This is a genomic window from Streptosporangium sp. NPDC003464 (genome assembly GCF_053588315.1).
The window spans coordinates 1-86,314 of sequence record NZ_JBSFPS010000005.1 but is presented as its reverse complement, the minus strand read 5'-3'; the positions used below and the strand labels follow the sequence as shown (position 1 = coordinate 86,314).

95 protein-coding genes, 2 tRNA genes and 4 pseudogenes are annotated in these 86,314 nt (G+C 68.2%); 53 read left to right on the top strand and 48 right to left on the bottom strand.

The features are described from left to right. Positions 1 to 210 (top strand): putative quinol monooxygenase (locus ACWDS7_RS02415; protein ID WP_451927758.1); only part of this gene is annotated, 210 nt, incomplete at its 5' end. A gap of 102 nt (positions 211 to 312) precedes the next feature. Here the strand turns inward: ACWDS7_RS02415 and ACWDS7_RS02410 are convergent. Beyond that, on the bottom strand, positions 313 to 1,269 hold the full coding sequence (locus ACWDS7_RS02410) for a transglycosylase SLT domain-containing protein (RefSeq protein ID WP_451927757.1): 957 nt from the start codon (positions 1,267 to 1,269) through the stop codon (positions 313 to 315). 400 nt (positions 1,270 to 1,669) lie between these two features. On the opposite strand from ACWDS7_RS02410, the gene ACWDS7_RS02405 reads away from it, so the two are divergent. After that, positions 1,670 to 2,017 (top strand): VOC family protein, encoded by a 348-nt coding sequence (locus ACWDS7_RS02405; RefSeq protein ID WP_451927756.1) that lies wholly within the window; start codon positions 1,670 to 1,672, stop codon positions 2,015 to 2,017. Next, positions 2,014 to 2,139, top strand: coding sequence for a hypothetical protein (locus ACWDS7_RS02400; RefSeq protein ID WP_451927755.1), 126 nt, complete (start codon positions 2,014 to 2,016; stop codon positions 2,137 to 2,139). The genes ACWDS7_RS02405 and ACWDS7_RS02400 overlap by 4 nt, the downstream gene beginning before the upstream one ends. Here the strand turns inward: ACWDS7_RS02400 and ACWDS7_RS02395 are convergent. Then, positions 2,136 to 2,870, bottom strand: a complete 735-nt coding sequence (locus ACWDS7_RS02395) for a TioE family transcriptional regulator (RefSeq protein ID WP_451927754.1) — start codon at positions 2,868 to 2,870, stop codon at positions 2,136 to 2,138. The two genes, ACWDS7_RS02400 and ACWDS7_RS02395, sit on opposite strands and share 4 nt — an antisense overlap. A 294-nt stretch (positions 2,871 to 3,164) precedes the next feature. On the opposite strand from ACWDS7_RS02395, the gene ACWDS7_RS02390 reads away from it, so the two are divergent. From ACWDS7_RS02390 to ACWDS7_RS02365, 6 genes are all read left to right on the top strand, one after another. Further along, a complete protein-coding gene (locus ACWDS7_RS02390) occupies positions 3,165 to 3,722 on the top strand; it encodes a YceI family protein (protein WP_451927753.1) in 558 nt (185 codons plus the stop codon). A 652-nt stretch (positions 3,723 to 4,374) separates the two neighbouring features. Beyond that, positions 4,375 to 5,616: an MFS transporter gene (locus ACWDS7_RS02385; RefSeq protein WP_451927752.1), complete on the top strand. Its 1,242-nt coding sequence runs from the start codon at positions 4,375 to 4,377 to the stop codon at positions 5,614 to 5,616. A gap of 288 nt (positions 5,617 to 5,904) precedes the next feature. Next, the gene (locus ACWDS7_RS02380) at positions 5,905 to 7,833 is read left to right on the top strand and encodes a fumarylacetoacetate hydrolase family protein (protein WP_451927751.1); all 1,929 of its coding nucleotides are present in this window, start codon (positions 5,905 to 5,907) and stop codon (positions 7,831 to 7,833) included. Between the two features lie 142 nt (positions 7,834 to 7,975). After that, positions 7,976 to 8,566, top strand: coding sequence for a DUF2867 domain-containing protein (locus tag ACWDS7_RS02375; RefSeq protein WP_451927750.1), 591 nt, complete (start codon positions 7,976 to 7,978; stop codon positions 8,564 to 8,566). Positions 8,567 to 8,754: 188 nt separating this feature from the next. Next, positions 8,755 to 9,033: an antibiotic biosynthesis monooxygenase gene (locus tag ACWDS7_RS02370; protein WP_451927749.1), complete on the top strand. Its 279-nt coding sequence runs from the start codon at positions 8,755 to 8,757 to the stop codon at positions 9,031 to 9,033. A 237-nt stretch (positions 9,034 to 9,270) separates the two neighbouring features. Then, the gene (locus ACWDS7_RS02365; protein ID WP_451927748.1) at positions 9,271 to 9,990 is read left to right on the top strand and encodes an HIT family protein; all 720 of its coding nucleotides are present in this window, start codon (positions 9,271 to 9,273) and stop codon (positions 9,988 to 9,990) included. Here ACWDS7_RS02365 and ACWDS7_RS02360 read toward each other — a convergent pair. The 3 genes from ACWDS7_RS02360 to ACWDS7_RS02350 all read right to left on the bottom strand — a co-directional run bounded on the left by ACWDS7_RS02360 (position 9,987) and on the right by ACWDS7_RS02350 (position 12,208). After that, positions 9,987 to 10,487, bottom strand: coding sequence for a hypothetical protein (locus ACWDS7_RS02360; protein WP_451927747.1), 501 nt, complete (start codon positions 10,485 to 10,487; stop codon positions 9,987 to 9,989). The two genes, ACWDS7_RS02365 and ACWDS7_RS02360, sit on opposite strands and share 4 nt — an antisense overlap. Before the next feature lie 126 nt (positions 10,488 to 10,613). Beyond that, a complete protein-coding gene (locus ACWDS7_RS02355) occupies positions 10,614 to 11,096 on the bottom strand; it encodes a hypothetical protein (RefSeq protein WP_451927746.1) in 483 nt (160 codons plus the stop codon). Positions 11,097 to 11,296: 200 nt separating this feature from the next. After that, positions 11,297 to 12,208: a S1 family peptidase gene (locus ACWDS7_RS02350; RefSeq protein ID WP_451927745.1), complete on the bottom strand. Its 912-nt coding sequence runs from the start codon at positions 12,206 to 12,208 to the stop codon at positions 11,297 to 11,299. Between the two features lie 819 nt (positions 12,209 to 13,027). Between ACWDS7_RS02350 and ACWDS7_RS02345 the strand changes: the two genes are divergently transcribed. After that, a complete protein-coding gene (locus ACWDS7_RS02345) occupies positions 13,028 to 14,125 on the top strand; it encodes an FUSC family protein (RefSeq protein ID WP_451927744.1) in 1,098 nt (365 codons plus the stop codon). Positions 14,126 to 14,172: 47 nt separating this feature from the next. On the opposite strand, the gene ACWDS7_RS02340 is transcribed toward ACWDS7_RS02345, so the two are convergent. Both ACWDS7_RS02340 and ACWDS7_RS02335 read right to left on the bottom strand, forming a co-directional pair. Then, positions 14,173 to 14,367, bottom strand: a complete 195-nt coding sequence (locus ACWDS7_RS02340) for a YciI family protein (RefSeq protein ID WP_451927743.1) — start codon at positions 14,365 to 14,367, stop codon at positions 14,173 to 14,175. Beyond that, positions 14,361 to 14,549: a hypothetical protein gene (locus ACWDS7_RS02335; RefSeq protein ID WP_451927742.1), complete on the bottom strand. Its 189-nt coding sequence runs from the start codon at positions 14,547 to 14,549 to the stop codon at positions 14,361 to 14,363. Before ACWDS7_RS02335 ends, ACWDS7_RS02340 begins: the two co-directional genes overlap by 7 nt. A 100-nt stretch (positions 14,550 to 14,649) precedes the next feature. On the opposite strand from ACWDS7_RS02335, the gene ACWDS7_RS02330 reads away from it, so the two are divergent. The 4 genes from ACWDS7_RS02330 to ACWDS7_RS02315 all read left to right on the top strand — a co-directional run bounded on the left by ACWDS7_RS02330 (position 14,650) and on the right by ACWDS7_RS02315 (position 17,181). After that, the gene (locus ACWDS7_RS02330) at positions 14,650 to 15,297 is read left to right on the top strand and encodes a DUF998 domain-containing protein (RefSeq protein WP_451927741.1); all 648 of its coding nucleotides are present in this window, start codon (positions 14,650 to 14,652) and stop codon (positions 15,295 to 15,297) included. 56 nt (positions 15,298 to 15,353) lie between these two features. Continuing rightward, entirely contained in the window at positions 15,354 to 15,890 is a 537-nt protein-coding gene (locus ACWDS7_RS02325; protein ID WP_451927740.1) for a dihydrofolate reductase family protein, read from the top strand. A gap of 382 nt (positions 15,891 to 16,272) precedes the next feature. Further along, positions 16,273 to 16,434, top strand: coding sequence for a hypothetical protein (locus ACWDS7_RS02320; protein ID WP_451927739.1), 162 nt, complete (start codon positions 16,273 to 16,275; stop codon positions 16,432 to 16,434). Positions 16,435 to 16,638: 204 nt separating this feature from the next. Next, positions 16,639 to 17,181: a hypothetical protein gene (locus ACWDS7_RS02315; protein WP_451927738.1), complete on the top strand. Its 543-nt coding sequence runs from the start codon at positions 16,639 to 16,641 to the stop codon at positions 17,179 to 17,181. Positions 17,182 to 17,637: 456 nt separating this feature from the next. On the opposite strand, the gene ACWDS7_RS02310 is transcribed toward ACWDS7_RS02315, so the two are convergent. The 3 genes and pseudogenes from ACWDS7_RS02310 to ACWDS7_RS02300 form a co-directional block, all read right to left on the bottom strand. Beyond that, positions 17,638 to 18,024 (bottom strand): nuclear transport factor 2 family protein, encoded by a 387-nt coding sequence (locus ACWDS7_RS02310; protein WP_451927737.1) that lies wholly within the window; start codon positions 18,022 to 18,024, stop codon positions 17,638 to 17,640. Positions 18,025 to 18,115: 91 nt separating this feature from the next. Beyond that, positions 18,116 to 18,589 (bottom strand): annotated as a pseudogene (locus ACWDS7_RS02305) (NUDIX hydrolase); the annotation flags it as partial. A gap of 2 nt (positions 18,590 to 18,591) precedes the next feature. Then, entirely contained in the window at positions 18,592 to 19,332 is a 741-nt protein-coding gene (locus ACWDS7_RS02300) for a helix-turn-helix domain-containing protein (protein ID WP_451927736.1), read from the bottom strand. A gap of 151 nt (positions 19,333 to 19,483) precedes the next feature. On the opposite strand from ACWDS7_RS02300, the gene ACWDS7_RS02295 reads away from it, so the two are divergent. From ACWDS7_RS02295 to ACWDS7_RS02270, 6 genes are all read left to right on the top strand, one after another. Continuing rightward, positions 19,484 to 19,699, top strand: a complete 216-nt coding sequence (locus tag ACWDS7_RS02295; RefSeq protein ID WP_451927735.1) for a hypothetical protein — start codon at positions 19,484 to 19,486, stop codon at positions 19,697 to 19,699. After that, complete coding sequence (locus ACWDS7_RS02290) at positions 19,696 to 19,902, top strand: hypothetical protein (protein ID WP_451927734.1); 207 nt, start codon at positions 19,696 to 19,698, stop codon at positions 19,900 to 19,902. The genes ACWDS7_RS02295 and ACWDS7_RS02290 overlap by 4 nt, the downstream gene beginning before the upstream one ends. 271 nt (positions 19,903 to 20,173) lie before the next feature. After that, on the top strand, positions 20,174 to 20,365 hold the full coding sequence (locus ACWDS7_RS02285) for a hypothetical protein (protein ID WP_451927733.1): 192 nt from the start codon (positions 20,174 to 20,176) through the stop codon (positions 20,363 to 20,365). A gap of 169 nt (positions 20,366 to 20,534) precedes the next feature. Continuing rightward, positions 20,535 to 21,035: a hypothetical protein gene (locus tag ACWDS7_RS02280; RefSeq protein ID WP_451927732.1), complete on the top strand. Its 501-nt coding sequence runs from the start codon at positions 20,535 to 20,537 to the stop codon at positions 21,033 to 21,035. 1,115 nt (positions 21,036 to 22,150) lie between these two features. Continuing rightward, positions 22,151 to 24,085: an N-6 DNA methylase gene (locus tag ACWDS7_RS02275; RefSeq protein WP_451927731.1), complete on the top strand. Its 1,935-nt coding sequence runs from the start codon at positions 22,151 to 22,153 to the stop codon at positions 24,083 to 24,085. Positions 24,086 to 24,111: 26 nt separating this feature from the next. Further along, positions 24,112 to 24,327 carry a hypothetical protein gene (locus ACWDS7_RS02270; RefSeq protein ID WP_451927730.1) on the top strand — a complete coding sequence of 72 codons (216 nt, stop codon included), beginning with the start codon at positions 24,112 to 24,114 and terminating at the stop codon, positions 24,325 to 24,327. Positions 24,328 to 24,670: 343 nt separating this feature from the next. Here the strand turns inward: ACWDS7_RS02270 and ACWDS7_RS02265 are convergent, their stop codons facing one another. Genes ACWDS7_RS02265 through ACWDS7_RS02250 form a run of 4 tightly spaced genes read right to left on the bottom strand, consistent with a single transcriptional unit; the run spans position 24,671 to position 26,462 of the window. Continuing rightward, the gene (locus ACWDS7_RS02265; protein WP_451927729.1) at positions 24,671 to 25,078 is read right to left on the bottom strand and encodes a hypothetical protein; all 408 of its coding nucleotides are present in this window, start codon (positions 25,076 to 25,078) and stop codon (positions 24,671 to 24,673) included. Positions 25,079 to 25,080: 2 nt separating this feature from the next. Beyond that, on the bottom strand, positions 25,081 to 25,392 hold the full coding sequence (locus ACWDS7_RS02260; RefSeq protein ID WP_451927728.1) for a hypothetical protein: 312 nt from the start codon (positions 25,390 to 25,392) through the stop codon (positions 25,081 to 25,083). Beyond that, positions 25,389 to 26,219, bottom strand: a complete 831-nt coding sequence (locus ACWDS7_RS02255) for a hypothetical protein (RefSeq protein ID WP_451927727.1) — start codon at positions 26,217 to 26,219, stop codon at positions 25,389 to 25,391. The genes ACWDS7_RS02260 and ACWDS7_RS02255 overlap by 4 nt, the downstream gene beginning before the upstream one ends. Positions 26,220 to 26,222: 3 nt before the next feature. After that, entirely contained in the window at positions 26,223 to 26,462 is a 240-nt protein-coding gene (locus tag ACWDS7_RS02250) for a hypothetical protein (RefSeq protein ID WP_451927726.1), read from the bottom strand. Positions 26,463 to 26,880: 418 nt separating this feature from the next. On the opposite strand from ACWDS7_RS02250, the gene ACWDS7_RS02245 reads away from it, so the two are divergent. Beyond that, the gene (locus ACWDS7_RS02245; protein ID WP_451927725.1) at positions 26,881 to 27,825 is read left to right on the top strand and encodes an ADP-ribosylglycohydrolase family protein; all 945 of its coding nucleotides are present in this window, start codon (positions 26,881 to 26,883) and stop codon (positions 27,823 to 27,825) included. Positions 27,826 to 28,535: 710 nt separating this feature from the next. Beyond that, on the top strand, positions 28,536 to 29,243 hold the full coding sequence (locus ACWDS7_RS02240; protein ID WP_451927724.1) for a hypothetical protein: 708 nt from the start codon (positions 28,536 to 28,538) through the stop codon (positions 29,241 to 29,243). A gap of 19 nt (positions 29,244 to 29,262) precedes the next feature. Here ACWDS7_RS02240 and ACWDS7_RS02235 read toward each other — a convergent pair whose 3' ends face one another. Further along, the gene (locus tag ACWDS7_RS02235; protein WP_451927723.1) at positions 29,263 to 31,458 is read right to left on the bottom strand and encodes a DNA methyltransferase; all 2,196 of its coding nucleotides are present in this window, start codon (positions 31,456 to 31,458) and stop codon (positions 29,263 to 29,265) included. Positions 31,459 to 31,572: 114 nt separating this feature from the next. Here ACWDS7_RS02235 and ACWDS7_RS02230 point away from each other — a divergent pair, with 114 nt between their 5' ends. Continuing rightward, the gene (locus tag ACWDS7_RS02230) at positions 31,573 to 32,145 is read left to right on the top strand and encodes a DUF1643 domain-containing protein (protein WP_451927722.1); all 573 of its coding nucleotides are present in this window, start codon (positions 31,573 to 31,575) and stop codon (positions 32,143 to 32,145) included. 52 nt (positions 32,146 to 32,197) lie between these two features. Here the strand turns inward: ACWDS7_RS02230 and ACWDS7_RS02225 are convergent, their stop codons facing one another. From ACWDS7_RS02225 to ACWDS7_RS02215, 3 genes are all read right to left on the bottom strand, one after another. Beyond that, entirely contained in the window at positions 32,198 to 33,229 is a 1,032-nt protein-coding gene (locus ACWDS7_RS02225) for an MAE_28990/MAE_18760 family HEPN-like nuclease (protein WP_451927721.1), read from the bottom strand. A 3-nt stretch (positions 33,230 to 33,232) separates the two neighbouring features. After that, positions 33,233 to 34,441: a DUF262 domain-containing protein gene (locus ACWDS7_RS02220; RefSeq protein ID WP_451927720.1), complete on the bottom strand. Its 1,209-nt coding sequence runs from the start codon at positions 34,439 to 34,441 to the stop codon at positions 33,233 to 33,235. Positions 34,442 to 34,817: 376 nt separating this feature from the next. Further along, positions 34,818 to 35,552 carry an XRE family transcriptional regulator gene (locus ACWDS7_RS02215; protein WP_451927719.1) on the bottom strand — a complete coding sequence of 245 codons (735 nt, stop codon included), beginning with the start codon at positions 35,550 to 35,552 and terminating at the stop codon, positions 34,818 to 34,820. Positions 35,553 to 35,713: 161 nt separating this feature from the next. Between ACWDS7_RS02215 and ACWDS7_RS02210 the strand changes: the two genes are divergently transcribed. The 4 genes from ACWDS7_RS02210 (at position 35,714) to ACWDS7_RS02195 (ending at position 37,655) form a co-directional block, all read left to right on the top strand. Next, on the top strand, positions 35,714 to 36,058 hold the full coding sequence (locus ACWDS7_RS02210) for a hypothetical protein (RefSeq protein WP_031167875.1): 345 nt from the start codon (positions 35,714 to 35,716) through the stop codon (positions 36,056 to 36,058). Positions 36,059 to 36,062: 4 nt separating this feature from the next. Further along, positions 36,063 to 36,536, top strand: a complete 474-nt coding sequence (locus ACWDS7_RS02205) for a GntR family transcriptional regulator (RefSeq protein ID WP_451927718.1) — start codon at positions 36,063 to 36,065, stop codon at positions 36,534 to 36,536. 67 nt (positions 36,537 to 36,603) lie between these two features. Then, positions 36,604 to 37,179: an HD domain-containing protein gene (locus ACWDS7_RS02200; protein ID WP_451927717.1), complete on the top strand. Its 576-nt coding sequence runs from the start codon at positions 36,604 to 36,606 to the stop codon at positions 37,177 to 37,179. Between the two features lie 152 nt (positions 37,180 to 37,331). Further along, positions 37,332 to 37,655, top strand: coding sequence for a putative quinol monooxygenase (locus ACWDS7_RS02195; RefSeq protein ID WP_451927716.1), 324 nt, complete (start codon positions 37,332 to 37,334; stop codon positions 37,653 to 37,655). Here the strand turns inward: ACWDS7_RS02195 and ACWDS7_RS02190 are convergent, their stop codons facing one another. Next, positions 37,656 to 38,132, bottom strand: coding sequence for an NUDIX hydrolase (locus ACWDS7_RS02190; protein ID WP_451927715.1), 477 nt, complete (start codon positions 38,130 to 38,132; stop codon positions 37,656 to 37,658). 3 nt (positions 38,133 to 38,135) lie between these two features. Further along, positions 38,136 to 38,876 (bottom strand): XRE family transcriptional regulator, encoded by a 741-nt coding sequence (locus tag ACWDS7_RS02185; protein WP_399516426.1) that lies wholly within the window; start codon positions 38,874 to 38,876, stop codon positions 38,136 to 38,138. A gap of 153 nt (positions 38,877 to 39,029) precedes the next feature. Between ACWDS7_RS02185 and ACWDS7_RS02180 the strand changes: the two genes are divergently transcribed. Beyond that, entirely contained in the window at positions 39,030 to 39,248 is a 219-nt protein-coding gene (locus ACWDS7_RS02180; protein WP_451927714.1) for a hypothetical protein, read from the top strand. Beyond that, positions 39,245 to 39,421, top strand: a complete 177-nt coding sequence (locus ACWDS7_RS02175; RefSeq protein ID WP_451927713.1) for a hypothetical protein — start codon at positions 39,245 to 39,247, stop codon at positions 39,419 to 39,421. Before ACWDS7_RS02180 ends, ACWDS7_RS02175 begins: the two co-directional genes overlap by 4 nt. A gap of 5 nt (positions 39,422 to 39,426) precedes the next feature. Here ACWDS7_RS02175 and ACWDS7_RS02170 read toward each other — a convergent pair whose 3' ends face one another. Next, positions 39,427 to 39,762: a GntR family transcriptional regulator gene (locus tag ACWDS7_RS02170; protein WP_451927712.1), complete on the bottom strand. Its 336-nt coding sequence runs from the start codon at positions 39,760 to 39,762 to the stop codon at positions 39,427 to 39,429. Positions 39,763 to 39,891: 129 nt separating this feature from the next. On the opposite strand from ACWDS7_RS02170, the gene ACWDS7_RS02165 reads away from it, so the two are divergent. The 7 genes from ACWDS7_RS02165 to ACWDS7_RS02135 all read left to right on the top strand — a co-directional run bounded on the left by ACWDS7_RS02165 (position 39,892) and on the right by ACWDS7_RS02135 (position 45,755). Further along, positions 39,892 to 40,245, top strand: coding sequence for an SCO3933 family regulatory protein (locus ACWDS7_RS02165; protein ID WP_451927711.1), 354 nt, complete (start codon positions 39,892 to 39,894; stop codon positions 40,243 to 40,245). Next, positions 40,238 to 41,590, top strand: coding sequence for an FtsK/SpoIIIE domain-containing protein (locus ACWDS7_RS02160; RefSeq protein WP_451927710.1), 1,353 nt, complete (start codon positions 40,238 to 40,240; stop codon positions 41,588 to 41,590). The genes ACWDS7_RS02165 and ACWDS7_RS02160 overlap by 8 nt, the downstream gene beginning before the upstream one ends. 20 nt (positions 41,591 to 41,610) lie before the next feature. Then, on the top strand, positions 41,611 to 42,246 hold the full coding sequence (locus ACWDS7_RS02155) for a DUF2637 domain-containing protein (RefSeq protein ID WP_451927709.1): 636 nt from the start codon (positions 41,611 to 41,613) through the stop codon (positions 42,244 to 42,246). Between the two features lie 14 nt (positions 42,247 to 42,260). Then, entirely contained in the window at positions 42,261 to 42,581 is a 321-nt protein-coding gene (locus ACWDS7_RS02150) for a hypothetical protein (protein WP_451927708.1), read from the top strand. A 227-nt stretch (positions 42,582 to 42,808) separates the two neighbouring features. Beyond that, on the top strand, positions 42,809 to 44,197 hold the full coding sequence (locus tag ACWDS7_RS02145; protein ID WP_451927707.1) for a replication initiator: 1,389 nt from the start codon (positions 42,809 to 42,811) through the stop codon (positions 44,195 to 44,197). Next, the gene (locus ACWDS7_RS02140) at positions 44,197 to 44,391 is read left to right on the top strand and encodes a helix-turn-helix transcriptional regulator (RefSeq protein ID WP_355575959.1); all 195 of its coding nucleotides are present in this window, start codon (positions 44,197 to 44,199) and stop codon (positions 44,389 to 44,391) included. Before ACWDS7_RS02145 ends, ACWDS7_RS02140 begins: the two co-directional genes overlap by 1 nt. After that, positions 44,388 to 45,755 (top strand): tyrosine-type recombinase/integrase, encoded by a 1,368-nt coding sequence (locus tag ACWDS7_RS02135; protein WP_451927706.1) that lies wholly within the window; start codon positions 44,388 to 44,390, stop codon positions 45,753 to 45,755. The genes ACWDS7_RS02140 and ACWDS7_RS02135 overlap by 4 nt, the downstream gene beginning before the upstream one ends. A gap of 129 nt (positions 45,756 to 45,884) precedes the next feature. On the opposite strand, the gene ACWDS7_RS02130 is transcribed toward ACWDS7_RS02135, so the two are convergent. Together ACWDS7_RS02130 and ACWDS7_RS02125 are read right to left on the bottom strand one after the other, a co-directional pair. Further along, positions 45,885 to 46,517 (bottom strand): hypothetical protein, encoded by a 633-nt coding sequence (locus ACWDS7_RS02130; RefSeq protein ID WP_451927705.1) that lies wholly within the window; start codon positions 46,515 to 46,517, stop codon positions 45,885 to 45,887. After that, positions 46,514 to 47,122: an RNA polymerase sigma factor gene (locus ACWDS7_RS02125; RefSeq protein WP_451927704.1), complete on the bottom strand. Its 609-nt coding sequence runs from the start codon at positions 47,120 to 47,122 to the stop codon at positions 46,514 to 46,516. The genes ACWDS7_RS02130 and ACWDS7_RS02125 overlap by 4 nt, the downstream gene beginning before the upstream one ends. An 81-nt stretch (positions 47,123 to 47,203) precedes the next feature. On the opposite strand from ACWDS7_RS02125, the pseudogene ACWDS7_RS02120 reads away from it, so the two are divergent. Continuing rightward, positions 47,204 to 47,290: pseudogene (locus ACWDS7_RS02120) on the top strand (VOC family protein); the annotation flags it as partial. 22 nt (positions 47,291 to 47,312) lie between these two features. Here the strand turns inward: ACWDS7_RS02120 and ACWDS7_RS02115 are convergent. Next, positions 47,313 to 47,788, bottom strand: a pseudogene (locus ACWDS7_RS02115) (NUDIX hydrolase). A 135-nt stretch (positions 47,789 to 47,923) separates the two neighbouring features. Here ACWDS7_RS02115 and ACWDS7_RS02110 point away from each other — a divergent pair. Then, entirely contained in the window at positions 47,924 to 48,847 is a 924-nt protein-coding gene (locus ACWDS7_RS02110) for a permease-like cell division protein FtsX (RefSeq protein ID WP_451927703.1), read from the top strand. Positions 48,848 to 49,061: 214 nt separating this feature from the next. Here the strand turns inward: ACWDS7_RS02110 and ACWDS7_RS02105 are convergent, their stop codons facing one another. The 3 genes from ACWDS7_RS02105 to ACWDS7_RS02095 all read right to left on the bottom strand — a co-directional run bounded on the left by ACWDS7_RS02105 (position 49,062) and on the right by ACWDS7_RS02095 (position 50,433). Next, on the bottom strand, positions 49,062 to 49,406 hold the full coding sequence (locus ACWDS7_RS02105; protein ID WP_451927702.1) for a hypothetical protein: 345 nt from the start codon (positions 49,404 to 49,406) through the stop codon (positions 49,062 to 49,064). A 53-nt stretch (positions 49,407 to 49,459) separates the two neighbouring features. After that, complete coding sequence (locus ACWDS7_RS02100; protein ID WP_451927701.1) at positions 49,460 to 50,110, bottom strand: HAD family hydrolase; 651 nt, start codon at positions 50,108 to 50,110, stop codon at positions 49,460 to 49,462. 250 nt (positions 50,111 to 50,360) lie between these two features. Next, positions 50,361 to 50,433 (bottom strand) — tRNA-Arg (locus ACWDS7_RS02095). Positions 50,434 to 51,549: 1,116 nt separating this feature from the next. On the opposite strand from ACWDS7_RS02095, the gene ACWDS7_RS02090 reads away from it, so the two are divergent. Then, positions 51,550 to 52,509 carry a D-alanyl-D-alanine carboxypeptidase family protein gene (locus ACWDS7_RS02090; protein ID WP_451927700.1) on the top strand — a complete coding sequence of 320 codons (960 nt, stop codon included), beginning with the start codon at positions 51,550 to 51,552 and terminating at the stop codon, positions 52,507 to 52,509. A gap of 158 nt (positions 52,510 to 52,667) precedes the next feature. Here the strand turns inward: ACWDS7_RS02090 and ACWDS7_RS02085 are convergent, their stop codons facing one another. The 5 genes from ACWDS7_RS02085 to ACWDS7_RS02065 all read right to left on the bottom strand — a co-directional run bounded on the left by ACWDS7_RS02085 (position 52,668) and on the right by ACWDS7_RS02065 (position 58,605). Then, on the bottom strand, positions 52,668 to 53,273 hold the full coding sequence (locus ACWDS7_RS02085; RefSeq protein WP_451927699.1) for an RcpC/CpaB family pilus assembly protein: 606 nt from the start codon (positions 53,271 to 53,273) through the stop codon (positions 52,668 to 52,670). Between the two features lie 333 nt (positions 53,274 to 53,606). Continuing rightward, positions 53,607 to 54,416 (bottom strand): S-methyl-5'-thioadenosine phosphorylase, encoded by an 810-nt coding sequence (locus tag ACWDS7_RS02080; RefSeq protein ID WP_451927698.1) that lies wholly within the window; start codon positions 54,414 to 54,416, stop codon positions 53,607 to 53,609. Positions 54,417 to 55,843: 1,427 nt separating this feature from the next. Then, positions 55,844 to 56,170, bottom strand: coding sequence for an FmdB family zinc ribbon protein (locus ACWDS7_RS02075; RefSeq protein WP_451927697.1), 327 nt, complete (start codon positions 56,168 to 56,170; stop codon positions 55,844 to 55,846). Between the two features lie 297 nt (positions 56,171 to 56,467). Beyond that, positions 56,468 to 57,973, bottom strand: a complete 1,506-nt coding sequence (locus ACWDS7_RS02070) for a potassium/proton antiporter (protein WP_451927696.1) — start codon at positions 57,971 to 57,973, stop codon at positions 56,468 to 56,470. Positions 57,974 to 58,017: 44 nt separating this feature from the next. Further along, positions 58,018 to 58,605 (bottom strand): 5-formyltetrahydrofolate cyclo-ligase, encoded by a 588-nt coding sequence (locus ACWDS7_RS02065; RefSeq protein WP_451927695.1) that lies wholly within the window; start codon positions 58,603 to 58,605, stop codon positions 58,018 to 58,020. A gap of 25 nt (positions 58,606 to 58,630) precedes the next feature. Here ACWDS7_RS02065 and galU point away from each other — a divergent pair, with 25 nt between their 5' ends. From galU to ACWDS7_RS02030, 7 genes are all read left to right on the top strand, one after another. Beyond that, entirely contained in the window at positions 58,631 to 59,530 is a 900-nt protein-coding gene (galU, locus tag ACWDS7_RS02060; RefSeq protein ID WP_306863544.1) for a UTP--glucose-1-phosphate uridylyltransferase GalU, read from the top strand. Positions 59,531 to 59,535: 5 nt separating this feature from the next. Next, on the top strand, positions 59,536 to 60,723 hold the full coding sequence (gene glp / locus ACWDS7_RS02055) for a molybdotransferase-like divisome protein Glp (protein WP_451927694.1): 1,188 nt from the start codon (positions 59,536 to 59,538) through the stop codon (positions 60,721 to 60,723). A 91-nt stretch (positions 60,724 to 60,814) separates the two neighbouring features. After that, on the top strand, positions 60,815 to 61,288 hold the full coding sequence (moaC, locus tag ACWDS7_RS02050) for a cyclic pyranopterin monophosphate synthase MoaC (protein WP_306863548.1): 474 nt from the start codon (positions 60,815 to 60,817) through the stop codon (positions 61,286 to 61,288). A gap of 86 nt (positions 61,289 to 61,374) precedes the next feature. Continuing rightward, positions 61,375 to 61,848 carry a MogA/MoaB family molybdenum cofactor biosynthesis protein gene (locus tag ACWDS7_RS02045; RefSeq protein WP_306863551.1) on the top strand — a complete coding sequence of 158 codons (474 nt, stop codon included), beginning with the start codon at positions 61,375 to 61,377 and terminating at the stop codon, positions 61,846 to 61,848. Between the two features lie 46 nt (positions 61,849 to 61,894). Next, entirely contained in the window at positions 61,895 to 62,548 is a 654-nt protein-coding gene (locus tag ACWDS7_RS02040) for a GNAT family N-acetyltransferase (RefSeq protein WP_306875504.1), read from the top strand. Positions 62,549 to 62,666: 118 nt separating this feature from the next. Then, on the top strand, positions 62,667 to 63,284 hold the full coding sequence (gene sepX / locus ACWDS7_RS02035; protein ID WP_451927693.1) for a divisome protein SepX/GlpR: 618 nt from the start codon (positions 62,667 to 62,669) through the stop codon (positions 63,282 to 63,284). Between the two features lie 58 nt (positions 63,285 to 63,342). After that, positions 63,343 to 63,416: transfer RNA gene (locus ACWDS7_RS02030), tRNA-Ala, on the top strand. A gap of 206 nt (positions 63,417 to 63,622) precedes the next feature. Here the strand turns inward: ACWDS7_RS02030 and ACWDS7_RS02025 are convergent. The 3 genes from ACWDS7_RS02025 to ACWDS7_RS02015 form a co-directional block, all read right to left on the bottom strand. Next, positions 63,623 to 64,846, bottom strand: coding sequence for an esterase-like activity of phytase family protein (locus ACWDS7_RS02025; RefSeq protein ID WP_451927692.1), 1,224 nt, complete (start codon positions 64,844 to 64,846; stop codon positions 63,623 to 63,625). Between the two features lie 361 nt (positions 64,847 to 65,207). After that, a complete protein-coding gene (locus ACWDS7_RS02020) occupies positions 65,208 to 65,462 on the bottom strand; it encodes a hypothetical protein (RefSeq protein WP_451927691.1) in 255 nt (84 codons plus the stop codon). A 68-nt stretch (positions 65,463 to 65,530) separates the two neighbouring features. Then, on the bottom strand, positions 65,531 to 66,703 hold the full coding sequence (locus tag ACWDS7_RS02015) for a DUF418 domain-containing protein (protein ID WP_451927690.1): 1,173 nt from the start codon (positions 66,701 to 66,703) through the stop codon (positions 65,531 to 65,533). A gap of 82 nt (positions 66,704 to 66,785) precedes the next feature. On the opposite strand from ACWDS7_RS02015, the gene ACWDS7_RS02010 reads away from it, so the two are divergent. Beyond that, positions 66,786 to 67,394: a TetR/AcrR family transcriptional regulator gene (locus ACWDS7_RS02010; RefSeq protein WP_306863560.1), complete on the top strand. Its 609-nt coding sequence runs from the start codon at positions 66,786 to 66,788 to the stop codon at positions 67,392 to 67,394. 218 nt (positions 67,395 to 67,612) lie between these two features. Here ACWDS7_RS02010 and ACWDS7_RS02005 read toward each other — a convergent pair whose 3' ends face one another. After that, a complete protein-coding gene (locus tag ACWDS7_RS02005; RefSeq protein ID WP_451927689.1) occupies positions 67,613 to 68,206 on the bottom strand; it encodes a hypothetical protein in 594 nt (197 codons plus the stop codon). A gap of 269 nt (positions 68,207 to 68,475) precedes the next feature. On the opposite strand from ACWDS7_RS02005, the gene ACWDS7_RS02000 reads away from it, so the two are divergent. Further along, positions 68,476 to 68,868, top strand: coding sequence for a hypothetical protein (locus ACWDS7_RS02000; RefSeq protein ID WP_451927688.1), 393 nt, complete (start codon positions 68,476 to 68,478; stop codon positions 68,866 to 68,868). On the opposite strand, the gene ACWDS7_RS01995 is transcribed toward ACWDS7_RS02000, so the two are convergent. Then, positions 68,834 to 69,643 (bottom strand): pentapeptide repeat-containing protein, encoded by an 810-nt coding sequence (locus ACWDS7_RS01995; RefSeq protein ID WP_451927687.1) that lies wholly within the window; start codon positions 69,641 to 69,643, stop codon positions 68,834 to 68,836. The two genes, ACWDS7_RS02000 and ACWDS7_RS01995, sit on opposite strands and share 35 nt — an antisense overlap. A 303-nt stretch (positions 69,644 to 69,946) precedes the next feature. Next, positions 69,947 to 70,216, bottom strand: a complete 270-nt coding sequence (locus ACWDS7_RS01990) for a hypothetical protein (RefSeq protein WP_451927686.1) — start codon at positions 70,214 to 70,216, stop codon at positions 69,947 to 69,949. Positions 70,217 to 70,885: 669 nt separating this feature from the next. Between ACWDS7_RS01990 and ACWDS7_RS01985 the strand changes: the two genes are divergently transcribed. Together ACWDS7_RS01985 and ACWDS7_RS01980 are read left to right on the top strand one after the other, a co-directional pair. Beyond that, the gene (locus tag ACWDS7_RS01985; RefSeq protein ID WP_451927685.1) at positions 70,886 to 72,121 is read left to right on the top strand and encodes a hypothetical protein; all 1,236 of its coding nucleotides are present in this window, start codon (positions 70,886 to 70,888) and stop codon (positions 72,119 to 72,121) included. 290 nt (positions 72,122 to 72,411) lie between these two features. Then, the gene (locus ACWDS7_RS01980) at positions 72,412 to 72,561 is read left to right on the top strand and encodes a hypothetical protein (protein ID WP_451927684.1); all 150 of its coding nucleotides are present in this window, start codon (positions 72,412 to 72,414) and stop codon (positions 72,559 to 72,561) included. On the opposite strand, the gene menC is transcribed toward ACWDS7_RS01980, so the two are convergent. The 8 genes from menC to ACWDS7_RS01940 all read right to left on the bottom strand — a co-directional run bounded on the left by menC (position 72,554) and on the right by ACWDS7_RS01940 (position 81,219). Beyond that, the gene (gene menC, locus ACWDS7_RS01975) at positions 72,554 to 73,663 is read right to left on the bottom strand and encodes an o-succinylbenzoate synthase (RefSeq protein ID WP_451927683.1); all 1,110 of its coding nucleotides are present in this window, start codon (positions 73,661 to 73,663) and stop codon (positions 72,554 to 72,556) included. The genes ACWDS7_RS01980 and menC overlap by 8 nt on opposite strands. Beyond that, positions 73,660 to 74,412, bottom strand: a complete 753-nt coding sequence (locus tag ACWDS7_RS01970) for a GNAT family N-acetyltransferase (RefSeq protein WP_451927682.1) — start codon at positions 74,410 to 74,412, stop codon at positions 73,660 to 73,662. Before ACWDS7_RS01970 ends, menC begins: the two co-directional genes overlap by 4 nt. A gap of 54 nt (positions 74,413 to 74,466) precedes the next feature. Next, positions 74,467 to 76,056 carry a PucR family transcriptional regulator gene (locus ACWDS7_RS01965; protein ID WP_451927681.1) on the bottom strand — a complete coding sequence of 530 codons (1,590 nt, stop codon included), beginning with the start codon at positions 76,054 to 76,056 and terminating at the stop codon, positions 74,467 to 74,469. Then, positions 76,053 to 76,313, bottom strand: coding sequence for a hypothetical protein (locus ACWDS7_RS01960; RefSeq protein ID WP_451927680.1), 261 nt, complete (start codon positions 76,311 to 76,313; stop codon positions 76,053 to 76,055). Before ACWDS7_RS01960 ends, ACWDS7_RS01965 begins: the two co-directional genes overlap by 4 nt. Positions 76,314 to 76,556: 243 nt before the next feature. Next, complete coding sequence (locus ACWDS7_RS01955) at positions 76,557 to 78,107, bottom strand: serine hydrolase domain-containing protein (protein ID WP_451927679.1); 1,551 nt, start codon at positions 78,105 to 78,107, stop codon at positions 76,557 to 76,559. 91 nt (positions 78,108 to 78,198) lie between these two features. Next, positions 78,199 to 79,044: a M55 family metallopeptidase gene (locus ACWDS7_RS01950; RefSeq protein WP_451927678.1), complete on the bottom strand. Its 846-nt coding sequence runs from the start codon at positions 79,042 to 79,044 to the stop codon at positions 78,199 to 78,201. Positions 79,045 to 79,110: 66 nt separating this feature from the next. Continuing rightward, the gene (locus ACWDS7_RS01945) at positions 79,111 to 80,544 is read right to left on the bottom strand and encodes an MFS transporter (protein ID WP_451927677.1); all 1,434 of its coding nucleotides are present in this window, start codon (positions 80,542 to 80,544) and stop codon (positions 79,111 to 79,113) included. A 63-nt stretch (positions 80,545 to 80,607) separates the two neighbouring features. After that, entirely contained in the window at positions 80,608 to 81,219 is a 612-nt protein-coding gene (locus ACWDS7_RS01940) for a TetR/AcrR family transcriptional regulator (protein WP_306863595.1), read from the bottom strand. A gap of 69 nt (positions 81,220 to 81,288) precedes the next feature. Between ACWDS7_RS01940 and ACWDS7_RS01935 the strand changes: the two genes are divergently transcribed. From ACWDS7_RS01935 to ACWDS7_RS01925, 3 genes are all read left to right on the top strand, one after another. After that, positions 81,289 to 82,608 (top strand): M14 family zinc carboxypeptidase, encoded by a 1,320-nt coding sequence (locus ACWDS7_RS01935; RefSeq protein WP_451927676.1) that lies wholly within the window; start codon positions 81,289 to 81,291, stop codon positions 82,606 to 82,608. Between the two features lie 485 nt (positions 82,609 to 83,093). Next, positions 83,094 to 83,996, top strand: a complete 903-nt coding sequence (locus ACWDS7_RS01930) for a VOC family protein (RefSeq protein WP_451927675.1) — start codon at positions 83,094 to 83,096, stop codon at positions 83,994 to 83,996. A gap of 248 nt (positions 83,997 to 84,244) precedes the next feature. Beyond that, entirely contained in the window at positions 84,245 to 85,054 is an 810-nt protein-coding gene (locus ACWDS7_RS01925) for a neutral zinc metallopeptidase (RefSeq protein WP_451927674.1), read from the top strand. A 295-nt stretch (positions 85,055 to 85,349) separates the two neighbouring features. Here ACWDS7_RS01925 and ACWDS7_RS01920 read toward each other — a convergent pair whose 3' ends face one another. Together ACWDS7_RS01920 and ACWDS7_RS01915 are read right to left on the bottom strand one after the other, a co-directional pair. Then, positions 85,350 to 85,751, bottom strand: coding sequence for a hypothetical protein (locus tag ACWDS7_RS01920; protein ID WP_451927673.1), 402 nt, complete (start codon positions 85,749 to 85,751; stop codon positions 85,350 to 85,352). A gap of 65 nt (positions 85,752 to 85,816) precedes the next feature. After that, a pseudogene (locus ACWDS7_RS01915) lies at positions 85,817 to 86,314 on the bottom strand (RNA polymerase subunit sigma-24); the annotation flags it as partial.

The window sequence follows — 86,314 nt, the reverse complement described above, 5'->3', positions numbered from 1 at the left end:
GAATGGTCCAGGAGCGTCGAGACGCCCAACCAGTTCGTCCTGCTTGAGGCGTTCGCCTCATCCGCGGCGGGCGAGGCCCACGTGGGCTCCGAACACTTCAAGACCGCCATGGCGTGGATGCCCGAAGTGATCGCGGAGACACCGGAGATCATCAACGTCGAGGTGCCCGGCGAGGGCTGGTCGCGGATGGCGGAGCTGTCGCCGGCCTGACCTGCCGCTGTACGGCCCGGCGGCGCCGGCCGGGGAGCGCCCGGTCCGCCGGCGGGCGTCCCGTTCCCCTGGCCGCCGGAGGAGCGGTGCCGGGTCGCGAGGTCAGGGGCCGGTGAGGCGGCGGTCGCCGCGGGTGGTGACCACGAAGACCTGCCAGTTGTAGTAGGCGTAGTAGTTCCTGATGTCCCGCTTGATCTGGCGGGCGTGCAGCAGCACCGCGTCGACGTACGCCTGGGAGTGGTTGTAGGCGTACAGCGCGCGCCGGTAGTCGCGCGGCGCCCCCGAGGCGTGCAGGTAGTTGGCCGCGGCCAGCAGGGCGTCGCGGGTGTCCTGGATGTCACCGCCCATCCCGTAGGCGTCCCACGTTCCCGGCATGAACTGCATGGGGCCCTTGGCGCCCGTGTGGCTCGGCGACCGTACCCGGCCGAACTTGGTCTCGACGAACATCACCGCCGCCAGCACCTCCCACTCGACGCCGAAGCGGCGCGCGGCGTGCCGGAAGTGGCCGAGCAGGACATCGGCGGGCTCGGGCGGCTGGACGCGGAATTGCGCCGGCTTGCTGATGGGCCGGACGAGGGAGAGCAGGTTCCGGGCGGCCGTCACGTTGTCCTTCGCCTGCCCGGCCAGGGCCTTCGGCAGCCTGGCGTAGGTGCGGGAGGCGACCTGTGGGTTGCGGGCCAGGTAGCGGTAGATGCGCTGCTGGTGCAGGGCCAGCAGCACCACCGGCTCAGGGGGGTCTCCCTTGACGGGGTCGCCGTCGCGGATCCAGCCGTCGACGGCACGTCGCAGCTCCGCGACGGTGCCGGTCAGGGAACGGGCCAGCCGTGACGGGTCGGTGGGGATGGCCACGTCCGGAGCGGGCAGGGCGGGCGCCTGACCCGCGGGCGTCTGGGGTGCGGGCGTTCGGGGTGCGGACTCCTTCGCCTTCGCCGGTGGCGTCGCCGGACGCTCCGCGGCGGGCCGGGCCGCCGTCTGGCCGGGAGCGGCCGGTGAGGCGGCGCCCTGCGCGCCGGCGCAGCCGGAGACCGCGAGGGCCAGGGCGACGAGCGAGGCGGCCATCGGCCTCCCGCGCGACCGGCCCGCGCGCATGTCCGGTGGCCCGCCACCCGAGGTGTCCGGCCGCGCGGGCACCGCCCGCCCACCCGGCCGACGGCCATGCTCCTGCCCTGCGACTCCCGCGCGCTGATCGTTCATCGGCCCCAACGTACCCGAGCGACGACCTCCCAGGCCGTTTTCCCGGGTGACACGGCTTTCCTGGGCGACATGTTTCCCGGGTGGCATGGCTTTCCCGAGTGGGACGTTTCCCGGGTGGCACGGCTTTCCCGGGTGGGACGTTTCCCGGGTGACGCGGCGGTGAGGGACGGCCCGCCGTACCGGCGCCGGAACCCGGTCCGGGAACACATGCGCCATCCTGGACGGAAGGATCAGACCCACACCCCCTCTGCCGCAGGAGTCGCCGATGTCAGCCCGTCGGATCGTCCCCAACATCCAGTCGGAAGCCCTGGAGGAGAGCTCGGAGTTCTACGGCCTGCTCGGCCTGGAGGAGGTCATGAACCACGGCTGGATCATGACCCTCGCCTCTCCGTCCACGCCTGCGGCCCAGGTCAGCTTCATGATCAGCGACAGGACCGCATCCGTCATCCCGGACGTGAGCATCGAGGTGGACGATGTGGACGCGGCTTACGCGGCCATGCGCGAGCGTGGCGCCGAGATCGTGCACCCGCTGCGGGACGAGGAGTGGGGAGTCCGCCGGTTCTTCGTCCGCGACCCGAACGGCCGTGTGGTCAACGTTCTGGAGCATCGATGACCGCGGGGATCAGGCAGCGGTGTCGGCCGATGCGGGGCCCGGCCCTGCCGGCCGGGCAGGCACCGGTCGCCGCGCGACGCCCGATCCTCGACGCGCTCAGCCGGCACGGTGGCGACACCTAGTCCAGGGCGTCCCCTGCATGAAGGGTGCCGCGCTGACGCAGGTAGGCGGCGAGTTCGGCCGCGCCGGTCAGCATTGAGAGGCCGCGCGCGGACAGCCGGCGGCGCCAGTCGCCCAGGACGGACTCCAGGGGTGCCAGGCCTCCGGCTGTCCGCACCTGTGCGAGCAGCGGGGAGATCTGCTCCAGCAGATACCCTCCGCGTCTGAGCTGGTGGGCCAGCCGGGCGTCCCGTACGTCGGCAGGGGTGTAGACGCGGTAACCGGTCTGCGGGTCCCGCTGCGGACGGATCAATCCGGCCTGCTCCCATTTGCGGAGGGTCGCCGGCCGGATCCCCAGTTTCCGAGCCAGCGGCCCGATGAACGTGACGCCGGGCGGGGGAGGGTCGGGCGTTCCTGACTGCGCCAGGTCCCGGAGCGCCTTTTCCACGGCCGAGAGCGTCCGGCGGTCCTCGAGGAGCTGGAGATGGCTTCCATCGATCAGCTCCAGGGCGTCCTCGACCGCGCCCTGGTTCACCGCCCGCATGATCGACGTTGCCGTCTGGTGTCCGTGGGCCGGCACCAGGGCGGTGAACGCGCGAAGGGCCTGCGCGTGGAGGGGGGTGTAGGTCCGGTAGCCGTGGGGTGTGCGGTCCGCCGGCGGGAGGATGCCGGCTTCTTCGTAGTTCCGTACCGCCTGCGTCGACAGGCCGTGCTCACGTGCCAGGTCGACCGGCCGGAGTCGCTCACCGGACATGGGACCGCCTCATGACGTTGAAGGTTATTGCTCATTAGCCCAATAAAAACGGATAAAAGTTTACACTTGTGGTTCAACGATGTGGTCGAAGATGCTGCCAGTTTCATTGAAGCGGACAGGACTGCCATGGCTGCCGACTCATCGATCCAGGACACCGCTTTGGGCCTTCCCCGGCGGAAGCGCCGCCGGTACGCCTGAGGGCGGCCGACGACGCGCCGGAGCGCCGGAGCCTCCGGGGCCGCCACGCCGGCGGTAGGCGCCGCTACGGGTCCTTCGGGCGCGGGATAACCTGGCATGGTGGGCGTCACCACCGGTAGCTACACGTTGGGGCCTGAGTCCGGCAGGCTCCTCGTCAACACGGCCCGCAGCGGGCTGGGCGCGAAGGCCGGCCATGATCTCACCATCGAGGTCACCCGCTGGCATGGCGAGGCCACAGTCGACACCGCTGACCCGGCCGGCTCCTCGGTGGCCGTCGAGATCGACGCCGGGTCGTTCGAAGTCCGGGAAGGGACCGGTGGCGTCAAGCCCCTCACGGGCTCCGACCGCCAGGAGATCGAGAAAATCCTCCGAGAGAAGATCCTTCACACCGGGCGTAACCCAATGATCACGTTCCGGTCGACCCGGGTCGAGGGGACTGCGGAGTCGTTCCGCGTCGAGGGCGACCTCACCATCGTCGGCGTCACACAGCCCGTCGAGATACAGGGCTCGCTGGCCGGGAGCCGCGCACAGGGCTCGGCGACCATCGTGCAGACCCGATGGGGGATCCGGCCCTACTCGGCGCTGTTCGGCGCGCTCAAGGTCGGTGACGGAGTCGAGATACGGTTCGACGCCGACCTCACCCCGAAGCGGTGACCCCGGCCACGCGGGGTCCGGTCCGTGGGTGCTCCCGAGAAGGCGCGGACCGCGGCAATCCGAGGGCGGCCGTCCCTCGCCTTCCGTCGCTCGCCGCAACACCCGGATCGGCACGGATCGACATTGAGGGACCGGCACGGACCATGACCCTCTGGCCTCGACCAGGTCTCACGGGCCCGTAGGAACCTCGACAGATCTCGGCTCTGCGGGAACCTCGACCAGGTCCCTCGGCTCTGCAGGAACCTCGACCAGATCTCGGCTCTGCGGGAACCTCGACCAGATCTCGGCTCCATGGGAACGAGTGATCCGGCCCGGCGGCTCTCAGCGCGGACCCCGGGCTTCACGGCGTGCGCAGACCGTGCCGGGCCGGCCGCTGAACCATGTCTGAGCAGCATGGTTATTCATTCCGGTATCGATCGCGCCCCCTTGTCGATATTAGACACGACCTGGATCGACCTGGTCTGCTCTCACCGTTCGCCGAGAGCAAGGAGTCCCCCGTGTCGCACCGCCGTACCCCCACTTGCCCGCTGCGGCTTCGGGTGGAGTCGGCCGCCGCCGTCCGGACCGTGCTCGCGTGAATTCTCCCGGGCGGTCCGTGGCGTGCCGTCGCCCAGCGGGCGGGCCGTCCGACCGGCGAGTGATCGTGGTGGTCGTGGGGGTGCAGTCCGCCATCTCGCTCGGATTCTTCGCGGTGATGGCGCATCTGGTGGCCCATCTGCGGCACGATCTCGGCATGCTCGCCGGGACCATCACCCTGGTGCTCGGTGTGCGCATCGCGGTCCAGTACGCGCTGTTCCTGCCGGTGGGTGCGGTGACCGATCTGATCGGTGCGACGAGGGCGGGAGCGCTGGCCTGCACACTACGCGCGGTGGGATTCGTGCTGCTCGGGACCGCGGACGAGCTCGCCGGGCTGCTCGGTGCGGCCGTGCTGCTGGGAGTGGGCGGTGCGCTGTTCCATCCCACCGCCCAGTCCCTGCTGGCCGGGCTGGCGCCGGCTCGCCGCTCCCGCGGGTTCGCGGCCTACACGATCGCCGGGCAGGTGGCCGCGGTGGCCGGTCCGCCTGTCGGGCTGCTCCTGCTGACCGCCGGGTTCTGGGTGCTGTCGGCCGCGGCGGCGGCCGCGTGGGCGATCGCCGCCGTGCTGTTCACCCTGCTGAGGGAGGAGCGCCGCACCGCTCCCCGCGCGGACCCGCATCTCCGCGCGGACCCGCATCTCCGTACGGACCCGCATCTCCGTGCGGACCCGCATCTCCGTCCAGAACGCTGGGCCGGTGCCCGGCACGGCACACGGACGGTCGCCGAAGGAGTGGCGGCGGTGCTCCGCGATCGGAGGTTCGTACGCTTCGCCGTGGTCGCCGCGCCCAGCACGTTGCTCGCCGACCAGATCGTGACCGTCGTCCCGCTCAAGGACGTCGGGGCGGGCGCGACGACCCTGTTCTTCTCGGTGGTGGCGATGGTCGCGGCGGCGGTTCAGCCGTGGTGCGCGACGGGCGGACGGGGGGAACGCCCGTGGGTGCTGCGGAGCGGACTGCTCTGCGCGGGGGCCGGCTATCTGGTGCTGCTCGTGACGCCGTCGGGAGGCGGCGACGGTCAGACGGCCGGGTTGCTGGCGGCCGCCGTACTCAACGGGCTGGCCAAGGGGCTCATGCAGCCGGCGCTGTTCCAGACCGTCGCGCGGTGCGCGCCGGCCGATCGGTTCGGGGCCTATCTGGGGGTGCTCAGCTTCCTGTCCGGCATGTCCGCCTTCCTGGGAGGGGTCGCCGTAGGCCGGCTCCTCGACGCCGGGGGCTGTGGACCGGCGGTGGCGCTGGCCGCCCTGGGCCTGGTCGCGGTGCTGTCCGCCGCGGCCTGCGGTCCGCTCGACTCCCGGCGCGCCGGGAGCGGAGCCGGATGACGGCGGAGCCGGACCTCCGCGCCGTGCCCACCGGCGCTCCCTTATGACGCCCAGCCTTATGACGCCCAGCCTTATGACGCCCAGCCTTATGACGCCCAGCCCTATGACGCCCAGCCCACTGGCCTTCCCCTGCGAGGAGGAGCGTTCCGAGCCGGCGGTCGGAGGCGGCACCTCGCGCACGCGGGGCCTGCTCATGCCCTGACCTGCAGCACCGCCTCGTCGGGTTGTCACGCCACCTCCTTCTGTGCTAGCAATCATATTCTATGTTGGTCAACACAGGAGGTCGTTTTGCGCCTCGTCACCTACGCCTCGGCTGACGGCGACCGGGTCGGCGTCATCGACGGTGACCTGATCCACGCGTTGCCCAGGGGCACGACCCTGATCGAACTGCTCGGCCCCTCGCTGCGGCAGGCGGGCGAGCGAGCGCTCGCCGAGCCCGACGAGATCGTCGCGCTCGCCGACGTCACGCTGAGAGCCCCCATCCCCAGGCCGCCGTCCATACGGGACTGCCTGTGCTTCCTCGACCACATGCGCGGCTGCCTCAGAGCCTCCGGCGGCACGGGAACGCTGGAGGCGACCTGGTACCAGATCCCCGCCTTCTACTTCGCCAACCCCGCCACCGTCATCGGACCCCACGACGACGTGCCCATCTCCCCCGGCAGCGCCTGGTTCGACTTCGAGCTGGAGATCGGCGCGGTGATCGGCACCGCGGGCCGCGACCTGACCCCCGAGCAGGCGGTCGAGCACATCGCCGGCTACACCCTCCTCTGCGACTGGAGCGCCCGCGACCTGCAGGGTCTCGAGAGCCAGCTCAAGATCGGCCAGGCGAAGGGCAAGGACGGCGCGACCACGCTCGGGCCGTGGCTGGTCACACCCGACGAGCTGCCCTTCGGCCCGGACGGCGGGCTCGCGCTCCAGGTGCGGGCCGAGGTCAACGGCCGGCCGGTCGGCGAGGGCCGTACCGACGCCATGGACTGGTCCTTCGGCGAGGTCGTCTCCTACGCCTCCCGCGGCGTCGAGCTCCGGCCGGGAGACGTCTTCGGCTCGGGCACCGTGCCCGGCTGCTGCCTGATCGAACACCTCGACTTCGGCGACCTCGGCGCCTTCCGCGGCTGGCTCAAAGACGGCGACGTGGTGTCGCTGCGCGCCGAGGGGCTGGGCGAGGTGCGGCAGACCGTGCGGGCGAGCGCCGCCCCCCATCCGCTCGCCGCCAGGCCCGACCCCACCGCGAAGCCCCGCCGGCCCCGGGTCAACCCGGCCAAGCCCGCCCTGCCGTACACGAAGGGGCTGCACCAGGTCGCTGACGGCGTCTGGGCGTGGCTGCTGCCCGACGGCGGGTACGGCAGGAGCAACGCCGGCCTCGTCGCGGGCGAGGGCGCCTCCCTGCTGGTCGACACGCTCTACGACCTGCCGCTCACCGCCGAGATGCTGTCCGGCATGGAGCCGATCACCGATCGGCACCCGATCGGCCACGCCGTGCTCACCCACGCCAACGGCGACCACACCCACGGCGGCCAGCTGCTCGCCGGCTCGGTGCGCGTCGTCGCCGCCGAGGGGACGGCGCACGAGATGCACACCGAGATGGCGCCGGAGCTGACCACGGCCCTGCAGATCATGGACCTCGGGCCCACGCTCACGCCGTACCTGCGCGAACGCTTCGGACCCTTCGACTTCGGCGGCATCCGCCTGCGCACGCCCGACCAGACCTTCGACCGACGGCTCACCCTCGACGTGGGCGGGCGCGAGGTGCGTCTGCTCAACCTCGGGCCCGCCCACACCGAGGCTGACACGGTGGTGCACGTACCCGACGCCGGCGTGCTCTTCGCCGGCGACCTGCTGTTCATCGGCGGCACGCCGATCGTGTGGAGCGGGCCCATCGCCAACTGGATCGCCGCCTGCGACACGATGCTCGCCCTCGACGCCCCGACCGTGGTGCCGGGCCACGGCCCGGTGACGGACCCCGACGGGATCCGCGCCGTGCGCGGGTATCTCAGCCACGTCGTCGAGCAGGCCGACGCCGCCCATGCCAAGGGCATGGACTTCCAGGAGGCCGCGTTCGGGATCGACCTGGCCGAGTACGGCGACTGGCTGGACGCCGAACGGGTCGTGGTCAACGTCTACCGGCGCTACCGCGAGATCCACCCCGACCAGCCGGCACTCGACCAGCTCGCCCTGTTCGGCCTGATGGCCGAATGGGACAGCCGGCGACAGCCGTGAGCCCCGTGGGCCGCGGGCCGTACGGGCTCCCGCGAGCGACCGGCGCCGTCGCCGGCGTGCTCGGGCTTGACCCCCGCTCCACGTACTCCTCTGAACTGAACGCGCCACGTACTCCTCTGATCTGAACTGAAGAGGTCCACTGATGAGAATCCCGAACACCGCGCACACCTCCCGGCCCTGGCGGATCCATGAGCTCGCGCCTGACTTCCGGGTTGAGGACGTGTGGGCGCTGCCGACGCCTGGCGGTCCTGACGACCTTCCGCGGCTGGTGCGGCAGATGAGCTCCGGCGAGGGGCGCTTCTCCGGGGCCACCCGTGCGCTGTTCGCGCTCCGCTGGAAGCTCGGGGCGCTGCTCGGCTGGGACGGGCCCGGCTCCGGCATCGGCGCGCGGGTGCGGACGCTGCGCGACCGGTTGCCGGCGGATCTCCGCGACGCTCCCCCCGGGCCGGACTTCCGTGCGGTCCCGTTCAGCTCGGTCTACCTGACGGACGACGAGTGGGCGGCGGAGATGGCCAACCGGACCGTGCACACGGTGATGCACATCGGCTGGGTCCCGGACGGGGCCGGTGGCCACCGCGGCCAGATGGCCGTGCTGGTGAAGCCGAACGGCCTCTTCGGGAAGGTCTACATGGCCGCGATCAGGCCGTTCCGGCACCTCATCGTGGACCCGGCGCTGGTCCGAAAGATCGGATACGGCTGGCGGATGCGGGTCGGCGAGCGGGGCGCGGGATGACCGGATCCAACGGCCACCGCGCTCAGGACGCTGACCGCTGAGCGCCGGCCCGACCACCACCGCTATCCGCGACGGCGGGCGGAAGGTGCCGTGACCGGCCACACCTGGAGCCGGTCCGGCCCGGACGCCCGCCGACGATCCGATATCCGATATCCGACACACCATCGAGAAACGCCAAGGAGCGCATCATGAAGGTAGGAATGGTAGCAAGCCACTATCCGCACGCCTCTCACCGCGAGGAGTTCATCTCACGCGTCCACCAGGTCGCCGAGGTCTTCCGGGGGACAGCGGGATGCCTTTCAGCCGACTGCTGGGTGTCGGCCGACGCGGTGATCTCCATCGTGCAATGGGAGTCCGAGGACGCGTTCGCCGCGTCGTTCGCCGCCATAACGGCGGCAGGACTGGACCTCGCCTATGACGAGCGCGAATCACGCCCTCGCGAGATTCTTCGACTCGTGGCGGCCTGACCCCGGCAGAGCTTTTGAGTTCGCCCGTACGGCCTCGGTGGGCGAGAGTACGGTGAAGCCCAGCCGCGGCGGCCGACCTGCCTTGGTCGCGGCTGAACCGGCGATCGAGACGCGCCCGGAGCTCTTGTACGGCACGGCCACGATCGAAGGTCGCCCCGCGGCGCCCCACGTACGCCCGCGCGGCGATCTCAGCCCCTGCCCGGCTGCTACGGGGTCACCGGGCGCGATCCGCTGGACGTGCTGAACGAGGAGTTCGACCAGGAGCGCCCGGAGCTGACGGCGGCGTTGACCTGCTGCGACATGACCACCAGCCTGGACGGACACCTCCTCGACGTCGACGTCCGCCTGCTGGAGATCCACTCTCGGTACGGCCCCGAACACCTGGTCAGCCGCTCGATCGCCAACGCGACCCCGTGCGTCACCTCGGCCGTGCGCGCCGACCAGGCCGCGTCGGAGCAGAGGCGCGGCCTGGTCGGACGGCATACCGACCTCATAGCATCGGACGACATGACGACCTCCTCGGGCTGTTACACCTGCGATCAGGAAGCGCAGTTCGACGCGCTGCCGCCACGGGAGAGGATCGCGTTCGACGATCACTGGCGTGTCGCCCACGCGATCGGTACGGCGCTGCCGGGGTGGCTGGTGCTGGTCCCCCGGCGTCATGTCACGACCGTCGCGCACCTGAGCGATGCCGAGGCGTCCACGCTGGGTCTGTGGCAGGTCCGCCTGTCGCGGGCGCTGCGGGAGGTGACCGGCTGCGTGAAGACCTACGTGGTGCAGTTCGCCGAATTGGAAGGCTTCAACCACGTGCACTTCCATGTCGTGCCACGCATGCGTGACCTGCCGGAGGACCTCCGCGGTCCCCGGGTGTTCGGGCTCATGGGGCGCACCGGGGCCGACGGCGTCCAGGCCGATCAGATGGACGAGATGGCCGTCACGCTCGGCCGGCTCCTCTAGTAGCCGCGGCTCTCGGCCGCCTGGCGGATCTTCGCGCTGCCGTACTCCCCACGCCGCAGGCATCCCGGACACGGGCAGGGGAACCTGCCGTGGGCGTCGGGCATGTATCGCCAGCCGGTGACCCGGTTGACCCCCCGGACTCGGTGGATCTCCTTGGCGCCGATCGCCCGGGGGACGAAGACCTCATATCCGCGGGCGTCCTCGCATCCGGCGATCAGGGCTGCGGCCTCGGCGCTGGGAAGTTCCTGATGGGCCCGTCCATAGCGGCCCACGGACACGGGCTCGTCGTCGGGCAGCCGGAAGTCGACGGCGACCATCGTGCGTCGTCCGCCGCGCCGCAGCTCCCGGCCCCACTGGTGGGTGAGCTGGTAGGAGGGCAGGATCGGCAGGCAGAACACCCCGGCCGTCCCCGTGTGGTCGCGGCTGCGGGCGCGGACGCCGGCCCGCCGTATCGAGCGGACGTCGTCGGCCGAGGTGAGGTGCGTGAACAGGGTCATCGGGCGTGTTCCCCGGATATCGTCTCCACCATGATCGGCACCTTACGGGCGCCAACAGGGCACAGCCACAGGTTTTGGCTCTGGTGCAGAGCCCGTCGGAAGCGGTGCGGTGGCCACCGCAGCGGGTCAGCTCACCCCGCCCATGATGGCCTTGCCCTCTCGTGCCGCCGCCGCGTAGAACGGTCCGAGGTCCTCGAACCCCTCATAAGCGCCGTCTGCCGCGTCCCGGCGGGCGGCGCCGAACCCCCATCCCTCGCCCATCAGGCCTTGCGCGACGGCCGCCACCTGGCCGGGATCGAGGACGAAGGCCGGACCATAGTCGAACTCATACCCCTCCACGTCGTTCTCGCCGTCCTCGCCGGTCGCCGCCGCGAGCCAGGGATAGCACTCCTTCCACTGCGCACTCTCATGCTCGGCCTTGGCTCTGCCCTCCGCGATGGCGTTGAGGGTTCGGTAGTCATCTCCGAACATGTCGGTTTCCGGCTGGAAGCCGACGGGCGCCTGCCCGTTGTCGAAGAAGATCTCTCCGATCAGATCAGGGTCCGCCTGTACGGACTCCAGCAGCTCGACATCGATCTTCGCGAGGTTCAACCACATCGACATGATCATGAATGGTAGCCGTGCCGGTCGAGGCCGAGATACGCCTGGCGGAGACCTGCTCCCGGTACGGTCCCGAGCGTCTGGTCAGCCGGTCGCCGACCGATTCTCGGACGCCAAACCCTCATACGGCTGGACAGGCCGTGACCGCCCGACGACAACGCGCAGGTTGAAGATCAAGTTAATCGGCGCCCGCGCGGTCCGACGGGTGATCAGGAGGCGCTGTGAAGCTCCGCGGACTGTTCCTTGATGGTCTCGGTGATCCAGGAGCGGTAGTGGGTCACGTCGGTCCAGATGCCGACTCCCGGCTCACCCTTGGGGTTGGTGGAGCAGCCGGCGCCGCCGTCCATGCGGTCCTCCACGTCGTCGCCATCGCGCGAGGTGGCTCCGATCAGCTCCCACCGGCCGCCCACCCTGCGGATCTGCGGACCTCCGGAGTCGCCGTTGCACGCGCTGGCCGCACGCCCGCGGCGCTCGCCGGTGCACAGCTCGCTGCCGCGGTGGAGGGAGGTGCACCGGTTGTCGGGCACGCGTACGGTGTCGAGCTCCTGCAACCGCCGGGGGCCGTTCTTGCAGGTCGGATTGTTCCTGTCCTCGCATGCCATGCCCCAGCCGATGACGCGGCTCGGCTCGCCCACCCGGCCGGGGTCGTCGGCGATGCGGATGGGATCGAGGTCTACCTGCCGGTCCAGCTGGACCAGCAGGATGTCGTTCTCGAACTTCCCGCCCCGGCCGGGTCCGTCGTGGCCGGGATAGGTGATGACACGCTTCACACCGGTGAGGGCTCCGCCCTCGTCGCGGTCGAGAGAGCCGACCCGCACCTGCGTCCTGCCGGGCTTCATGAGTCCCTTGCAGTGGGCGGCGGTGACGACCCAGTCCGGGGCGACGAGGGAACCGCCGCAGTGGTGGCCGGGCAGTCCTCGCAGCCGGAAGGAGGCCATGAACGAGTAGGGCTCCGCCGCGGCACTCCCACCGATGATGGAGGGATGGCCTGCGCCCGCTGAGCGGGCTGAGGCCGCCTCGTGGACGGTGGCCGCGGCGGCCGTTGTGGCGGTGATCAGTGCGAGCCCGGTGGCCATGAGGGCGGCGAGCACCGCTGATCGTCTGGCAGTTGCCCTGAACACAGATCTCCCATCAGTTGAGGGGTGCGGCTGGGGAGACACCTCGAACGTTCCGTGATTCGATCACGGTTCTTGGGCGGCGAGCTCAACCGGTGGCAGCCGCACTGGCCCAGCTCACCCACCGGTCCGCACCGCGGACTTCCGACAGCGGCGAGTCGGGGGATTTCCCGGTGATCGGGCCAGAAGCACCCACCGGCTCGGCACGCAGCCACCCAAGGCTACCTGCGGCCTGACGTCGATGAGCCAGGCCGATCGGGACCACGTGCACCGCGCTGACCTGGTGCATCATCGGCGAAGATGTCGCCCGCGGCCTCCCGCCGCCGAGGCCGGCCGCCGGCGGGAGGCCGCCTCGCCGATGATCACAGGGCGCTTGGAGCCGGTCTCGCCTCGGGCGACCGGTGGCGAGCAATGGTTCATGGAGCCGGCCTCAGCCGCCGGCCCGGTGTCAGTCGCGCAACCGCCGTCAGCACGTCACGTCCGAGCCGGAGCCCAGCCCATGGAGCGGAAACCCTCGCGGGATCGCGGCGCGGAGCACGGACAAGATCCCGCACAACGCCTTGACGCCTTGACGCCTTGACGCCTTACGGCCGTCGGTCCGCCTGCGCCCGGGATGGCGGTAGCGGCGTCCGACCGTCGGGAGCGACGGATCGACCCGTCGCCAGAGCCCATCGGAATCCCTGAGAGAGCACACGCCGAGCCCCAGGTCGCCGGTGCCAAAGGGCAGGTGGCGGTGGCCTCCCTGACTTTCGCCGAATGGACCGAATAAGAAGAATCCAGGGCAAATGTGATCCCAATGTCATAAAGATCCGCCATCGTGGAGGGGTGCGGACGTGGCTCAGTGATCAAGTTAGGAAACGGCTGGGCACGTTCGGCCTGATCGCGCCCTCCATCGCGCAGTGCGCCGTGGGTGCCGCGCTGGCCTGGATCGTCGCCGTTCATCTGCTCGGTCACGCCCACCCACTCTTCGCGCCCATCTCCGTGATGATCTGCGTGGGTGTGGGGCTCGGACAGCGGCTGCGCAGGGTGGCCGAGCTGGTGATCGGCGTCAGTCTGGGCGTGGGCATCGGTGACCTGCTGGTGTCCTGGATCGGCTCGGGCCCCTGGCAGATGGCGCTCGTGATCGCGCTGGCCATGACCATCGCGGGCCTGCTGAACAGCGGTGAGCTGTTCGTGTCGCAGGTCGGGTCATCCGCGGTGCTGGTCGCCATGCTGGTGCCGGGCGAGGACGTCGGCGGGCTGGACCGGATGGCCGACGCGCTCACCGGCGGCGTCATCGGCATCATCGCGGTCGCCTTGCTGCCCGCCAGCCCGCTCACCATCGTGGGCAAGCAGCTGTCCGGCGTGCTCGACGCCCTCTCCACCGTGCTGGAACAGGCGGCGGAGGCGATCGAGAAGCGCGACGTGGACCTGGCCGCCGAGGCCCTGGAATGCGGACGCAAGACCCAGACGGCGGTCGAGGAGTTCGAGGCGGCGCTGGAGAACGGCAAGGAGATCATCATGATCTCACCGCTGCGCTGGCATCACCGGGCCAGACTGACCAGGTACGAGACCGCCGCCGTACCGGTGGACCTGGCGCTGCGCAACGCGCGGGTGCTGGTCCGCCGCACGCTCGCGGCGCTGGGCGAGGCCAGCCCGCCACCGGCCGCGCTGGCCGAGTCGCTGCGCGAGGTCTCGGAGGCGGCACTGCTGCTCCAGCTCGAACTGGGGGCAGGACGCGAACCGATGCTGGCCAGACAGGCGTTGCTCGCCGTCGCCGCGCGGGAGCGGCCCAGAAACCTGGGCTTCTCCGCGAACGTCACCATCGCGCAGCTGCGCTCCATCGCCGTCGATCTGCTGGAGGCGACCGGCATGGACCACGACGCGGCCTCGGCCGCGCTGACCCCGCTGAACGAGCCGAGCGACGAGAGCACGCGCGGCTGAGGCCGAACAGCCCGAAGACTCACCGGCTCGGCGGCTCGGCGCGCTGGTCAGTAGATCTGCTGCATCCAGCCCACGGCATCGCCGGCGATCTTGAATGAGCGGCGGGACAGCTCCAACGCCTCCTCCCCGGACCCCACCTCGATCAGCGCGGACCCGCCCGCCATCCCCTCCGCCTCGGCGAAGGGGCCGTCGGTCACCGTGAGCGCGCCACCGGCGGACCTGAGCAGGCTGCCTCCTACCACCGGCGGACTTGAGCAGGCTGTCTCCCGCCACCGGCGGACTTGAGCAGGCTGTCTCCCAACTCCATCCCGCCGATGGCCGGCGGCACCCCGGCCTGTGCCGGCTCCTGGATGAACGTGCCCATCTCGATCCGGAGCGTCTCGTCCGCCTTCTGCTCGCTCACGCTCGTCACGAGAGCTCGCATGCCGTACTCCTAATCCTTTTCCGGCGGCCCTGGCCTTCCTGCATTCCCTGTCACATCGCTTGGACGACGTGTAGGCAGAGCCACGAAAGGGACCGGGAACATGACCAGCACGATGACCCGCAGCTCCGCCTCCACGCGCACGCTGCTCACCGCTGCGACGGTGGCCATGCCCGTCTGGACCGTGGTCGCTCTTGCGCAGGCGTTCACCCGTGAGGGCTTCGACCTGGTCCGCCACCCGTTCAGCCAGCTCGCCACCGGCTCGCTCGGGTGGATCCAGATCACCAACTTCCTGATCGTCGGCTCGTTGCTCATCGCCGGCTCCTTCGGGTTCCGCAGGGCCCTGTACGGCGAGCCCGGCGGCACCTGGGTGCCGCGCCTGACGCTGGCCGCCGGCATCGGAATGATCGGGGCGGGTGTCTTCGTCATGGATCCTGCCGACGGCTTCCCCGTGGGCACGCCCGCCGGGCCGCCGGCGGCGATGAGCTGGCACAGCATCATGCACATGGTGACGGGGTCGGTGACGTTCATCGCCCTCGCCGCGGCCTGCTTCGTCCTCGGCCGGTACTTCACCCGCACCGGCGTCCGCGGCATGGCCGTCGCCTCCCGCCTGGCCGGTGTGGCCCTGATCGTGGGTGACGGCTGGGCGATCACCGGCGGGCACGCCGGCTCGGTGACACTCGCCACGGGGGTCATGATCGCGATGGCCTGGGTCTCCCTGGTCGCGGCCCGCTTCCGCAAGTCCGCCTGAATCACACCACTCCATCCCTCTGAACCACACACCACTTCATTCCTGAGGAGAAACCCATGAGGAAGATCGTTTCCGGGCTGTTCGTCTCGCTGGACGGCGTCGTGGAGTCGCCCGAGACGTGGCACTTCCCCTACATGAACGAGGAGATGGGCGCAGCGGTCATGGCGATCCAGGCCGAGGCGGACACGCTCCTGCTGGGCCGGGCCACCTACGAGTCCTTCGCCGAGGTCTGGCCCCACCGGACCGGCGAGATGGCCGACCAGCTGAACAACATCCCCAAGCTGGTCGCCTCCACCACCCTGCAGAAGGCGGAGTGGAACAACTCCACCTTGATCAGCGGAGATGTGATCGACGAGCTGAGGAGGACGAAGGAACGGCCGGGCAAGAACATCAGCATCACCGGCAGCATCACGCTGACCAGGACGCTGCTGCGTGCGGGCCTCATCGACGAGCTCCACCTGATGGTCCACCCGATCGTGCTCGGCGCCGGAACCCGGCTGTTCGACGAGAGCACCGGCCGCCTGCCGCTCAAACTGGTCGATTCGACCACCTTCAAGTCCGGTGTCCTGAACCTCCACTACCAGCCCGCCTAAGAGGTCCCCGGACTTCCGTTACTAACCCGCCCAAGGGGTCCCCGGGCCTCCGTCACCAGCCCGTCTAAGAGGTCCCTGGATCCCGTTATCAGCCCGCCCAAGGAGCCCCGGACCTCGTTACCAGCCCGCCCAAGGAGCCCTTGGACCTTCGTCACCAGCCCGCCCAAGGAGCCAGAGATGACCAAGCCCGCCACCGTCACCGACTACGCCGCAGCCCTCGACCCGGTCCTGCGCGAGATCGCCGAGAAGCTGCAGACCATCGTCGACACCGTGCTTCCTCAGGCGGGCGCGGTCTGGCACGGGCACCCGGTCTGGAGTCTCGGCCCGGCCCCGGGCAAGACCCCGGTGGCCTACTTCAAGGCCTACTCCTCCTACGTGCTACGTGACGTTCGACTTGTGGCGAGGCCAGGAGATCTCCGACCCCTCCGGCCGCTTGGAGCCGGCCGCCAGGCAGATGGCCGCCGTCAGGCTCCGCACCCTGGCCGACATCGACCCCGACCTGTTCACCACGTGGTTGCGCCTGGCCCGTGACCTGGAAAACTGACCGAGGCCCCCGAGCCCCGTCCCGGAGCATCTGGGGCGGGGCTTCCCCTTGTCGGCAGCCAGAACCCGTCTCTCACCGGGGCCCTTCTGCCGACCGCGTCCTTCGGCCGTTCCCTCCTCCGTTCCCTCCTCCGCGTCCTCCTCCTTGTGTCGGCGGCCCTTGTCGCCGGGCCGGTGTCTGGCCGTTCGTGGTGAAATATGCCGGATGGAGCGCTTGAGGCAGTTGGTGGGCGAGATGCTGATCTACTGTTTTGTGGTCGTCCTGCTGACCGGCGGCTTCCTGACCTTCTTCTACGTGCCCAGCGGCCAGACGGTGGCCTACAGCGGCTCCTACGAGCCCCTCCGGGGCACTCCCATGAGCGCCGCCTACAACTCGCTCCTGAACCTCAGCTTCGACGTGCGCGGCGGCCTGCTCATCCGGCAACTGCACCACACCTCCTCGGTCCTGCTCGCTCTGGGAACGGTCCTCTGGGCCCTGCTCGGACGGTTCCGATACGCCCTCGCGGCGCTGGGCCTGGGTGTGCTGACCGGCCTCTCCGGCTACGGAGCCGCCGACGACCTGCTGTCCGGGACCATCCTCGGGAAACTGCCCATCCCCATGTGGTACGGCCTGCACCTACTGGTGGCGCTGGCCATGGGCGCCGTGTTGGTGATCTCCTCACGGAGGGAGGCCGCCAGGCAGCCCAGAACGCCGGGCTTCATAGCCCTGAGCATCGGCCTCACCCTTCTGATGATCTTCTACCTCTGATCGCCCCCCGCTGATGTGAGGACGGGCCTCCGTCCGCCCGCTCCGCAGCCTGGGCCGGCTCCTCGTGGAGGATCCAATGGTCACCAGGGTGAGTGCGGACGTCGGCCACGGTCACCGATGCCATGGGCCCGACGGAGGAAGTCCTGCGGCGGCGATCGCCCCGGCTCCATACGGCTCTTCGCCACCGCCGGCGATCGTCACAACCCAGCGATGCACCGCCGTAGAAAAGCCAGCGACCTGAGCAAACCACCTCAAGCTCAGTTCACGTACGGTTAGCGATCACTGTCCTACAACTGCGTCCAGTGGCCCTCGGCCCGCTGCCGGCGCAGCCGGGTCAGCTCTTCCCGCTCGGAGTCAGTCAGCTCACCGTTGGCGTCCTGTGCACGGGCCAGGCGGTCCAACTGCATCCAGTCGGCCGTGCGCGCCGTACAGGCCGGCCTGAGCACGGGAGTGACATCACGCCGGGCTGGCGTGGGCGGCCAGGATGCGCCAGCCGTGCTCGTCGGTGTGGACCCAGGTGCGGGTGTAGCGCAGCCGCGAGACGAACGGCGTGCCCGCGAACGTGCCCTCCAGCACGCCCAGGAAGCAGGTGACGCCGGTGGTGCCGGCGACGACCACGGTGAGGTCCTCCTGGACGAGCTTGGTCATGACCTGCCTGCGCGAGCGGTGGTTGTCGAGATCGAGCTGCTTGGCCCGCGGGTGGCACGCGCCGTCCGGCGGCCCGGTGAAGACGAGTCGCTCGTCGAGTAGCCGGTCGAGCTCCTCGACGTCTCCGGCGAGCATCGCTGCCTGCAGACGGCGTTCGGCCTCGTACAGCTCATCGGTGAGGGTGTGCTCGGCCACGGGATCGCCTTCCAGGATGAGGAACCACTTGAGGACGTGTGGGCAAAGGTGCCTCGGGTCGCCGTGCAGCCCATCGGCGTGAGCTTGTTCGCCCGATGTACGGGCTGGCGGCGTTGTCGAGGAAATGCCGCAGCCGCAGCCGCATCGACCGATCCATGGCCAGCGAGCCGACCTCGTCCCGCGGCACCCACCGCACCTCGCGGGACTCGTCGCTCGGCGTCGGCTCGCCGGCTGTCGCGCGGCCGGTCAGCACAATGAAGAACTTTTGACGGGCCTCGCCGTTGGAGGTGTAGAGGATGACGTGCCGGGGGTCGGTGTAGGTGCCGACGAGACCGGTGATCTCGCACCGGATTCCGGTCTTCTCCAGTGTCTCGCGGATGGCCGCATCCGGCAGTGGCTCGCCCAGGTCGATCGCGCCGCCCGGCACGGCCCAGTTGTCATTGTCCGACCGACGGATCATCAGGATCTCGCCCGTCTCGTTGGTGACCACGACGTTCACGGATGGCACCAGGCCGTTGGGTGCGGAGGCGTTCGGGTCGTCGTGGAAATCGATACGGCGGGCCACGATCAGGGCCCTGCGGGAGTGGCGCCGGCCCAGACGTTTTCGAAACTCTCCATATAGGTCGAGACCATGTCTCCACCCAGCACCTTACGCAGGTGCATGACCGGAGCATCGGCGGCAAACTTGCCGTAGACATGGGTGTTGACGAGAAGCTGATCGTCTCCGCGGTAGATGGAGTTGTACAGGATCGTGTGGTGCAGCCGGATCTCGATGCCGTCGATCTGCCTCAGCGGGCGGTAGAGCGTCAGAGCCATCCGGGTCTGCGCGGCCATGCCCTCACCGACGCCTCCGTCAGCCCCACGCTGGGCGGCCTCAAGCGCGTCCGGGTCACCGAGCAGGATGCGCACCCGTATACCAGCCTTGGCCTTCTCTGTGAACGTCCGCATGATGCCGGTGTCCTGAGCGATGAAGATGCCGCTGTAAACCAGCACACCGATCTCTCGTTCGGCTTGTGTGAACAGACGTCCCCAGGCGTCCCTGGGGACGGCCCAGCGATGCGGGTAGACGGTGACGATCTCGCTCTCGGACGCGGCGGCCACCTGCTGAGGCGTCAGCGCCTCGGGCCACAGGTATCTCTCGTCCATTTCCAGGAACGAAGCCACTGCGTAACGGTGCTTTCGGTACGGCGTGCGGTCCTTGGTGATCCACCGCTCCACCGTTTTCGGGTCGACCGCAATCGCCTCGGCCAGTTCGGCCACCGATGTCCCGCGTTCGAGAAGGGCCGCGCGCAGTCGCTCGTTCGCCATTCCACCCGCCCAGAGGGGACGTCCAGGGACGTGGCAATCGTAGACCGGACGTCCTGAACATGTCCCATCCTGTAGTGATCACGTCCTGACTCCTTGTCGCACTCTCGGTATCGCGAGGCACCACCGGCAGCGACCGAGAGGAGAGTCGACAGTGATCAACCACATCAAGCCGATCGACGAGACCCCCGCCTGCGAGTGCGGCGCGGCCCTGGAGCAGGGGCGGCTCCTCTGCCGCAAGTGCCGAGCCGGGGACCGCTGGGTGCGCCGTCAGGCGGCCCAGCGCAGGACAACCACGAGGAACGAGCAGTCCCGGCGTCCGGCCAACCGTCCGCGCGGCATCGCCGAGGCGGGGGTGAGCTGGACGTGACCGCGATCCCCCTGATCATCGGTCTCATGCTCGGCGCGACCGTACTCGTCGGCTATGTGCTCGTCCTGGTCGGGATGCGCCAGGAGGACCGGCGGATGCGCCTGGCCGACGTCCCTCCCAGCCGCGTGGCGGGCCTGGCCCGGCGAGTCACCGGCTGCCACATCATCGTGGAGCGTGCCCGGCCGCAGGCGACGAAGCGGTGAACCAACTCGGGGGAGACCCACGAGTCCCGCGGCCTCAAGCACCGGGCGCACAAGGAGACACGAGAGATTCCGATTCCGCCCGTTCTCGCGGCCATCTTTCGCGAGCACATTGAGACCTACGGCACGGCGAAGGACGGCAGGCTGTTCCGCACGGCCAATGACGGGTTCTACTCCAGTTCGGCACACTCCTACGTCTGGCAGGGGGGCGCGAAAGTACGTCTGGCAGGGGGCGCGAAAGCTCGCCCTGACTCCGGCTCAGGTGGAGTCGTCGTTGGCCGCTCGACCGTACGACCTGCGCCACGCGGCCGTGTCGCTCTGGCTGAACGTAGGCGTGCCGGCCACCGAGGCGGCCAAGCGTGCCGGCCACAGTGTGGACGTTCTTCTCCGGGCTTACGCCAAATGCATGGACGGCCAGCAGGACCTCATCAACGGAAAGATCGACAACGCTCTCGACGACGAATAGATCGGTTGATGACCCAAGCCGCGGCGTTGCCGGGGCTTTTGTCTTTCCGCACGAGAAAAGCAGGGTGAGCGGACTCCGTCCTTCCTCGACTGTCGCCGTCCGTCGAAAGGAAGGGCTGGCCGAGAAGTGGGTGGACCGTCGCGAGATGCGATCTTAAGATTCGGATCTTGTGACCTATGACATCTATTTCGGGCGTCCTCGCGCGGATGGAGCCGAGCTTGAATCGGTGCCGGTAGACCTTGAGGAGGCTGATGACGAGCCTCGTCCGGTCCACCTCACCGCGGAGCAGAGAGCCATATGGGACCGGATCGTCCATCGTGCCGTCGAAGAGCTCGGACATGTGGAGACCGAGGAGTACATGTCAGGTCCTGTCTTGCGGTACGAGGGGCCTCGCGGCGTTTTCCAGCTCGACTATTCCGGGGACTCCGCCTATATGGAGATCCCTTACTGGTATTTGAGGGACGAGGCTCTCGCTGTTCTGGCCGCCGCCTACCACCTCGGTCGCATCCTCGAAGAGGAGAGTGGCCTGGAGGGGGAGGACCTTCAGCTCGGCCGGCGCATCACGGCGGGAGATCCTCGCCCGGCTGCCGTCCAGATGGGGGCCATCACCCAGTGGACACGCGAGGGCTTGGGGCTGACGCCGGGGCCGGTGGCGGAAGCAGGTCCATGATCGTCCCGCACATGTCCCGCAGGTGCTGACCTACGGCTGCCTACGGCGGCACTCGGCAGCATGTGGTCGCCAAGAGAGGACGCCCTGAACCCCAGGTCAGAGGCTCAACGGCTGGTCAGAAGAGTGCCCCCGGCATGATTCGAACATGCGACACCCGCTTTAGGAGAGCGGTGGCCGTACGACTGGCTTATATGGTGTGAGCTGCGTGAACGCCTTACGCAGCTCACACTGTCAGCAAGATCATCCCGCACATGTCCCGCACTTGTCGGACGGGTCACTGCGCTGACACCGCCGAACGGTGAGTGCCACTCCGATGACCGGCGCGCCGTGATCCTTTTCCGGCCGAGGGGGCGTGGCAGCTCGCCGAGGTATGCAGCTGGCCGCACGGAGGAGAGGGGCGTGGAACCCGAATCCACGTGGAGGATCGGTTCAGAGACGGCGATTGACGTGCCGAGCATAGGGTTGCCCCCATGGTCATATACATGAACCGGGCGCGACGCATCTGATCTCATAGAGTTCTATCGCCCCGTCAATCTGTTAACCCTCTTTTGGTACTCCACTCCATCGGTGAGATCGACTGGATGTCGTCTGAAGAATTTTCCTGCAGATCAGGGGCATATCGACGATCTCGGGGACGCATGCGCAACCGCACACCAGCCGACCTTAGGTTGCGCACCTGCAGTGCTCAGAGGGCGCAGGGCTGTCGTCCCCTCTACAGTCCTGCTCATGGCACAGCAGCGAGAGATGCGAGCGGAGGCGGGTAACGCCCGCCGGCTGATCACACGGACGGAGATCGCGGAGTGGGCCAAGGTGGCGCGTCCTGCCGTCACGAACTGGGAGAGGCGGCACGCGGATTTCCCTAAGCCCGTGTCGGCGGGGGAAGCGGAATACTTCCAGCTCCAGAGCGTGCTCACCTGGCTGGACGCGCGCCGCGTCCCGGCTAACAGATTGATCGGCGATGAGCCCCCCGGCACCACCTACGGCGACCGGGTCCGCCGCAGACTGCCCGACAACGAGCGCTGCCCCCTGCGGTCGGGGATTCGCCCAGCGAAGGATACGTACGACGGCTGCACGAGCTGCTGGCGCTGGCGGACGCGGTCAGAGGCTCCGCCGCCATGGCGGACTACCTGGCTCTGCTGCTCACGCTCAATTTCCTGCGTGTGGCCGAGCGGGAGCGCTGGACGAAGCTGCACGAACTGGCCATGCGCATCGGCGGCGCGAAGCAGGCCAAAGAACTGCTCCAGTGCATCGGGCACGCAGCCGACGAGGCGCTGCGCCGACGTGGCGTGCCTCCAGGGCTGCAGAACTCCTTGGTGCGGCTGGCCCCACACGCTGTCCAGGAACTCAGGCAGGTCGTCCGCCTCTCTGCCGGCCTCGGGCGCGAGACGTACGAGCAGTTCCTCGGCAGGTACGAGGAACTGCTCGCGCTGCGCAGCGGCGAGTTCTTCACGCCTCCCGCGTTGACCAGACTCATGGCCGGCCTCGTCGTCTCCGGCGCCACCGGGATCAAGCGCATCTACGACCCGTACGTCCGCGGGGGCGAACTGCTGGTCGCGACCGCCGTCGCCGCGGGCGGGAACACGGACGTGTGTGGCGAGAGCCCGCGCCTGGAGACCCTCCGGTACGCCGCGATGAACCTGGCCCTGTGCGGCGCCAATGCGAGCCTGGAAGTCGGCACGTCCACTCCGTGGGAGGCGCGCGGGAACCGGCTGGCGGTTCGGGCGGACGTGATCGTCACGAACCCGCCGTTCAACACAGGCTCGACGGCGCAGGAGAGGGCCCAGACGACCTGGCCGTACGGCGCGCCGCCAGCGGGGAACGACAACTTCGCCTGGCTGCAGCACGTCCTGCAATCGCTGGAAGACGGCGGCAGGGCAGCCGTGATTATGCCGCAGAGCGCTGGGACGTCCGCCAACCAGGCCGAGCGGGACATCCGCCGCAACATGGTGGACGCCGGCGTGGTCGAGTGCGTGATCGCCCTGCCTGGCCGACTGTTCGCCGCCACGGACGTGCCCGTGTCCGTGTGGTTGCTGCGCCGGCCGGGCACTTCCGGCACGCCGGTGCTCTTCATCGACGCACGAGAGCGGGCAGCGAAGTTCCGCAACCACCGGACCCTGTCGCCGGACGACCTGAACGCCATCGTGACCACGTACCAGCGGTGGCGTGACGGCCAGGCGCCGGGCGGTGAGCACGAGGCGAACGACGGCCTCGGCAGAGTGGTTTCGCCCGGCGACATCCACGCCCGCGACTTCTCGCTCAACCCCGCCGACTATCTGGCGAACGAGCCGCCGGACGGTGCGGCCGGGCTGAGCGCCGTCGCCGTCGCGTTCGAGCGGCTGACGCAGGCGCAGGCGCGGGCGAACGAGGCGGGCCAGGTGGCCGGCGCGCACGCGGCGGCGCTCGCCCGAGGGGCGGGGGGCTTGTCCTCACTCCCGGACGGCTGGACCAGCACGACACTGGCAAAGGTGTGTGAGATCCAGGCGGGTCCCTCATACTCGCGGCTGCGCGACGAGCGACGCTCGCCGGACGGCGCCATCCCCATGGTGCGGCCCAGACACCTGCGGGAGGGCTGCATCACCGACTCCGGCCAGGAGGAGATCTCGGCCGAATTCGCCGCGGCGTACGAGCGCTACCTGCTCAAACCCGGCGACATCGTCTGCATCCGGTCCGGCGCGCTGGCCCCTCCTGCACTGGTGCGCGACAAGCACCGCGGCTGGCTGCCGCACCACAACCTGTTCCGCCTGCGGGCGCACCAGCCGGAGGTCTTCGATCCGCTCTATCTGCTTGGCTTCCTGTCACAGCCGTATGTACTCGACTGGGTGTACGACCGCTCGGCCTCCGCGGGAGCGCGCTCTATCAGCACCCGCTCGTTCGGGGAGCTACCGGTGGTGCTGCCTCCGATGCCCCTTCAGCGGCGTGTCGCCACCCTGCTCCACGATCTCGACCTGCAGATCTCGCTCCACCGGCGACTGGTCACGGCCGCCACGGACGCCCGCGCCCTGCTGACTAAGGGCCTCATGAGCGGGGCGCTCACTCTCAACCCGGCATGACCTATCTCTGAGGAAGGAAACTCCGCATGGACACGCAACCTCCCGCTGGCCCGAGTGCCGCCCGGGCCCTGTGGCTGGCGATCGCGGGGCTCTTCTCCCTGATGATCGCCCTGGTCGCGGGCATACTGAAGAGCCAGACCGGAGCGGGACTCGCTGAATCGGCCCTGGTGAGTGGCGGCGCGTTCGCCGCAGCGATGGCCCTGTGCGTGGCGGTCTTGACCGCGGTCCAGGGGCCGCGATGACTCTCCGGTGTTTCCCGGCCGAACGAAGCTGGATAAGAAAAGAAGAAGGCTCCTGAGCGGATAATCCCTGCTCAGGGTCCTTCTTGCTGCTGTGCGGCTGGAGGTACTCGAAACCCCAACCTTCTGATCCGTAGCCAGTTCGAGATCGTCCACGGAGATCTACCGCTGTCAGAAGTGCCTGCTCGGTGGCTTCTCCAGATTGATCATCTTCCAGGGGCGTATGCCGGTGTCCAGGGACGTTGTTAGCATCGGCGTTAGCAAGATCCGCGGCTGGTGGCTTCCTCGTGGCGGCGTGTCGGCATGACACCAACCAAGAGCCAATGCCCCTCTCCAAAGAGACTCGTCAGTCGTCGAAGCTGGCGATCCATTCATTGATGAACTTCGATGCCTCCTCGGCGGTGACGACATCACTCCTGGGTGCGGGCCCGAGGCTATCGGCGAGCAGTTCTGGCGATACGGGTTCTCCGGCGACGATCAGGTAGCACGACAGGCCCTCACTCATTTGACGTGACATCGAGGAGACGAAAGCGTCGCGGCGGTACTTGCTGCAGAGCAACAGCAGGTTCTGCTGTTCCAGCTCTGCTCTCAGCTGTCGCAAGGCGTCTTCGAAGTCGATCGAGGAGAGAACCCTGATCGGCGAAGCGCTTACGCGAGTCAGCCGGAGTTCGTACGTCTCGCCATCGGTCTGCGTTGTCACCCGGCATGGCAGGAGGGATTCGTCCGCCAAGTTGACCAATTCGAGGTCGTTCATGCTCACCTCGGCACGTAGTTGGGGTTCGGAATCCAGACGTCGTCAGCGCTCCCGTACTTGCCCGGCTTCCAGGCTCCTCTGATCTGCGATGGATCGATCCGCTTGAACACGACCTCTTGCTCGCCTTTGAGGTGTTTGAAGCCGGGGCTGTACGGTACTTCCATACCGTTTCCGCGATCATCGATCTCATAGATGTATCCCTTGTGCCCGACGGCGAACCCCCTGGCCACGTTCTTGCTCTTCGAGGCGACGATCAGGCCGTTCTCGCCGGAGAGGTGCTGTTCGATGCTCATGTCCGGGTCGCGAGCGGTCATACCGTTCTCGAAGATTCTGTCCAGTGTCCGACCGTCCCCCCGGAACAGCGGTGGCACCTCCTTCCCCTTAAGTTCGAAGCGCTCCCCGAAGCGTGAGAGCGTGGCCGTCGGCTTGGGCTTATTACGCCCTTGGCCGCCTTGCCCAGGGCTCCGATGGCCTTGGCGGTGCCTGAGGCAGCGCCACTGGAGCCGGCCGTGGTGACGGCTGCCACGATGTCCGGGAGGAGACGGCCGAATGCCGCTCGGGGTTGGAAGCCCACCAGCGCCGACTTGGCGAACTCGGTCGGGTTCTGAATGCCGTAGAGCAGGCTTTGGCCCAGGTCGTTGACGCTGCGTTGCCAGCCCATGAAGTCAACGACCGCCCGGGCAGGAGAGTAGTCAATCACCATCTTGCCCAAGCCAGTCACGCTCTCCACCGTGCCCTTGACCGTTTCCGTCAGCGGGTTGCCGGAGATCAGGTTCGGGTCGAAGGTGTCCTGGATCTGCTGGCCGACGCGGTCCCAGAAGCCGCCTGTCGTGGGCAGGACCGCTCCCGGAGCGAACATCGAGTCGTCGACCGATATTGGCGGTTTGCCAGCGCCGAACAGCTCCGGCTTGTCCAGCTCCATGCGCTCCAGGAGCACCAACCGCTTATTGATCTCCGGGCCCTGAGTTCCAGCCCACGCCGATACCTGACGGACCGTGTCGGCCGAGGCGGTCGACAGCCAGGCCCCGCGCAGTATGTTCCATAACTCCTCGCCGATGGAGTCCAGCGACGATTCAGCCTGGCGCAGTGCGTCCTTCAGGCTGCGGACTCCCTCAGGGACCATGCCCTCCAGTTGACCCATGGGTCAGCCGCGGCTGTCGGCTGGCGTGCGGGCTAATAGCGCCCGGAGTTCGTCGACCGTGCCTGCGCAGGCTCCGATGAGGGCTTGGCGCTGAGCGGTTAGTTCGTCGGCGAAGCGTTGTGCGGCCGGGCCGGTCCAGACGTTCTGCGCCATGAGCGCGATCGCCCGGTCGAGGCATGGCCTGGCTTGATCGGTGAGTTGTTCGGCTCGGCGTAAGGCCTGTTCCACTTGCTCCCGGGTCATGTGTGACTCCTTCGGGTACGACGGTCGAGCTTGAGGGCCAGGGCGTGAGGCCATTGGACTGCGCTCCATCTACGGCAGCAACCGAATCGTCGGGATTGGCCTGAAGTGTCAGATGATGCGACGTGACTCCAGCCACTATCTCTTTCGTGGCCCGCGATTGGCTGTAGGAACGCCTGTGTGATCCCCGGATCAGAGTCCTATGGCTGCATCTGGCAACCGGTACTGCAGGGTCCCCAGGCCCCAGGAACGGAAGCCCGCAGCGGTATGACCGTCCGTCCTGAGGCATGGCGATCGCTGCCCCTGAAACGCCGCGTACAAAGTACCCCGGCGTTAACCGACTGCTCCTGATCAGCTTGTGCGCGATCATCCACCGCGAAGCGCTACAGCCCGATACTGCAACGCCAACTAGCTTGGGGATGTGAATCTTGTGCAGCGTGCCATTGGCGCGGTCGTCGGTTCGGCTGTGGGCGATGCGCTAGGTGCTCCCTTCGAGTTCGGCGCGGCGGGCGCGTTCTCCTCCCGCTTTCCGGTGCCGGCTGCCGGCGGCGAGATGAGTGGAGGTGGCGGCTGGGACGCCGGGGAGGCCACCGACGATACGCAGATGGCTGTTCATGTTGCCGAGTCGCTGCTGGAGCGCGGCGGTTTGGACCTGCCGGATATCTTCGCGCGCTTCCAGCGGTGGGCGGCCGATGATCCCAAAGACATCGGACTGCAGACCGAAGACGTACTGACCCGCGGCCTGCCCTGGGATCAGGCCGCCGCCGCTCACTACCGGAGCAGCCACCGAGCCGCGGGTAACGGTGCGCTGATGCGGGTTACCCCGTCGGCGGTGTACTTCGCCCGCGACGGTCAGCAGGCCACCATGGACGCCGCTCGGAACATCGCCGCCCTCACCCACGGCGACCCGGCAGCGTGGGAAGGTAGCGCGATCTTTCACGACCTGATGCGCGTCGCCTTGGATGGTGCGGACCCCTTGGACGACGTCTCCCTGACCCTCTCCGCTGTCCATTCCGACCATCGTGAGCGCTATGCCGCCGTTCTCGTCCCCGGCTGGCATCCCGACCAGGCCACCGAGTTCAACGGCGCCGTCTGGCCCTGTCTCGGTTCAGTCGTATGCGCACTGCGCACCACCTGCAGCTATGAGGATGCAATCCGCACTGCGATCGACCTCGGCGGCGACACCGACACCGTCGCCGCGGTCACCGGTGGCTTGGCCGGAGCCGTGTACGGACCGGCAGCGATTCCTACCAACTGGACCGAGTCCTTACACGTTCCGTTACCCGGAAGCGGCGGCCGAACCCTGCGTCTACCTCACCTGCTCAACCTTGCTCGTGACCTCGTAGAGCGTCCGAGTACAGGCTGACGACCGAGCCTGGTCTGCAGAGCGCGCGCCGACCTTCCGCTTTCAGGCGGAGCAACCACCCCGATCGCTGATCGAGATCCTGGTCGGGCGTGTGTGGACGGTGGCGCACATGGGGCGGCGTATGGGGACGTTGCTGTCAGGGCAGTCACCTCAGCCGCGGTCACTCGGTGCCGGGGCCCGACGGAGGAGGACCTCGGCCTCGATCGCCCCCGCCATGGTCGGCGGGTGGCGAAGTGCGCGATCGTCACGGCCCTGACCACTTCGATGCGAACTGCCGACAGGAAGTGCTGATGTCCTCGTCGCGCCGGCCGAGCTACTTTGCTGGGCGGTGACAACAGGTGCTGTTCGGCGGTGTTGCTGTACAGCATCCAGGTTAGGAAAAGGGGGCTGCGAGAGCGCGGACTTCCCCCTGACCTGCATGAATCCTCTACCGGCATACCTGCTGGGCAAGTTCGCTTCGTGCATGGTTCGTGGGTTGCCGCAACGTCAGTCGATGGCTGGCACCCTTGGATAGTGAACGCAGGGCGACCACGGCTCCGAACGCGAACTCAATTGGGCCTCACCGAGACGCCTCCTGAGGCTATACCCTCTCTTGATCAACGGGAGTCACACGGGAGGGAAGTACTTTGAGCACAGGGAGTCACTCGACTGTGGCGGATGTCTTCGTGGCTTGCGCTGAGGCCCGCAGAGATGAAGTGTTGATCAGTCGCGTGAGCGCGACCGACAAGGAGTATCACTTCCAGAATTGGGTGGGCGCGCGACTGGACGCAATAGGCGTCCCATACAAGGAGCCTGGACGGAACACTTATCCAGATTTCTCTCTAATTGATTATCCCGAAGGGTATGAGGTCAAGGGTTTAGCATTCCCTGGCCGCGCAGCATCTTTTGACAGTAATAGCCAGCTTCCAAGTGGTGTCCACGATGGACGCACCGTATACTACGTTTTTGGGCGGTACCCAAAAAAGGCTCCCAGTTCGGAGTATCCCGTAACCGATCTGGTCGTCTGCCATGGCGATTTCTTCAATTGCACACGCGATTACGTGCACGAGAATAAGAGCTTCAAGTTCGGGAACTATGGCGACGTGTTGGTGCGGGATCGAAAGATGTACGTCATCCCAACGCCGTTCGCTCTTGCTGATGGTACGGACGGGCAAGCAACGCTCATCGCGCCTGAAGGCGTTATCGCTGATGAAAGGCTCGTCGAGGTAGGAAATCTCGTACGTACCGAAGCTGACTACCTCGTGGTCGAATACTCCTTCAACCTAAGAACAAATGAGCTGGTGACGGAGAAGGAGCCTAACCCGACGGCCGGTAGGGAACATCGCTTCTCTGCCTACCGGCTCGCAGGCGCCGCCGGTGGCCCAGTTACATCGCGAAGTCGGGCCGCCGTCCAAGCGGAGCTTCCTATGGATGAGTGACACGTCTCATTCAGGGCAGCTAATCCGCAACTCCGCGCGCACGGTTTGACTTTATACCGAGCGTGCTCGCAGCAGTGGCGACGGCTAGCTCTGCGGCCGTAGCGAGCGCATCCAAGGAATCTTCGTTCCTTGGATGCGTGTGAAGCGACAGGACTGAACCTCGCAGAACTGATTCGACATCGGCGTACCCTACTTTGATCTTGGCTTCCTGGCACTCACGCAAACCTGCAACGGCTCGTGCCACTACCTGGTCCACGGTTTCGGCGGTCGGCAAGGTGCTATTGCCGGAGCGGCATACAACAATCGAGTCCAGATTGGATGGGTCCGCTGCACTCGACTTTATTGTGCTTGTGCTCATTTCGGCCTTGACCGGCTGAATAGCCGTGACAACCAACCCTGCCGACTCAAGAGCCTTCACTAGCTCTACCCATGCGGAGATTCGGGCCTGGTGGAAGGTGAATGCGAGGAGTCCGCTGGGCTTCAGAAGGCGTGCGCACTCCTTCCACACTGATGCGATCGCCTCGCCGAACTTTGTTGGATCGGCTGATTGCACCTCTTCCGGATTTCTCGTCGTGTGGACACTCGTGGGATAGCCATTGAAGGGATGAATCTGCCGAAGCCACGCATGGAAGAAGTCTGCCAGTTCGCTGTAGTGGACATTGTCCATGAATGGCGGATCTGTGATGATCAGATCTACGGACGAGTCCGGGAGATCGAATGACGTCGAGGAGCCATTACTTACGTAAGCCTCCGACTCTCCCGCGCGAAACTTTTCAGCATCGCCGATTCCGGACTGAAGCGGAAGAGACAAGCCGAACCGTCGGTCAGAATCCCCACTCCCGGGGACTAGATCGTGTGGGCGCAGCTTGTACTCAAGTGCGCGAATGATTCGCGACTGATAGAGAGTCGAGAAAGATCCTGACGATACAGGCGTTCCCCAAGGGTGGGCCTCTAGGGGGGTACGCTCAGGCTTCAGGACGTGATTCGAAAACATGTGCCGGACGGCACCGGTTCCTTCACCCTTGAAAGAGCAGAAGAGGTTGTTAAACTCCAGGACGCCTGAGAATAGAGCCGCTAGAGCCTCACGCTCTGGTCCTCGCTCCAGATCCCGAATGGCGGCGCCTAGCAAGCCAAGGCTGTAGAGCTGCCGTGCATTGAAGAACTGATCCCACTTGCAGTAATTCCAGCGAATAGCCTGACGGGTATTGTGTCCGTCGTCGAGGTGACCCGTTGGGAGCACCAAGTTAGCGCGGTTTTCGGTAAGCTGGCGCTCCGCTTTCTCGTAGAGAGAAAGGTCGTACTCATCGATAGGCTCATATAGCCGTGAACCGTCTCCGGCTAGAACCTGCTTTGCATACATCCGATGCGCCGGCGGCTTCCCATTGAGAGCATCGATGACTTTTGTAATGTGGCCGATCGGGCAGGTCATAGAGGCTCTGTTGACAGGGCCTTCGAGGCCCGACGTGACCCCACAGCTATGGCACACAAAGCTCTTATCCTCAATAATGTTGACCACGTTGACCGCGTGGCAGTGAGGACACGTTGCCCGACTAGTCGGATATTTCTTTGGGTATGCATGCTGTGCGAAGATGTACCTGCTGAACAGCTCTACCGGCTCAGCCTCTGGCGGGCATGCTGGGCATTGAGCGAGGGCAACCCAGAAGTAGTAGAGAACGGGCCGCCCATATCTGTCTCGGTGGAGCTCATCGATCTCCCTCCTGGCCTGCGCCTCCACTTTCTTGAAGGCAGCATCGAGCAAGGACCTGTCCCAGATCGCTAGCGCCTGGCGCTGAACCAGTGTCGCCACCGGGTTAATGTCGCGACCGATCACCCTTGCGTCTAGTTTTGCGGCTTCTGCGAGAGTGGTTCCTGACCCTGCAAACGGATCACATACCACTAGCCCCGGAAGGCGAAGGGCGCCGGAGTAGCAAGCGACAGCATCTGCCTCGTCGCGGGCTACAGCGGCCGCAAGGATTCCACGGAACACTGACCCCAGTCGCTGTGCCCACCATTTGTGCGTGTGGGTAGCGGGGCGATGAACCTCCTTGCGCCAAGATTCACGCTCCGCTGCTGCCGAGATGAGCCCGGCGGGGAAGCCAGACTCAAGAGCACTCACTGATGGCACGGCGTCCCGAGTGATCTGAGCGAGGCTGCCATCGCTTGGTGTCTCGAGCATGGCGGACTGCTCGAAGAGGTCTGCTTGCTGGTTCAACACGCGCACAAGTATCCATGTTCCTCGACAGTTGCGGGCGGACTCTCGGCTTCCCTGTGGATAACATGACCTTCCAGGTAAGTGCGTCCAGGACGCTGTGATGGAGGTAAGACGCGGGTGAGCAGTCCCCAGGCCAAGGAGCCGAAGGGAGCTGATCGAGGCGAGTGGGCTCGCCGGCGGACCTTGTGCGCTGTCCTGCTGAACCCAGCGCTGAAGCCCCTGGACGATACGATCACGTACCGCAATGTCTGCTCTATTTTGCCGCTCGTCGGCTGTGATCGCATCGCTGTGGCCAACCTGATCAATGTACCGACGAAGGATGCTGCGGCGCTGAACCGGGCCACGATTAGAGACTCCGAGGTGGAGGAAGCTCAAGCGGCGCTTGCTATCACCTTGGAACGAGCCGACGAAGTGATCATCGCCTGGGGAGTGGGCGGGATGAGTGGACCCGTGCGGCTCAGCCTGCAGCGACAGGCAAGGTGGCTGTTTGACGTGCTAAATCAAGTAGGCATCGAGCGGGTCTGGACTGTGACGGCCAAGCCGAGGCATCCATCCCGATGGCGCCAGTATGTAGGTCCTGAGAAGGGGAGAGTTCCTGGAGACTGTTTTGAGGAACGACTAAGCCAGGTCCTTGTGCCGACCTTATTGGATACTCAAGAGGGGCGTATCCTGTTCGATTACGCCTTTTGAGAAGCTGTCTCAGATCTGCGTAAATCTATACTAAACAAATTGGCGTATGCCGCTAATTTGTTGCCGTTTCAAAATGACTATCAACTAGCAACTCGGCTATTTCGGCGTTCAGTGAGTGGATCTTGCTTGCAAAAACCACCCTGGGCGATAGAGTTAGTCCGATACAGCCGTCACTTGCACGTAGTGCATCTCTCACGAGGCAGTCGGCCTCTGTACCGTCATCTTGCAGGCTTATCACTGTCGCGGTTCTAAGTCGCGACGAGCCTTTTTCGATGCCGAATATCATATCACCAACGGAGATCTCGGCTGCAGTCAGTTCGACTAGATGTGCATTGGGCTGAGCGAAGTAGTTCTTAACGTATCCCACCGAATCCGGGTTGAGATGTAGAAATGTCGCCTTCCTAATCTCGTCGAAGATTACCTGAACAAGTAGCTTCAGAACTTTCACGATCGCTTCTAGAATTTCCGAGCTCAAAAGGTTTGAGTAGTCCCCATGGGCTATCTCATTTCTTCGAGTGACCAGATCGCTCAGGATGCTTTCGGTGTCCTTGTATAGCCCCATAAGAACGCTGTCGTTGGCCCCTTTAATCTCGAGGCGTCGCATTGGCCCGCTGATGGCAACATTGATTCTGGCCAGCATTTCCTCGATTACTTCGGCCTTCAAGTTGCGATCATGGAAGCTTAGGGCGATGCCGCTCAGCGAGTAACTTGCTCCTCCATCCAAACAGGAGGCGAGACACCTCAGCATTTCGTCGATGTCATCGCGGCTGAGCCTGCCGCCACTATCCCGGGTCAAGAGCTGTCTGGCCTGAGAATCGTGGGCCGCCTTCAATTTTTCAGGGAGAAGAGAGTACTCCGGAAAGAATGCGGCACACAGCGTAGCGTAGCGAGCGATGATATCATCGATGAATTGCTCTAGGCTCCCATAGATGTTAATGATCGCTCCGGAGTAGATTAAACGTCGCCACTCTGGCCTTCTTGAAGACTCGCGTGTTTCGGCTAGGGTCTGAAGCTTCTCATCAAACTTCAGCACTGAGACCACATCGTCGAAGCGTATTTGGGCAGATCTGAGAATCTCGAGCACCAGCTAGCTCCGGCCTTCGAGATAACTGTCAAGGAACGCAAGATAGAGTTTGTTCCTCTCCTCCAGATCCCGGGGATTTACCTTCCTTCCGTCGATTCTGTCCCCGTTCTCCTCGTAGAAGCCTCCGAGGCCGTCGCTGATGTCGTTGCGTCGATGTATGAGTTCTGACTTATGTGCCAATCTTTGGCTGAATGCGAGCATCATGGGTTCATAGGCCACGATTGCTGGTTCTTCAATCCATTGCCAGTTCGACCTTCTGATACGCCTCAGCCAGAACGCGCGCTCACCTAGAACCTCCTCGATCAGATCCGAGGTCTGCGTGAATAGCTCACCAAGGTCATCGAGCAAGCTCTGGCGGAATCGGTTGGCCGCCCTGAGGTAATCGTCGAGAAAGACCGTTAGATTTCGTGGACTACGACCTCCTGAGGTTAGGCGCTGCCTGTACGCGAAAAACCTCAGAACGAGCTCGACGTCGTACATAGATTTGTAGTAGGGGTGGTCCTCGACCCGTACGGCTTCTCCATCCACTGGATCTTTAGGTGAAATTCGCCAAAGACGACGGAAGCTGGGCGTCTCTGCAAGTTCTAGACACAGCCGATTCATCGCTCCCGGAAGAAGCGCATTCCTTGACTCTTGAGGAGTAAGGTCTACCCCCCCGCTGTTAATTCGTTCGAAGACGAGCTGTTTTAGTAGGTCCGCCTCACGCCCAGAAGGCCCGCCTGTCTCATGCAGTAGGATTACAGCACTCAGATATCGCCTGTCGATACCTCGTTGTGATACGTCATCCAAATCAGAATAGCGTTTACCGTTGTGTTGCGGGAAGTATTCCAAGTTGCTCAGCTGATATGTGTCCCTATAAAACTCCGAAATAGCTGTGAGTCTTTGTAGGCCGTCCATTACCTCAAATTTGCTGAGTTCGGCCTCGTAAAGAAAGATTGGAGGAATGGGCACGTTTAGCATGATAGATTCAATAAGAAGCGATTGCTTCTGTGTCGTCCATCGGTGGCGGCGTTGGAACTCGGGATTGAGGTTCCATTCGCCGCCACTGACTAGGTCGGGAATCTGTGCAACCTGATAGCGCGCCTGTTCTGTTACTATTCTGAAGTCGCTTTGATTGCGACGGATAGGCGTATCAGTGGAGCCCTCTGAGTCCTTATCGAAATCAATCTTCTCTCCAGGGAGTAGATGAATTGGCTCAGTGTCTCGGGACATGCTGGCTCCAATAAAATTCGCTGTACAGCGATTCCTGTTCCACGGTTCAAAACTTGCTCACCCTTCGTCTCCGAGGAGTGTGCAGAAGGACTGTGTTGGAGCTCAATCGTATACGCAAGGGAAGATCTTATAGCTGGCCATCCATCAAAGAGTTATATGGGAGGTGTCTCTTCTGGCTCGGGCAGGAGCCTTCGCTGGCTGTTGTGGTGGGACCAGCATCCAGGCCCTCCTGTAGTGGCGCGGAGGCGGTGCTGGCCGCGACCGGCCGGAGAGCCGCAGCGCGGCCAGCGACCGCCCCGAAGCGCGCCGCCCGCCGAAGGCGGACGGCCTTGAAGACGAACAGATAAGTTTCTTCCGATCTTGAGCAGGATGCTGATCAGACCCTCTGGACTGCGGCTTCGGCACTCATCCAGACGCGTTCGAAGCTGTCGAGGTAAGTCGTCGCCGGGCTGTCAGCCTGGCTGTGTATCACATAGATGACGGGCGCCTCAGGGGCTCGGGTGCCGTAGGCGTGGAGGTTGACCAGCAGTTCGTCGTCCGCGCGGTAGATGGAGTTGTAGAGCACCGTGCGGTGCAACCGGATCTCGACTCCGTCGACGCCTCGGAGCGGCCAGTAGAGAGTGAGGGCGTTGCGGACTCTGGCGGCCATGACGTCGCCGCCGATGCCTTCCTCGACCCCGCGGGCTGCCACATGCGGGCTGTCGGGATCGCCGAGCAGGATGCGCACCCTCACCCCGGCCTTCGCTCGCTCAGCCAAGATGCGCAGTAGTCCGGCGTCCTCGGCGAGGAACAGCCCACTGTAGACAAGGATGCCGATCTCCTTGTTCGCGGACTCGAAGAACGTGCGCCAGGCATCCGCCGGCACGGCCCAGCGGTGCGGATAGACGGCCTTGATCTCGGTGGAGAGTCCTCGCCTCTGGCGCACGCTCTCAGGCCACAGGTCGTCCTCATCGACCTGGAGAAGGTCGGCGACGGCCAGGCGATGGCGGGGGTGTGGGACCCGACCGCTCAGCCAGCGGCTCACGGTTTTGGGGTCGACGGCCAAGTGGGTGGCGACGTCGAGGGGTTGTATCCGTGCTCGGATGAGGGCGTGGCGAAGGTTCTCGTTCATGGGGGCGCCTTCCGTGACAGGGGCACTGCCTGCGACGCTAACATAAAACGTCCCTAGACGTCCCCTAGTTGTGGTGTCAGGAAACGGCCACGCGGACGAAGCTCGTCGGCACGGGGTCCAGCATCCGGACCTTGCCCTCCACGCCGACGGGAGTTCACCGCATGACGATCGCACGGGAGCGACAGCGCGCCTACCAACAAGACCTTCTCACCGCTCTGGAGATCGAACTCCGGCCGCATGAGACCACCACGGTCCTGATCGTGGACGGCGGCGGGCAGCCCTGCCTGGAGGTCGTCGACCGTCACTTCCGGACCCGGCGCGTGTACGTGCAGATGGCGTTCCACTGGTTCTACTGGGGTGATCAGCACGACGAGCGGACCTCGTCCCTGCATCTGCTGAAGGCCGCCGAGCGGATCGCCGCTGCCGCGCGCGAAGGCTGGCGCGAGGGCGAACAGGGAGTACTCAGCGTCAACGTGGGCAAGATCGCAGACGCGTACCGCGGCTGATCCGATGAGAGCCGCCACGAGTCGATGGCTGACCGGCGGGCTGGTCTACCGCCAGCTCGCCGACCGCATCCGCGCCCAGATCACCGCTGGCGAGTATCCCCGAGGAAGCACCCTGCCCTCAGAACCAGCCCTGGCCGAGTACTTCCGAGTAGCCCGCAGCACCGTCCGGCGCGGCCTGGCGCTGTTGGAGGGCGAGGGGCTGATCACCGCGCTGCCCGGCAGGGGACGCGTGGTCAACGACCCCGACCAGGAGACGGGGCCGGCCTACCGGTATCAGGTGATCGCGAACGATCTGCGGGAGCAGATCCGTACCGGGGCTCTCGTGGCCGGCGCCAGGCTGCCGAGCGAGATGGCCTTGCGCAGACACCACGGGGCCTCGCGTAACACGGTCCGCCAGGCTCTCGACGAGCTGAGAAACGAGGGGCTGATCGTGACAGCGCACGGCAAGGGCCGATTTGTTCAATTCGCGTCAGACTGAGACGTCTTGAGACGTCTCGTCCACAACTCTGGATTCACCTCGGGGACCGGCATCTATGGTGAACCGCATGGGACAAGCTGAGTGGGCGCGTGACCTGGCCCGCCACCTCCTTGCCGAGCCGCTGCCGCGCCGGTGGGCGCACACGCAAGGGGTGGCCGCACGCGCCGAGTCGCTGGCGCCGATCCTTGGGGAGGAATCCGACCTGCTGACCGCCTCGGCCTGGCTGCACGACATCGGGTACGCGCCCGAGCTGATCGACACCGGCTTCCACCCGCTCGACGGCGCCCGCTACCTGCGCGACGTTCACCAGGCCGACGACAAGCTCGTCCGGCTGGTCGCGCATCACTCGTGCGCGGTCTACGAGGCGACCGAGCGCGGCCTGCTGGAGACACTCAACGCCGAGTTCGACCAGGAACGGCCCGAACTGGTGGAGGCGCTGACCTACTGCGATATGACCACCAGCCCGGACGGGCTCCCCCTGGAAGTTGACGTACGGCTGGCGGAGATCCACTCCCGCTACGGCCCCGAACATCTGGTCAGCCGCTCGATCAGCAACGCGACCCCGTGCATCACCTCAGCTGTGCAGGCGGTGCAGGCCGCGCTGGCTAACGGCGCTCTGCCAGATGGCCGGGACGGCCGCTGACGGCAGGCCGGACCCAGGATGCCCTGGCGGCTGGCCGGCTGGGCTCTCGTTTATCGTGGTCATGGCGCTGCGTGCCTGCCCGGCGCAGCACCTGCGCTTGGCACCCGCACGTGGAGAGCACGCACCTTCAGCACAGCGAAAGAAACCAGCTCATGATCTTCATCACCGTCAAGTTCACCGTCCGTCCCGAACGCAGTGAGGAATGGCTCTCGCTCGTCGACGACTTCACCCGGGCCACCCGGCAGGAGCCGGGCAACGTCTTCTTCGAGTGGTCCAGGAGCGTCGAGACGCCCAACCAGTTCGTCCTGCTTGAGGCGTTCGCCTCATCGGCGGCGGGTGAGGCTCACGTGGGCTCCGAGCACTTCAAGACCGCCATGGCGTGGATGCCCGAAGTGATCGCGGAGACACCGGAGATCATCAACGTCGAGGTGCCCGGCGAGGGCTGGTCGCAGATGGCGGAGCTGACACCGGCCTAGCTAGCCGATGTGCGGCCCGGTGGTGTCGGTTAGGAAATGCCCGATCCGCAGTCGCATCGAGCGGTCCATCAGCAACGAGCCGACCTCATCACGGGGCACCCACCGCACCTCGCGGGACTCGTCGCTCGGCGTTGGCTCGCCGGCTACCGCGCGGCCGGTCAGCACGATGGAGAACTCCTGGCGGGCCTCGCCGTTTGAGGTGTAGAGGATCACATGACGAGGGTCGGTGTAGGTGCCGACCAGGCCCGTGATCTCACACGTGATGCCGGTCTCCTCCAGCGTCTCCCGGATGGCCGCCTGCGGCAGGGACTCACCCAGGTCGATGGCTCCACCTGGAACGGCCCAGTTGCCGTTGTCCGTGCGGCAGATCATGAGGATGTCCCCGGCGTCGTTGGTGACCACGACGTTCACCGAGGGGACGAGACTGTTGGGCGCGGGCGCCTCAGGGTCGTCGTAGAAGTCGATGCGGCGGGCCATGACTCAGGACTCTACGGGGGTGGCGCCGGCCCAGACGGCTTCGAAGCTGTCGGTGTAGGTCGAGACCATGTCCCCGCCCACTATCTTGCGCAGGTGCATGACCGGGGCGTCGGCGGCGAACTTGCCGTAGATGTGGGTGTTGACGAGAAGTTGGTCGTCCCCGCGGTAGATGGAGTTGTACAGGATGGTGTGGTGCAACCGGATCTCGATGCCCTCGACCTGCTGTAGCGGCCGGTAGAGCATCAGGGCCATCCGGGTCTGCGCGGCCATGCCGTCGCCGACGCCTTCGTCCGCGCCGCGCTGGGCGATTTCGAGTGCGTCCGGGTTGCCGAGCAGGATACGGACACGCACACCGGCCTTGGCCTTCTCAGCGAAGGTGCGCATGATGCCGGTGTCCTGGGCGATGAAGATGCCGCTGTAGACCAGTACGCCGATCTCCTCCTGGGCCGCGGAGAACAGACGTCCCCAGGTGTCCTTGGGTACGGCCCAGCGGTGCGGGTAGACAGTGACGAGTTCGCTTCCGGAGACGGCTGCGGCCTGTTTGGGGGTCAGCGCGTCCGGCCACAGGTAGGCCTCTTCCACGCCGAGGATTTTGGCGACCGCGAAACGATGCTTTCGGTACGGTATGCGACCTTGGGTGATCCACCGCTCCACGGTCTTGGCGTCGACCCGGACAGCTTCGGCCAGCGCATCGACGGTGGTGCCGTGTTCGAGAAGGGCTACCCGTAGCCGCTCGTTCGCCATCTCACCTGCCCGTAGAGGGGACGTCCGGGGACCTGGCAATCGTAGACCGGACGTCCTGAACATGTCCCATCCTGTAGTGATCACGTCCTGACTCTTTGTCGCACTCTCGGTATCGCAAGGCACCACCAGCAGCGACCGAGAGGAGAGTCGACAGTGATCAATCACATCAAGCCGATCGACGAGACCCCCGCCTGCGAGTGCGGCGCGGTCCTGGAGCAGAGGCGGTTCCGCTGCCGCAAGTGCCGGGCCCGGGACCGGTGGGTGCGGCGTCAGGCGGCCAGGCGCAGGACGGTCGGCAAGAGGAGCGGGCAGACCCGGCGTCCGGCCAACCGTCCGCGCGGCATCGTCGAGGCGGGGGTGATCTGGACGTGACTGCGATCCCCCTGATCATCGGCCTCGTGCTGAGTGCGACCGTAGCCGTCGGCTACGTGCTCGTCCTGGTCGGCATGCGCCAGGAGGACCGGCGGATGCGCCTGGGCGACATCCCGCCGAGCAGGGCGGCGGGCCTGGCCCGGCGGGTCATCGGCTGCCACGTACGGGGATGAGCGCGCTACTCGCGCTCGGCAAGCCTGGATTCCACCCGTTCCAATCGCGCGGACAGGTCCTGCAGCGTGGCGCGGATCTCGGAGAGCTCATCGGAGGCCGGCGGGGTCGGGGTGGCGTCCTCGCGGACGAAGACGCCCTTGCCCTGCTGGCCGATGACCAGCCCTTCGGCTCGTAGGACGCCGACGGCGAGCTTCACCACGCTCAGCGAGGCGTCGTAGGTGGTCGCGAGCTGGGTGGTGGAGGGTAGCGGGTCGCCGGGGGCGAGGGAACCGCGCCGGATCTGCTCGCGCAGGTCGTCGGCGATCTGGAGGTAGCCGGGTCGCCCGGTGTTCTTGACCATCCGCCCCATCTTCCGTCGCGCGTGCTCCCTAGTTCAGCACAAAGACGCGACCAAGCCAACTACGAGAACGTTGACAACCAGGCTAACTAGGTTGACTATGTTGACCGAGACGAACAAGGAGGTCTACTCATGCGCACCATCCCGATCCCCGTCGACACCCACCGGCTCCGCTTCACCTGCGTCAAAGCCGCCCGTCCCCGCGTCGTCGACCAGGACACCGGCAAGATCAAGACCGACAAGGACGGCAACAAGGTCTACGAGTCCGTCCTGCTCGCCGAGGACGAATATGGCCGGATCGAGCTGGTCAAGATCGGAACCTCCGGAGAACCGCCGATCGCTCCCGGTCAGGACGTCGTGCCGACCGGCATGGTCGGCTACGTCTGGGAGATCCCGAGCAACGGCACCTCCCGCTGGGGCATCAGCTACAAGGCCACCTCGATCGTCCCCGTCTCCGGAAAGCTAGGAGGAGGCGGCGATGCCTGAATCCCTGCGGCTGCTGCTCTTCGCCCTGGCCTGCATGCTGGTCGTGCTCTGGGCCTGGCAGCGCTTCCATCACCGGTCCTTCTGGCTGGTGGCCGGCTACCCGCTCACCGCGATCGGCGTCCGAGCCTCCTGGCGGAAGGTCGCCCTCGGCTGCGGCCTGACCAAGAAGCGGGCGCGCTGGGCCTTCACCCTCACCCCCGGCGCGCTGGTGTCCACCGGCACCGTGAAGGTACGGCGGCGCTTCCGCCGGGTCGCCGTCGACACCACGCCATGGATGTGGCTGCCCCTGCCGACCCGGCACGGCTGGCGTGTCACCGTCCACCTGCTGGAGGGGCAGATCCCGGATGACTACGCCCAGGCCGCCGAGCGGCTCGCGCACTCGTGGGGCGTGCACGCCGTCCGGGTGTCGTCCCCTTGTCCCGGACGGGTCGTCCTGGCCGCCACGATCCGAGATCCGCTCGTTCGGGTCGATCGGCTTCCGCCGTCCGACGAGCTGCTCAAGGTCACCGTGGGCCGCCTGGAGACCGGCAAACCCTGGGTGATCGACTTTCGGGCCGTCCCGCACTGGCTGAACGCCGGGGCCACCCAGTCCGGCAAGTCCAACCTCGCCAACGCCCTCATCGTCGGACTGGCTCCGCAACCGGTCGCGTTGGTCGGCTTCGACCTCAAGGGCGGCGTGGAGTTCACCCCGTACGGCTGCCGCCTGTCGGCGCTGGCCACCACCCGCGCCGAGTCGGTCGGCCTGCTCGACGACCTGGTGGCGCTCATGCTCGACCGGATGGGCCTGTGCCGTACGGCGGGCGCCCGCAACCTCTGGCAGCTCCCTCCGGCGGTGCGGCCGGTGCCGGTCGTGGTCCTGGTCGACGAGCTGGCCGAGCTCTACCTGATGGCCGACAAGAGCGAGAAGGACGAGATCGCCAAGACCTCCACGGCGCTGCTGCGGGTGGCCCAGCTTGGGCGGGCCTTCGGGATCTACCTGTTCTGCTGCGGCCAGCGGATCGGCTCCGACCTCGGACCTGGCGTCACCGCGCTGCGTGCCCAGTGCTCGGGGCGGATCTGCCACCGGGTCAACGATCCCGAGACCGCGACCATGACCCTCGGCGACCTCGATCCCGCCGCCCTGGTCTCCGCCCGCGCGATCGCCGCCGAGACACCGGGGGTGGCGATCGTGGCCTCCCAGGACGGCCAGTGGTACCGGGCGCGCTCCTTTCACGTCTCTGCGCAGGCCGCCGAGCACGCGGCCCGGATGTACGCCGATCTCGCTCCGTCCTGGGCCGAGATCACCGCAGGCGTCCACGCCTGTGAGGTCACCGAGCCTGACCTGGCCGAACTGCTCAACGCCTGACCTGCTGAAAGGGGGACACGATGCGACGCCTTGCCCGCCGGCTGCTCGATGCCGGACCGATCCTGGTCCTGGCCGCCATCGCGGGTGCCGGATCGTTCACCCACATCCGCGACACCGCCACCGAGCACGGCCAGTCCGGCTGGATGGCCTGGGCCGTCGCCGTATGCGTCGACCTCACCTGTGTCATGGCCGCCCGCGAGCGCCAGCGCGACAAGCAGACCGGACGCGTCCGGGACGGCTGGATCTCCTGGCCGACCCTCGTCCTGGTCGCCGGAATCGTCCTGTCCCTGGCCGCCAACCTCAACCAAGCCGATCCGTCCCCGTGGGGCTGGATCACCGCCGCGACCCCGGCCGGCGCGTTCCTCGTCGCGGTCTCCATGCTGGAACGCCGCGCCTCGGCTCCCCGCCCCGAACCTTCCCCGTCCTCTGTCCCGGAGGTCGTCCCCGAACCGGCTCCGGTTCCCACGCCCGTCCCCGCCGAACAGGACGGACCGTCCTCAGAGCTCCTCGACTACGCCCGACGCGTGGCTGAGGAATACCAGACCGCGCAGGGCAAGCCGATCAGCCGCGACACCCTGCGCGCTCGTCTGGGCGTGTCCCACCAACTGGCCTCCGACCTGCTGCGCCACCTGCGCACGGTGTCGGACGCCCTGTGAAAGGAGAACCATCCATGTCCACTGACGCCGAGCGCCGTACCGCCTTCATCCACGGTCTTCGGGATCTGGCCGCCTTCATGGAGACCGCTCCCGCCGTCCCCGTCCCGACCGACCCGACGATCATCACCTACTACCCCGAGCAGAGCACCGACACCGGCCTGCGCGCCGAGGTCGACCGGATCGCCGCACTGTTCGGCACGGAGGTCGACCCGCGGCTGCTGCCGCACGGGCTCTACACGGCCGCCCGGTGCTTCGGGCCGATCCACTTCGAGGTGACGGCGATCCTCGCCGCAGCCCGGGACGGCGCCGTCGGCGAACCGCCCCATGGTTTCTGACCCGCCCGATGAGCAGGTGACCTCGGTCGTGATCTCGCCCAAGCGGTGGCGGTGCTGCCACTGCGGCGGCACCGGAGTCGACAGCTACGGCGACACCTGCGAACACTGCGACGGCCTCGGCTTCTGCTGAGACGTCGGCGCCCCGGCCTGGCCGTACATCCGCCAAGACGCCTGCCAGGTCGGGGGCCATCCCCCCTCACCCGTACGAGTGAAAGGAGGAGACCATCTTGCCCACAACCCACCCCAATCCGCACGCGATCACAGGCATGATCACCCGCCTCAACGACCGTAACTACCCCCGCTGGGCCGCCCAGCTCCGCGCCACCGGCGGTTGTCGCCAGCCCATCCACATGCGCGGCCGCGTCCTGCACGTCGACCGCGCCACCGGCCGGCTCCTGCACAGCTACACCACCACCGGTGAACCCGACGGCGTGCTTCGCCTGCCGTGCAAGACCCGTCGAGCCTCCCGCTGCCCGTCCTGCGCCGAGGTCTACCGCGCCGACACCTACCAGCTCATCCGTGCCGGCCTGGTCGGTGGCAAGGGCGTCCCGGACACGGTGAACGCCCACCCGTGCCTGTTCGTCACTCTCACCGCACCGTCCTTCGGAGCCGTCCACACCCGGCGCGAGAAGAACGGCAAGGTCCTGCCCTGCCACGCCCGCCGCGACGCCGAGACCTGCCCGCACGGGCGCGTCATGTCCTGCACCGCCCGGCACGGGGACAACGAGACGTGTCTTGGGGAACCGCTCTGCCCAGACTGCTACGACTACACCGGCAGCGTGCTGTTCAACGCGCTCGCTCCCCAGCTGTGGAAGTACGTCATCGACGCCCTGCGCCGCCGCGTCGCCAAAACCGCGGGCCTGACTCTGCGAGAGCTGCGCGAGCAGGTCACCATCTCCTTCGCCAAGGTCGCCGAATACCAAAAGCGCGGCGTCGTCCACTTCCACGCCGTCATCCGCCTCGACGGCCCCGACGGGCCCACCTCGCCGCCCCCGGCCTGGGCAACGGCGGAGATGCTGACACACGCCGTCCAGCACGCCGTCAAAGCGGTGACCGCCACCGTCCCCGCCATCGGCGACGAACCCTCGCGCATCCTGCGCTGGGGACCACAGCTCGACATCCGCCGGATCACCATGGACGGCGAGCTGTCGGACCAGGCCGTGGCCGGCTACATCGCCAAGTACGCCACCAAAGCCGCCGAATGCGTCGGCACCCTCGACCGGCGCATCAACCCCCTCGACGACCTGGAAACCTTCAACCTCCGCGACCACCCCCGCCGCCTCATCGCCGAATGCAGGCGCCTGGGCGAACTCGACGAGCTCGCCGACCTCCGCCTCGCCCAGTGGGCCCACATGCTCGGCTTCCGCGGCCACTTCTCCACCCGCTCCCGGTACTACTCCACCACCATGGGCTCCATCCGCGACGAACGCCGCGATTTCGCCCGCACCGAAGAGATCACCACCGGCCGCCTGCCCCTGTTCGCCGAGGACACCGTCCTCGTGATCGCAAACTGGGAGTACGCGGGCAAGGGCTTCTCGGCCGGTGACGCCCTCCTCGCCGCCGCGCTGACCGGAAAACCTCTACCTGCGCCTCCAACGCTCGGGGGAGGCGCCTGATGCCTCGACGTGACGACAAGCTCCTCACTCTGCCCGAAGTGCTCACCGAGCTGAACGGAGTCTCTCGCCGCACCTTCTACCGGTGGCGTGAGCTCGGCAAGGCGCCGGTCTGTATCCAGTACCCCAATGACGAGCTGCGTGTCCGGCGCAGCGACCTCGAAGCGTGGCTCGATTCGCTGCGGGAGGCGTCGTGACCGTCACCTATGAAGTGCGCATCTGGGAAGTCCGCCGGAACCAGTCCAGCAAGGCGCCATCCTTCGAAGCGCGTTGGAAGGCCGGCACCAAGTCACGGTCCAAGACCTTCCGGACCAAGGCGCTGGCCGAGAACTTCCTGTCGGACCTCCGCCAGGCAGCGAGGAAGGGCGAGGCGTTCGACGTCGCCACCGGGTTGCCGGTCTCGATGCTGGTGGACTCCGAGCCTTCGGGACCGTCTTTCATGCGGTTCGCGCAGTCGTATGTGGTCGGCCGGTGGCGGAGGACAGCTCCGCGGACGCGGGAGACCGAGGCGTACGCGCTGCTGTCGTTGATCCCAGTGCTGGTTGCCGACATTCCGGATCGGCCGGAGGACGACGAGCTTCGGCAGGTGTTACGTAACCATGTGCTGCTCCCGGAGGACCGGCGGGGGACGTTGACCCGCACGCAGACCGTGGCGCTGCGCTGGCTGGAGAAGGCGTCCCTTCCGGTGGCGGATCTCCAGGAGGCACGCGTTGTCCGGATCGCATTGGACGCCATCTCGGTCACCTTCGACGGCAAGGAAGCCGCGGCCAACACGGTACGGCGGAAGCGGGCGATCCTTCATCACCTCCTGGAGCTGGCGGTGGAACAGAAGGTGTTCGCGACCAACCCATTGCACGGGATCAAGTGGAAGCCACCCAAGGCTGTCACCGTCGTTGACCCCCGTACGGTGATCAATCCGACTCAGGCGAAGCAGCTCCTGGCCGCCGTGCCCAAGGTCGGCCGTACCCGGGGCGTCCGGCTCAAGGCCCTGTTCGCCTGCATCTACTACGCGGGTCTGCGGCCGGAAGAGGCGGCAGACCTTCGCCTGAAGAACTGCACTCTGCCCGAATCGGGATGGGGTCAGATCATCCTGGAGAGGGCGCGACCGCAGGCGAACAAGCGATGGACCAACTCGGGGGAGACCCACGAGTCGCGCAGCCTCAAGCATCGGGCGAAGAAGGAAACCAGGGAGATCCCCATCCCGCCTGCCCTGGTGGCCATCCTCCGTGAGCACATCGACGCCTACGGCACAGAGGACGACGGCCGGCTTTTCCGGACGACCAAGGGAGGTTCCTACTCCAGCTCGGCGTGCTCCTACGTCTGGCAGGAGGCCCGTGCGCTTGTCTTCACTGATGAGCAGGTGAGGTCACCGCTCGCCGCCCGGCCCTACGACCTGCGACACGCCGCCCTGTCCCTCTGGCTCAACGCGGGCGTACCGGCCACCGAGGTGGCCAAGCGAGCCGGGCACGGCGTGGAGGTCCTCCACCGGGTGTACGCCAAGTGCATGGAAGGGCAGCAGGAACGGATGAACGGGAAGATCAGCAGCGCTCTCGATGGGTGATCGACACAGATGTTCGTCTCGGGCCCTGGCACAAGCCGGGGCCTTCTTCATTGAGGGCTTCGTCAAGGTTCGGCAGGCGCCCCCGTGGGGATGGCCCAGCGGCCTGCCGCACCTTGAGGAGTGGGTTGGTCAGTTGCCTTGGGGCGGGCCGAGCGGGGCCTCGGTGCTGTCGACCAGCTTGCAGTCGGCCACGGGCCCGTTGGAGACGCGCGCCCAGATGCCGGCGACCTGCAGGTCCGGCTTCTCGGAGACGCTGAACTCCAGCACCGCGGTCTGGCCGTCCTTGACGACCTTGGGGTCGATAGTGAAGCCTTCCTCCTGGCTCGGCCAGATGACGAGGGAAGCCTCCTCCTTGGACAGGAAGCTCTGGCTGCGGGGCTGCGGGCTGCACCTCTTGCCCATGGGGATGTAGTCCACGACCGCATTGAGCCCCATGCCCTGCAGGTCCGCCTGCAGCTCCTCGGGGTTCTTGGCCTCATTGATGGTGATGTGGATGGTGCCGTCGTCCTTCTTGGAGATGGCATAAGCCTCGCCACCGCCGAGGAGCAGCGGAGCGGCGATCGCCACGGCAGCGGCGGCGGCCAGCACCGGGGCCAAGACGACAGGGCGCAGCAGCCGCCACTTCGGCCTGGCGGGTCGAGCGTCCTGGTGAATCTCGGTCATCACGAACTCCTTGAGGTGTCGGTGCCGGTCCCGCGGGAGTTCGGGCTCCACCTGAAACGGCAGCAGCCGAGCCAGCTCTTCTCGCTCGCCTGCGTTCATCGGTACTCCTCCCTTGTGAACCGGACCGCGGTATCGCGGTCACCTCTTACCTGTCGTGACGGCCGAGGCGGTTCCCTTTCAGCCGCGAATTTCTCCAGTTTCCTTCGCGCCCGGGACAGCCGGGACCGGACCGTGCCCACCGAGATGCCGAGCGCCTCGGCCGCCTCGGTGTAGCCGAGGCCCGACCCGACGACCAGCGCGAACACCTCCTGCTCTTGGCGGCGCAGCCTGCCGTAGACCCGTCGGATCGCAGCCAGCCGCTCGGCGTCGTCGATGCGCCCCACCACCTCGTCGGCGAGGTCCGAGACCTCTTCGCTTCTGGGCATCCGGGTCAGGGCGTCGTCGTAGCGGCGGGCCGCCCGCCGGGTATTGCGCGCGATGTTGGTGGCGATGCCCAGCAACCACGGCCGCAGCGAGCCGCCGCCGACGTCGATGCGGTGCCGCAGCCGCCAGGCCTCCAGGAAGGTCAGGGACGTCACGTCCTCGGCGGTCGACCAGTTGCCCGTCAGCCGGAAGGCATGGCCGTACACCGATCGGGCGAACTCATCGAAGAGCTGCTCGAACGCCTCTGTATCCCCGTCACGTATCCGGGCACGTATTGACATGTCCACACACAGGGACTGTCCACAGCGCCACCTGGGTTCCCGAAAAGCACAAAGAAGAAGTCCGGCGGTAGTGACGGCTACAACTTGCAGGACGAGCAGTGGGAAGTCCGCCGGTTCTTCGTCCGCGACTCGAATGGCCGCGTGGTCAACATCCTGGGGCATCGATGACCACAAAGACCCGACAGCGGTATCAGCCGATGTGCGGCACAGCCCTGGCAGCCAGGAAGTGGCCGATCTGCAGCCGCATTGACCAGTCCACCGCCAGCGTCTCGACCTCCTTGCGTGGCACCCAACGGACTTCGCGAGATTCGTCGCCTGGTGTCGGCTCGCCCTCGACGGCGCGACCGGTGAGCACGATGGAGAACTCCTGACGAGCCTCGCCGTTGGAGGTGTAGAGGATGACGTGCCGAGGATCGGTGTAGGTGCCGATCAGACCGGTGATCTCACACCTGATTCCGGTCTCCTCCAGTGTCTCGCGGATCGCAGCCTCGGGAAGGGACTCGCCCAGGTCGATCGCGCCGCCGGGCAGGGCCAACTGCTGCCATCAGTGCGGCGAATCATCAGGATGTCCCCGGCATCGTTGGTGACCACGACATTCACCGAGGGGACAAGGCCGTTGGGTGTGGGCGCCTCGGGGGCGTCGTGGAAGTCCAGCCGGCGGGCCATGGGGCAGAACTCTACTGGTGTAGCACCGGCCTGGACGGCTCTGAAACTGTCGACGTAGGTCGCGACCATGGCCGCTGCCCATCACCTTGCGCAGGTGCATGACCGGGGCGTTGGAGGCGAGGTGATGTCGGAGGCTTGACCGGCGCACCGTTCTTCCAGGATCTTGGCCTGGTGACTCGCGGCCCTGGTGAGGGAGACGCTCCGTCAAAAGGCGTCTCTGGCTCTGACAAGGTCGTGTCGGCTGTTCCTCGGCGGCGACTCTTGATAGCGGTGATGGTTACGGTGGTTGCCGTCGTCCTGTGTGTGGTGGCGACGGGTTTCTTGCTCCAGGAACGGCCGTCCCTCACTGTCCTGCCCCCGCCCGACGGGCCTTGGCCGGAGACGCTCTTCTCCGTCTGGCTCTGTCCGGACAAGAAGGGGGAAGGCGAGGGCGCCGAGAAATGCCGGAGCGGAGTCACCGACCGGCAGCGGCGAGCGGTCGAGACGGTGATCCGCGGAGTGCCCGGTGTCGAGAAGTTCATGTTTGTGAGTGCCGAAGAGGCGGCCAGGCAGACGGCCGAGCAGTTCGGTGAGGAGGGTCTCCTCACCGAGGAGGAGGCTCCACCGTCGTTCGACGGCCACCTGCGGAACGTCGGGGATGAGGACGCGACGCGTCCCCTGATGGACGGCCTGCGAGCGGCTGTAGAGGACCTGCCTGGCGTGGTGTCCGTGAACTTCTCCACCGAGCACCTCTTCTGGGACGGAAAATCGGATCTGTCGGTCCAGCTCTGCGGGGAGGGCTTGGAACAGGAACCGCCCTGTACGGGGCGGGGACGGCCCACCGGGCAGGAGCGAGAGGCGATCGAGGCGGTGCTCGCGACGGTCGACGGGATCGACAAGGTCTATTTCCAGGAGGCCGAGCACACGCGCAAGGTCGCCGAGTACATGCTGGGCGAGCCGCCCGCCCTTCATGAGGTGGTCGAGAGCTACGAGATCAAGATTACCGACAGGCGAGCGGTGGACGCGGTCAAGTCGGTGCTCCGGAATGTTTCAGGAGTAGGCAAGGTCGTGGTGCGGTAGTCCGGCCTCCGGGGCGGCCGGGAGAATCCAGGGTGGAGAGGGTTCTGGCGCAGTAGATATTTGTTCGGCTCTAGCAGAGGCTCATCCTTGTCCGCTGCCCGATAGACCTGCTGTGATGCGTCACGCGGTCACAGCAGAGATAGGCAGAACGGATGTATGTCTCAATCCTGCCGGTCGCATGGGCATAGTCCGGGCCTTTCTTCATTGAGACTAGTCACCCCTGGAAGTGCAGCGCGAGCTCGGCAAACCTGTACCCGTTCAGTGCTGCAAAAACGAGGTAGGCGATCCAGGTCGCCCTGTGCCGCCGCAGAATCAGAAGCACCATTGTGGCGATGTACAAGCCGAACCCCGAGAAGAGGAGGGCGAAGAGCACCGAGTCCGGATCGCTGAACTCGGGCATTTCTGGATCCCAGTTGTAACTGGTCGGTATAAAGCTGAGGAGCATCGCAAACAGCGCAAGGATGGAGAGACCCGTACTCATCAGAGCCACAGCAGCCCTTCGGCACCCAGGGTCGGATGCGCCGAAGTTGTCCTGCCTCTCTGGGGCTTCGCTGCTCATGGCAGAGCCTCTCTGCGTCTTACCGGGTGTTCGGTAGCTCTCCGGAAGATCATTCATCGGCGGCGCGCAGGATGTCCATCGCGTGGATCACGTCGGTGACCACGTGGTCCGGGGGGGCGCTCATGACCGGCCCGGGTTCCGCGGTCGATCCAGACCGTTCGCAGGCCGGCCGCGTGTCCTCCGCCGATGTCCGCGACGGGGTGGTCGCCGACCATCCAGCCCCCGCCGACGAGACTCATACCGCATCGCTTGGCGGCGATCTCGAATAGGCCGACGTCGGGCTTGCGGATGCCCTCGACGCCCGAGAGCGCGTAGCCGTCGACGGCATCGGCCAGGCCCGTCCGCTGGATCTTGCCGAGCTGGTTGTCCGCTGTCCCGTTGGTGACGATCCCGACCCGCCATCCGGACGCGCGCAGCTCTGTCAGCGCGGCTATGACCTCGGGACGACACTTGACAAGGTGGGGCATCCGGTGGCGGTACGCGGCCCACAGATCCGCTGCCGAAGCGGACAGCTTGAACCGCTCGCGCACCTTGGTGAAGAACAGCTCGCGGTGGGGCAGGCCGTTGCGGTCCAGCTTGACCAGGTGGTCGACGGCCTTCCGGCTGAGTCGATGCCCTTCGGCGAACTCGTGCGCCCACAGCAGGAAGGCGGCGTCCAGATCGATGAGTGTGTTGTCGAGGTCGAAGAGCGCCAATCGCTGCACGATGCCCGATCCTAGGCGGGGTCGGCTTCGCCCCGTAGGCCCGTGCTCCGGCTGCCGGCCGGTGCTGTGGGATCGGTGACCACGGCCCACTCAGGGGCGAGACAACCTGCGGAAACGCTCCGAGATCCATCCCACGCATATCCCACAGCCACTGACATACGGCTGCCTACGCTGGCACATGACTGCACAGAGCTGGATGGCGATCGAAAAGACATGCCCAGGTCAAGGGCATGATCGCTGGTCAAGAGAGTGCCCCCGGCATGATTCGAACATGCGACACCCGCTTTAGGAGAGCGGTGCTCTATCCCCTGAGCTACGGAGGCAGGGGCTACAGGTAAGAGTAGCGAAAATGGCGAGTGCGTGTGCGGTCGGTGGGTGGGTGAGGGGTGGATGGCGGGTTATCGCTTCGCTGAGCTGCGGTAAAAGGGCGGCAAGTGGGCACAGATCCGGGGTTTGGGATGGCTAATGTCGCGCTCCGTGATCGAACGGCGACGGAAGCGTATCCGAGGGCATCGCGCGCTGCGGCCGCTGGTGCTGTGTGGGGCGATGCTGGCGCCCGCGCTTCTGGCGGGCGGTCTTCTGGTGGCCGAGCTCACCGGATATGACCGGGTCCTCCGGGGGGACGTCGCCAAGGTGGGGCCCCGGGGGGTGGTGGCTCAGGGGGGCGGACCCGCCGTGGCGTCGGTGGTGGCGCCCGGCCGGGATGTGATCCTGAAGCCGAGGTTGGTGCCTCCTCCCTCGCCCTCTCCTTCCCCGGATCCGGTCCAGGCGTACGGGGGGTGGACGTCCCCGGTTGTGGCCGACGTGCGGCGCTCGGCGGCGGACGCCGCTCCGGTGGACGTCCCCGACGTCGTGCGGAAGGTGGTGCCCCGGCGGTCCGAGCCGCCTCAGGTGAGGCGGACGCCGCCGCAGCCGGCGCAGACGGAGGGCGGGTTCGGCTGTCCGGGGGAGTGGCGGGATACCTGGCTGTGGGAGGTCTGTAAGGAGCAAGAGCGGCGAGAGGCCTGAGGGAGCGGGCTGCTAAATGGGGTGTTCAACGCATATCGGCTGTGCTGGGCCCGGCCCGGGCACTCAGCCAGCTGTAGTAACGTGCGTGCCTGACCCAGGTCACGAGTTCGCAAACGGAGGGGTCGAAAGTGCCACCTCGTCGATCAGCGGGTCTGATCGCCGTTGTCGCGACCATGACTTCCCTCTTGCCGGGGGCCGCTGCCACGCAGCGGGCGTCGGCGGAGGTCCAGCCCGTCGCCGCCCGCGGATCCACGAGCCATGCCGTGCCGAGCCGCGAGTCCGTGAGCTTGGCCGGGGCGCGTGGTGAGTCCGCCGGTCTTCGCGGTGCGCGTGGTGAGTCCGCGAGCATCAGCGAGCTGCGTGGTGAGTCGGCCGGTCTCCGTGGGGCGCGTGGTGAGTCCGCGAGCCTCGACGGGCTGCGGCGCGAGCCGGTGAACCTCACGGAGTTGCGCCGTGAGGCGGAGAAGGCGTCCAAGGATCTGGAGGGCGCGACGAAGGCCCTGGAGCAGCGGCGGGCCAAGATCCAGGCTTCGCAGAAGGAGCTCACCGCCAAGCTGCGCGAGCTGCAGGCCGCCGAGAGGGCCTTCGCCCAGGTGCGGCAGCCGCTGTCGGATATCGTTGGGCAGCTCTACCAGCACCAGACCATGGGCAGCGACGTGGCCGGTTTCCTGTCCGGCGCGTCCGACGCGTCGACCTTGCGGGCCATGGCGGCCGTCTCCCAGATCGTGGCCCAGCGCGATCAGATCCTCCAGGAGAGCAGCCGCCTGCAGGTCGAGCGCGAGCGGCTGGCAGCCGAGGCGCAGGAGCTTCGGGCGGGCACCCTGCTGTCGGAGGCACAGATGGGCGCCGAGATCGAGACGCTCAGGGTCCGTTCGAGCAAGATCGTGAAATCGCTGACCCAGGCTCTGGTGAAGCTGGGAGTGAAGGTCGACAAGGGCGGACAGCCCGCGGAGGGCTGTGCCCCGACCAAGGCGTTGTCGGCGAACGAGTTCGCCAACGGGCTGATCCCCAAGGCCTACCTGTGCCCGCTCCAGCAGCGGGGCAACGAGCTGCGCGGAGACGCGGCGCTGGCGTTCATCAGCCTCAACGAGGCGTACAAGCGGCAGTTCGGCAGGCCCATGTGCGTGACCGACAGCTACCGGAACCTGGCCGAGCAGCAGTCGGTCTACTACCGCCGCCCGGGCTTCGCGGCGGTCCCGGGCCGTAGCAACCACGGTCTGGGGCTCGCCGTCGACCTGTGCGGGGGCGTGGAGCGTTTCCGGTCACCCCAGTTCAACTGGCTGGAGGCCAACAGCAAGAAGTTCGGCTGGTTCCACCCGAAGTGGGCCTATATCAGCCCGTTCGAGCCCTGGCACTGGGAGTACGACCCGAAGCTGGGCTCCCTGCTTTAGATCTCTCCGCTGTAGACGCGCTGCTGTAGAACTCTCTGCCGTAGGGACTCGCTGTCGTGGTGACCCGCGCCGCCGGTGTGACCGGCTGGGGCGTGGGAGGCCCGTCCGGATGCGGGAGAGTCCGGGGAAAGTGGGGAAGCGGGGGAAGCGGCCGGCGGCTATCGTCCGCGATGGTTGATCGTGATCGACAGGTGCCCGCCGGCCTGGGCCGAGGCCAGTCGGACCGCCTGTTCCGAGGTGGTGGCCAGCACGATGAGCGCCCCCCGGTCAGGTTCCCCGTCCGGGGTGGTGATGACGGTGACGTCTTCGGCCACGGTCCGGGCGGGGACGGCGCCCTCCCAGGTGGAGGAGGCGGCCAGGACGTCGACGACGTCGCCGGGTGACAGCAGCCGTGCGCTCTGGGGGTCGGCGACGCGGACCGGTGTGGCGACCGTTCCGGGGCCGTGGGCGGCCAGCAGCCCGGGGCCGAGCAGGCGGAGGTCCGTCAGCGGCTCCCCGCGCCGCATGGGGCCGGCCAGGACCCTCCCGGCGACCGGGGCGCCGGGCCGTACCACGCCGTCGGGGACCGTGTCGGGCCGCAGCGCGACCGCCTTCAGGTCGGCGGCCTCCAGCGTGCCGCCGGGCAGGTCTCTGGCCGCGGCGAGGACGGTCACCGACGCGGTGTCCGGCCGCAGTCCGATGAGGGCGCACGCCATCGCCAGGGCGGCGACGACGGCGGCGATGAGGCGGTGGCGACGGCCGAGGAGACGGCGGAAGGCACGCATGACTGGCTCCATTACTCCATTACTCCGTTGTGCCCCTGTGCTCCATGCTCCGTTGCGGGGGAACAGGTAGCAGACAGCAGGCGGGGAGAACCGGGCGGCGCGGAGCCCGTGATGAGGTGCCCGCCGTACGGCGGGGCGGGGGTGGCGGCAGGGCGCCCGCCGTACGGCCGGGCGGGGCCTGCCATCGATGGGGCGAGGGACGGCGGGGTGCCACCGCCGGGCGACGGGGTGGGGGTGAGGAGCCCGACATCCGGTGGAGGGGACCCGATATCCGATGGACCCGATATCCGGTGGAGGGGAAGGCGAGGAATAGGAGGGGGCGGGAGGCGGTGGCTATTCGGGGAGGTCGAAGGGGAGTTTGAGACCGTCCAGAACGGTGCCGCAGGGGCAGGTGCGGTCTTGGGGCAGGGCGGTGACGACGTCGGTGACGAGGGTGCGCATGCGGGCGACGTTGGTGGCGAAGAAGGCGAGGACCTCCTCGTGGGTGACCCCCTCGCCGGCCTCGACCCCGGCGTCGTGGTCGGTGACCAGTGACAGCGAGGTGTAGCACAGGGCCAGCTCGCGGGCGAGGACGGCTTCGGGGAAGCCGGTCATGCCGACGACCGTCCAGCCGTTGGCGGTGAACCAGCGGGACTCGGCGCGGGTGGAGAAGCGGGGGCCCTCGATGACGACCAGGGTGCCGCTGTCGGTCAGGTCCCATTGGGAGGACCGGGCGGTCGACGCGGCCGCCGCGCGGCCGGCCGGGCAGTAGGGGTCGGCGAAGGCGACGTGGACGACGCCGCCGGTGTCGTAGTAGGTCTGCGCGCGGCTGGAGGTGCGGTCGACAAGCTGGTCGGGGATGACCAGGGTGCCGGGGCCGAGCTCGGGGCGGAGGGAGCCGACGGCGCTGGGGGCGAGAACCTGACGGACGCCGAGGGAGCGCAGCGCCCACAGGTTGGCGCGGTAGGGGATGCGGTGGGGCGGGAAGCGGTGGTCGCGGCCGTGGCGGGGCAGGAAGGCGACCGGGCGCGATCCGATCCTGCCGACGGTGACGACGTCGCTGGGCGGGCCGTAGGGGGTTGAGACCTCGACCTCCGTGGCGTCGTCGAGCAAGGAGTAGAAGCCCGAGCCGCCGATGACTCCGATGTCCGCGCGAGTGACCATGGCGCCGAGATTAGCGTTATGGACGCCTCCGGAGGAGGGCGAGTCCTTTCCTGTGGATAAAGCGCTAAGCCTGTGGATAACCAGATCGTCAAGTGTGGCGTTCTGATCGCTCTCGGTGGGAACCGCTGGTCGGCGGTAGCGTCTCCCCCACTCGTTCCGGGAATGGGCCTCGGCCCGGTGACGCAGGTGCTGGTGATCGCGGTGCGGAACACCACTGGTCTCGGTGACCTCAATGGACCTCGATGACCTTGATGGCCTCAACAAAGCACCGTCGGTCCCGACGACCTCAATGACTTCAACAAAGCACCATCGGTCCCGACGACCTCAATGACCTCAGCGAAGCACCGTCGGTCTCGGTGACCTCAATGGAACACCGTTGGTCTCGGTGACCTCGGTGACCTCGGTGACCTCGGTGGCCTCAGTAGAGCGTCGTCGGTCTTGGTGACTTCAACGGAATGCCATCGGCCTCAGCGGCCTGGGTGGCCTCGGTGACCGCCTCGGGTGCCGCCTTCCGCCTGATCGGGGGCCTGTCCGGCGCCGTGCCCGCCGAGCGATCCTCGCCCGCAGAGGCCGGGCGAGGGCTGTGGCGGCCGGCCGAGGTGGAGAGGCGCGGGGACTGCCCCCGCCGCCTGGGCGACACGGCCGGGACGGACCTGCCGCCCGGCGGGCGCCGCGCGGCTGCTCGCACGGCTGGGCGCCAGGGGCCTCAGACGGGCGTGGAGCTCGCCGAGCGGGCGGGGGTGACGGCCAGGTGGGGGCGACAGTCGCGGGGGGCGACGGTCGAAGGGGGCAGGCCGTACACGGAGCTGCTCGTCGCGCGTGGCCTGGTCCGCCGGACCGGTGACGGCGTCCTGGAGCCGGCCCCGGCCGGCGGGCAGGTGGTCGACCGGCTGGTCGCGGAGACCTGTGAAGGGTTCGGACCGCTGATTCGCGGCTGGGACCCCGACGGGCCTCCGAACCCCAGGAGCTGCTCGGCTCGGTGGCCGATCGCCCGGGGAGCGGCTGAACCGGTCCCAGGAGCGCGGTGCCGGGCTCTCCGGACGGGTTGTCCCGCCTGTCCGAGCCGTTGACCTGTCGGCAGGAGTGGCCGAACCGGCTTCAGGGGCGCGACGCCGGGTTCTCCGGATGGCTGCCTAGCCTGTTCGGGCCGTTGACCTGCCCGTAGGAGCGGCTGAACCGGCTTCAGGGGCGCGGTGTCGGGCTCTCCAGACGGCTGCCCTGCCTGTCCGAGCCGTTGACCTGTCGGCAGGAGTGGCTGAACCGGCTTCAGGGGCGCGACGCCGGGTTCTCCGGACGGCTGCCCCGCCTGTCCGGCCGCTGACCTGTCGGCAGGAGCGGCCGTCCGGCCGGCTCGGTGGCCGGCCTGTCCGGTGGAGCGCTCGGGCCGGCTCCCGGAGCGGCTGGGCCGGCCCCGGGGAGGGGTGGCCTCAGGAGGCCGCGGGCGCCGGGCTGCTGGCGGTCTTCGTCGACGACGAGGACGCGGACGCGGACTCCGTCGACGAGCCGGAGGAACCCGAGGAGCCGGACGAGCCCGACGAGGAGCTCGTGCTCGCGGAGCTCACCGTGCTGGTGGACGAGGAGCGGCTGTCGGTCCGATAGAAGCCGGAGCCCTTGAAGACGATGCCGACCGCGGAGAACACCTTCCGGAGCTCGCCCGAGCACTTCGGGCACTCGGTGAGCGCGTCGTCGGAGAACTTCTGGACGATGTCGAACTCGTTGCCGCATGCACTACAGGCGTACTGGTAGGTGGGCACGCGATCCTCCTCGTTGGTCCGCGCCGATTGGCACTCTATAGACGCGACTGCTAATGGTACGCAGCCGACAAGCTTAAACGCGAGTCGGAGCTGTCGCATTCCACTCGGATCAGGTGCCGACCAGGGGTTCGTCCCTCCAAAATCGGGTGCCCGGCCCGCCGGGTCGGGGTACCCCGACCCGTCCGATCCGGAGGCCCGGCCCGCAGGATCGGGGTACCCCGACCCGTCCGATCCGGAGGTCCGGCCCGTCCGATCCGGAGGTCCGGCCCGCCGGATCCGAGGTCCGGCCCGCCGGGCTCAGGTGCCCAGCTCGCCGAACCAGCCGGCGAGTTTGCCCCGGCGGCTGATCGCCCGGATCCGCCGCTCGACCGGGTCCCGGCAGGCGGCGGTGGTCACGACCAGGAGCTGGTCGTCGATCCTGATCCGGGTGGAGTCGGAGGGGACGAACGTCCGGCCCTCCCTGACGATCAGTGTGACCTGGGCGTCGGTGGGCAGCCGCAGCTCGAAGATCTCCACGCCGTGCAGCTTCGAGGTCGGCGGCACCTTGATCTGCAGCAGGTCGGCGTTGAGCTCCTCCAGTGGGGCCGAGTCGACCTCCAGGTCGCGGGCCTCGTCGGGGGTGGAGATCCCGAGCATCTTCGCCACGAAGGGGAGCGTCGGCCCCTGCAGCAGGGTGTAGACGACGACGATGACGAAGACCTCGTTGAACACGAACTTGGCGGTGCCCTCGGCCACCGAGTGGGCGGCCCAGGGGATGGTGGCGAGCACGATGGGCACCGCTCCACGCAGCCCCGCCCACGACAGGAACGCCTGTTCTCGCCAGTTCAGTCGGCCGAGGCGGGCCAGCCGTACGAGGAGGGCCGAGACGATGATCGACAGCGGTCTGGCCACCGCGACCAGGAACAGCCCCGCCACCAGGCCCGGGACGATCGCCGACGGCATCTCCGACGGGCTGGCCAGCATGCCGAGCATGACGAACAGGCCGATCTGGGCCAGCCAGGCCACGCCCTCGGCGAAGCCCCGGGAGGCGGCCCGGTGCGGCATCCGGGAGTTGCCCATGACGAGGGCGGCCAGGTAGACCGCCAGGAAGCCGCTGCCGTGCAGGAGCACGGCGCCGGCGTAGGCGACGAACGCCAGAGCGAGCACCGCGATCGGATACAGGCCGGAGACCGGCAGCGCGATGCGGCGCAGCGCGTAGACCCCCACGGGCCCGACCGCCAGGCCGACGACCGCGCCCACGGCCAGTTCGAAGACGACCAGCAGCAGCGCGCTCCCCAGGCTGGGCGAGGTGCCGGCGCTCAGCAGCATGACGGCGATGACGGTGGGCGCGTCGTTGAAGCCGGACTCGGCCTCCAGGACGCCCGCCAGGCGCGGGGGCAGGGGCAGGCGGCGCAGGACGGAGAAGACGGCCGCCGCGTCGGTGGAGGCGAGGATCGCGCCGAGCAGCAGCGAGGTCTGCCAGTCCATGCCGAGCAGCAGGCGCACCGGGACGGCGACGGCCACGATGCTCACCCCGACCCCGACGGTGGCCAGCACCAGCGCGGTCGGGATGGAACGTTTGACGTGGTTCCAGTTGGTGGTCAGACCACCCTCGGCCAGGATGATCGCCAGGGCGACCAGGCCGATCTGCTGGGCGAGCTCAGGGTTCTCGAACTGGAGCCCGAAGCCCGACTCGCCGACGATCAGGCCGAAGCCCAGGAAGATGAGGAGGCTCGGCAGGCCGCTCCGGTGGGCGACCCGCACCGCGAGGATGGCCGAGATGACGATTCCAGCCCCGAGAAGCAGCCAGACATCCCATCCCATCTGGCCCCCTCTCTGACTCCAGGGACCATTGTGTCGCATTCGGCCTAGTCGTCAGGCACACCGTACGGGAGGGCGGTGATCCCGCTCGGCAGGGCCGCGTAGCGGACCGGCAGGTCGTGAGGTTCGGCGGGGACGCCTTCCAGCAGCTCGCCCTCGTGCAGCAGGGCGACCGTCGGCACGTTCGGGCCGACCCTGGCCAGCGCCCGGTCGTAGGAGCCGCCGCCGCGGCCGAGCCGTACGCCGGTGGACCGGTCCACCGCCAGGGCGGGCACGATGACCAGGGCGGCCGTCCTGATCGCGTCGACGCCCCGCCGGGTGTCCACCGGCTCCATGATCCCGAAGCGGCCGGGGGCGAGCGTGTCGGGTCCGTCGTAGACCGCCCAGTCGAGGTCGTCGTCGTCGCGGAGCACCGGCAGGATCACGGTGGCGCCGTGTTTCCACAGCGCGAAGACGAGCCCGTGGGTCGCCGGTTCCGTGCCGACCGACCAGTAGCACGCGACGAGCCCGGCCATCTGGACCCACGGCTGGTCCAGCAGCGTCTCCCGTGTCCGGACGGAAGCCGCGCGCCGCTCGTCCTCGGGGATCGAGGCCCGCGCGGCCTCGATCGTCGAACGCAGCTTCAGCTTGTCCACGGATCCCTCCACTATGGTTTCGGTTATGGCCGACTTCCATCCTGTGACCAAAGCCGTTGTTCCCGCAGCGGGGCTTGGCACCCGCTTCCTACCGGCGACCAAGGCGACTCCCAAGGAGATGCTGCCGATCGTCGACAAGCCCGCGATCCAGTATGTCGTCGAAGAGGCGGTCTCCGCCGGGCTGCTCGACGTCCTGATGGTCACGGGTAAGAACAAGCGCTCCATCGAGGACCACTTCGATCGGGCGATCGAGCTTGAGGACGCCCTGGAGGCCAAGGGTGACGACGAGCGGCTCTCCCAGGTGCGCGAGCCCGCCGACCTGGCGACCCTCCACTATGTCCGGCAGGGCGAGCCGCGCGGCCTCGGTCACGCGGTGCTCTGCGCCAAGCAGCACGTGGGCGACCACCCGTTCGCCTGCCTGCTCGGCGACGACCTGATCGACTACCGCGACGAGCTCCTCAAGCGCATGATCGAGGTCCGCGCCACCTACGGCGGCAGCGTCGTCGCGCTGATGGAGGTGCCGAAGGAGCAGGTCTCCCTGTACGGCTGCGCCGCCATCGAGCCCACCTCCGAGCAGGACGTGGTGCGGGTGACCGACCTGGTGGAGAAGCCCCCGGCGGAGGAGGCCCCGTCCAACTGGGCCGTCATCGGCCGCTACGTCATCGACCCCGCGGTGTTCGAGGTCCTGGAGAACACGCCTCCGGGCCGCGGCAACGAGATCCAGCTGACCGACGCCCTGCGCACCCTGGCCGGACGCGGCGGCGACGAAGGTGGACCGGTCCACGGAGTGCTGTTCCGCGGCCGCCGCTACGACACCGGCAACAAGCTCGACTATCTCCGCACGGTGGTGCAGTTCGCCGCCGACCGTTCCGACCTGGCCCCGGAGTTCATGCCATGGCTGAAGGAGTTCCTGGCGTCCCGATGAGTCCGATGAGATCGGTTGACGAGCACCTCGCCGACATCCTGCTCACCGTGCGGGCGCTGGCCCCGCTGGAGCTGGAGCTGGAGCACGCGCTGGGCACCACCCTGGCCGAGGAGGTCACCTCCCCGGTCCCGCTGCCGCCGTTCGACAACTCGGCCATGGACGGCTACGCCGTACGGGCCGAGGACGTCAGACAGGTCCCGGTGACGCTGCCGGTGATCGGTGACGTCGCCGCGGGCGACGGCGGGCGGCTCGCCGTGGGCCCCGGCACGGTCACGCGGATCATGACCGGCGCTCCGGTGCCCCAGGGCGCCGACACCGTGATCCCGGTCGAGTGGACCGACGGCGGCACCGGACAGGTCACGATCGGCCGGTCGGCGCCGGAGGGGAACGCGATCCGCCGGGCGGGCGAGGACGTGCGCGCCGGCGACGTCGTGCTGCCGGCGGGGACCCTCATCGGCCCGGCGCAGCTCGGCGTACTGGCCGGGGTCGGCCGCCGCCGGGTGCTGGCACGGCCCCGCCCGAGAGTCGTGGTGATCTCCACGGGCGCCGAGCTGGCCGAGCCCGGCACGCCCCTGGCCCCCGGCCAGATCTGGGAGTCCAACAGCTACACCCTGGTCGCCGCCGTCCGCGAGGCCGGGGGTGAGGCCTACCGGGCCGGGGTCGTGGCCGACGACGCCGCGCTGTTCCTCGACCAGCTCGACGCCCAGCTCCTGCGGGCCGACATCGTGATCACCAGCGGCGGCGTCTCGATGGGCGCCTACGAGCCGGTCAAGGAGGCGCTCGCCCCGCTCGGCACGGTCCGCTTCGACCGCGTCGCCATGCAGCCCGGCATGCCCCAGGGGTTCGGCGTGGTGGGCGAGGACCAGATCCCGATCTTCGCGCTGCCCGGCAACCCGGTGTCGTCCTTCGTGTCGTTCATGCTGTTCGTCCGGCCGGCGCTGCGGAAGATGCGCGGCCTGCCCGCCGGGCCGGCGCCGACCGTGCGCGCGGTGACCGCCTCGCCGCTCCGCTCGCCCGAGGGCAGGCGGTCATACCTGCGGGCGGTCCTGTCGGCCGACGGGTCGGTCGCACCGGTGCGGGGGCAGGGCTCGCACCAGCTCGCCGCCCTGGCCTCGGCCAACGCCTTGATCGTGGTCCCGGAGGAGGTCACCGAGCTGCCCGGAGGCGCGACCGTGGAGGTCATCCCGCTCTGAACGGCCGGCGGGCGGGCCGGGGCGATGAGCGCCGGCGCCGGATCACAGGGGCGATGAGCACCGACATCGGATCACAGGGCATGGTGTCCGTATGAGTGGATTCACACATATCGACGAGACCGGCGCGGCACGCATGGTGGACGTCTCGGCCAAGGACGTCTCCGTCCGTACGGCGAGCGCCACCGGCAGGGTGCTGCTGTCGGCCGAGGCCGTGGCCCTGCTGCGGTCGGGCGACATCCCCAAGGGCGACGCGATCGGCACCGCGCGGATCGCGGGCATCATGGGCGCCAAACGGACCCCCGACCTGATCCCGCTCTGCCACCCGATCGCGCTGCACGGTGTGAAGGTCGAGCTGGCCGTGGTCGACGACGGTGTGGAGATCACCGCCCGGGTCAGGACCGCGGACCGGACGGGGGTCGAGATGGAGGCGCTGACCGCCGTCTCGGTCGCCGCGCTCGCGCTGATCGACATGGTCAAGGCGGTGGATCCGGCGGCGGTGATCACCGATGTCCGGGTCGAGGAGAAGACCGGTGGCAAGACCGGGGTGTGGACCCGGCAGGAATGACCTCCGACCGGGATGTGGACCCGGCAGGAATGACCTCCGGTGGCCGGGTCTGGGAGTCCGGTGACCGGGCCTGGGAGGATGGCGGCATGAGAGCTCTGGTGATCACCGCTTCCAACCGGGCCGCCGCCGGGATATACGAGGATAAATCCGGGAAACTGCTGGCGGAGCTCCTCGCGGGGGCCGGATGCGAGGTGGACGGTCCGCAGGTGGTCCCCGACGGCGATCCGGTCGAGGCGGCGCTGCGGGCCGGGGTGGCCGAGGGCTACGACGTGATCGTCACCACCGGCGGCACCGGGCTGACCCCGGCCGACCTCACCCCGGAGGCGACCGGGCGGGTGCTCGACCGGGAGATCCCCGGCATCGCCGAGGCCATCCGCCAGGCGGACCGCGACAGGGTGCCCACCTCGATCCTGTCCCGCGGGCTCGCCGGGCAGGCGGGCGGCAGCCTGATCGTCAACCTGCCGGGCTCCTCCGGCGGGGTCCGCGACGGCATGGCCGTGCTCCTGCCGGTGCTGGAGCACGCCGTGGACCAGATCCGCGGGGGAGACCATCCCCGCTGAACCGCCTGGCGGACTCCATGGCACGCCGGCGTGTCTTGGGGGGATGATGGAGGGCGTGGATCGACTTCGTGGCTGGCCGGTGACCCTGACGGAAGGCCCGGTGGGACTCCGGCCGCTGCGCCTGCGTGATGTTCGTCTCTGGCGGGAGTCACGGCTGCGCAACGCCAACTGGCTCCGCCCCTGGGAGCCGAGCAATCCCGAGACCCCCCTGTTCCGGACGGGGCTCGGCCCCTACATCGCGATGACCGGCACCCTCCGCAGGGAGGCCAGGCAGGGGCTCGCGCTGCCCTGGGTCGTCACCTACGAGGGCGCCTTCGCCGGGCAGCTCACCGTCGGCGCCATCGTCTGGGGCTCGGCCAGGTCGGCCCAGATCGGCTACTGGGTCGACGGCGCCCTGGCCGGCCGGGGCATCATCCCCACCGCCGTGGCCATGGCGGTCGACCACTGTTTCTTCACCACCGGGCTGCACCGGGTGGAGGCGAATATCAGACCGGAAAATCACGCTAGCCGCCGAGTGGTTGAAAAGCTCGGCTTCAGGGAAGAAGGCATCAGAAGGCGGCATCTGCACATCGACGGTGCTTGGCGTGACCATATTTGTTACGCGCTCACGGTGGAAGACGCACCAAGAGGCCTGCTCGTGCGGTGGCGGAGAGCACGGGAAGCGGCAGCCCATGGTGGCGCTCCGCATGAAGAGGTTTGAAGATCTCGCGACACACCGCACTGAATACTCGTCAAATAGTGACACGCGGTCTTACGGTGCGTGACGTGAGCACATTGAAGACGCCAAGAGACCACAGGCGTTTTCATGCTGCCCGGAGGTGGCCGTGAGCAGCGCTCTTCTGTACCTGGCCATTGTCATTATGTGGTTGTGCGTCCTCGTTCCCATGTGGTTGCGCCGGGACCGATCCACTTTCGACGAGCTCGACGGGGGCGCCGAGCCGTACGCCCAGGACGAGCAGCCGGCCGAGGCCGAGGCCGAGGCTCCCGAGACTGGGCCCGACACCGAGCCCGGCGCCGTGCCCGAGGGCGCGACCGGACCCCGGCCCGCGCGGGCCCCGGGCGAGCGCCGCCGTGCCGAGCGGCGCCGCCGGGCGCTGCGGGTGGCCAAGCGCAGGCGGCTGACCCTCTGGTGCACGCTGCTGGTCCTCGCCTCGGTGGTGACGGCCGCCGTCCAGGTGATCCCCTGGTGGGCCGTGGCGCCCTCCGTGGTGCTCCTGGGCTCCTATCTGGCCATCCTGCGGGTCTCGGTCCAGATCGACGCCGAACAGCGCAGGGCCGCCGCCCAGGCCCGTGCGGAACGTGTCAGGCGCGCCCGCCGGCGGGCCGCCGAGCTGGAGGCCCGGCGGCCGGTGGCGGAGATCATCGATCTGGCCGCGCACCGGGACGAGATCTTCGACCAGTACGCCGAGACCCCCCGCCGCGCGGTCGGAGATTGATCTCCGGCTCCGAATGGCGCGAGCGGCTCCGGAAGTTTGCTAACCTAGTGCACGTCTTGGGGATGTAGCGCAGTCCGGTAGCGCACTTCGTTCGCATCGAAGGGGCCAGGGGTTCGAATCCCCTCATCTCCACCCAGGCCAGAGGCCGCTTCCGAGAGATCGGAAGCGGCCTTCTGCGTTGCTGGGTGACCAACTGAGTGACGATGATGCCCTGCTCCCAGGCGCCCCAGCCCGGCAGCAGGATCATCTTCCCCTGCCCGATTGTTCGATGCTTCTGAGGCTGGTCGTCGCCTGGGCGCAGCAGCTCCGGGGACAGACCCTTCCGGCGCCTTTCGGTGCTACCGCTTCGGGAATCCGATCACGATCATCTCGGTGGCGTCCGTCTTGCCCGGGACACGGCCGGTGCTGTCCGGGAAGTTGTTGTCCTGCATGACGGCGATCCTGTTGCCCGGCAGGGGGAGCAGGGCCTCCACGGACTGCAGGGGGAACTTGAAGGGGTCGCCGAGACCGTAACCCCCGGCGGGGTCGTCCGAGCCGATGTGGGCAGGGTTGCGCAGGTTCAGCAGGTCGGCGACCTCGGTCTTGACGAGGTAGCCGTCCGCGTCGGTCTTGCGCCAATCGATCAAGTAGACGCGCTTGAAGGTGGCCTTGGGCCCCTCGTCGTCCTCACGCTCGATCAGGATGGCCCGGTTGGCGTCGAGGGACTGCATGTCGGCGATGCGGTAGTCTTCGCCGTCCGTCCGGTACTGCCAGGAACGATCGGTGTATTGGTTCTTCTGGGTGTCGAACTCGTAGATGTAGCGCCGGAACGGGTTGGCGTCATCGGTCAGCCGACCTTCCACCGAGGGGTACAGGAAGCGTCCGTCGGGGGAGGAGGCGAGGGCTTCGAAGCCGCGGCTGCCCTGCACCGTCGTGGGCTCGCCGTCCGCCGACGTCGGGTGGTTCGGGGATTTGAGCGAGGGATGGGCGATCGGGGCCTGCAGCAGCTTGCCGGTGCTGTCGAAGTGCAGGAGGAACGGCCCGAACTCGTCGCCGACCCACATCGACCCGTCGGGGGTCCGGGTCACCGACTCCACGTCGAAGTCGCCGCCGGTGAGCAGCCGGTCCGTGGTGTCGTCGTTGACGATCTTGAAGGGGATCTTGTGATCCGGGTCGCGGAGTGAGAGGAACTGGCCCACGTCGATGGTCCCGGCTCCGCCGCGGGCCGTTTCCCAGTGCGGTGTGAAGCGGTAAAGCCGGAGCAGGAAGTCCACCGAGTTGCCCTTGGTCCCGAAACCGTTGTCGGGCATGGCCCAGAACGCGCCCTTGCCGTCGAGGAGCATGGACGAGATCCCGAGCACCAGCTGGCTGGGGTAGGGAGGCGTCATGCCGTTGTTGGGGTCGCTGAAGGCGCCGGTGGGCGGGCCGGGGGCCGGCGTGTAGGCGGGCAGCGTGGCGCGGGCGAGCAGGGTCGCGCGAGCGGGGTCACCGGCGGGCGGGGCCGCCTTGCCGGCCGCGAAGGCGGGAGTACCGACCAGCATGAGCGCCGCGGTGGCCAAAAGAACGAGAGGGCGACGTCGCACGTTTTCTCCTGAGGGGCGGAGCGGTGATGGGGCATTGGCGAGTCGGATCAAATCGGTCGACCATTAATTGCTGTTACGGACTTGATGTCGGCAGGCTGTAGCGATGGCGAAATGCCGATGACATCCGCTGGTCGCGCCGTCCGCCTCCGTCCCCGCGGGAGCCTGACCACCCACCCGTCCGGGACCGTCGCCGTCCACGTGGTCTCGTCGAGGAGCGGGTCTTCGCGTGCCGTCAGCCCAGCTCCTGCGGCAGGTGTTCCCAGGCGGCGCCGGTGTGCGGGATGAACAAGATGCCCTGCAACGTCACTGGCCACCCGCCGCACCCGCCGGTACAGGCTGCGCCTGCTCAGGCGGGGCCGGTTCAGCAACCGTCACAGCCGTGGAATCGTCCATGGTCCCGGGCGAGCCGGCAGGGCCGTACGGCCTCCACCGGCGACCGGAACTCCAGCTTGAACAGGGCGGAGCCGACGATGTCCGCCGTGAGGTCCTCGTGGCTGAGGAGTTTGCGGTGGACCCCGAACTGCCACTCGTGGCCCTGCCGACCGAGATCGAACTCCGCGTAATGGATGCAGTCTCCGGAGTGGCAACTGATCGCGCAGATCTTTCCAGTGGTCAAGTGGCGGCTTCCGGAACGGCTTCGGTCCCAGTCCGAGGCGGGTGGTTCACCACCGGTCGGCAGATGAGTCAGCGGTGCCTGTACGTCAACCACCGCAGGGCGGTCTCGGCCGGTCCCCTCCGCCCGCCGGAGGCCGACAGCGCGGCGAGTACCACGGTGGCCAGCCAGGTCACCACGGCGATGCCGGACGCCGCGGCATCGCCGACACGCGCGCCGAGCCCTCCCATGTACGGTGCGAACACCGCTACGAAGATCACCGACTGGAGGAGGTAGCAGGTCAGTGACCACTGACCGCATGCGGCGAGAGCCCTGACGACCGGGCCGGGACGCCCACGTCGCATCCGACCGGCGGCGAGTCCGATGATCGCCGCGTACGCGAGCCCGCCGGCGATGCCCGTCACGCTGTGCAGGGCGTACGCGGCCACGGCCGGCATGTCCGCCGGCGTCCAGATCCGGGTGTCGATCAGCATCAACGGCACCCCTCCGGCGACGGCCAGCCCTGCGCCCATGACCGCGACTCGGGAGAGCAGGCCCCGGTGCGGCGCCGGGTCCTCCAGCACGCGGCGCCGGGCCGCCCAGATCCCGAACAGGAAGGCCGGCACCACGCTGGCGGCGAAGTAGGTGGGCGTCATCCAGGCCCACCCGATCAGCCGCATCACCGTCGCCTCGATCGGGTCCGCCATGGCGGCGGGCGTGTCGCCCTTGGGTACGGAGACGGTGAGCAGCCCGAATGCGAACAGCACCACGACGTGCAGCACGAGCCCGACGACGGCGGCCCGCAGCACGGCCCTGTCCTCGCGCCGTATGAACCCGACGAGCACGAGTCCGACCAGTCCGTACGCTCCGAGGATGTCACCGAAGAACAGCAGCAACGCGTGGCAGAACCCGAACGCCAGCAGCCAGAGGCTCCGGCGGCGCAGCACCTTGCGCACCTGAGCCCAGTTCCTGCCTGCGGCGAGCTGCCGGTTGGCGAGCTGCACCAGACCGTAGCCGAACAGGGCGGCGAACATCGGCAGCGCGCGCCCGTCCACCAGGAGGATCTGCACGCCGGCGACCAGGCGGTCGAGGGCGCCCCCGTCGAGGGTGTAACCGCGGAAGCCCACCTCGTGACCTGGCAGGTACAGGTGCGCGTGCGCCAACGCGATGAGCAGCAGCATCAGCCCGCGCGCGAGATCGGGCGCGAGCGCGCGCTGGGCGACGGGAGCGGCCACGTCCCTGGGAGTCGGTGGGGCAATGGACATGGTTGTCCCCTCGTAATTAGATACATGAATGTAGCTAATGCTCAAGGTAAGCTACATCTGTGTAGCTGGGCAAGGGGTGGTGATGGGCGACCACGGCGTCAGGCCGCGCCGACGCGGCGAAGAACTGATCAAGGCCATCCACGACGCCGTCCTGGAAGAGGCGGTGGAGGTCGGCGTGGGACGGCTGACCATGGAGGGCATCGGCCGGCGCGCGGCCACACCCCGCACCACGCTGTACCGCCGCTGGTCAGATCCGGTAGAGGTGCTCCTGGACGCGCTCTACCACCAGCACCCGGTCGAGGAGCCGTCCCCCGGGGCCGACGATCTGCGCGGTGACCTCATCCATGCCCTGCGCCTCATGGTCGAGTGGGCTCTCAGCCCGGCAGGCCGCGCGGTCGCCTCCATCCTCACCGACCCGAAGAGCGCCGCGCTGATGTCCAAGGCGCTCTTCGAACGAGTCTTCGCCAACCGGGGGGGCACCTTCACCCGCACCGTGCTGCAGCACTACGCCGACCGGGACCGCTTCCCGGCCGAGTTGCTCACCCCGGTCGTGGCCGACATCGGTGAGGCCCTCGTCACCAAGCGCCTGATCGACACCGGGGCACCACCCACCGACGAGGACCTCGCGGCGATCGTCGATCAGGCGATTCTGCCCGCGATCGGGTTCGATCCGCGAGCATCGCGAGCGTGAGCTCAGGGAACGGCGCTCTCCTGCAGCCGGGCCGGAAACCCGGCACTGGTGCGCATGCCGTGACCGCCGACCACGGAGACGAACGATCGCCCCACCATGACCGGCAGCGTCGGCGGCGGAGAAGCCGGCTGGTCGGGCGGAGTCAGTGGGAAGTCAGCAGATCTCCTCGGAGGGGGTGAGGGGCCGCATCGTGACGAGGAGATCGGCCGGTGCCCGGGTCAGGCGTCAGGGTTGTCGAGGATGACGACGGGGGCGTTCTCCACATCCAGCCACTCACTCTTCAGGCCCATGCCGGTGGCCGCTTCCATGAAGGCGAACGCCGCACTCTGCTTGCCGCGGTAGTCCTGCGGGTCGAGGCCGTCGAGCATGATGCGCAAGTCTGCCAGGATGCTCCGATCGCCTTCCTCGACGATGTGCTCGGTGAAGACGAAGTCGCCCATCCGCGTCCTGATCCTGCCGTCGGCCGCGTAGAGGACGGTGTATCCCCCCTTGAAGTGCCAGGTCGTCATCCACACCCGTGACTCCTTGCTGAGCTCGACGAGGGTGCGGCCGGACGGGGCCATGCCGTAGGTGAATTCGAGGAAACCCCAGGTTCCTGCGCCTTCGAAGACGAAGAACACGGGCTGGAGCTCATCTAGGGCCTCCTCCGTGGGGTACTCCATGACGCGATGCTCGGGGGCGCGACCCCCGTTCAGCCGCCGGAGGAGATCGTCCACCGTGATCTCTTCGTTGAGGGGCTGCACGATGATCCAGCAGAGTCCGTCCTCCAGCCACTGGTGCCACTCGAAGAGGCTGCGGTAGTGATCGATCACATGATCATTGTGGCGGAGGTCGAGCAGCCTGACGAAGGCCCGACTCCAGATGGTGGGATCGGGCTTTCTGTCTGATCAGGGACTATGCGGCCGGTTCTCCGTCTGAGGCGGGCCGTACGGCCTCCACGGGGCTCTCGCGGGCTGGAGTCAGCGAAGAGTCGAACACTGCACGGCGTCCTCGCCCGGGAGTCCAATCCCTTTGAGGTGTGCGCTTGAGGTGTGCGCTCTTCTCCCGTGCCGGTGTGGGCGTGATCGGTAAGGTGGTCGCCATGGGTGTTCTCGTCGACTACTTCACGGCGGACTCCGAGCAGGCTGCCCGATCGGTCCTACCCGGAGGGCCGGGAGCCGCGAACCTGCCGTACGTCGACTGCAAGGGATGGCTCGATGAGCCCGACACGCTGGCCGCGGAGCTCAGCGGACGTGACCTCAGCGAGTTCGGGGACAGCGAGGCCGTTGCGGACGACGGTGAATCGGCGAGCGTGGACCGGATAGCACCCGAGACCGTCGTCGCGCTCGCCACCGTGGATGACGCGCGGCTGCGCGAGTACGCCGAGGAGGAACTGCTCGACGAGTTCGAGCTCGGACGCGTTATGGCCCTGCGAGGCCTGGCCCGCGAGGCGGTACGGCTCAACCAGGGGATGTATCGCTGGGCATGCGCCTGAGCGCCTCGAACAACTCCTCGCGGAGCGCGGGCGGAAGCTTCCGGCCCATGTCCAGGGGGCTCACCAGCGCTTGATCGTCGTTCTGCTCCAGGGCCATGTCCGCCAGGAACTCCAGGCTGAAGCCGGCCTGCTTCCGGTGACGTGCGTCCGGCCAGTTCCCCACCAGGGGCAGCACCGCCTCCACCCGTTCGCTGATCCGGTCGAGGAGCGCGTAGCCGGGCAGGCCGGGCAGGCGCTGGGCCTGGAGGTCGATGTGATGGAAGGCGACGTAGTCGAGCTCCGCGCCGGTGAAGTCGTTGCCGGTGAAGTCGTTGTGGTCCCTGCCCAGCGCGGCCTGGTGGTCGGCCGGACGGCCCCAGAAGTTGATGTTCCGCACGCGGCCGCGGAAGACGCAGTCGACGAACTCGGCTTCGGACGTGGACGTCTGGTCCCTCAGGCGAGAGCGGTCGAACAGGCACCTTTCAAACCGGACGTTACCGAAGAAGGTGAAAGGCGCGAAGCGGGTGCGCCGGAACACACAATCGCGGAAGATCGACTGCGGCCAGTCGGCCCCGTCCCAGCGCCCTCGCATGCCGGTGATGCCCATCGAAAGTTGTTCGAAGACGGCGCCGGAGAAGTCGCAGCTTTGGAATACGCCACCGTGGACGTTGAAGTCGGCGAACCGCGTTCCGGAGAAGTCCACGTTCACCAGCCGTGCCCGGTCGAAGGTCACGCCGGATACTCCGGCGGGCAGATCGAACCGCTGGTGGCGGAGCTCTCCGCGAGCGATCCACACAGGTGACCACTCTTCCGGGCTCGCCTGGAGACTGAACCGCCCGAACGCGCTCACGCCGGCCGCCTGCTGCGGCTGGGACCAGGAGACGTTTCCGCAGAGCGCCTCACCGCAGCGAGAGGACCGGCTGCGGTGACGTCCTGTGAGAGTACGAGATCATGCATGCGCGGAGTCTCGCAGTCTGATCCGACAAACAGCCGGCCGAGTGACCAGGCCGGTCCGGGGAGCCCTTTCACCCGGCCCCACCGGTCGCCGTCTGTGCAGGGACGGACGTCGTGGGGCACTTGTCGGGCACGGCTCGCCTGCTCATCCCTCCAGGGCGCGCAGCCGCTCGGCGATGTCGGCTGTGTCCTTCAGCTCTCCGGTGGTCACCGAGACCACCAGGGCTTCGGCTGCGTCGGCATCGGTGCCGCTCAGCGTCTCGCCGTTCAGGTCGAGGTAGGTGCCCTCGCCGAAGACGGTGGCCTGCGGCCGCAGCACGGCCACGTGGAGCTGACCGCCGTCACGCAGGCCGACCGTGGGCAGGATCTCCTCGGCGATGGCGAGGACGTCGGTCTTGGTGAGGTAGACCGTCATTGGGACAGGCGGCGGAGCAACGCCGACGGTGAGTCTCATCGGGAAGCCGAAGCCGCAGATCCATGAACTGAATGGTGCCTCAATGCGGTACCGAGTAACGGAACCGTGTTGTTCCGGCGCCGGGCTGAGCCGGCCGTTGAAGCTGACGATCCTGGGTCGAATCTTCTCTACGTCATCATGCCGCCGCCCGGTGGGTGGCGGGCGGTCGGTCCGGAACCGGGCGGGCGTGCGGCCTCCCCGGGCCGGTCCCGCCTGACCGGCCCACCGCACATCGAGCGCCAGGCGGAGACAGGGAAGAAGACCAGCAGGCCGGACGGGGTACGGCGACGCGACAGCCGTACGGCGACGCGGACAGCGGAGGTCAGGGCATGCCTCCGGCGGGGGCACTCCGGCCCCGAGGTGATCAGGGTCGCGGGAAAGACGCGCAGGTGATCACTGGACCTTTACGCGGGTTATCGGTGAGAGCGTTGCGGGCTGCGAACGGTCAGGCCCCGATAAGATCACGGATCTACGGCATGGGACGTGGCCTTTGCGTTGCTTGATGATCTTAAGGCGATGGGTCGGCTGATCTTCCCTGCAGCCTGCTTGTTCGATCCGGGACGGTCCGCTCATTCCGACTGATCCGCAGGCTGCGATCATGCTCATGAGGTACGGGCTAGCATGCGCGACATGCCTCTAGACGACGAGTTGACAGCTCGCATGGCCGACCCCGACTTTTGGGGGGCATACCTCTTCGAAGACGACGCGCCCGAGTCTGACCTCGACGACGAGGAATCGTTCACCGCGGACTTCCAGGTGGGCGAAGGACTCGCCCTCGTTCTTGATCTAGACGTTGTCACCGGATACTTCGACCTCGCTCTTGTCGCCCCCGAGTTGGCCGAACCCATCACCGTCGGCTGGGACGATCAGGCCCACCCCCACCCCCACGCCATGCGTTGGAGCGAGTTGGACCTGCTTGCCCGGGCCCTGGCAGTGCACGATCCCCAGTTCCGCCACCCCGGGCCGGTGCTTGCGCTGCTGGCCCGCTTCGTCGTTCTTGACGAGCATGACGATCCGGACGTCATCACTCCACTGATGGACGCGGCCTTTCAGACGGTGCGCCCCCGCCCGGGGAACGGCTTGCGGCCCGAGACCCGCGACTGGTTCGAACTACGCGACCTGCGTGGCTGTGGCCTGCGCTGGACAACTGGGGACAACGGCCATCTGACCGTCGAGCAGATCGACCCCGACTCCGCCCCGTACGACCTCTACTCACTGCGCACCCCCGGATCCACAGACTTCCCCTTCACCGCTTGGACCGCTCTTCTCAATCAGGCAGAGCAGATCCTCGCCGCTGCCATGGCCGCTCCATCCCTGCGGACCCCCGCCGTCCGCGCCGCCCTCGACCGCTGTACCACTGCTGAAGGCCATGCTCACCTCGGACCGCTTGCCGCGGCGCTGCAGACCGCGGACGTGATCCACCCCGCTCTCGTACGCGCCCTGACCGAGCCTGTGAGCAGGGCCGAGTCCTGCTGGGCCGTGGAGACGCTGGCCGGGCTGCCGCGAGGCTCCCTCGTGAAGCGATGGTATGGACCAAGTCCCCTGGCCGGCGCACAGTCATGGGAACTGTGTCTGACGCTCGCCACCCAAGACCGTCCAGAGGAACACGCCCGCATCCTGATCTCCGACCTGAACGACACCTTGAAACAGGAAGGGCTGGGCGGCGCCGAGATCGCCGGCGAAGTCACTCGCCGGGATGCCCTTGGACACTGGACCAGCGTCTCTACCTCGGCCGACATACTTATCCGGGACGATCTGCCACGAGGATTGGCGTTGATCTCACAGATCCTGCGTAGTCGCGACTCCGTGGATACCGCCGAACTGCGCTACGCACCCCCGTCACCTGTTTCGATTCCCATTCCTTGACATCATCCTGGACCGGTGAGGCCGTCGGTGGGATCGTGCGAGTGGGTGCGGCGGCCGTGGGCGAGCCGGTTTTGGGGTCGGCCAGGTCGAAATGGTGGCCCTTGGGACGGCCGTTCGGTCCTTCGGTCCTTCGGTCCTCCGGTCCTCTGGTCCTTAGGTCCGCGCGCGGCCGGCGTGTGCGGGGCCTCGCTGATCGACCGGACCGCCCGGTCGCCGAGACGTCCGTCCGCATCGCCAAGCGGCCCGGACGGCCCGGCACCCCCACCCGGTTGCTTGGCTTCGGTGCCACCGTGGACACGACCGACCTCTCCGTGGCGGTCTTCCCCGGCCGGCTGCGGGGACTGAACGCCCGCGGGGCGGCTGCGTCCGAGTGCGCCTCCGCCTACGCGGGCTGGATACGGAAGACGATCAGCGGCTTCCGGGCACGACGGGTCACATGACGCGCACGGGCGGGTCGACGGTGAACATCTCCAGGGCGTCCGGGTCCGGCGCGACGCCGATCCCGGGGCCCTCGGGCACCGTGATGGAGTCGCCCTCCAGCTCGACCGGGGCGGTGATGTCGCGATCGTAGTAGCGGGCGGTCGCTGAGATGTCGCCCGGCAGTGTGAAGCCGGGCAGGCTGGCCAGCGCCAGGTTCGCCATCCGGCCCAGCCCGGTCTCCAGCATGCCGCCGCACCACACCGGCACGTCGCCCGCCTGGGCCAGGTCGTGGATGCGGCGGGCTTCCAGGTAGCCGCCGACCCTGCCGGGCTTGATGTTGATGATGGAGCAGGCGCGCGCCCTGATCGCGGCGACGGCGGCGCGGGCCGAGGTGATCGACTCGTCCAGGCAGATCGGCGTCTCCATCCGGGCGGCGAGCTCGGCGTGCCCGTGCAGGTCGTCCGGGGCGAAGGGCTGCTCCAGCAGCGTCAGGCCGTAGGCGTCGAGGCGGGCCAGGTGACGGGCGTCGGCGGGGGCGTAGGCGGTGTTGGCGTCGGCGGTCAGCATGAGCCCGGCGCCGAACGTCTCGCGGACCAGCCTGACCGGCTCCAGGTCCCAGCCGGGCTCGATCTTGAGCTTGATCCGGGCGTAGCCGGCGCTGACGTGCCGGTCGACGGTGTCGAGCAAGGCGTCAAGGGTGGTGGCGATGCCCACCGACACGCCCACGCGGACGCTGCGCCGTACCCCTCCCAGATAGGCGGCGAGTGAAAGGCCGCGTGCCTTGAGCACGGCGTCCAGGACGGCCATCTCGACGGCGGCCTTGGCCATCGGATGCCCGCGCAGGTGCGCCAGCGCGGGCGCCACGCCGGCCGGATCGAGGTCGGGTACGGTCAACAGACCCGGCAGGAGGAAACGCCGGATGATGTCGGCCGCCCCCTCCAGGTACTCCGGGCTGTAGGTGGGCTCGTCGTCGGCCACGCACTCGCCCCAGCCTTCCTCCCCCTCGGAGCCGCGCACGCGCACCAGCAGCGCCCTGCGCACGGTCTGCGTGCCGAGAGAGGTGCGGAACGGCGTGAGCAGCGGCAGCGCGACCGTGTGCAGCTCGGCTTCGACGATCCTCATGCCGCACGCTCCAGTACGTACCAGCCGTCCTTGGTGAAGGCGGTGATCCGGTAGCCGCCGGCGAGCGCGCCGTCCAGCGCGGCCCGCTGCGCCGCCCGCCACCTCGCGGCTTCCTCGGGGTGTTCGCGCCGCAGCCGCTCCACGTCGGCGGGCGTGGCACAGCGCAGTACGGCGGCGCCGCCCGGCTCGTGCGCTGACCCGGTCTCGTCCAGGATCACCACGGCCGCCTCGCTCCCGCGCGGCGGTCCCGCGACCGGGCCCGGGTTCACCGGCCAGTGCGCGAACAGCCGGTCGGAGGCGTCCGCGCCGTTGATGCCGTCGCTCATCGGCCCGTAGAAGTCGGGCACGTACCGTTCAGCCCGTGCGCCGAGTCTGGCCAGGTTGAAGAAGGCGTTGCGGCGCACGAGCGGGTCGAAGGTCCAGGAGATGGAGTTCAGGCCGCGCTCGACGGCCCACCGGCGCTGGTGCGCCTTGATCGCCTGGCCGACCCCTCGGCCCCGCGCCTCGGGCGCTACGCCCACGATGTGGGAGTGCAGGCTGCCGCCCTCGGCCAGGAACCCGGAGGCGGCGGCGACGAGCTCGCCGTCGAGGAAGGCGCCGCCGACGTAGCCGCCGGCGTGGTGAAAGGCGCACATGAGGTCGACGGCCAGCGGCGGGTCGTCGCCCGGTCTGACGCCCCAGACACGGCGCAGCAGCCGGTCGGCGGCCTGGAACTCGGAGGTGTCGTGGAGGATGCGGAGTTCGACCATGCTCACCAGCATTCCGCCGGGCCGTCGCCGGGGCGTTGGCGTGCGAGCCAAACTTCACTCGCCGCTGTTTGTGCCGGACGCCCGGATCTCGCCCAGCCGCAGCTGGAGGCCCAGGACGATCCTGACGTCGGGGTCGTCGAGCGAGATCAGCTCGCCGATGCGGCGTAGCCGGTACCTGAGCGTGTTGGGGTGCAGCGACAGCGTCTCGGCGGCCCTGGGCACGTCGTAGTGGGCGGCCAGCCAGACGCGCAGGCTGTGGACGTAGTCGGTGCCGTGCCTGGCGTCGTGCTCGGCCACCAGCGACAGCGGCTCGCCCAGCAGCGCCGGGCTGGTGCGCATCGACGCCGCCGCGTCCAGCAGGAACAGCGCCGCTGCCAGCTCCTCGTGCAGGCCCACCTCGCCGCCTGCGAACGGCCCGCACATCACGCGCAGCGCCTCGTCGGCCTGCCTGGCGCTGGCAGGGGCCTGCGCGACCGAGGCCACGGTCCTGCCGACGCCGGCCCGCCAGCGGCCGCCGAGGCGGCCGTTGATCTGGCCGAGAGTGTCGGCGGTGATGCGCCGCAGCAGCGGCGTGCCGGCCTCGACGGCCACGACGGCGTAGGTCCTGCCGTCCACCGCGCCGACGGCGGCCCTGATCCGGTAGGCGTTGTAGGCGGTGCGCAGCAGGTCTCCGGCGTGCGTGGCGGCGAAGACGTCGGTGCGCCTCCTGACCTCCCAGGCGCCGACCGCCACGACCGTGACCGGCTCCTCCGGGTGCAGGCCGAAGGAAGCGGCCAGCTCGCCGACGGGGCCGACGCCCCGCAGCAGCCAGCCCAGCCACTCGTCCCTGCTCCTGCGGGCCTTGTCGGCGGCGAGGCTGATGCGTGCCAGGTGCGGGGCGGCGGTCCCGGCCGCTTCGGCGAGCACGGTGGCGGCGTCGGGCGTGAGCGGCTCGTCGGCCTGGATGGCCCAGATCGTGCCGAGCGCCTCGCCCCTGGCGCGCACCGCGATCGCCAGCCTCGGCAGGTACTCGCGTGGCTCGAAGCTCCAGACGGCCTGGTCGGAGCGTAAAACGGCAGCGTACTCCTCGGTGTTCGTCGGATGCTCGGGGACGCGTCTGCCGAGGATGCCCTCCCTGCGTAGCTCGTCGATGCGCTGGCCGCCGATCGTGGAGTAGGCGAGCACGCGCATGGCCAGGTCCTCGATGGCCACGGCGCCGCCGATCCGGGCGGCGACCTGGTTGGCCAGCGCGAACAGGTCGCCTGCCTGGGCGCCGCCACCCAGGTCGGCCGCGGGGGCGACAAGTGCGAGCAGGGCATCGACCAGCGCGTAGAGCTGGCCCCACGACAGGCCGGGCGCGGCGGCCAGCAGCGCCACGCCCGCGCCCTCCGCCGCCTCGGTCAGCGCGACGGCGTTGCCGAGCCCGGCCCGCACCACGACCGCGGTGGCGCCCGCCTCGGCCGCGCGCTCCAGCAGGGACGGTTCCGGGTTGACGGTGACCAGCAGCAGCGCTCCGTCGAAGGCGGTCAGCGGCTCGTCGGAGCCGTAGATGACGGGCGCGCCGACCATGGCCTGGCGGCCGGACGGCAGGCACAGTGCGGTGACCGCCTCCGGCCCGAGACTGTCGAGCAGCACGCCGAGCGTCACCCGGCCCTGTGCGCTCACCCGGCTTCCCGCGGCTGGAGGCACCCGCCGCCCCGGCGGAGAAGGCGTCCATGCCCGCCGCCGGTGAACTCGCCGCCGCCGATCACCATCCGGCCGCCCAGGAGCACGTGGATGGCGCCCGCCGGCCGTATGCCGGGCTCGTCGTAGGTGCCGTCGTGCCTGATGGTCGCAGGGTCGAACACGCACACGTCGGCGGTACGGCCCGGCGGACCGGACCCGTCATGCAGGGTGCCGCCACGCAGGATGAGGTCGTGCATGGGGTGAGCCTTTCCTGGGATGAACTCTGTCCACTCCGTCAGTCGACGAGAAGTCCGTCGGCTTTCAGGAGTTCGTCGGCGTTGCAGGAGGTGGCGGCCACCATCGTGTCGAGGACGGCGAACCGCACGGTCTCGGGGAATGAGCGGGGACGGCCGGACGATGGAAGCCCGGCCTCCCGCGTTCACTGACCCGACAGCCGAACTCCGCGCGCCCCGGCCCGTGCTGCAGGCCAATCCCCCGTCCTAGACCAGGCCAGGGGGGATACCGACGGCCGCGGTGCCCTTGGGCTGGGCGACGAAGCGCATCCCGCGCAGGCCGGAGCCGCTGAGCAGCAGGTCGCCGCCCTCGTCGAGACAGAAGGCGAAGGGGCCCGCCTGCCACGTTCCAGCAGGTGCGGGCGTGACGGGTACTTCGAACGTGAGACCGACGCGCAGCACCTCTTTCCGGAGTACGGCGAGCACACCGAGCTCGTCGTTGAGCCAGGCTCCCTCCGGCGCGGGGCCGTCGCCCGGCGGGTCGCACGGGGTGAAGGAGGCCGGCCACCTGATCGACCTGGTGTCACCCAGCAGGAGCCGCCCGTCCTCCAGCGCCAGCCAGGCCCCTTCGGCGTCTCCTTGCCCGTACCAGCGGCCGTCGTCGCCGGGCGCGAGCACGGCGGAGCCGGTCAGGGAGATCCTGCCCTCCTCGGCGGGTTCGAGCGTGAGCGTGGCCCCGCCCGCCGGATCGCGCCAGTGCCCGAGCAGCGCGGTCCTGCCCGCCTCGCCCGTGGCCGCGTCGGCGAGGGCGGGCCGGGCCGCCGGGTCCTGGCCGGTGAGGGCGCGGGCCAGGTGCATGCTGATGCCGACCGGGTCCAGTCCGCTCTGGTTGGTCAGCACGGCCACGCCGAGGCCGGGCTCCGGCAGGTACAGCAGGTTCCCGACATAGCCGTGCATGCCTCCCGCGTGGCCGTACGCGCTCAGCTCTCCGACCGTGAAGTGGCAGATCCCGTGCGCGTACGGCAGTACGGCGCCGTCGGTGAGCACGGCCCTCTCCAGCAGCGCCTCGCGCAGGTCGGCGCCCAGCACCCGGCCGTCGGCCAAGAAGCCGAACCACGGGGCGAGGTCGGCGACGCTGGTCACCACGCCGCCGTCGCCGACCGCGCTCTCTTCGGTGTCGGCCCTGGTGCCGGCACCGGTGTAGCCGAAGGCCATGCGGGGCAACGGAACGGAGGCGTCGTCGCGGAAGACGGTGTCGTCCATGCCGAGCGGGCCGAACAGCCGGTCGCGGGCGAACTCGGCCAGCGACCGCCCGCTGACCCGCCTGACCACGGCGGCGGCCAGGATGTAGCCGGTGTTGGAGTAGGAGAAGTCGGTGCCCGGCTCGAACATGGTCCGGCGGATGCCTGCCACGATCTTCATCAGCCGCTCCTCGTCCAGCATCTGGAGCGGGACGCCTGTGACGGCCTGCAGGGCGTACCACTCCGGCAGGCCGCCGGTGTGCTGCAGGCACTGGGCGATCGTGACGGGCATGTTGAGCCGCAGCTCGGGGATGTGCGTCCTGACGTCGTCCGACAGGCTCAGCCTGCCGTCCCTGGCCAGCAGCAGCAGGCACGCGGCGGTGAACTGCTTGCTGATGGAGGCGATGTCGAAGCGGGTGCGGGAGTCGATCGGGACGCCGAATTCGACGGTGGCCACGCCCTTGGCCGAGGTGTGCAGCGCCCTGCCGTCCGCGTAGACGCCGACCGCCAGGCCCGGGGTGTCCGGGCGGACGCCGGGGAGGGCGGCGAGGGCGTGTTCTACCTGCTCAAGATCCATCTTTCCAGTATCTGGATCCCCGCGCGTGAACCGTATGGCCTGAGCGGCAAACCTGTGGCCTGTCTGGTTGGCGTACGGGCCAGCGGGCCGGCTAGCGCCTGCCATACAGGGCCATCCGGCTGATCATGGCGTCGGCGGCGAGGTGGTAGCAGACCGTCACGCAGCCCAGCACCTCCGTGGGCGTGGTGAAGGCGCCGGCGAGCGTCTTGTCGGCGATCCTGCGCACGCCCGGGATCTGCGCCCCCAGCTCGGCCGCGGGTGTGCTCGGCATGTCGATCTCAAGCTCGAACACCTCGGGCAGCCGGAGCGGCGTCAGTTCCCCGGCCCCCCGTACGGTCTCCGCCGCCGCCTCCCGGATCAGCCGTCTGGCCTCGGCGGGCGAGAGGCTGTCCGCGGCGGTGTGCCCGTGCGCGACCTTGACGGCGACCGTCCGCACGCCGGGGAAGGTCTTCTCCGCGACGCCGCAGATGACGTCGTCGCCGGTGAGCAGTCCCACCGGGACGCCGACCGCGGCGGCCTGCAGCGCGTTGACCTCGGCCTCCGACACCGGCCGGCCGTTGAGCCGCACCTCGTAGAAGTGCGAGGAGTAGGTGTGGGCGAGCACGCCCGGCGAGCCGGCCGCGGCGTGGTAGCCGAGGAACATGGCCACGTCGTGCTCGGCCGAGATGCCCTCGGCCATGCAGTCCAGCTTGGGAGTGCCGAAGATCAGCCGGGCGCGCGGATCGAGCTCCTCGTGCAGCAGGTTGTCCATGGTGCCGTGGCTGTCGTTGACCAGGACGCTGTCGGCCCCGGCCGCGAACGCGCCCTCGATGGCGGCATTGGCCTCGGCGGTCATCAGCCGCTGTGATCGCGGATACCCGTGGCCACCGCGGACGACCTGGTCCATGGTGGCGATGCCCGTCACGCCCTCCATGTCGATGGAGATGTAGACCCGCACCGGCTACTCCCTTCCTTTTCTTGGCCGCCGTCACTTCCTCGGCCGCCGTCACTTCCTTGGCCGCCGTCACAGGATGTCAGCCTGGGGAACGGCGGGCTCCGTCGCCGGGGCCGAAGCCGGGCGCCCGCCTTTGGCGTCCCGCACAGCGGCCGGGATCACGAAGGCGGCGCCGACGGCCAGCAGGCCGAGCGCCGCCGACAGCAGGTACGTGTCGACGAAGCTCTGCTCGGTGGGCACCCCCGCCACCGCGCCGGAGGCCAGCACCATGGCGCCGAGCTGCGCCCCGAACGTGCCGCCGATGCTCTTGGCGACGAAGACCACGCCGCTGACCCCGGCCGCGCGTTCACCGGGCACGTCGGAGGCCACGGCGTTGAGCCCGGCGGTGAGGCCGATGGAGGCGCCCAGCCCCATGACCGTCACCGCGGCCATGACCTGCCACGGGGAGGAGTGCCACAGGGCCAGCCCGCCGGTCCCGGCGCAGACGAGCGCGCTGCCGAGCACCAGCACCGTGCGCCGTCCGAGCAACCTGGTCATCGGCCCGACCAGCGGCGCGATCACGGTGCCCGCGACGCCCATGGGGAACATGTAGATGCCGATCCACAGGGTGTCGGCGCCCAGGCCGTACCCGGTGTCGGCGGGCGCGGCCAGCATCATCGGCAGGGCGACGACGAGGCCGAAGGAGGCGAAGCCGAGCAGGACCCCCATGGCGGTCACCCCGGCCGGAGTGCGTCCGGCCAGCAGCCGCAGGTCCACGAGCGGGTCGGCGACGCGCAGCTCCACGACCGCCCACGGACCCAGCGTCAGCGCGGCGGCGGCGAACAGGGCGAGGGTGGCCGGAGCCGTCCAGCCCCAGGTGGAGACGGCGGTCAGGCCCAGCATGAGCAGGGCCACGCCGCCGCCGAGCAGCAGCCCGCCCGCCCAGTCGACGCGACCGCCGGCCGCGCGCGGGGTGGCCGGCACGGTGAACCAGGCCAGGAGGGCGGCCGCCGCCACGCCGGCCACGGCCAGCAGGAACAGCGCCCGGTAGCCGAGGGCCGAGCTGATCGGCCCGGCCAGGATGAGGCCGAGGGCGCTGGCCAGCGCGGCGACGCCGACCATCAGGCCGTTGCCGGTGGCGGCGCGCTCGGGGGTGAGGGTGTCGCGGAACAGCCCCACGGTCAGGGGCAGCACGCCCAGCCAGACGCCCTCGATCGCCATGCCCGCGATCAGCACGGTGATGTTCGGCGCCAGGGCGGCGAGGAGGACCCCGGCGCCGCTGATCGCCATCAGCGCGAGCAGCACACGCCGCTTGTCGTACATGTCGGCCAGCCGGCCGACGATCGGGGTGCTGATCGCCGAGCTGATCAGCGAGCCGGTGAAGATCCAGGCGAGCGCGCCGGGCGAGGCCGCCAGGTCCCGCTGGACGAGTGGGAGCGCGGGCGAGAGCATCATCTCCATGGTCTGGAGGACGCCGATGAACAACACCGGCGCGCCGATGACGCCGAAGCCGGATCTGGACATGGTTCTGCCTTTCGGGGTGGGGTGACGTGCGGCCGTGTGGTCCCCCCGAACCCCGGCCGTGATCTAGGCCGGGCCGAGCACCTTCGGCGTGATCAGCGCCTGGGCGGTCTCGACGAAGAACTCCTCGTCGGCCTCGTGGGCGCCGAGCACGACGCCCTGGCCGAGCCCGGACAGCAGGGCCTTCAGCGCGCGGGCCAGGCGAAGTGCCTGCTCGCCCGTGACGGCGGCCCCGTCGTGCTCCCGGCCCGTGAACAGCGCGGCGAGGTCGACCTCAGTCGACCTGATCGAGGCGTTGAGCCTGCCGCGCAGGTCGGGGTCGTTGAGCACGAGGTCGAGTACGCGCGTCTCGAACAGGAGCCCGCCGGCGGCCCGCGGGTCGGCCGACATGCGCAGGAACCGGCGGGCGACCTCGGCCACGACCTCCTCCAGCGGGATGCCGGGCTCGGCGGCCCCGATCGAGCGCAGGTCGAGCGGACCGGTGTAGTCGTCGACCAAGGCGACCATCAGGTCGTTCTTGCCGCCGAACAGCGAGTAGACCGCGCCGGTGGTCAGGCCGGCCAGTTCGGCGATGTCCTCCAGCTTCGCCTTGGAGCCCTCCCTGCCGACGACCTCGCGCGCCGCCTCGATCAGCGCACGCTTGTTGGCCGCCTTGCTTTCCGCTCTGTTCAGCCGCATGACACCTCCTGCATGCCAGAAGGATAATCTGGTTTACTAGAATAATCCAGATTATCAGGAGGCTCGAAAATGGACATCGCCCACCACATGAGCCGGGTGCCGGACTACACCGCGTTCCCCATCGTGGACCAGATGCACGCCGAGCTCGACGACCTCGCCGCCGCCCACCCCGACCTGGTACGGCTCCGCCGCATCGGCACCTCACGTCTGGGCGAGCCGCTGCGCGTGGCGACCATCGGCGCGGGCCCCCATGACGCCGTGATCATCGGCGGCCCCCATCCCAACGAGCCCATCGGCGCGCTCACCGTCAGCGCGCTGCTGCGGCAGCTCGTCGAGGACGCCGCGCTGCGCGAGGAGTTCGGCTTCCGCTGGCACCTCATCCCGTGCGTCGATCCCGACGGTGCCCGGCTCAACGAGGGCTGGTACTCACGGCCGAGCGACCGCCGCGCCTACGCCGAGCACTTCTACCGCCCCGCCGAAGTCGACCAGGTCGAATGGACCTTCCCGTTGACCGGCGAGGACTACTTCTTCGACCGCACCATGCCCGAGACCGAGGCGCTGATGCGGCTGATGGACGAGGTCAAACCCGCCTTCGTCTACTCCCTGCACAACGGCGAGCTCCAGGGCGCGTTCTACTACCTCAGCAAGCACGCCCCCGCGCTCGCCGCCCGCCTGGCCGCCATCGCGACCGCCGAGGGCCTGCCCCTGCACATGGGGCCGCCGGAGGTGCCGAGCGCCGTGCCGATCGGCCCCGCCGCCTACATGACCCCGAGGGGCGCCCAGATCGCCGCCACCTACGGCATCGGCGGCGCCAGCGTCGACTACGCCGACCGCTTCGGCGCCCTGCACCTGATCACCGAACTGCCCTACTGGGCCGACTCCCGCGTCGCCGACCAGACCCCCACCGACCAGAAGTACGGCGACGCGATCCAGGCCAACCTCACCGCGCAACGCGCTCTGATCGCCGAACTGGCGCGATCCCTGGCCGCCGTCAGAGCCGACCTGACCGTCAGCTCCCCCTTCCGCCGCGCCCTGGAGGACTTCGTCGGCGCCCACGACGAGTTCATCGGCGAGTGGGAGAGCCTCCCCGGCACCGACCGGCCCGCCACCGTGGCCGAGGTGGTCGGCAACCGGCAGACCGTGCACACCATGCGGCTGAGGTACTGCGGGACCTACCTGCGCATGCTGGACGCCGAGCTCGGCGCGGGCAACCAGACACCGGCCATCCGGGCCGAGCGGGCCCGGCTCGGGGCGCGCTTCGACGAGTGGTTCGCCGAGGCCGAAGCCGAGGCGGTGGCCACGCCGATCCCGCTCCGCTCGCTGGTCGCCGTGCAGCTCGGCGCGGCGTTGCTCGCGGCAGAGTCCGTGAATCGGGCAGATTTCTCCTGAGCCCTGACGCAGGGCGTACCCGTTGGTTCCCCATGATCGCTACCGGTTCCGCCACACTCGACATCCCGAGATGTCAGTGGGGAGCGGCAGCCGCCGGCAGTCGGGGCGACATGAGGTGCGAGTAGATCGGCCACTGTCTGTCAACGACCCGAGACGTTCGCCACCGAGGCGTTCACCCCCTTGACCCGCTGGTCGGTGCGGGCCAAGGGCATCGCCTGTCTGCGGGGCCCGCCGCTGGAGAGCTCACCGGTCCGTATTGGAACGATCAGTTATGCGCGGGGTGGCGGCCTGCTCGCGATGGACGGCGGGTCGCCTCGGGACGATCGGCCAGGAACGGGGGTTCACCGCCCGGGATCGATCTGGGGACGAGGACATCATCGCTTCCCACATGCACGTGCGGCGGCCTCGGCGACCGCTGTATCACGCAGAGTACGTCCTCCACCCCTGCCGTATCGGCTCTCGCCTGATGGCGTATAACCGGGATCATGGCAGCGGATACCTTTACGGATTCGACGACATTCCTCACCTCCAAGGGCGCCGCCGAGATCCCTCACCCCGGCGGCACACTCCTGCAGCACCTGCAACGCGTCGCAGCCCAGCTCAAGGACTGGGGGGCAGACGAAGACGTGCAGTTCGCCGGACTGTGTCACGCAACCTACGGCACAGACGGCTACGACCGCCGGCTCCTCGACCTCACCGATCGGGCCACACTGATCGAGACGATCGGGTCCCGGGCCGAGGCGCTGGTATATCTCTACGCCTCCTGCGACCGTGCAGCGACCTACCCTGCCCTGCGCTTCGTGGACCGCTTCACGGACCGGCCGGTGGAGCCCTCCGACGCCGAGCTGGCGGCATTTCTCCTGATCACGGCCGCGAACGAGATCGACGTCGTTCGGCACAACGCAGACATCCGCGCCGAACACGGGGCCGGGCTGCATGCGTTCTTCACTCGTTGTCGGCACCTGCTGCCACCGATCGCCTGGGAGGCCGTCAAGGAGACCTTCGCGGTCCGCATCGCAAGCCTCGATCACCTGGTCCTGACCGTGGCCGATATCTCCCGGACGATCGGCTTCTACCGGGACGCCCTCGGCATGGAGCCGGTGGCCTTCGGCGACGGCCGCCAGGCGCTCACCTTCGGCTCCAGCAAAATCAACCTGCACCAGGCCGGGCACGAGATCAGGCCGCATGCCCTTCACCCGGAGCCCGGCAGCGCCGATCTCTGCCTGATCACCAGCTCGCCCCTGCATCAGGTGGCCGCCCATCTGACCGCGGCGGGCGTACCCATCGAAGCGGGGCCAGTCCCGAGAACCGGTGCGCTCGGCCCGATCACCAGCCTGTACATCCGAGACCCGGACCACAACCTCATCGAGATCGCCACCTACGACTGATCCAGCAGCCCTGGTCTCACCTGGGGGAGGTCAAACTCGGCCCGGGAAGTGATCTTCCGACAGGCCGGCCTTCGTACGGGCTCCCCGCAGCAGCGACAGCACGACGTACGCGTGCAGCGCCGTACCCCCGGAGGCCCTGAGCACGGCTTCCGTCTGGTCGAGGGTGAGCGACGTGGGCGGCTTTTCCTTGGGGACCTCGCAGAGCAGCGCGACGTTCCGTTATTGCCGTTTCTGTAGAGTTTGGCGCCATGCGTACCCCCCATATCGCCCTGCTGGCCGGGGCCCTGGTCGGTCTGATGCTCACCGGCATCGCCCACGCCGGTACCGGTCCCACCGGTGCTGCTGGTGCGCCGGTTCCCACCGGTACCAAGGCGTTGACCCATAACCCGCTGTACCGTGGCGGCAAGCTGACGGTGCCCTGTGGCCGCCGACCGGAGAGCTCCGGCAGCGTCGCAGCCGCCCAAAAGCACCTGACCACGATGCTGAGTTGTTTGAACGCCTCATGGTCGGGACAGCTGAAGAAGGCCGGTCTGGCATTCAAGAAACCGAAGATCCGGTTCATGTCCAAGCCCGGCCATGCGTGCGGGTCGGCCTGGGGCAAGAACGTCACCGGCCGTTACTGCGTCGATGAGCGGCAGTTGGTGATCATGATCAAGGATTACGCCGTCGCGGACCCGGCTGACCCGGTGCTGCTGCACCTGATCGCGCACGAGTATGCCCACCACGTTCAGAACCTCACCGGTATGTGGACCGCTTACCGGAACATGCCGGCTCCCACGAAGGAGCAGGCGCTGGCGCAGAGCCGTCGCGCGGAGTTGCAGGCCGACTGCCTGGGGGCGGCGTTCATGGGCAGTATCTGGGCCTCGCAGGAGGACTATCAGGACAAGGACTGGAAGGAGGTCGTGGACCTCTACCGGCGCAGTGGTGATGACAGTCTCGACAAGGAACGTAGCCACGGCACAGGAAAGAACCGGGTCGCCTGGCTGCAGAAGGGGTTCGCTGCTGCCTCCCCGGCCGCCTGCAACACCTGGAGCGCGCCGGCGTCCCGCGTCGCCTGATCACGCCCTCCCAGGGAAGCCATGGGCTGTACTCCGAGATGAGAGGTGGATGCCGCCCTGCCGCAGCGTGGGAACTTCATGGTTCATTGTTCTTGGAATGAAGGAGGGTCTCCGGGTTCGGTGTGGATCGCGACACCTACATCGAGCCGACGGGGACCCTTTCAGGTTGCGGTGACCACGGCCAGGCGGTGGGCCGAGCGCTACCGGTCGTACGGCCAGGCGGGCATGAGTGGATGATCGTGAAGGCGACGGGGGGCCGGTCCGGTGCGGGGGCACAACCTGGGGTCGGCGGCGGCTACGACCGGGTGCTGGAGCGGCCTCGCCGAGCGGCGGACAGCACCTGGCCAAGGGCCAAGGTGCTGAGGCCGAACATCAGGACGCCCAGGGGGACATGGAGCGGGCTCATGCCCGCGATGCCCAGCGCGACCTGCGCCGACGCGAGGACAAGGAAGCCGGTGGCGTACAGGATGGGGCGGGGTGTGCCGCCGCCCGGGCGCCAGGCCAGGATCGCGGCGAGCACGTACAGCACCGTCGCGCCGTACATCACGGGTGATCCGATGTGGTGCAGCTCCGTGTCGTGGGACGACAGCAGCATTCCGGCGGTGGCCGCCTGGAAGAAGATGCTCAAGGTCTGCACGGCGACCGCGATCTTCAGGAAGGTGTGGCCGCCGTGCGTTGCCGTCGTCTGTCCGGTCATGGTGCGTGGTATCCCTTTGCTGGCGGGTGGCAGTGGATGAGTGGTGTTTCGGTGGTCCGGTCTGTTCATCGCAGGGTGAGCGGGGTCTCGGAGGCCACGCGGGTCAGCTTCTGCGGGTTGCGGACGTAGTAGAGGCCGCTGATGCGGGCGTCCTCGACACGGATCGCCAGGACGCCGTCGAGCTCGCCGTCCACGCGGAGGAGGAGTGCCAGGTTGCCGTTGACCATGGTGGGGTCACCGGTGAGCGTGGCCTGGGCCTTGCCGGTGCTGCCGACGACGAACTTGCCGATGCCGCCGACGATGAAGCGGGCCACCTTGTCGGCGCCGGTGATCGGCCGCGGCGCGGCCTGCTTGATGCCGCCGCCGTCGCTCATCAGGACGACCTCGGGGGCGAGCACATCAAGGAGGGCCTGCAGGTCCCTGGTCTCGAGCGCGCGCTGGAACGACTCCAGGGCCGCCCGGGCCTGGCTCGGGGAGACCGCCTCGCGAGGGCGGCGGGCATCGACGTGCCGGCGGGCGCGGTGCGCGATCTGGCGGACGGCCACGGGGCTCTTGTCGACGGC

What these genes read in the sequence shown, in the direction of transcription:
- ACWDS7_RS02220 (WP_451927720.1), bottom strand. Translation starts at nt 34,441, where the DNA reads ATGTCCCGAGACACTGAGCCAATTCATCTACTCCCTGGAGAGAAGATT.
- ACWDS7_RS02190 (WP_451927715.1), bottom strand. Translation starts at nt 38,132, where the DNA reads ATGGCCCGCCGCATCGACTTCTACGACGACCCTGAGGCGCCCGCGCCC.
- ACWDS7_RS02155 (WP_451927709.1), top strand. Translation starts at nt 41,611, where the DNA reads ATGCGACGCCTTGCCCGCCGGCTGCTCGATGCCGGACCGATCCTGGTC.
- ACWDS7_RS02160 (WP_451927710.1), top strand. Translation starts at nt 40,238, where the DNA reads ATGCCTGAATCCCTGCGGCTGCTGCTCTTCGCCCTGGCCTGCATGCTG.
- ACWDS7_RS02015 (WP_451927690.1), bottom strand. Translation starts at nt 66,703, where the DNA reads ATGTCCATTGCCCCACCGACTCCCAGGGACGTGGCCGCTCCCGTCGCC.
- ACWDS7_RS02070 (WP_451927696.1), bottom strand. Translation starts at nt 57,973, where the DNA reads ATGGGATGGGATGTCTGGCTGCTTCTCGGGGCTGGAATCGTCATCTCG.
- ACWDS7_RS02215 (WP_451927719.1), bottom strand. Translation starts at nt 35,552, where the DNA reads ATGAACGAGAACCTTCGCCACGCCCTCATCCGAGCACGGATACAACCC.
- ACWDS7_RS01940 (WP_306863595.1), bottom strand. Translation starts at nt 81,219, where the DNA reads ATGCGGCTGAACAGAGCGGAAAGCAAGGCGGCCAACAAGCGTGCGCTG.
- ACWDS7_RS01945 (WP_451927677.1), bottom strand. Translation starts at nt 80,544, where the DNA reads ATGTCCAGATCCGGCTTCGGCGTCATCGGCGCGCCGGTGTTGTTCATC.
- ACWDS7_RS02195 (WP_451927716.1), top strand. Translation starts at nt 37,332, where the DNA reads ATGATCTTCATCACCGTCAAGTTCACCGTCCGTCCCGAACGCAGTGAG.
- ACWDS7_RS02040 (WP_306875504.1), top strand. Translation starts at nt 61,895, where the DNA reads ATGGAGGGCGTGGATCGACTTCGTGGCTGGCCGGTGACCCTGACGGAA.
- ACWDS7_RS02255 (WP_451927727.1), bottom strand. Translation starts at nt 26,219, where the DNA reads ATGGGTCAACTGGAGGGCATGGTCCCTGAGGGAGTCCGCAGCCTGAAG.
- ACWDS7_RS01970 (WP_451927682.1), bottom strand. Translation starts at nt 74,412, where the DNA reads ATGGTCGAACTCCGCATCCTCCACGACACCTCCGAGTTCCAGGCCGCC.
- ACWDS7_RS02150 (WP_451927708.1), top strand. Translation starts at nt 42,261, where the DNA reads ATGTCCACTGACGCCGAGCGCCGTACCGCCTTCATCCACGGTCTTCGG.
- ACWDS7_RS02085 (WP_451927699.1), bottom strand. Translation starts at nt 53,273, where the DNA reads ATGCGTGCCTTCCGCCGTCTCCTCGGCCGTCGCCACCGCCTCATCGCC.
- ACWDS7_RS02275 (WP_451927731.1), top strand. Translation starts at nt 22,151, where the DNA reads ATGGCGGACTACCTGGCTCTGCTGCTCACGCTCAATTTCCTGCGTGTG.
- ACWDS7_RS02105 (WP_451927702.1), bottom strand. Translation starts at nt 49,406, where the DNA reads ATGAGCAGCGAAGCCCCAGAGAGGCAGGACAACTTCGGCGCATCCGAC.
- ACWDS7_RS02395 (WP_451927754.1), bottom strand. Translation starts at nt 2,870, where the DNA reads ATGTCCGGTGAGCGACTCCGGCCGGTCGACCTGGCACGTGAGCACGGC.
- moaC (WP_306863548.1), top strand. Translation starts at nt 60,815, where the DNA reads ATGAGTGGATTCACACATATCGACGAGACCGGCGCGGCACGCATGGTG.
- ACWDS7_RS02185 (WP_399516426.1), bottom strand. Translation starts at nt 38,876, where the DNA reads ATGGCGAACGAGCGGCTACGGGTAGCCCTTCTCGAACACGGCACCACC.
- ACWDS7_RS01935 (WP_451927676.1), top strand. Translation starts at nt 81,289, where the DNA reads ATGGACATCGCCCACCACATGAGCCGGGTGCCGGACTACACCGCGTTC.
- menC (WP_451927683.1), bottom strand. Translation starts at nt 73,663, where the DNA reads ATGAGGATCGTCGAAGCCGAGCTGCACACGGTCGCGCTGCCGCTGCTC.
- ACWDS7_RS02375 (WP_451927750.1), top strand. Translation starts at nt 7,976, where the DNA reads ATGAGAATCCCGAACACCGCGCACACCTCCCGGCCCTGGCGGATCCAT.
- ACWDS7_RS02125 (WP_451927704.1), bottom strand. Translation starts at nt 47,122, where the DNA reads ATGTCAATACGTGCCCGGATACGTGACGGGGATACAGAGGCGTTCGAG.
- ACWDS7_RS01960 (WP_451927680.1), bottom strand. Translation starts at nt 76,313, where the DNA reads ATGCACGACCTCATCCTGCGTGGCGGCACCCTGCATGACGGGTCCGGT.
- ACWDS7_RS02400 (WP_451927755.1), top strand. Translation starts at nt 2,014, where the DNA reads ATGACCGCGGGGATCAGGCAGCGGTGTCGGCCGATGCGGGGCCCGGCC.
- ACWDS7_RS01930 (WP_451927675.1), top strand. Translation starts at nt 83,094, where the DNA reads ATGGCAGCGGATACCTTTACGGATTCGACGACATTCCTCACCTCCAAG.
- ACWDS7_RS02265 (WP_451927729.1), bottom strand. Translation starts at nt 25,078, where the DNA reads ATGAACGACCTCGAATTGGTCAACTTGGCGGACGAATCCCTCCTGCCA.
- ACWDS7_RS02270 (WP_451927730.1), top strand. Translation starts at nt 24,112, where the DNA reads ATGGACACGCAACCTCCCGCTGGCCCGAGTGCCGCCCGGGCCCTGTGG.
- ACWDS7_RS02210 (WP_031167875.1), top strand. Translation starts at nt 35,714, where the DNA reads ATGACGATCGCACGGGAGCGACAGCGCGCCTACCAACAAGACCTTCTC.
- ACWDS7_RS02205 (WP_451927718.1), top strand. Translation starts at nt 36,063, where the DNA reads ATGAGAGCCGCCACGAGTCGATGGCTGACCGGCGGGCTGGTCTACCGC.
- ACWDS7_RS02165 (WP_451927711.1), top strand. Translation starts at nt 39,892, where the DNA reads ATGCGCACCATCCCGATCCCCGTCGACACCCACCGGCTCCGCTTCACC.
- ACWDS7_RS02170 (WP_451927712.1), bottom strand. Translation starts at nt 39,762, where the DNA reads ATGGTCAAGAACACCGGGCGACCCGGCTACCTCCAGATCGCCGACGAC.
- ACWDS7_RS02410 (WP_451927757.1), bottom strand. Translation starts at nt 1,269, where the DNA reads ATGGCCGCCTCGCTCGTCGCCCTGGCCCTCGCGGTCTCCGGCTGCGCC.
- ACWDS7_RS02335 (WP_451927742.1), bottom strand. Translation starts at nt 14,549, where the DNA reads ATGCGAGCTCTCGTGACGAGCGTGAGCGAGCAGAAGGCGGACGAGACG.
- ACWDS7_RS02330 (WP_451927741.1), top strand. Translation starts at nt 14,650, where the DNA reads ATGACCAGCACGATGACCCGCAGCTCCGCCTCCACGCGCACGCTGCTC.
- ACWDS7_RS01985 (WP_451927685.1), top strand. Translation starts at nt 70,886, where the DNA reads ATGCCTCTAGACGACGAGTTGACAGCTCGCATGGCCGACCCCGACTTT.
- glp (WP_451927694.1), top strand. Translation starts at nt 59,536, where the DNA reads ATGAGATCGGTTGACGAGCACCTCGCCGACATCCTGCTCACCGTGCGG.
- ACWDS7_RS01920 (WP_451927673.1), bottom strand. Translation starts at nt 85,751, where the DNA reads ATGACCGGACAGACGACGGCAACGCACGGCGGCCACACCTTCCTGAAG.
- ACWDS7_RS02260 (WP_451927728.1), bottom strand. Translation starts at nt 25,392, where the DNA reads ATGACCGCTCGCGACCCGGACATGAGCATCGAACAGCACCTCTCCGGC.
- ACWDS7_RS02325 (WP_451927740.1), top strand. Translation starts at nt 15,354, where the DNA reads ATGAGGAAGATCGTTTCCGGGCTGTTCGTCTCGCTGGACGGCGTCGTG.
- ACWDS7_RS02140 (WP_355575959.1), top strand. Translation starts at nt 44,197, where the DNA reads ATGCCTCGACGTGACGACAAGCTCCTCACTCTGCCCGAAGTGCTCACC.
- ACWDS7_RS01990 (WP_451927686.1), bottom strand. Translation starts at nt 70,216, where the DNA reads ATGACGGTCTACCTCACCAAGACCGACGTCCTCGCCATCGCCGAGGAG.
- ACWDS7_RS01925 (WP_451927674.1), top strand. Translation starts at nt 84,245, where the DNA reads ATGCGTACCCCCCATATCGCCCTGCTGGCCGGGGCCCTGGTCGGTCTG.
- ACWDS7_RS02250 (WP_451927726.1), bottom strand. Translation starts at nt 26,462, where the DNA reads ATGACCCGGGAGCAAGTGGAACAGGCCTTACGCCGAGCCGAACAACTC.
- ACWDS7_RS02300 (WP_451927736.1), bottom strand. Translation starts at nt 19,332, where the DNA reads ATGGCGAACGAGCGACTGCGCGCGGCCCTTCTCGAACGCGGGACATCG.
- ACWDS7_RS01955 (WP_451927679.1), bottom strand. Translation starts at nt 78,107, where the DNA reads ATGGATCTTGAGCAGGTAGAACACGCCCTCGCCGCCCTCCCCGGCGTC.
- ACWDS7_RS02130 (WP_451927705.1), bottom strand. Translation starts at nt 46,517, where the DNA reads ATGAACGCAGGCGAGCGAGAAGAGCTGGCTCGGCTGCTGCCGTTTCAG.
- ACWDS7_RS02360 (WP_451927747.1), bottom strand. Translation starts at nt 10,487, where the DNA reads ATGACCCTGTTCACGCACCTCACCTCGGCCGACGACGTCCGCTCGATA.
- galU (WP_306863544.1), top strand. Translation starts at nt 58,631, where the DNA reads ATGGCCGACTTCCATCCTGTGACCAAAGCCGTTGTTCCCGCAGCGGGG.
- ACWDS7_RS02200 (WP_451927717.1), top strand. Translation starts at nt 36,604, where the DNA reads ATGGGACAAGCTGAGTGGGCGCGTGACCTGGCCCGCCACCTCCTTGCC.
- ACWDS7_RS02405 (WP_451927756.1), top strand. Translation starts at nt 1,670, where the DNA reads ATGTCAGCCCGTCGGATCGTCCCCAACATCCAGTCGGAAGCCCTGGAG.
- ACWDS7_RS02315 (WP_451927738.1), top strand. Translation starts at nt 16,639, where the DNA reads ATGGAGCGCTTGAGGCAGTTGGTGGGCGAGATGCTGATCTACTGTTTT.
- ACWDS7_RS02080 (WP_451927698.1), bottom strand. Translation starts at nt 54,416, where the DNA reads ATGGTCACTCGCGCGGACATCGGAGTCATCGGCGGCTCGGGCTTCTAC.
- ACWDS7_RS02045 (WP_306863551.1), top strand. Translation starts at nt 61,375, where the DNA reads ATGAGAGCTCTGGTGATCACCGCTTCCAACCGGGCCGCCGCCGGGATA.
- ACWDS7_RS02355 (WP_451927746.1), bottom strand. Translation starts at nt 11,096, where the DNA reads ATGATCATGTCGATGTGGTTGAACCTCGCGAAGATCGATGTCGAGCTG.
- ACWDS7_RS02000 (WP_451927688.1), top strand. Translation starts at nt 68,476, where the DNA reads ATGGGTGTTCTCGTCGACTACTTCACGGCGGACTCCGAGCAGGCTGCC.
- ACWDS7_RS02370 (WP_451927749.1), top strand. Translation starts at nt 8,755, where the DNA reads ATGAAGGTAGGAATGGTAGCAAGCCACTATCCGCACGCCTCTCACCGC.
- ACWDS7_RS02010 (WP_306863560.1), top strand. Translation starts at nt 66,786, where the DNA reads ATGGGCGACCACGGCGTCAGGCCGCGCCGACGCGGCGAAGAACTGATC.
- ACWDS7_RS02390 (WP_451927753.1), top strand. Translation starts at nt 3,165, where the DNA reads ATGGTGGGCGTCACCACCGGTAGCTACACGTTGGGGCCTGAGTCCGGC.